Genomic DNA, 113538 nt, shown 5'->3' with positions numbered 1-113538 from the left:
CGTTTCGTTGAAGCCTAAAGTATCCCTCGGGCACGCGTCCACACGAAGATGAGGCCGCCCCTACTCCACCCGCGCGCCCGAGACCCGCACCAGCTCCGCCTTCACCGCGTAATCCGCCGCGATCATCGCGGCCGAGGCCTCGGGCGTCGCGGCGTGCACCGTGTAGCCATTGGGCAGCAGGTGCCGGTCCCGGATCACCGGCTCCTCCAGCGCCGCGGCCACGTCCTTCTGGATGCGCGACAGCAGCGCCGCCGGCGTGCCCGTGGGCGCGAAGATGCCGAACCAGGTGCGCGGGTCGGCCTCGGGGTAGCCGGCCTCGATCAGCGTCGGCACGTCGGGCAGCTGCGGCAGGCGCGTCGGCCGCCCCACCGCCAGCGCCCGGAGCGCCCCCGTCGCCAGGAACTCGCGGGATGACGCGACGCCGGAGAGCGTGCCCTGCACCTCCCCCGCGACGGTCGCCAGCACCGCCGGCGTCAGCCCGCGATAGGCTACCTGCGTGATCTCGATCCCTTCCCGCGCCTTGATGCTCTCGAAGAGCAGGTGCGGCTGGCTGCCCGGCCCGTAGGAGCCGTAGTTCAGCGCCCCCGGCTGCGCCCGCGCCGCCACCACCAGCCCCGCCATGTCGCGTGCTGGCACTGAGGGATTCACCAGCACCATCTGGTGCACGTCCAGCAGGTAGGAGACGGGCACGAGGTCCTTCATCGGGTCGTGCGGCAGCCGCGCGTGCATGTGCGGGTTGGAGGTGATGGAGGAATCCGAGGTCATGAGCAGCACGTGCCCGTCCGGCGCCGCCTTCACCACGGCGTCCGTGCCAGGGATGGTCGCGCCGCCCGGGCGGTTGTCCACCGTCACCGTCTGCCGCCACGTCACCGTCAGCCGATCCGCCAGCGCCCGCGCCAGCGCGTCCAGCCCGCCGCCGGGCGGATAGGGCACGACGATCCGCACGGGCCGGTCGGGCCAGGCGGGCTGCGCCCACGCCGGTGACGCCAGGGCGGGCGTGGCCAGGAAGGGAGCGGCGATTAGCAGGCGTCTGCGCAACATCACGGGAGTCCTCTGCGAGGGGACGATGCAGGTTTCGGGCCGCCTTCGGAAAGCCTCGCGCTGCCCGCTGTCAGAAGAGGTGCCGCTCCAGCCGCGCCACCGTGTCCGCCGGCGCCTCCAGCTTCGCCTGATGGCCGATGCCCGGCTGCACCGCCAGCACGGCGCCAGGGATGGCCGCGGCCAGGACGCGGCTGACCTCGGGCGGGTTCACCCGGTCCTCGCTTCCCACCAGCACGAGCGTCGGCGCCCGGATGCGCGGCGCGAAATCGGTCGTGTCCGTCGCGTCGCTCGCGCGCGCCGAGCGCATCAGCCCCTTCGCGTGCGTCGCGGCCAGGGATTGCCGCACCCATTCCGCCACCACCTCCGGCGTGCCGGGCGCGACGAGATTCGACCAGCGCTTCCGCGCCAGTGCCATGCCGCCCTCGGCCACGCTCTCCGCGCGCATCGCCAGCATCCGCGCCCGCTCCGCCTCCGGCTTCCAGCGCTGCCCGCGCGACGCCCCGAGCAGCGCCAGCCGCCCCACCCGCGCCGGGTGCTCCGCTGCCATCACGGCGCCCACCATCGAGCCGAAGGAGGAGCCCACGACATGCGCCCGCCCGATGCCCAGCGCATCCAGCAGCGCGACGGCCGCGCGCGCGTAATCCGTCGCCGCCGGCGCCTCCGCCGCGAAGTCGGCCGACAGCCAGTAGCCCGGCGCGTTCCAGGCGATCACCCGCGCCCGCCGCGCCAGCGCCGGCAGCACGAAGCGCCAGCCGGTGGAATTCGACCCGATGCCGTGCATCAGCAGCACCGCCTCCGGACCCTCGCCCCCCTCCATGAAGGAGATCCGCCCGTGCTCCAGCCCCAGCGCCCCCGCGTCCAGCTCGGCGAAGCGCGTTTCGGGCAGGGGCGGCGCCTCGCTGCCGTCGGGGTGGTGGATCACAGGCTCACCCAGCCCTCCGGCGGCGTCTTGCCGGGGTGCAGCGTGCCGCAATGCGGGCAGGTGCGCTTCTCCTCGCTCGCGTAGAACTCGGCGTAGAGCGGCGGCAGGTCCTTCACGATGTCCTTCACCACCAGCTCGATCCGGTGGACCCTCCCGTTGCACGTGAAACAGTACCACTCGAAAGCGTCCTTCACGCCCTCGGGCCGGCGGCCTTCCACCACCAGCCCCACCGAGCCGGCCTGCGGGCGCTGGGGCGAGTGCGGGGTGTGCTTGGGCAACAGGAAGACCTGCCCTTCCCGAATCGGGATGTCCTGGATGCGCCCGTCCATGTGCACCTTCAGCACCATGTCGCCGCGCAACTGGTAGAAGAACTCCTCCACGGGGTCGTCGTGGAAGTCCACGCGCTGGTTCGGCCCGCCGACGATCTGCACGACCGTCTCCGCGTCCTCGAACAGCAGCTTGTTGCCCACGGGGGGCTTCAGCAGGTGCTCGTTCTCCGCGATCCATGCCTTGAAGTCGAAGGGCTTCTTCATTCCTGGCTCCTGGAAGCAAGGCCGGGGGAGGTGAACTCCCCCGGACCCCCTCCTTTTTTTATCGGACAGAAAAAGATGGGGGTCCGGGGGAATTCCTTCCCCCGGCCTTCCTTACTCCGCCGCCTGCCGCATCGGCCGCAGCCCGCAGCCCTCGAAGGCCGCCCGCGTCGCCGCCCGCTCCGCCTCGGTCAGTTGCAGCATCGGCCGCCGCACCGGCCCGCCCGCCTGGCCCAGCAGCTCCATCCAGTACTTTGTATGCGCCGGCGGCTTGCCGCCGGGCTTGGTGGAGCGGATCGCCTGCCGCACCGGGGCCAGGCTGTCGAAGACCCGCCGCGCCTCCTCCGCGCGCCCGGCGAAGGCGAGGTCCGTGTATTCCCGCATCCGCGTATCGCCCGCCGTCTGCAGCATCGCGGGTGGGGAGGAGCAGAGATAGAGCCGCCATCCCAGCTCAAGAATGTTGTCCAGCCACTCGTCCTCGCTCGCCGTGCTCACCAGCAGCGCGTCACCGGCGCGGCGGGACAGTTCCGAGTACATCTCTCGCGGCACGGAGTACTTGATCGCGACAATGCTCGGAATCTCCGCGATGCGGAGGCAGAGATCGGGGCTCATCAGGTAGCCGCTGTCTGGGTGCGACCACATGGCGATGCCGAGCCGCGTGCGCTCGCTGATGTATCGGTAGTATTCGACCAGCGTCTCGTCGCGGTCGTGCAGGAAGTGCAGCACGGGCGCGTGCACCACGATGAAGTCAGCGCCGCAGGTCTCGGCGTGTGCGGCCAGCTCCAGCACCGTGTCCAGGTTCTGGTCGGAGCAGGACATGATGCTCCGCTTGCCCGTTTCCCGCGCCACCTCGGCCGCGATGGAGAAGCACCGCTTCCGCTCCTCGACCGACATCGAGAAGAACTCGCCCTGCTTCCCCGCGACGAAGACGCCGTCCACGCCGAGCTCGGTGAACCAGTGGCGCAGGTTCGCCCGGAAGCCCGCCTCGTCCAGCGACAGGTCCGCCCGGAAGGGCGTCGGCGCCGCGCACCAGATGCCGCGCAGATGGGTGCGGGCAAAGCTCTTGGCCCCCACCCGATCATAGGTCCCGCGATCATAGGTCCCGCTCATGGCCGTCCTCCCCGGGATTGGCTGGCACAGCCTATCGGCACCTGCCGCGTTGGGGGAAGCCCGGCCCGTTTGCACCCTTCCAAGGCCCGATGCCCGGCCTTCCACATTCCGCGTGCACTCCGGCCATCATGACGCTTTAATGACACCTCTCCGCGGGAGGACCTGTTGGACGCATTGCGACTCTTGATCGAGCTGGCAGGGGAGGCCGCCCTCCTCCTCTTCGGGCTGCACCTCGTGCAGCGCGGGGTGGAGCGGGCCTTCGGCGCCAATCTCCGTCGCGCGGTCAACGTCGCCCTCGGCTCCCGCCCCCGCGCCTTCCTGGCAGGGCTCGGCGTCACCGCCGCCCTCCAGAGCAGCACCGCCGCCGCCCTGATGGTCGGCGGTCTCGCGGCCCGCGGGGCACTGGGGCTGGAACCGGCCCTGGCGGCCATGCTCGGCGCCAATGTCGGCACGGCGCTGATCGTTCAGCTTCTCTCCTTCGACGTGCGCGCGGTCTTTCCCGCCCTCCTCTTCCTCGGCTGGGCCGCCTACCGGCGCCCTAAGCTCCGCCAGCGAGAGGCCGGGCGCGCGGTGATGGGCCTCGGCCTCATGCTCGCCGCCCTGCACCTCATGCTCGACAGCATGGCGCCGCTCCAGGCCTCCCCCGCCTTCCGGGAGGTGCTGCACCTCCTCGCGGGCTCGCCGCTCCTCAACCTCCTCGCCGCGGCCCTGCTCGCCTGGGCGATGCACTCCTCGGTCGCGGCCGTCCTCCTCGTGGGGTCGCTGGCCGGCGCCGGGGCGCTCGGTCCGGAGGCGGCGGTCGCCATGGTCCTCGGCGCCAATCTCGGCAGCGCCGTCACCCCCGTCCTCGCCGCTCGCGGGGAGGAGGCGCGGGACCTCTCGCGCCAGCGCCTGCCGCTCGGCAACCTGCTGAACCGACTGCTGGGCGCCCTTGTCGCCCTTGCCCTGCTCGGCCCGCTCACCGAGGCCCTCCGCGCCCTCGATCCTGCCCCCGCGCGGCTGGTGGCGAACGCCCACCTCGCCTTCAACCTCCTCCTCGCCCTCGCGAGCCTGCCCTTCCTCACGCCCTTCGCGCGCGTCCTCGCACGGCTCCTCCCAGCGCCGCCCGCGGCAGCCGACGCCGCAGCCCCCCGCTATCTCGACCCCGAGGCCTTCTCCACCCCCGCCGTCGCCCTCTCCAACGCCGCGCGCGAGGCGCTGCGGATTGCCGACGAGGTGGAGGCCATGCTGCGCGACGCCGCCGCCGCCCTCCGCCGCGCCGATATCGAGCGCGCCCGCGCCACCGCCCGCCGCGACGACGTGGTGGACAACCTCCACCACGCCGTCCACGCTTACCTGGCCGGCCTGCCCCGCGAAGCCCTCACCCCCGCCGAGGCCACGCGCCTCGAGGAGATCCGCGACCTCGCCATCGTGCTCGAGCATGTGGGCGACATCGTCGAGCGCGGGCTGGCCCGCCACGCCACCCGCGCCGCGCGCCGCGGCACCCAGCTCACGCCCGAGCTGGCCGACGAACTCGTCGCCCTGCACCACCGCGCCATCGCCCAGCTCCGCCTCGCGGTGGCGGTCTTCATGGGCGGGGACACCGCCGCCGCCCGTCAGCTCGTGGTGGAGAAGGAGGCCTGGCGCCGGGCCGAGCGCGCCGCCGCCGGCCGGCTCGGCCGCAGCGCCGACGACGCCTCCGCCGCCACCGCCCGCCTGGCGCTGGACGTGACCCGCGACCTCAAGGGCATCGCCGGGCATCTCGCCGCCCTGGCGCACCCCCTGCTGGAGCGCGAGGGCCTGCTGCGCGTCAGCCGCCTGCGGGCCGCGCCGGCGGCCTGAGGCGGGACACCGCGTGTTTGCGGCCCTGCACAGAGGTGGCAAACAGGAGCAGCGAACGTCGCGAGGCCCGCATGAACGGCATAGCTATTCTTCTGGGCCCGGTGGGGTTGAGCATCCTCGGCGTCCTTGTCCTCGGCGGCTTGGTCAGCCTTCTCGCCAGCGGCGGAAAGCGCGGAAAACAGGCTGCACCAGGTGGCCTCGACCTCGGCTTTGGTGAAACTGAGAACATGGGCAAGGCATCCCGCCCGACGGATTACCCCGACTTCCCCACCCTGCTGGACCGATTCGTCCTACCCCTCTCCCAGGCCCATCCCAACTGGGAGCGCCTGGACGGCGCCCATGACGTGCCCGGCCAGCCCGTCTCCTGGTTCACCTGGAACGACGTCCGCTACAGCGTCAGCGGCGAAACCCATGTCCGCGCCCTCCTCCAGGCACGGGACTGGACAAAGGAGCACCCCGGCGAAGACCCCCTCGTCGTAAAACCAACCAAGGGCGGCGCCGGGCGCCTCACCCTGAGGCCGGAAATCGGTTGGAGGGACGAGAAGGGGATCCGGATCGAGACTGGCTGAGGACAAGTCCCCGGATAGGCCTCTGTCCGCTCCGGGCGTCCGGAACGGTGATGGGGGTCGCATTCCTTTCTCTGCGCTTCACCCCTTGATCGAACCGCCGCCCTTCTCCGCCCTCGTAACATAAGTGCCCGGTCCGCGTTCCCTGATGGTCCCCGACCAAGTGGAGCCAATGCCGGATTCCGTCCCTTCCCGCCCGTCCCGCGCCCAGGGGCCGGTGCGCTCCAGCCTTTCGCGCACCAACCTCTCCGCCGAGGTGGCCGCCGCCGGCGTGCCCAATGGCGGCCCCGGGGTCTTCTATGCCGGCATTGCCCTCGTCGGCGTGCTCTACGTCACCCGCGAGTTGCTGGTGCCGCTGGCCCTCGCCATCCTGCTCGCCTTCGTGCTGGCGCCGGTGGTCCGCGCCTTCCGCAAGATCGGCGTGCCCCGCGTCGCCTCCGAGATGCTGGGCGTCATCCTGGCTGTCGCGGTGATCGCGGGCCTCGGCGCGCTGATGGGCCGCCAGCTGGCCGAACTGGCCACCGACCTTCCCTTCTACCAGGCCACGGTCACCCAGAAGCTAACCGGCCTCTTCGGGGATCATGGCCCGCTCGGCCGCGCCTCGGAGCTGCTCCGCTCCCTCGGTGAGGGCCTCTCCTCAAAGGATTCAGCCGCCTCCTCCGCAGCCGCCGCGCAGTCCGGCCTGCCACCCCTTCCCGTGGAGGTGCGCGAGCCCGCGCCGGGCCTCCTCGTGGTCATGCAGCGGGTCGTCGGCCCTCTGCTCGGCCCCGTTGCCACCACCGGCATCGTCATCGTCTTCGTTGTCTTCCTCCTTCTCTACCGGGAGGACCTGCGGGACCGCGTCATCAAGCTGATGGGCTCGCGCGACCTCCAGCGCACCACCGCCGCCATCAACGACGCCGCCTCCCGCCTCTCGCGCTACTTCCTCGCGCAGACGGCGATGAACGCCGCCTTCGGCCTCGGCATCGCCGCCGGGCTCTGGGCCATCGGCATCCCCAACCCCCTGCTCTGGGGCGTCATCGCGGGGCTGATGCGCTTCGTCCCCTTCATCGGCGGCTTCATCGCGGCCGCCTTCCCCGTCCTCCTCGCGATCGCGGTGGATCCGGGCTGGACGATGCTCATCTGGGTCATCATCCTCTTCGCCGTCGCCGAGCCGCTGATGGCCCAGGCGGTGGAGCCGATGGTCTACGGCCACTCCACCGGCCTCTCGCCCGTCGCCATCCTCCTCGCCACGGCCTTCTGGGCCTGGCTCTGGGGACCGATCGGCCTGCTGCTGGCCACCCCGCTCACCGTCGGGCTGGTGGTTCTCGGCCGCCACGTGGACCGGCTGGAATTCCTCGACGTCCTTCTCGGGGACCGCGCCGCCCTCGCCCCGCCCGAGGCCTTCTACCAGCGCGCCCTGGCCGGCGACGCGGACGGCCTGGCCGAGCAGGCGGAGCTCCAGCTCCGCGGCATGCCCCTCCTCTCCTACTACGACAGCGTCGCCCTGCCCGGCCTCTCCCTCGCCCAGGAGGACGCGACCCGCGGCGCCCTCAACCGTGCCCGGCTCGACGTGCTGCGCTCCCGGGTGGACGAGCTGCTCGACGACCTCTCCGAGCACGAGGACGTCGAGCCCCCGGCCATCGAGGCCGACGGCCCGGTGCAGCGGGAGAGTGACGGCGAGCCCGGCCCCGACGCCCCGCCTCCCCCCGCGCCGCCGGCACCTCCGCCCGAATGGGCCAACCCCGGCACCGTCCTCTGCGTCGCCGGCCGCGGCCGGCTGGACGAACAGGCCACCGCCATGCTCGCCCAGGTGCTCACCCTCGCCGGCTACGGCGCCACCACCCTCCCCGCCGAGGCCCTGCGCAACGCCGCGGCCGTGCCGGAAGGGGCCCGCGCCGTGGTGCTCTCGGCTCTCGAGGGAGGCAGCGGCGCGGCCAGCGCCCGCTACGCCATCCGCCGCCTGCGCCGCCGCTTCCCCAACGCCCTGCTCGTCGCCGGCGTCTGGGGCGCCGAACGCGACAGCCCCGTCCTCGCGGCCCTGCGGGAGGAAGGAATGCGAAGCTGCGAAGCCCGCTCCCTCCGCGACGCGCTGGCCTGCCTCTCGGCGGAGGCGGCACCGGCCGAAGTACCGCCGACCGCGGCCTGACAGGAGCGGTCCGGTCCGGAGAGGGCAGCGCCCTCTCCGGACCTCCCGCATGAACGCGCAACATTCATCCCAGCCCGCCAGGAGCCTGAGGCCCTCGGATCCCCGTCTGGCTGTCGCGGAACCTTCCTGACCATGCAGTCGCCTCGGGCCATAAGCGCGAGGCGCACCGGCCGCGAAACCACTCAAACTCAGAGAAGAAGATGATGGTGAGGGGCTTGGGGAGAGGAAGAATCCCTTCTTCCACTCCCCGGATCCACCCGCGAAGCCCCATCACCCCAGAAGCGCGGCCGCCAGGTTCACCGCCGCTGCCAGGATCACCGCGTTGAAAAGGAAGGCGAGCGCCGCATGGCCGAGCACGGCGCGGCGTATCGTTGCCGTGCGCGTCGTCACGTCGGAGACCTGGGCCGTCATGCCGACGGTCATCGCGAAGTAGAGGAATTCGGGAAAGTCCGGCCGGTCGTTGCCAGGAAAGTCGAGGCCCTGGCCGCCGAGCCAGTGCACATGGGCGTAGTGGTGCGCGAAGAGCACCTGCACAAAGAGCCAGGAGACCACCACCGTGCCGCCCGCCGAGAGGGCGGCGCCCGTGGCCTGGGCGGTGCCCTTGGCGGTCGCCAGGTCCGCCACCACCGCGCCGAGCGCCGCTAGGGCGGCGATGACGCTGGCCAGGAGGATGCCCCACTGGTCCTGGTCGAGCGCCGCGGCCCGGGCGGCGAGTTCCTCGGGCTCATCGTCCCAGAGGGCAACGGAGATGGCCACGGTGTAGGCGAGTGCCGAGGCGTTCCAGAAGGCGAGCACGCTGCTGGTGCCGCGCAGGCCGGCCAGCCAGGCTACCAGCCCCGCCGCCAGCCCCAGCACGAGCGAGGACAGGAGGATGGGGCGGCGCTGGAGCCGGGCCGGGAGCATCGCCGCGCTCACCCCTCCCCGGTCTCGCCGATAGGGGCGACCTCGCCGGTCATGCCGGCCAGTACCTCCGCCACGTGGCGCACGCGGATGGGGCTCGCCTCCCGCTTGAGGCGGCCGGCCATGTTCAGCAGGCAGCCGAGATCGCCCGCCAGCAGCGTGTCGGCGCCCGTTCCGCGGATGTCGGCCACCTTGTCCGTCACCATGCGGGTCGAGATCGCCGGGTACTTCACGCAAAAGGTGCCGCCGAAGCCGCAGCACAGCTCGGGCTCGGCCAGTTCCTTCACGGTGAGGCCCGGCACCTTGGCGAGCAGCGCGCGGGGCTGGGCCCGCACCCCCATCTCCCGCAGGCCGGAGCAGCTGTCGTGATAGGCGGCGATGCCGTCATAGGCCGGGCGGGCCGTGTCGAGGCCCATCACGTCCACGAGGAAGGAGGTCAGCTCGTGCGTGCGGGCCGCCAGCGCCTCGGCCTTGCCGCGATAGGCGGGATCGTCCTCGAAGAGGGCGGGGTAGTGGTGCGCGATCATCCCCGCGCAGGAGCCGGAGGGCGCGACAACGTGGTCGTAGCCGAGGAAGGCGTCGATCACCGCGCGGGCGAGGTCCTTCGCCGTCGCCCGGTCCCCGGAATTATAGGCGGGCTGGCCGCAGCAGGTCTGGGTGGCCGGCACCTCCACCTGGCACCCCGCCTCCTCTAGCAACTTCAGGGCGGCGAAGCCCACGGAAGGCCGGTACAGATCGACCAGGCAGGTGACGAAGAGCGCGACGCGGGGCTTGGTGTCGGACATCGCGCCCAAGATAGGCGGGCGGCGGGGCCGAGCCAACGCCGCCCCTCGCCTACCGGGGCCGCAGCACCCAGATCCGGCCGGTCTCGCGCATCCGCCCCGCAGCGGAGCCGGCCGCCTCGCCCCAGCCCCAGAAGAGGTCGGCGCGCGCAGGGCCGCGGATGGCGCCGCCCGTGTCCTGCGCCACGACCAGCCGTTCCAGCCGCCCCCCCTCCGTCGGGTGGCGCGTCTCGATCCAGAGGGGAAGGCCGAGCGGCACGTGACCGCGGTCCACCGCCACCGAGCGACCGGGCGTAAGGGGCGCGCCGAGCGTCCCGGCCGGCCCGCCCGACGGCGGCAGGTCGTCACGCCAGCGGAAGAAGACCCAGGAGGGGTTGGTGTCCATCAGCGCCCGCGCCTCCCCGGGCGGCGCGGCGTGCAGCCAGGCGCGGAGAGAATCCATGGAAACCTGCTCGCGCGCCATCGCCCCGCGCTCGATCAGCACACGCCCGATAGGCACGTAGGGATGCGCGTTCTTGCCGGCATAGCCGAGCCGCCGCTCGCTCCCATCCGGGAAGACGGCGCGGCCGGAGCCCTGGATCTGGAGGAAGAAGGCGTCCACCGGGTCTGCCCAGGCGAGCACCTGCCCTGGCCAGGCGCCGGCCGCCACCGCTGCCTCGATCGAAGCACGCGGCAACTCGGCCGGTCCCATGGCAAGGAGCGGCGCGGTGAAGCCCGGCGCGCGGACGGGCGAGACGCGCAGCACCGGCTCGTAATAGCCCGTCACCAGCCCCTCGCCCGCGAGGACCGGCTCGAAATAGCGGACGAAGAAGGCGCGGGCGGCGGCCTCGTCGCCGGGCGGCACCAGCGGCGCGGCCGCGCAGGCCGGCGCCAGCGTTCCCGGATAGGCGAGCGCCGCGCAGCCCGCGACGAAAGCCGGGACCGCCTCGGAGAGCCGGTCCCGCTCCCAGCGCGGCGAGGGCGTGCAGCCCGAGGCGACCCCCGCCGCAAGAAAGGCGAGGAGAAGCCGAATTGCCCGAGGAATGATCAGGCGGAGCGGGTGCTGGTGAGCTTCCAGGCCGGGTCGCTGCTGCGAACGTCGCGCTGGAAGGTCCAAATATCCGTCAGCTCCGTCACCGCATCGGTGCCCGCCACGGGCTTGCCGGTGGCGTCCGTGGTCATGTTCACCTGGTCGGAGACGAAGCGCACCGTGACCTCGGCCGTGGTGCCACGCAGGTCGGCGCCGTCGATCGAGGCCTCGCGGATCTCCCGGATCTCGGTGCGCTGCTGCTCGCCCTTCGCCTCACGGTCGGTGATGGCGGCCTCGAAGCCCGCATAGGTCTCGTCGGAGAGGAGGTTGCGCAGCGCCACCCGGTTACCCGAGGCGAAGCCCTCCACGATCATCCGGAAGGCCCCCTCCGCGCCACCGAGGAAGCCGGCGGGATCGAAGGAGGAATCGGCCGAGCGGATGCGCGCCAACGCCTGGCCGACCGGCCCGCGCGGGTCGGGCACGCCGCGGGTCGGCGTCGCCGCCGCAGGCGCAGCCGCGCCGGCCAGGGGCGGCACGGGCAGCGAGCCACGTTCTCCGGGCGGGCGCTCGAAGCCCGTCCGCCGTCCCAGCACGCTGCGCAGGCGCAGAACCAGGAAGGCCGCCACCATCCCGAACAGAATCAGGTCAACCGGAAAACCGCCGCCCTGCATCATGATCTCCTCATGACACAATAGTTAGGCGCGCGGTCCCGCCGCCGCAACCGGCCAGCGCGAGACCATGGGGCTCCTCGCCACGTTTCCTGGAACGGCAGCGGAGGCGCGGGCGTTGTGCGCGCGACCCTCGCCCGCTATCGGCGAGGCCGAGACGAAAGGGGAACCGCCCATGATCCTGCTGCGACACGGCCAGAGCGAGTTCAACCTTCACTTCAATGCCACCCGCCAGGATCCCGGCATCGAGGACCCGCGGCTCACCCCCCTGGGCCACGAGCAGGCGGAGGCCGCGGCCGAGGCCCTTGCGGCTCAGGGCGTCACCCGCATCCTCGCCAGCCCCTACACCCGCGCCCTGCAGACGGCGGCCCCCCTCGCCCGCCGCCTCGGCCTGCCCGTCCACGTCCAGCCCCTGGTGCGGGAGCGCTTCGCCTTCACCTGCGACGTCGGCTCCCACCGGGACGAGCTCTGCGCGGCCTGGCCCGAACTCGACTTCGGCCATCTCGACGCGATCTGGTGGCCGCAGGAGGAGGAGGGCAGCGACAGCATCCTCTCCCGCGCCCGCCTCTTCCGGGGCGAGATGCGCGAGCGTCCGGATTGGCCGCACACGGTGGTGGTCTGCCATTGGGGCTTCATCATGGCCATGACTGGACTCTCCGTGATGAACGGCCACTGGCTGCGGGTGGACCCCACCGAGGATGGCCCCCTGACGGTCTCCTGGCACCACGGCTGACACTCCGGACCGGGCCACTGACAGCACCCCCGGCCCGTGCTACCCCGCCGCACCGCCGCCCCTCCGACGAAGGCTGACCCAATGTCCGACCTGCCGCCGCTTCCCAACACCCCGCCCAACGGCGCCGACCAGCAGCCCCAGAATGTTCAGCCGCTGGTCGTGAACATGCAGTACGTGAAGGACCTCTCCTTCGAGGTTCCCGGCGCGCCCGAGATCTACACCTCGCTGCGTGAGCAGCCGCGCATCGACGTGGCGCTGGACGTCCAGGCCCGCGCCCTGCAGGACGGCGGCAACGTCTTCGAGGTGACGCTGCAGATCCGCGCCGACGCCAAGACCGCCGACGGCACCACCGCCTTCATCGCGGAACTCGCCTATAGCGGCATCTTCACCGTGAACGTAGGCGCGGACGTGCTGGAGCCGGTGCTGCTGGTCGAGTGCCCGCGCCTGCTCTTCCCCTTCGCGCGCAACATCCTCTCCGACGTCACGCGCGACGGCGGCTTCATGCCGGTGGCCCTGACGCCGATCGACTTCGTCGCCCTCTGGCAGTCCCGCCGTGGCCAGGGCGGCGCCCCCGCCAACGTCGCGCTGGCCTGACACGCCCCGGTAGCGCCCGCGAGGGTGCTGCCCTGCATTCAGCGATAGAGTTTCCTGCCCTTGGCCCTGGAGAGGGCTCTGCCCTCTCCGTACCTCGCCCGCCAAGGGCCTGAGGCCCTTGGATCCCCATCTGACTTCGTGGATGCGGTGATCGGGGGCCAGTTCTGTTTCCTGACGCCCTTCCTGCGCGTGCAATCGCCTCGGGTCCACGACCCGAGGCGCACCGGGCGCAGATGCCTCTCAAACAGATAGAAGATGATGGTGAGGGGTCCGGGGAGAGGAAGAATTCCTTCTTCCTCTCCCCGGGGCCACCAGCACCCGCCACCCGGAACAAGGGCCTGAACCCTCAGCCCCCTTCCGCCGGAAGCGCCGCAGCCAGCAATTGCTGCCCTGCCCGCTCGAGCGCATCCGCCGCTTCGCCCGCACCGAGGGAGGCCGCGGAGGAGAAGGCGCCTTCCGTCAGCATCATCAGCGTATCGCCCAGCATGGCCGGATCGGCGGCGCCGGCCTCGGCCGAGACCCGCCGGAGCGCCTCGCGCAGGCCGCGCTTGAAGTTGTCGGCGACCTTGCGGGCGGGGTGCTCGGGATCGGGGAACTCGGCGATGGCGAGGCCGAGCGAGCAGCCGCGGAATCCCGGCTGGCGCAGCTCCGCGACGGCCGCCGCGAGGTAGGCGGCCGGGCGCTCGCGCGGGGGTGTCGCGGGGCCCAGCGCGTCCCGGTACCAAGCCGCCTCCTGGTCGCAATCGTCGCGCAGGATGCAGGCCACCAGCTCGTCCTTGGATGGAAAGGCCCGGTAGAGGCTGATCTTCGTGGTGCCGGCCACGCGGCACAATTCCTCGACGCCCGTCGCGCGGATGCCCTGCCGGTAGAACAGATCCCGGGCCACCTCCCTCAGTCGCTGCGCGGCCGTACGGCGCGGGGGGGTCGCGGACACTTCGCTCACGGGCACCTCTCTGTCTGGCCGGACGTAAAGCCTGTCCGGAGGGGGGTTGCAATGTGACCGACCGGTTCGTATCAATGTCACGAACCGGTCGGTATCATCCGACCGCCGGAGATTGGCCATGCCGACCCCCATTCGCAAGGGTCTCGTCCCGCTGGCGTTTGCCCTCGCCCTTCCTGTCCTCCCCCTCGCCGCCCAGCCCGCGCCACCCACCGTCACCGTTTCCGAGCCGGTGCGCCGCAACGTGACGGAGTGGGAGGAGCACATCGCCCGCCTCGAGCCCTCCGCCCGCGTCGAACTGCGCCCCCGCGTCTCCGGCCAGGTGGAGCGCGTGCATTTCCGCGACGGTCAGGTGGTGCGGGCGGGCGACCTGCTCTTCACCATCGACCGCGCCCCCTTCGACATCGCGGTCGAGAGCGCGCGGGCCGAGCTGGCGCGCGCCGAGGCGAAGCTCGAGCTCGCCCGGCAGGAGATCGACCGCACCTCCTCCCTCGTGCGGGAGCGCTTCGCGCCCCAGGCCCAGCTCGACACCCGCCGCGCCGCCCAGCGCGACGCCGAGGGCGGGATCACTGATGCCCGCGCCAAGCTGCGCCAGGCGGAGCTGGAGCGGAGCTGGACCGAGGTGCGTGCGCCCCAGTCCGGCCGCGTCTCGGACCGCCGGGTGGACGCCGGCAACCTCGTCCAAGCCGGGAACACGCTACTGACCACCATCGTGGCGCTGGACCCGATCTACGCCACCTTCGACCTCAGCGAGGCCGACTACCTCCGCTTCGCCCGCCGCGGCGCGCGCGCCGAGGGCGACGCCGCCGAGCCGGTGCGCCTGCGCCTGGCCGACGAGGCCGAGTTCAACCGCGGCGGCCGCCTCGACTTCCTCGACACCGCGCTCGACAACCGCTCCGGCACGATCCGGGCGCGGGCAACGGTCGCGAACCCCGACCTCTTCCTCACCCCCGGCACCTTCGCTCGCCTGCGCCTGCGTGCCGGCGAGGGCGACGTGCTGCTCGTGCCGGACGCCGCCATCGCGGCCGACCAGGCGGCGCGGGTGGTGATGACGGTCGCGGCCGACGGCACCGTGGTCGCCAAGCCCGTGACCCTCGGCCCCGTGGTGGACGGCCTGCGCGTGGTGCGCGGCGGCATCCTTCCCGAGGACCACGTGATCGTCGCCGGCCTGCACCTCGCCCGCCCCGGCGCGCGCGTGACGGCGGAGCTGCGCCCCGCCTCGCCGCCCCGCCTCGCGAACGCCCAGTAGGGAAGCCGGTAAGGAACCGCCGCCATGCGCTTCGCCCAGTTCTTCATCGCGCGGCCCGTCTTCGCCTCGGTGATCTCGATCGCGATCGTGCTCATCGGCGCCATCTCGGGCTTCCGGCTGCCGATCAGCGAGTACCCCGAGATTGCGCCGCCCACCGTCACCATCGCCGCCACCTATCCCGGCGCCTCCGCCGCCGTGATCGCGGAGACCGTCGCCTCGCCCATCGAGCAGGAGATCAACGGCGTGGAGGGGATGCTCTACGTCTCCTCCCAGGCGACGGGCGACGGGCGGCTCGCCGTCAACGTCGTCTTCCGCCAGGGCGTGGACGTGGACCAGGCCCAGGTGCTCGTCCAGAACCGCATGGCCGTCGCCGAGGCGCGGCTGCCCGAGGAGGTGCGGCGGCTCGGCATCACCGTCCGCAAGGCCTCGCCCGACATCATGATGGTGATCCACCTCTTCTCGCCGGATGGTTCGCGCGACGAGGGGTACATCTCCAACTACGCGATGCTGAACGTGAAGGACCGCATCGCGCGGCTCGACGGCGTGGGCGACGTGCAGGTCTTCGGCGCGCGCGACTACGCCATGCGCATCTGGCTCGATCCCGCCAAGGTCGCCGCCCGCGGCCTCACCCCGGGCGAGGTGCTCGACGCGCTGCGCCGCGCGAACGTGCAGGTGGCCGCCGGCGGCCTCAACCAGCCGCCGACCGAGGCCTCCAACGGCGCCTTCCAGCTCAACATCCAGGCGCTCGGCCGGCTGCGCAGCGTGGAGGAGTTCTCCGACATCGTCGTCGCCACCGGCGAGGGCGGCGCGCCGCTGCGCCTGCGCGACCTGGCGCGGGTGGAGCTCGGCGCGCAGGACTACACGCTCAGCGCCTATCTCGACGCCGACAAGGCCGTCGCCATGCCGGTCTTCCAGCGCCCCGGCTCGAACGCGCTGGCCACCGCCACCGCGCTCCGCGCGACGCTCGAGGAGCTGAAGCGCGACTTCCCGCCGGGCCTCGACTACAGCACCGTCTACGACACCACCCAGTTCATCGAGCAGTCGATGGAAGCGGTGGTGCACACCTTCGTCGAGGCGATCATCCTCGTCGTGCTGGTGGTGATCCTGTTCCTCCAGTCCTGGCGCGCCTCGATCATCCCGCTGGCGGCGATCCCCGTCTCGATCATCGGCACGCTCGCCTTCATGTCAGCGCTCGGCATCTCGCTGAACAACCTCTCGATGTTCGGCCTTATCCTCGCGATCGGCATCGTGGTGGACGACGCCATCGTGGTGGTCGAGAACGTGGAGCGCCACATGGCGGAGGGGATGGACCCCGTCGCCGCCACCCGCCGCACGATGGACGAGGTTGGCTTCGCGCTGATGGCCATCGCGCTCGTGCTCTGCGCCGTCTTCGTCCCCACCGCCTTCATCGAGGGCATCTCGGGCGCCTTCTACCGGCAGTTCGCCGTCACCATCGCGGTGGCGACGCTCCTCTCGGCCCTCGTCTCGCTCACCCTCTCGCCCGCGCTCGCGGCACTGCTGCTGCGGCCGCATGGCCACGCGCGCGCGACGGGCTGGCGAGCCGTGCTCGGGGCGCCCTTCGGCCTGTTCTTCCGCGGCTTCAACCGGCTCTTCGACCTGCTCTCGATCGGCTACAGCGGGGTGACGCGGCGGCTCGTGCGGCTCTCGGCCGTGCTGCTCATCCTCTACGCGGGGCTGCTTGCCTTCACCGGCTACACGGTGGGCAGGACCCCCACGGGGCTGATCCCGCCGCTCGACCGCGGCTACCTCATCGCCGCCTTCCAGCTGCCGCCGGGCGCCGCCCTCTCGCGCACCGACGCCGTGGTGCGCCAGGCGGCGAAGGACGTGCTGGAAATCCCCGGTGTCGCCCACGCCGTCGCCTTCACCGGCTTCGACGGCGCCACCTTCACCAACGCGCCCAATTCGGGCGTGATCTTCCTCACCCTGAAGTCCTTCGAGGAGCGCGAGGCGGAGCACCTCACCTTCCCCGGCATCACCGCCGCCGTGCAGGCGCGGCTGATGGCGCAGCGGGACGCGCTGGCCCTCGTCATCCCCCCGCCCTCCGTGCCGGGCATCGGCACCGGCGGCGGCTTCAAGCTCTACATCCAGGACCGCGGCGACCGCGGCGCGCGGGCGCTGGAGGAGGTGACGAACCGCATCGTCGCCGCCGCCAATCAGCGGCCCGAGATCGCCATGGCCTTCACCTTGTTCAACACCAAGACCCCGACGCTCCGGGCCGAGGTGGACCGCAGCAAGGCGGAGATGCTGGGCGTGCCGCTGTCGCGCGTGTCGGAGGCGCTGTCGGTCTATCTCGGCTCGGCCTTCGTGAACGACTTCAACATTCTCGGCCGCACCTACCGCGTCACCGCCCAGGCCGAGGAAACCCAGCGCCTCACCCCGCGCGACGTCGCCCTGCTGCGCACCCGCAACAACGAGGGCGCGATGGTGCCGATCGGCGCGCTCGCCTCGCTCGAGCCTGACAGCGCCGCCTATCGCGTGCCGCGCTACAACCTCTACCCCGCGGCCGAGGTGCAAGGCGCGGGCAAGCCCGGCATCTCCACCGGCCAGGCGATCGCGGCCATGGAGGCCCTGCTGCGCGAGGAGCTGCCGCCCGGCTTCGGCTACGAGTGGACGGAGATCGCTCTGCAGGAAACCACCCAGGGCAACACCGCCCCCATCGCCTTCGGCCTCGCGGTGGTCTTCGTCATCCTCCTGCTCGCCGCCCTCTACGAGAGCTGGCTGCTGCCGCTGGCGGTGGTGCTCATCGCGCCCATGTCGGTGCTCGCGGCCCTCACCGGCGTGGTCTGGCGCGGGCTCGACAACAACGTGCTCGTGCAGGTCGGCCTCGTGGTGCTGATCGGCCTCGCGGCGAAGAACGCGATCCTCATCGTCGAATTCGCCCGCCACGCCGAGGAGGAAGGCATGACACGCTGGCAGGCCGCCGAGGCCGCGGCCCGCACCCGCCTGCGGCCGATCCTTATGACCTCGCTGGCCTTCATCCTCGGCGTGCTGCCGCTCGCCGTCGCCACCGGCGCGGGCGCGGAAATGCGCCAGAGCCTCGGCGTGGCGGTCTTTGCGGGCATGCTCGGCGTCACCGGCTTCGGGCTCATCTTCACGCCCGTCTTCTACGTGGTGGCGCGGGCCCTGGCGCGGCGGGAACGGGGGAAGATGGTGGCCCACGGAGAAGACGCTGCCCTCTCCGCACCTCCCGGGTGAACGCGCAGCGTTCATCCCGCCCCGCCAAGGGCCTGAGGTCCTTGGATCCCCGCCTGGCTGTCGCGGAACATTCCTGAACGTGACGTCGCCTCGGGCCCACGACCCCAGGCGCACCGGCCGCAAAGCATCTCTGACTTGAAGAAAAGGATGAGTGGGGGTCTGGGGGAGAGAATTCATTCTCTCCCCCAGCGTCACCGGCGACGCCCGAAGTCAGCCCTCGCCCGCCGCCACTCGCCCAATCGCCCACTGGATCCCACCAGCGCCAGCTTCCGCCGCGACCACCACCTGTTTGGTCTGTCGCGGTTCCCCGAAGAGCTGCACGCTGTCCTCAACCGTCACCTGCCCGCCCCGCGCGCGCAGGCGCCAGGCGGAGCCGGAGGGAAGGCGCAGCAGCACGGAGGCGCCGTCCTCATGGAGGGTGGCGTTGACCGCGTGGTGGAGGTGGAAGCGCACGGTGAAGGCGGGCACGTTCTCGCCCTCCACCAGGTCCTCGCCGCGCAGGTCATCCCCGGACTCCGCGAGGTAGAGGCGGCGGCGGTGAAGGGCGTTGAAGCCGCGCTTCCACCCGTCATGCGTGGCTTCCAGCCACTGCGCGCCGCTCGCCTCGTGACGCTCGGCCTCCACGTTCTCGGGGCGGCGGCCAAGGCCGTCCTCGGTCAGTTCGCTGCTATTGGTGTCGGCGAGCGTCAGGGTCGAGTGCGCGGCGGTCGCCCGCATCGCGTCCCGCCAGGCGCCCTCGGCGGCGGGGGCGGCGCCGCAGTTCACGATCATCCGGTCCCGGCCGATCGACATCTCGAAGGAGAGGGTGCCGGCGTGGTGGTGCCGGTCCGCGCCGCGCGCCAGCCCACCCGGACCGGGCGCGCCGCCCTTGGGCGGTGGCGCCCCGCAATCGGTGATCACCAGGGTGCGCCCGGCCTGAAGCCGCTGGAAGCCGGCATCGCCAAGGATCAGCGGCGCGCGCCCTCGCGCCTGCGCCTGGGTGAGCACGAGGTCGAGCAGGCTCGCCGCCTCCTCCCGCGTGCCGTTGAAGGCGGCCAGGCCGCCGTCGCCGTGGCGGAACAGGCGCAGCGCCGGCGCCGCGCGGTCCAGCGCATGGGCAAGGTGCGGCGGCGCCTCGATCCCGGCCCCATGAAGCAGGTTGCGGATCTCGATCAGGTCCTGCAGCGCCAGCAGCAGGATGCCGGGGCTGCGCTCCACATGCGCGCCGTCCGGCAGAATTTGGCGGTCGATCTCGGCGGGCAGGAGCTTGAGGCAGCGGGTGAGCCAGGGCTCCTCCTCCAGCGCCACTGCCGCGGCCAGCGCTCCCTTCAGCGCCAGCAGCGCGCCGCGGTGCCGCGCCTCGGCCGGCAGGCTGGCCACGAGGATGCGGGCATCGGAGGCCAGGCGCGTCATCATCGCGCGGCGGAAGCCGTCCTCGGCGGTGGCCGCGGTGAAGTCCCAGTGGCCGAGCCAGGCGGAAAGCCGCGCGCCCGTCACCTCGGGGGTCGTGGCCATCGGGTCGACGCCGGGCGCCTCCAGCCAGGCGCGGGTGATGTCGCGCGCGTGCATCCGGGCGGCATCCGTGCCCAGCGCGCGCAGGTCGCGCAACCAGGAGAAGCCGTGCAGCGCCGCCCGCCAGGTGGGGCTGCCGGCGGTGGGACCGAAGGCGCGGGGATCGTCGGGCAGGGGCCGGACGGTGCCGGCGACTTCCAGCTCCCCGTTCAGCAGGCGCTGCCCACGGGTGGCATCGCCGGGCCAGAGGTCGCGAAAGGCGCGCGCCGGCGCGTCCGGCACGCGGATGGGCTTGAGGCCCGAAAGGGTGCGGCGCGCGCCGCGAAGCCAAGTGCCGCTCATGCCGCGCCCCCCCTCAGGCCGAGGACCGCGGCAGCCCGGTCGGGCGCCCCGAAAACGGCGGTGCCCGCCACCAGCACGTCCGCCCCCGCCGCGATGCAGCGCGGCGCGGTGGCCGCCGTCACGCCGCCATCGACCTGCAGGTGAATGGGCCGCCCGGTCGCGTCGATCATCCGGCGCAGCGTCTCGATCTTCGGCAACTGGCTCTCCAGGAAGGACTGGCCGCCGAAGCCCGGATTCACGGCCATCACGAGGATCAGGTCCACGAGGTCCAGCACATGGGCGACGCTCTCGACCGGGGTTGCGGGGTTGAGGACCACGCCGGCCTTGCGGCCCAGCGCGCGGATGGTCTGCAGGGAACGATGCAGGTGCGGCCCCGCCTCAGGATGCAGGGAGATCAGGTCCGCCCCCGCCTCGGCGAAAGCGGCCAGGTAGGGGTCGGCGGGCGCGATCATCAGGTGCACGTCGAAGGGCATGCGCGTCAGCGGGCGGAGCGCGCGCACGAGCGCCGGGCCGAAGGAGATGTTGGGCACGAAGTGCCCGTCCATGATGTCGAGGTGCAGCCAGTCGGCGCCCGCGGTCTCGGCTGCCCGCACCTCCTCGCCCAGTCGGGTGAAGTCGGCGGCCAGGAGGGAGGGCGCGATCAGGACGGGGTGCGGGGCGGCGCTTGTCACGCGGGGTTTATGCGGCAGAGGGGTTGCCCCGGCAACCGACCGCGCGCGGGAAGCACCATCGCGCCGTGAGTGCAACCCCCGGCCGCGGGGCGCGGCCCCGCCGGGGATCCCTGCCGGCCCGGACGCTCAAGCCGCGGAGAGGCTGATATGCTGCGGAACCTCGAGCCGGCCCTCGGGAAGCACCCAGGTCCCGTCCTCGCCGGCTTTGAAGCCAAGCGTCTCATAAAGGCCGAGGGAGAGCCTGTTCTTCTCCGTCGGCTGGATCAGCCCGCGCATGGTGCCTCCGATGTGCCGCTGCGCGACCGCCATGGCCGCCTGCTCCACCCCCATGCCGAAGACCCGGCAGCTGAGGACGAACTGCTCCACCGTGTCCCGCCGCACGATGACCACGCCGGTGATGCCGTAGGTCGTGAACTTGTCGGAGACGTCGAGCGCGATGAGGCACCCTCCCTCGGCGAAGAGCGCCTCCATCTCGGCCGGCGTCCAGCGGCGGCCGGTGGTGTTGAACTGGTTCGTCTTGTTCAGCAGCTCGAAGCAGCGCTGGAAGCGCCGGTCCGCGCCGTCCCGCACCACATGCGGCACGATCTCGATGCCCAGCGAGGCGAGGAACTCCTCGTGGCTCATCTCCGAGCGCACCGCCTCGCGCGCGATCTGCGCCTTGATCATCTCGGTCCGGGCCACGGCCTCGTCGGTGATCACCGCCCGCTGCAGCTCGGGCGCCCAGAGGAGGATGCGCCGCCACTCGGCCAGTGGGGCGTCCATCGTGCGCATGCCCGGGAAGGCCTCGCGGATCGCCGCGCGCTCCACGGGGTTGTCGTCCACGAAAAGGACGGAATCCGGCAGCAGGTTCACCTCGGCCAGGATCGCCGCGATGTTCTCGGCCTTGGGCTGCCAATTGATCTTCACGGAGGCGAAGTTCTCGAGCGGGAAGCGGCCCCGGTAGACCTTCTTCCAGATCGCCCGCGCCGTCGCCTCGTCGTTCTTGCTGACGATCGCGAGCAGGATGCCGCGGCGCCAGAGATAGCTCGCCGCCTCCAGCACGCCGAGCGGCCAGCCCTCGACGATCTCGGCCCCCGGATCGTCGGCCTCCGCGGCCACGCCCCGCCAGAGCGTGTCGTCGAGGTCGAAGATGACGAGCTTCACCGCATCCGTCTGCTGCTCCGCCTTCCGCAGCGCGAGCGCCTCTCGGTAGAAGGCGGTGACGATGCGCGCGACACTGGGCGTGTAGAGCTCGTCCACGTTGCCGATCGGCTCCAGCCGCCCCTGGTCGCCGGGCATGATCAAGCCGTTCACGACGGAACCGTGGGTGAAGTGGGAGACAAAGTCCTCCTGGAAGTACTTCTTCCCGAAGGTGTTGATGATCCCGTCCGAATCGATGACGGTCATGTTCCGGAACCCGGCGGCCTCCTCGTGCAGGCGGCGGTTCAGCTCCTCCATGAAGTAGACCATGTTGCTCAGGCAGTAGCGCTTCTGCGCCCGGCCGAGCGGGTTCTGCATCGGGGTGTAGAAGCTCAGGACATAGGAGGGGATGCCGTAGCGGGTGTTATAGGCGGCGATCGCCTCGAGGTTCGCCCTCATCAGCCGGCAGGCCTGCTCGAACAGAGCCTCGTAGCCGGCGATGTCATCCCCCTTGATCGACATCAGCGCCACCTCCGGCAGGATGGAGCGGGCGGGGATCTGCAGGATCTGGAAATCGTAGGTCTTCGCCTCGGCGGCCGTCATGGGCGGCAGGGCGGAGGCGTTGTTGAAGACGATCCGGTTGATCGACACGCCCGGCTCGGCAGCCGTGATGATCGCCGGCCAGCTGTCCATCAGGCAGGAACCGATGAGAAGGAAGCGCGCCGGCCGCGCGGGCGCCGTGGCGAGCCGGTCGGGCAGGCGGAAGCGGTAGTCGTCGATCCGGTTGGGGGAGGGCATGGTGGCGCCCGCCTCCTGGACCACCCGCTTTATCATCTCGGGCGAGCGGCGCACGCTGGTCATGAAGTCGCCGACCTTCACCCGGCTGCCAACGATCTTCGCCTTCCACTCGTCGTTGTTCACGGGACGGTTGAGAATGGCCCGGAAGACCCACTCGACGTCTTCGGCGGTGATGGGCTGGTCCAGATGCGCCATTCGACCCTCGTTCAGGGGAGCCGGCGCATTCCGCAGCGGTTCGGAAGGCACATCGGCCCGCGACGTGACGTTGGATGCCGGCCCGGGCCCGCTTGCCCGGTTGCGCCGACAGCCGCTCACTATCCCTTGAGGCACTGTGGAAGCAAGGATCAACCTTGCCGCCCGCCCGGGGTCGAGGCGGCCAGGACCCGACACCGGTCCAGGGGTCAGATCGGCAGGGCCGTCGTGCCCTTCACCCGCTCCATCGCGAAGCGGCTGGTGACATTGCGCAGGCCCGGAACCGTCGCGGTCAGGCGCCGGTAGAAAGCGTCGTAGGCGGGCATGTCGGCCACGGCAACGCGCAGCAGATAGTCCACGTCACCCCCCATCCGCCAGCACTCCAGCACCTCCGGCATGGCGGCGACAGCATCGGCGAAGCCCTCGATCCAGGCCGCGGAATGGTCCGCGATCTCCAGCGCGACGAAGACCGAGAGCGGCAGGCCGACCAGCGCCGCGTCCAGCAGCGCCACCCGCCCGGCGATGACGCCCGCCCGCTCCAGCCGCCGGATGCGCTTCCAGCAGGGGGTGGGGGTCAGCCCCACCGCCTCCGCGATGGCGGCGAGGGAGAGGGTCGCGTCCCGCTGGATCAGCCGCAGGATCTCGCGATCGGTTGCATCCAACTCCGCAGGAACCGGCATGTGCCAAATCCAACTCCGCTGACGACGAACAAGAGCATAAAAATCTTCTTCTTGCGCAACAAGGCGGGTGAGAGAGAAAACCCTCCTCCAAAGACGACAACTCCTTGGAAAGCCCATGCACGCCCCCTCACGCCGCGGTCTCCTCTCCCTCGCGGCCGCCCTCGCAACCCCTCTCGCCTCCCCGCGCCCCGCCGCCGCCCGCCCCGCCATGGCCCAGGGAGGGGAGCCCGCCTGGCCCGACCGGTCGCTCCGCATCATCGTTCCCGTCGCTCCCGGCGGCAGCCTCGACATCCTCGGGCGCAGCGTGGCCCGCGCCCTCACCGGGCCGCTCGGCCAGCCGGTGGTGGTCGAGAACCACACGGGCGCCGGCAGCAACATCGCCTTCGAGCTGACCGCCCGCGCCAAGCCCGACGGGCTGACGATCCTCGTCGGCTCCGACCCGCTGACCATCAACCCCTCGCTCTATGCCAAGATCGGCTTCGATCCCGTCCGCGACTTCGCGCCCATCGCCGAGCTCGTCCGCGCGCCCCAGGTCCTGGTGGTGAAGAACGGCCTCGAGGCGGGGGACCTCGCGGGCTACCGGCGCCTGGCGCAGGAGATGGCGGGCGGGACCACCCTCGCCTCCCAGGGGAACGGCAGCATCGGCCATCTCGGCGGCATCATGCTCGGACAGGCGCTGGGCTTCACCACCACCCACGTGCCCTATCGCGGTGGCGGGCCCGCCGTGGTCGATCTCGTCGCCGGCCATATCGACAGCCTGCTCGTCACCCTGCCCGCGGCCATCGAGCACATCCGGGAGGGCCGCATCCGCGCGCTCGCCGTCACCGGCCTCTCGCGCAGCCCGGCCCTGCCCGCCGTGCCGACCGTGGCCGAGAGCGGCTTCCCCGGCTTCGAGGTCGTCACCTGGCAGGGCCTGCTCGCCCCCGCCGGCACGCCCGAGCCGATCCTTGAGCGCCTGCACGCCGAGACCCGTGCCGCCATGGCCCGGCCCGAGGTGGGCGACAACCTCCGCGCCCAGGGCTTCGAACTCGCCGCCGGCAGCCGCGCGGACTTCGCGGCCCTCGTCCAGGCCGAGGCGGCGCGCTGGCCCGCCATCGTCCGCGCCTCCGGGGCGCGCGTGGACTGATCCTGTTAGGGATCTGTCCTGCTGTGGTGGCGCTGATAATTCGGGGAGAGAAAGCAGGAATTCTTCCTCTCCCCGGACCCGTCGGAGGCAGTGCCTCCGACCCATCACCTTTTTCTTCGAGTTGGAACCTCTGAACGGCCGGTGCGCCTCGGGTCGTGGACCCGAGGCGACTGCATTTTCAGAAAGGTTCCGCGATAGCCAGATGGGGATCCAAGGGCCTCAGGCCCCTGGCAGGTGAGGTCCAGAGAGGGCAGCGCCCTCTCCGGGGCAATCAGCACCGTCGCGGTCAGGTCTCCCGCAACACGGCATAGTTCCGCGCAGGCCACCCGATCCATCGGGGTGATCGTGGCACACGCCCGTCACTCCCCTGCCCACATCGATCAACTCCGGGTTATTCGCCGCCGCCCACGTGTATTCTCCTCCACGTGAGCAGTTGCAGCATGGTGATCGCGCCAGCGCTGAATACATCGCCGGGCATGCTTCATCTGAATTCATCGGCTGCCCGCCGCGAACCGGGCCTATGGGGGCGGCATGGCGGACGGTGACCGGATGGCGAGAAGCCGCGATCTGCTGACCCTGGAACGGGAGAACCGCAGCACGTCGCCGGGGAGCCCCGACGCGAAGGACCGCCGCGAGAACGACGAGCGGGCGCGCGCGGACTCTGACAAAGAACCGGCGAAGGGTTCCGCGAAGGAGGCCGACGACAAGACAGGCAAGAAGGCGGACGGCGACGGCAAGGGCCGCAAGCGCTGGCCGCTGATCATCGGCGCCGCCGTCCTCCTCCTCGCGGCCATCGGCGGCGGCTGGTACTGGTGGAGCCATCGGGACCTCGAATCCACCGATGACGCCTATACCGAGGGCCGCGCGGTCACCATCGCGCCGCGCGTCGGCGGCTACGTCACGGAACTCGCGGTGGATGACAACCAGCCCGTGAAGGCGGGCGACCTGCTGCTGCGGATCGACGCGCGCGACTACACCGTGCAGCGCGACCAGGCGCGCGCCCAACTCGCGCTCGCCCGCACGCAGCTCCGCGCGGCCGAGATCGACCTGGAGGTCGCCCGTGTGCGCGCGCCGGCGCAACTCGCCCAGGCCGAGGCCCAGCGCGCCTCCGCCCAGGCCAGCCAGGAGCAGGCGCGCGCGGACGAGCGCCGCCAGCGCTCGGTCGATCCCCGCGCCACCACCCAGTCGAACATCGACACCGCGACTGCAGCGCTTCGCGTGCGCACCGCCGCCGTCGCCCAGGCGGAGGCGGAGGTGCAGGTCGCCTCCGTCACGCAGCAGACGATCGACCTTGCCCAGGCAACGGTCGAGCAGCGCCGCGCCACCGTCACCCAGGCCGAGGCGCAGCTCGCGGCGGCCGAACTCAACCTTTCCTACACCGAGATCCGCGCGCCGCAGGACGGCCGCGTCACCCGCCGCAACGTGGAGCGCGGCGCGCTGCTCCAGCCCGGCACCACCGTGATGAACCTCGTCACCCCCGAGGTCTGGATCGCCGCCAACTTCAAGGAGAACCAGCTCGCGCGCATGCGGCCGAACCAGCCCGTGGACATCCGCATCGATGCCTTCCCGGACATGAAGATCCACGGCCATATCGACAGCGTGCAGATGGGCAGCGGCGCCCGCTTCAGCGCCTTCCCCGCCGAGAACGCGACGGGCAACTTCGTGAAGATCGTCCGCCGCGTGCCCGTGAAGATCGTCATCGACAACGGCGTGCCCGCCGACCGGCCGCTCCCCCTCGGCCTTTCCGTGGTGCCGACGGTCAACGTCGAATGAGCGGCGCGGAGGCTGGCTGGAAGCCCCGCGCCAATCCCTGGGTCATAACCCTCGTCGTGACGCTGGCGGCCTTCATGGAGGTGCTGGACACCACCATCGTCAACGTCTCGCTCCCCCATATCGCCGGCAGCCTCTCGGTCTCTAACGACGAGAGCACCTGGGCGCTGACCACCTATCTCGTCGCCAACGGCATCGTGCTGACCATCTCCGGCTCGCTCAGCCGCATGATCGGGCGGCGCCGCTACTTCCTCATCTGCATCTCGGTCTTCACCCTCGCCTCGCTGGGCTGCGGCATGGCAATTGAGTTCTGGCACCTGCTGCTCTTCCGTGCGCTGCAGGGCTTCTTCGGCGGCGGGCTGCAGCCGACGCAGCAGGCCATCATCCTCGACACCTTCCCGCCGGAGAAGCGCGGCACCGCCTTCTCCGTCACCGCCGTCGCGACCGTCGTGGCCCCGATCCTTGGCCCCGTTGCGGGCGGCTATCTCACCGACACCTACTCGTGGCACTGGATCTTCCTCATCAACGTGCCCATCGGCGCGGCCACCGTCTTCGGCGTGCTGCAGGTGGTCGAGGACCCGCCCTGGGTCGAGGAGGAATCGAAGCGCCCGATCCGCTTCGACTACATCGGGCTCGGCTTCATCGTGCTCGCGCTCGCCGGGATGGAGCTGGCGCTGGACCGCGGCGAGAATTACGACTGGCTCTCCTCCGCCTTCATCCGCAACGCGGCCCTCATCTCGGCCTTCGGCTATATCGGCGGCATCGCCTGGCTGCTCTACGCGAAGAACCCCATCGTCAACCTGCGCGTCTTCGCCGATCGTAACTTCGCGCTCGGCTGCCTCGCGATCGGGCTGATGGGCTTCGTGCTCTACGGATCGGCCGTGCTCATCCCGCAGCTCGCCCAGCAGCAGCTCGGCTACGACGCCTTCTGGTCCGGCCTCATCCTCGCGCCCGGCGCGGGCGTGCTGCTCCTGCTGATCCCGCTCACCGGGCGCCTGCTGGGCATCGTCCCCGCGAAATACATCGTGGCACTTGGCGGCCTGCTCCTCAGCGGCGCGCTGCTCTACTCCCGCGGCATCACGCCGTACATCGACTACACGGAGCTCGCCCTCATGCGCGCGGCGCAGACGGTCGGCCTCGCCTTCCTCTTCGTGCCCATCAGCACGATCTCCTACGCCACCCTGCCGCGGGAGCTGAACGGTGACGCGACAGCCCTCTTCACCATGATCCGCAACGTCGCGGGCTCGATCGGCATCTCCGTCTCCACCGCCGTCGTCGCCAACCACCAGCAGATCCGCACGAGCCAGCTCTCGGAACACATGACGCCCCTCTACGAACCCTTCAACACGACGCTCCAGCAGATCCGGCAGGCGCTGATCGACTACGGCTACTCCGCCTCCCAGGCGGCCGAGCTGGCCACGGGGCAGATGCAGCGGATGCTGCGCGATCAGGTCGCGGTCCTCGCCTATTCCGACGCCTTCCTCATCGTCGCCGGCATCGCGCTGCTCATCGTGCCGCTCGGCCTGATGTTCTCGGGCGTGAAGGTCCAGGGCGGGGGCGGCGGACACTGACCATGCGCGCCCTCCTCCCGCTCCTTCTCGCCGGCGCGCTCGGCGCCTGCACCCTCGGCCCGAACTTCGAGACGCCAGAATCCACCCGGCTCGACGCTTACAATCAAGCACTCCGCGCGCGCGACGTGACCATGGAGTCGCGCCCCGACCCCCGCTGGTGGTCCGAGTTCCACGACCCCGTGCTCGAGAGCCTCGTCGAGCGCACCGTCACCGGCAATCTCACCCTCCAGCAGGCGGTGCAGCGCGTGGTCCAGGCTCGCCAGGGCGAGGCGGCCGCGCGCGCCGCGGGCCTACCCACCATCGGCGGCAGCGGCAGCTACACGCGCCAGCAGCTCGGCCTGCGCGGCATCCTCCAGTCCCGCGGCGCCTTCGACGCCGCCCGCGGCCTGCGCGGTAACACGACGCTCGACGACGCGAGCCCCGGCCTCTCCAACCGCGCGGCCGATGCCCTCTCCAACGGCCTCAACGCCGCGACACGGCCGGTCAATCTCTTCCAGGCCGGCTTCGACGCGGCCTGGGAGCTGGACCTCTTCGGCCGCATCCGCCGGAGCGAGGAACAGGCGAACGCCCAGACCGAGGCGGCGATCGAGAGCAGCAACGACGCCCTCGTTACCCTCATCGGCGATGTCGTGCAGACCTATGCGGGGCTGCGCGGCGCCCAGGCCCTCGCCCGCGCGCAGGAGGCGAACATCACCGCCGCCCGGAGCCTGCTCAGCCTCACCCAGCGTCGCCAGCGCGACGGCCTCTCGCCCCAGATCGACGTCGAGAACCAGCGTGCCCAGCTCACCAGCTACGAGGCCCAGCTCCAGCCCTTCACCGCCCAGGCGCAGCAGGCGATGAACCGCCTCGCCGTGCTCATGGGCCGCCCGCCCGGCCTGCTGGACGACGAGCTCGGCCCGGCCCGCCCGATCCCGCCCGCCCCGCCCCGCCTGCCCGTCGGCGTCCCCTCGGAACTGGCGCGCCGCCGTCCCGACATCCGCCGCGCCGAGGCCACGCTGCACGCGGCCACCGCCGGCGTCGGCGTCGCCATCGCGCAGTTCTATCCCTCCGTCTCGCTCACCGGGAATCTCGGCCTGCGCGGCGTGGAGATCAGCGCGCTGAGCAGCTGGGCGAACCACTTCTACTCGGCCGGCCCCACCATCTCCGTCCCGATCTTCCAGGGCGGGCGCCTGACCGCGAACCTCACCCTCGCCCGCTCCCAGCAGGTCGAGGCGGCGCTCGCCTACCGCGCCGCCGTGCTGAACGCCCTCGGCGAGGTCGAGGACTCCCTCGTCGCCTACCGCACCGACCAGGCCCAGCGCGACAAGCTGCGGCAGACTGTCGCCTCCACCCGCACCGTCCTCGCCCTCGCGCGGGACCGCTACGACAACGGCCTCGGCAGCTTCATCGAGGTGCTGGACGCCCAGCGCTCCCTCGTTGCGGCGCAGCAGCAGGAAATCCGGGCGACCTTGTCGGTCACCAACGACGTCGTCTCGCTCTACAAGGCGCTCGGCGGCGGCTGGTCGCAGGGGGACTGGGCGGCCATGGCGGAGGCCGCGGCACCATCCCGCACGCCGCTGCCGTTCGTGCGGCCCTGATGGTCGCGTGGCCCTGATCCTGACCTGCCGGCGCTGGCGACCCCGGGGGAAAGGGGGAAGAAATTCTTCCTCTCCCCGGACCCCTCACCATCATCTTCTTCTGCGAATTGGCAATACGAGGTGGCCGCTGCACCTCGCATCATCGCCTCGAAGCAGCGCACTTTCAGATGGGGCAACGAGGTCAACCCGCAGCCGTGGGAAGGTGACGGGCCATGAAAAAGCCCGCAGGGCCCCGGCTCTCGCCAGGGCCTAGCGGGCCATCATCCCTCACCCGGCCGGCGTCCCCTGGGGACGCCGCCGCGATTTCACCGGCGACGCGCACCCCGCGCCCGGACCGGCACGGGCCGCGGCGCCGGCCCGCTCACGGCAGCCACCGCTGCAGCGGCCGCCGCGGCAATGGCCACCGCCGCGATGACCGCCGCGGTCACCGTGCCGCCGCCGTGCCGCGGTCGCCCACGAACTTGTTGGCGATCCAGGACACCAGCCAAATGATGATCGCGCCGAAGAAGGCGGCCGAGAAGTTCGTGATCCGCATCCCCGGCATCACCAGCGCCGTGATGCCGAGCATCAAGGCGTTCACCACCAGTGTGAATAGTCCGAGCGTCAGTACCGTCAGCGGCAGCGAGAGCGTGGCCACGATCGGCCGGATCACCGCGTTCACGACGCCAAAGATCACCGCCGCGATGATCAGGGTCGTCAGGCTGGAGAACCACAGCCCTGTGACGACATTCGCGGCAATGTAAAAGGCAACGGCCGTGATGACCGTTCTGATCAGGAATCCCACCGTGTCCAACTCCTCGCCCAGGGCAGCGCCGGAACTTTCCGGCCCGATGCTGGGGCAACGCGCCCTCCGCCGCCCGGTTGCCGGGGCAGCGGCGTGAGCCGCGCGACCGCCTCGGGCATCGGCGCGCTCGCCCTCTGGGCCTTCCTCGCCCTTCTCGCGCGCGGAGCGGCCGGGCTGCCGCCGCTGCAGGTCACGGCCATGGCCTTCGCTGCCGCCGGGCTCCTCGCCACCGCCTGGCTCGCGGCCCGCGGTCAACTCGCCGCCCTGCGCCAGCCGCCCGTCGCCTGGGCGCACGGGGTGGGCGGCCTCTTCGGCTATCACGCCCTCTATTTCGCCGCCCTCGCCTGGGCGCCGCCGGTGGAGGCGAGCCTCATCAACTATCTCTGGCCGCTGCTGATCGTCCTTCTCTCAGCCCCGATCCTTGGGCTCCATCTCGGCCCCCGCCGCCTCGCGGGCGTCGCGCTCGGCTTCGTGGGCTGCGCCCTCGTCGTCGGCCCGGGCGCCGCCTTCCCGCCGGGGGCCATTCCCGGCTTTCTCTGCGCGGCGGCGGCAGCCCTCGTCTGGGCGCTTTACTCCGTCACCGCGCGCCGCCTCTCAGGCGTGCCGACAGAGGCGGTCGCCGGCTTCTGCCTCGGCTCGGCAGCGCTCGCCGCCCTCGCCCACCTCCTCTTCGAAACCACGGTCATCCCCAGCCCGCGCGAATGGACCGCCGCCCTCCTCCTCGGCCTCGGCCCGGTCGGTGCCGCCTTCTTTCTCTGGGATATCGGCATGAAGCGGGGCGATCCGCGCCTCCTCGGCACCCTGGCCTATGCGGTGCCGGTCGCCTCCACCCTCCTTCTTCTCCTCGCGGGGGAGGGGCAGGCCGGACCGCGCGTCCTTGTCGCGGCGGCACTCGTCGTCGGCGGCGGCTGGCTGGCGGCCTCCGCGCGGAGAGAGGCGGCAGCCTGAACTGGCGCTACTTCCGCAACACGGCCCGCACGACCTCGGCGGGCCCCTGGTGCTTCGGCCCCTCGTCCAGCATCACGGTGCCCTCGAGGCATTCGAGCACCTCCAGCCCCGCGAAGTGCTCCCGCACCAGCGTGGCCGACCAGAGCAGCGAGGGATCGCGCGGCCCGCCGGAGCGCCGCCCCTCCTGCGCGGGGGTGAAGCCCTCCAGCACCAGCAGCCCGCCCGGCGCCAGCGCGGCCACAGCTCCGGCCGCCACGACCGCCCGGTCCTCCGGGGGCAGGTGCATGAAGATCCAGGCGACGAGATCGAAGGCGCCGACAGGCCATTCCCAGCCCACGAGGTCCGCCACCACTGTCCGCAGCCCCACCCCGCGCGCCTCGGCCAGCGCGTCGGCTTTGGCCAGCCCCGCGGCCGACCAGTCTACCGAGGTCACCTCCAGCCCCTGCCCGGCCAGCCAGACTCCGTTCCGCCCCTCACCGTCGCCCAGCGCCAGCGCCCGCATCCCCGCCCGCAGCCGCCAGTCCTGCGCGGCCAGATGCCGGTTCGGCGACTCCCCAAAGGCGAAGACGCCGCCGGCGTAGCGCGCGTCCCAGGCCGCCGCGTCGCTCATGCCCGGCGCGGCTCTGCCCCTGCCGGATACGGCCTCGCCCCGAAGATGGCGCTGCCCACCCTCACCTGCGTGGCGCCGCAGGCGACCGCCGCCTCGAAGTCCCCGCTCATCCCCATCGACAGCACGGCCAGCCCCTCATCGGCTGCGAAGGCGGCCAGCCAGCGGAAATGTGGCACCGGGTCCTCGCCCTCCGGCGGGATGCACATGGCGCCCGAGACGACGAGCCCATGCGCCCCGCGGCAGGCGCGCAGGAAGGCCGAGGCCTCCTGCCGCGCCACGCCCGACTTCTGCGGCTCCGCCCCGGTATTCACCTGCACCAGCAGCTCCGGCGCCCGGCCCTCCCGCCGGATGGCCTCCGCGATCGCCTCCGCGAGCCGCGGACGATCGAGACTCTCGATCACGTCCGCCACCCGCACGGCGTCCCGCGCCTTGTTCGTCTGCAAGCCGCCGATCAGGTGCAGCCGCATGTCAGGATGCGCGGCGCGCAGGCCCGGAAACTTCCCCGCCGCCTCCTGCACCCGGTTCTCCCCGAAGCTCAGCTGCCCCGCCGCCAGTGCCGCCTCCACCGCCGCCGCCGGATGGGTCTTGGAGACGGCCACCAGCGTCACCGCGGAAGCATCGCGCCCCGCCCCCTCGCAGGCGGCCGCGATCCGCGCCTTGATGCGGGCAAGGTTCGCGGCAATGGCTTCGGCATCGGGGGCAGGCAGGGGTTCGGTCATGCGGCGCAGGAAGCTAGGGCAGAACGGCCGCGCCTGGAACCAAGGCATCCCCCCGCTCTGGCTGCTGAGCGACCCCCGCCGCCTGCCGGACCCCCGCGCGGCCGCCCGACGCCTGCCGCAGGGCAGCGCGGTGCTGGCACGGGACCCTGCCCCGGCCCTGCTGCGCCCGCTGGCCGCCCTCGCCCGCGCGCGCCGCCTTCACCTTCTTCTCTCTGGGCAGGGCCGTGACGCCCTCGCCCTCCGCGCCGGGCTGCACCTGCCGGACCGCCGCCCGTCGGCGGGGATCCTTCCCCTGCTCCTCGCCCGCCGCGGCGCGCGCCCGCCGCTCCTATCGGTTGCCGCCCATGGCCGGGCGGGAATCGCCCGCGCCCGCCGCCTGCGGGCCGACCTCGTCATCCTTTCCCCTGTCTTCCCGACCGCGAGCCACCCCGGCGCCCCCGCCCTCGGCCTGTTGCGCTGGGCGGCACTCGCCCGCCGCGCAGGGCGACCCGTCATCGCCCTCGGCGGCCTCACCCCCCGCAACAGCCGCCGGCTGCCGGGCCTCGGCCGCCTCTCCGGGCGTGCGGGCGCGGCGGGCTGGGCAGCCATCGGGGGCCTCGCCTGAACCGATGTGGCCGACTGGCCACAGTGTTTCACGGATGTCGCGTTTCACCCGATTGCGCCATGGACGCCCTGCAATCCACTGAACCATAGTTCGGCCGGGCTCGGCCAAAGGGGGGCGCATCCGATGGGTGCATTTCTCGCGGCAAACCCGCCGAGGGGGGCGGGCGGGTCGCGTGAAGCGCCGGGGCTGCTCCCCGGTACGTCAGGAGGATATGGGATGCGTAAGCTTCTTCTCGGCAGCACGGCCGTCGCCGCCGCTGCCCTCTTCGCGCCGAGTGGCGCGATGGCCCAGGGTGTCAGCTTCTCGGACAGCTCGATGGGCGCCGCCGGCACCTCGATGCGCGGCCTTGAGGTTCGCCTCGGCGGCTACTACCGCGCCATGTACAACTACACGAACCAGACCGGTGACAACAACGCGACGACCCGCCTCGGGAAGTCCGACTTCACCAACGAGATCGAGATCCACATCCTCGCCTCCGGCAAGGCCGCCAACGGCCTCCAGTACGGCGTGGCCCTCGAGATCGAGAACGACGCCTATCGTCAGCCGCAGGCCGGCAACCCCGCCACGAACTCCGTGAGCAACTCCGGCAAGAACACGCTCGCCTTCGACGAGGCCTGGGCCTACCTCGCCGGCCCCTGGGGCCAGATCCGCTACGGTGACGAGGACGGCGCGATCCAGCAGCTGCAGTCCGGCCACATCACCGGCTTCGGCGTCGGCGGCCTCGACTCGGGCGACCAGTACCAGCAGGCCATCGGCGGCAACCAGCGCGCCCAGTTCAACACCGTGAACGACCCGGGCGACAACACGAAGCTCATCTATCTGTCCCCGCAGTTCCTCGGCTTCGACGCGGGCGCGAGCTTCTCGTTCAACACGAACGACGGCGCCAACTCCGGCTGCGACACCATCGCCAACGCCGCCTTCTGCGATCGCACCTCTGCCATCGCGGGCGTCAACACCCGCCGCCGCAACGAGCTGCAGGCCGCCCTTCGCTGGCGCGGGTCCTTCGGCCCCGTCGGCCTGACGGCCACCGTCGGCTACTTCGGCGCGAACGCCATCCGGAACACCACCGGCATCTCGCCCCAGAGCATCAACCTCATCTGGGCCGGCGCCGCGGCCACGGCCTACGGCTTCACCGTTGGCGGCTGGTACACGGGCGGTCAGGGCAACGGCGGCTTCAACACCTACGTTCCGGACCGTGGCGGCATCGGCAACCGTCGTGACGACCGCAGCCTGAACTCCTTCCTCATTGGCGCCACCTACACGATCGACGCCATCACGGTCGGCGGCCACTTCGCCCGTTCGGTCTCGGCCGGAGCGCAGGATATCGCGACCGGCGCCCGCCGCGAGACGGGCTTCGCCGTCGGCGGCAACTATCGCGTCGCGCCGGGCCTCGACTTCTTCGCCGAGTACATCCAGACGCAGCGCAAGGAAGCCGGCTTCAACTTCCTCACCGGCACCGGCAGCACCTCCGCCGCCTCCGGCGGCGCGAACACGACGGTCCAGACCGTCGGCTCGACGGTCGGCACGGTTCTCGCCGGCTTCCGGGTCGCGTTCTGATCCCTCGCTCCGCCTAGGCGGAACGAATGAGGCGGCGGGGAAACCCGCCGCCTTTTCTTTTGCGCGAATGGTAACCGCGCTGCATCACGCAACGTTTTAGCCCTTGCGCCGCGCCCCGCCGCTGCCTTACCTGCGCGCCCATGCGCCACCTTCGTCTCGCCGTCCTCGCCTTTCCCGTCCTCGTCGCCGCCTGCGGGCAGACCCGACAGGTGGGGAACGACGAGTACTACGACGACAGCCGCCGCGCCCGGGTCCAGGGCCGCATCTCCGGCAACCAGGACGGCCTGCTGATCCTCGGCACCGATCGCAGCCGCAATCGCGAGGGCGGCGCGGGCGGCGACCAGGCTGGCCTCGGCGTGAACGCCTATCTCTGGCGCGCCAGCCTCGACACCCTCTCCTTCATGCCGCTCGCCTCGGCCGATCCCTTCGGCGGCGTCATCATCACCGACTGGTACACGCCCCCCGCGGCCCAAGGGGAGCGCTTCCGCGCCACCGCCTATATCCTCGGCCGCCAGCTCCGCTCGGACGGCGTGCGCGTCTCTGTCTTCCGCCAGGAACTCCGCAATGGCGTCTGGGTGGACGCCCCCGTCGCCACCGCCACGGGCACCGAGCTGGAAGACAAGGTCCTCGCCCGCGCCCGGGAGCTGCGGAGCCAGTCCGCGGCCCTCTGACGCGGCGGCGGGGTTGCCCCGCTCGATCCGCCGTCAGTAGTTGACCGCCGGCAGGGCGCGGAACTCTTCCGATGCCATGTTCAGTGTCGCGCGACGCTCGCCGGGCGCGGCGCGGAGCCGCTCCAGCGGCACGGAAACATACTTCTGGGTGATCCCCAACCGGTTCTCCACCTCGATCACCACCATCGTCACGCGGCCGCTCGCCGGATCGATGAGCAGATCCTCCACCTCGCCGACCTCGACATTGTCGCTGGTGTAAACATCGCGGTCGATCAGCCGGTCCGCCCGCAGCTGTCCGGCCGGCACGGCCGCGGGCGCCTGGCCCTGGGCAAGGGCGGGCGCGGCCGCGAAAGCCGCGGCGAGGGCGGCGGCAAGGATTAACTTCATGTCATGATTCTCCCGGAGGCGGGGCCTAGAACCCGGTCGGTCGGCTGGGGTTGCACGCGCGTGTCACGGCGCCCCCTTTCCACCCCGTGCAGGGCGGAATATGGGGACGCACCAACGACGAAGGCCCATATTGGCCCCGACATGACCGACGGACCGCCCGACTCTCCCGCACGTTCCCTGGAACGCTCCTCGGAGCGATACGACTTCGCCGCCGCCGAGCCTCGCTGGCAGCGGGCCTGGGGAGACCGCGCCTGCTTCGCCGCCCCGGACGTGCCGGACGGCACGAAGCCGAAGTACTACGTGCTGGAGATGTTCCCCTACCCCTCCGGCAAGATCCACATGGGGCATGTGCGGAACTACACGCTCGGCGACGTCGTGGCCCGCTACAAGCGCGCCCGCGGCCATGAGGTGATGCACCCGATGGGTTGGGACGCCTTTGGCCTCCCCGCCGAGAACGCGGCGCGCGAGCGCGGCACCCACCCCGCCGCCTGGACCTACGCCAATATCGCGGCCATGCGCGCCGAGCTGCAGAGCATGGGCCTCTCGCTCGACTGGGCCCGCGAGTTCGCCACCTGCGACCCCGAGTACTACGGCAAGCAGCAGGCCCTCTTCCTCGACTTCCTCGCGGCCGGCCTGGTGGAGCGCCGCAAGTCCTGGGTGAACTGGGACCCCGTTGATGGCACCGTGCTCGCGAACGAGCAGGTGATCGACGGCAAGGGCTGGCGCTCCGGCGCCCCCGTGGAGAAGCGCGAGCTCTCCCAGTGGTTCCTCGCCATCACGAAGTTCGCCCCCGACCTGCTCTCCGCCCTCGACACCCTCGACCGCTGGCCCGAGCGCGTGCGCACCATGCAGGCGAACTGGATCGGCCGCAGCGAGGGCGCGCGCGTCCGCTTCCCGCTCGCCGAGCCCGTCGAGGGCACGACCGAGGTGGAGGTCTTCACCACCCGCCCCGACACCCTCTACGGCATGTCCTTCCTGGCGGTTGCCGCCGAGCACCCGCTCGCCGCCGCCGCCGGGGCGCGCGATCCGGCCGCCGCTGCCTTCATCGCGGAGTGCCGCAGCCAGGGCACCAGCGAGGCCGCCATCGAGCAGGCCGAGAAGAAGGGCTTCGACACCGGCTTCCGCGTCGCCCACCCCTTCATCGAGGGCGCGACCTTCCCGGTCTGGATCGCCAACTTCGTCCTCATGGAATACGGCACCGGCGCCCTCTTCGGCTGCCCGGCGCATGACCAGCGCGACCTCGACTTCGCTCGCAAATACGGCCTGCCCGTGCCGCCCGTCGTCCTTCCCCCGGGCGAGGACCCCGCCGCCTTCGCCATCGGCAAGACCGCCTGGACCGGCGACGGCACGCTCTACAACTCCGCCTTCCTGGACGGCCTCGGCAGCGACGCCGGCAAGCGCGCCGCGATTGACGCGCTGGAGGCCAAGGGCCTCGGCAAGGGCGTGGTGAACTGGCGCCTGCGCGACTGGGGCGTCTCCCGCCAGCGCTACTGGGGCTGCCCCATCCCGGTCATCCACTGCGATTCCTGCGGCACCGTCCCCGTGCCCAAGAACCAGCTGCCGGTGCGCCTGCCGGAGGACGTGGACTTCTCGGTCCCCGGCAACCCGCTCGACCACCACCCGAGCTGGAAGCACGTCGCCTGCCCGTCCTGCGGCGCGCCCGCCCGCCGTGAGACGGACACCTGCGACACCTTCGTCGACAGCTCCTGGTACTTCGCCCGCTTCTGCTCCCCCCATGCCGAGGCGCCGATCACCGCGGAGGCCACCGACGCCTGGCTGCCGGTGGACCAGTATATCGGCGGCATCGAGCACGCGATCCTGCACCTCCTCTACGCCCGCTTCTTCACCCGCGCCCTCTCCACCATGGGCCAGCTGAGGACGCCCGAGCCCTTCGCCGGCCTGTTCACCCAGGGCATGGTGCAGCACGCCTCCTACAAGGCGCCCGACAACCGCTGGCTCGCCCCGGACGAGGTGGAGGTCGCGGCCGACGGCAGCGCGGTGGAGCGCGGCACGGGCATCCCGCTGATCGTCTCGCGCAACGACAAGATGTCGAAGTCCAAGCGCAACACGGTGGACCCCGGCGCCATCATCTCCCGCTACGGCGCCGACACCGCCCGCTGGTTCATCCTCGCCGACAACCCGCCCGACCGCGACATGGAGTGGTCCGAGGCCGGCGTCGCCGGCGCCCACCGCTTCGTCCAGCGCCTCTGGCGCCTCGCCGCCAACCTGGAGCAGCGAGGGGGCGACGGCGAGCCGCGCCCGCTCATGCAGGCCACCCACCGCACCATCGCCGCCGTCACCGCGGCGCTGGAGGGTTTCACCTTCAACGTCGCCGTCGCCCGCCTGCACGAATTCGCCAACGCCATCGAGTCGAGCCCTGCCGGAATCGAGGCGCGGCGCGAGGCGGTTTCGGTCATGGCCCGGCTCGTCGCCCCCATGATGCCGCACCTGGCGGAGGAGCTCTGGTCCATCCTCAACCCCGGCTCCACGGAGCTGGTGGCGCTGATGCCCTGGCCCGAGGCCGACCCCTCGCTGCTGGCGGCCGAGACGATGACGATCGCCGTGCAGGTCCTCGGCAAGCTGCGCGCCACCCTTTCCCTGCCGGTCGGAACGCCGGAAGATGCGGTGCTCGCGGCAGCCGAGGCCGAGGAGAACGTGCAGCGTGCCATCGCGGGCAAGCCCATCCGGAAGCGCATCCATGTCCCAGGCCGAATCGTCAACTTCGTCGTCTGAGGCGCGGCGCGGCGGGATCGCCCGGCGCAGGTTGCTGGCCGCCCTCGGCACCTCCACCCTTGCCGGCTGCGGCTTCCACCCGCTGAACGCCCCGCCCGAGCCCGGGGAGGTAGCCACCGCCGTCGGCCCCGAGCTCGCGGCCATCCGCATCGGCCCCACCTATGGCCGCAGCGGCCAGCTCCTCCACCAGGGGCTGGAGCGCCGCCTCGCCGCCCGCGATCGCAGCGCACCGGCCGCGCGCTACCTCCTCACCACCTCCGTCATCCCCTCCTACGAGGCGCAGGGCTACCGGCGGGACGGCTCTCCCTCACGCTTCCGCATCACCATGTCCGCGCCCTGGACACTCTCCACCCTATCCGTCCCGCCGCAGCAGATCGCCACCGGCACGGTGCGCGCCATGGACTCCTTCAACATCGTTGACCTCGAGTTCTTCTCCTCCACCGTCAGCAGCGAGGCCGCCGAGCGCCGCCTCGTGGACCGCCTCGCCGAGGACATGACCATCCGCCTCGCCCTCGCGCTCCGCGACCGCCCCGCCGCCTGAGCGGCGGCGCCCGGATGAAGCTCGACGCCCGTCGCCTCGCGGCCTTCCTGAAGGACCCCGGCGCCACCCGTGCAGCCCTCCTCTACGGCGAGGACGCCGGCCTCGCGCGCGAGCGCGCCGACGCCCTGCAGGAGGCCATCGCCCCCGGCAACGACCCCTTCCGCGTCGCCGACCTCCCGCGCGACGCCGCCGCCCGCCCCGGCGCCCTCGCCGGGGAGGCCGCCGCGCTCTCCCTCATCGGCGGCCGCCGCGTCATCCGCGTGCGCGACGCCACCGATGCCCTCGCCGCCCCCCTGCGGGAGGTGCTGGAAGCCCCCGGCGACACCCTCGTCATCCTGGAAGCCGGCGAACTTCCCGCGCGCTCCAAGCTCCGCCAGCTCGCCGAGGCCAACCCCCGCGCCGCCGCCATCGCCTGCTACCGCGAGCGTGGCGCCGAGCTCTCGGCCAGCATCGCCGCCATCCTGCGCGAGGCCGGCGTCACCGCCGAACCCTCCGCCATCGCCTGGCTCGCCGGCCGCCTCGGCGACGACCGCGGGACATTGCGCCGCGAGCTCGAGAAGCTCGCCCTCTACGCCGGCCCCGGCGGCCGCCTGGCGGAGGAGGACGTCCTCGCCTGCATCGGCGACGGCTCCGCCCTCGAACTCGACGAGGCCCTCGTCGCCGCGACGGCCGGCGACGTCGCCACCGCCGACCGCGCCCTCGAATCCGCGATGTCCGAGGGCGCCAACCCCGTCCAGGTGCTCCGCGCCCTTCTCCGCCACGTCCAGCGCCTGCACCTCGCCTCCGTCGCGGGCATCCAGGCCCTCCAGCCGCCCGTCTTTTTCCGCAGCCGGCCCGGCTTCGAGAAGGCGCTGCGACACTGGCGGCCGGAAACCCTCGAAACCGTCCTCGCCAACCTCTTGGAAGCGGAACGCCTCTCCAAATCCGGCGGCACCGGCCGCCCGGTGCCGGACGCGGCGGTGGCACGAACGGCCCTGCTCACCATCGCCCGGCAATCGGCCACCCTTGCCCGGCGGGGGTAGGCGGCGTGGGTGAAGCCGGGGAGAGGAAGAAGGAATTCTTCCTCTCCCCGGCCTCCTCACCATCATCTTTCTCTTCAGGTTTGCATCACCGACTGGCCGGTGCGCCTCGGGTCATGGACCCGAGGCGACTGCACGTCGGGGAAGGTTCCGCGACCGCGGAATGGGTATCCAAGGGCCTCAGGCCCCTGGCAGGTGCGGGACGAACGCTGCGCGTTCGCCCGAAGGTGCCGGAGAGAGGACAGAGCCCTCTCTGGCGGAGGCGGCCGTCAGGCCATCACCACGGCCCCATCCCCCTCCCCGCGCATCACCCCCCGCGTATCCACCACCAGCGCCGCCGCGCGCCGCACCATGGCGAGGTCCATCCCGGGCTGCGGCGTCACCACCAGCACCGCGTCCTGGGCCGCGACCGTCTCCTCGTCGAGCGTCACGCTCGTCAGCTCCGGCGAGGCACCCTGCAGCCGCCGCGTCACGGGGAAGCGCGGCACCAGCGGGTCGTGGTAGGCCAGCCTTGCCCGGCGCGCTTCCAGCAGGCGGAAGATCTCCACCGCCGGGCTCTCCCGCGTGTCGGGCACGCCTGGCTTGTAGGCGAGGCCCAGCAGCAGGATCCGCGCCCCGCGCAGCGGCGTGCCGCGTGCGTCCAGCGCATCCCGAAGCCGCTCCACGGCATAGCCGGGCATGGCGTCGTTCACCCGCCCCGCCAATTCCACGAAGTCGCTCGGCACGCCCAGCTCCCGCGCCTTCCAGGCGAGGTAGTAGGGATCGACGGGAATGCAGTGCCCGCCCAGCCCCGGCCCGGGCCGGAAGGGCATGAAGCCGAAGGGCTTGGTGGCCGCGGCGTCGATCACCTCGTGCACGTCGAGCGCCATCGCATGGGCGATCCGCTTCAGCTCGTTCACCAGCCCGATATTCACCGCCCGGAACACGTTCTCGTAGCACTTGGCCAGCTCGGCGGCCGCGAGCGAGGAGACCGGAACGATCCCACCTGCCACGGGCGCGTAGAGGGCGCGACCGACGGCAAGGCAATCCGCCGTTGCCCCCGCCACCAGCTTCGGCACCCGCGCGACCGTTCCGTGCGGGTTGCCGGGGTCCTCCCGCTCGGGGGAATAGATGACGAAGGAGTCCCCCCCGACCGTGAGTCCGGCCGCCGCCAGCACCGGCAGCACCAGCTCCTCCGTCGTGCCGGGATAGGTGGTGCTCTCCAGCGCCACGGCCTGCCCGGGCCGCAGATGCGGCGCCAGCGCCGCCAATGTGTCCCGCACCGCCGAGAGGTCCGGCTCCTTGTGCGGCCCGATCGGCGTCGGCACGCAGATGATCAGCGCGTCGCAGAGCGCCGCCGCGGCTGCCGTCCTATGCGCCCGCAGCCCGCCCAGCGCCCGAGCCGCCAGGATCCGCTCGTCCGCAACGCCGTGCACCGGGCTCCGCCCCGCCTCGATGGCCAGGACCTTCGCCGGATCGATGTCGAAGCCCTCGACCGGGAAGCCCAGTTCCGCATACCGCAGCGCCAGCGGCAGCCCGGCATAACCGAGCCCCACCACCCCGATCCGGGCCTCGCGCTTCTCCAGCAAGTCGAGCAATCTGTCGCGCAGGTGATGTTCCACCCCCGTATCACGGGCCAGCACCTGGTTCACGACAGGCCTTCCCGCCCGCGGGCAGGAAGAAGCTCTCGCGACTCCATGGCAGGCGGGGACATCAGGTTCTGTGCTCCATCAGCCCGCGTATTGAACCGGCTGCGACACTTCCTCGCAAGTCCGTGATCGACCTCTCTCGACGCCTGCCTGCGAAGCACGCCGGTATGTGTCCCTTGAGTGTCGGTTTGGCGCCCTGCCCACCGGAGGGGGCTCCGCTCTCTCCAGACCTCTCCCAAGGGCTTGAGGCCCTTGGATCTCCGTCTGGCTATCGCGGAACATTCCTGAAGGGGCAGTCGCCTCGGGTCCGCGACCCGAGGCGCAGAAATTCCTCAAACAGATAGAAAAAGATGATGGTGAGGGGTCCGGGGAGAGGAAGAATTCCTTCTTCCTCTCCCCGGAGTCACCCGTGACAGCCTATCAGGCCCGCCCCGCCACCGGCGCATTCGGCGCGTGCTCGAATTCCGGCACCATTCGCGCCAGCCCGGCGAGAGCCAGCCGCGACTGCCCGCCGCGCGCTGCGCCCGAGACCTCGTCGATCGCGCGCCCGACCAGGGCCGCATCCGCAGTGCGCGGGGTGGCTACGAGCAGGCCGGGAAAGCCGGTCGGCCGCGGCGGCTCCTGTCCGTGGAACATCTCCTCGAACAGCTTCTCGCCGGGGCGGAGGCCAGTGAAGCGGATCTCCACGTCCTCCTCCGGCCGCAGCCCGGCGAGGCGGATCATGCGGCGGGCGAGGTCCACGATCTTCACGGGCTTGCCCATGTCGAGCACGAAGATCCCGCCCTCGCGCAGCTCCGGCGGCTGGTCCGCGCGGTCCTCGGCGCCGATCACGCTCGCCTGCAGCACCAGCCCCACGGCCTCGCGCACCGTCATGAAGTAGCGGCGCATGTCGGGATGCGTGACGGTCAGCGGCCCGCCGCGCTCGAGCTGGCGGCGGAACAGCGGCACGACCGAGCCGGTGGAGCCCAGCACGTTGCCGAAGCGCACGGTCACGCAGCGCATCCCGCCGCCGGCCCGCGCCGCCACATCGAGGGCCTGACAGTACATCTCGGCAAGACGCTTGGAGGCGCCCATCACGCTCGTCGGGTTCACCGCCTTGTCGGTCGAGATGAAGACCATCGCCCGGCAGCCATTCGCCCGCGCGGCGTCGGCGATCAGCCGCGTGCCGAGCGCGTTGGTCAGCAGCCCTTCCAGCGGGTCGTTCTCGACCATCGGCACGTGCTTCAGCGCCGCGGCGTGGAAGACCAGCTCCGGCCGGATCTCCTCCATCAACCGCCGCAGCCGCGGCTCGTCGCGCACATCGGCCAGCATCGCGCGCCGCGTGACGGCCGGATGGCTCTCCGAGAGTTCCAGGTCGATCTCGTAGAGCGCGAACTCGCCGTGATCGAGCAGCGTCAGGGTCGAGGGCCCAAGCGCCGCGATCTGCCGCGACAGCTCGCTGCCGATCGTCCCACCCGCCCCCGTCACCAGCACGCGTCGCCCCTGGATGAGCCGCGCCATGCCCTCGCGGTCGAGCGGCACCTGCGGGCGGTCCAGCAGCTCCTCGATGGAGACGGGGCGAAGGTCGATCCGCCGGGCGGCCTGGGGGCGGGCGCTCGCCGGGTCCAGCGCCGTCACGCGGGGCGCGCGGCGAACGGAGACCCCATGTCGGTCCGCGGCGTCCAGCAGCGCCTCCAGCACGGGCCCCGAGAGCGAGGGATCGGCCAGCACGATCAGCGCCGGCAGCCGCGCATCGGCGCGCAGCGCGTCGAGCACCGCCCCTGCATTCTCCACCGTCCCGAGGATCGGCACGCCGAGGATGCGCCGCCCCCGCTGCCGCGCGCGGGGCGCGAGGATGCCTTCCACCCGGTAGCCCGGCGCGCGCTGGGCGATGAGCGCGCGGATGAAGAGGTCCGCCGCGTCGCCGCCGCCCACCAGCAGCACGGGCTGCGCCGGCACGTCGGAAGCGGGCCCCGCCCGGTGCGCCGAGAGGATGCGCCCGATCAGCCGCGCCCCCCCGACCAGCGCCGCCAGGGCACCCGCGTGCAGCAGCGGGAAGGCCGCGTTCGGCGGCCGCCAGGCACCGGACACCACAAGCCCGCCCCAGAACAGCAGCGCCGCCGCGAGCGAGGCGCCGACGACGGGCAGGAGGTCCGGCAGCCCGGCATAGCGCCAGTACTGCCGGGGCAGGCGCAGCGGCAGCGCCGCCGCCACGAAGGCGAGCAGGGCCCCGGCCACAGCCGGTCCCCACCACCCCGCGGCCGGCCAGTTGCCGGGCGCCGCGAGCAGCAGCGCGAGCGGCAGGGCCAGTGCGGCGAGCGCGAGGTCGAGCGCGAGATTCAGCAGGATGCGCTGGGGCGCCATGGGATCAGCCTAGCGGCCGGCGTCGGCAACAGGGGCCGCCGCCGGCGGAGGCGCGGCTTGCAGCAGGCGCCATCCGGGGGTTTCGGGATCTGCCCTCACCGGGCCCGCGGCGCGCAGCCCGGCCTCGATCAAGGGCACGTCGGAAGTGAGGATCGGCCCCGCCTCGGGCAAGCCCTGCGGCCCGGCCTGGCGCGCGAGCACGGCGGCGACGCTGGCCGGCACCACTGCGCCGGAAAGCCCGGCCTCGGCGAGCAGCCGCTCCCCCTGCACCGCGGGAGGGACCTCGATCGGCCGCCCTGTCAAGGCCGGTTGCGACGGCGCCAGGCGCGGAGGGAACACCGGGCGCGACGACGCGGGCGGGGGCGGCGGCGCCTGGATGGCACCGCCCACGGCGGCCAGCAGCGGGAAGGGCGCGGCGGCCCCGGGAACAGGCGGCACGGGAACGGGCGCCGGGACCGGCGCTCCCGCCGTGCGGATCGCCCGCACCACGGAGCCCAGCACCGCCGCCGGCGTCGGCCGGGCCGGGGAAGGGGCAGGCGGGGCCGGCGCGGGCAGGGGCCCCAGCACCTGCGACGGCGGCAGGTTCTCCGGCCTCGGCGGCCGCTCCGGCGCCTCGCGGGCGAGCAGCGCGGCGAAGGTCGCCGGCATCGCCTCCGTCTCGTTCAGCGCGGCATCGAGCAGGAGGCGCGGCACCGCCGGGGAAGCCGGCGTTCCAGCACCCGCCCCGATCCGGGAAGCCGCTGGGGGCCGCGGAGAGGCCGCGCGCATCGCCGCCGAGAGGCTCGCAAAGGCCCCGGCGACATCGGCAGGCTGGGGCGCGGCCAAGGTGCGGCGATCTACGGGAAGCGGGGCCGCGGCGCTCGCGAAGGCATCGCCTGACCCCGTGGCGGGCGGAAGCGGCGCAGCCGGGACCGGCGGTTCCGGCGCCAGCGGCGGCGCGGCGCGCATGGCCGCCGAAAGGCTCGCGAACGCCTCCGTCGGGTCCAGCGGCGAAGGCGCCTGCGGTCGCGCCAAGGGCAGGGGCGCCGCCCGCGTCGCGACCAGATTGGCGGCAACCATCCCCGTCGGACCGGCCGCCGGCGCCTGCATCACGGGCGCAGGCGGCGACCGCACGACAGGAACCGGCTGCTCGCGCACCACCGGCACGGGTTGCCGCTGCGCCACCGGCGCGGGCTTCTGTTGCACCACAGGGGCGTGCCCGCGTCCGGCCACCGGCCGCGGCGCGGCCTCTAACTCCGGCGGCGCCTCGCGGACGGCCCCCGCCGGAGCGGCCGAAAGCCCGCTCTCCGATCCCAGGCCCGCCGGCAGCGGCACGAGGTCTTGGTAGAGTTCGACCAGCCGCGCGGCCTCCCCCGCCCAGCCGAAGCGGCCGAGTGCCGCGGCCCGTCCCGCCGCGCCCATCTCCGCCCGCAGCGCCGGGTCCGCCAGCGCGCGCACGGCATCGGCGACAGTGGCGGGATCGGCGGTGTCCACCAGCATCCCGCAGCCAGTCTCGCGCACCACCGCCGCCACCTCCTCGGCGAAGTCAGGCACGATCACGGGAAGGCCGGCCAGCATGCAGTCGAACAGCTTGTGCGGCAGCGCCAAGCGGTGGTTCTCGTGGCCCGGCTGGAACAGCACGAGGCCGATATCGGCCGTCGCCGCCAGGGCCACCGCGGCCTCGTGCGCCATCCAGCCGTGGCGCTCCACGGCCCCCGCCACGCCCAGCCGCTTGGCCTCCGAGAGGAAGTCCGTCTCGCTCCCGTCGGTGAAGCGCCCGATGAGCGAGAGCCGCGTTCCCTCCGGGCATCTCGTCAGCGCGCGCAGCATCTCGAAAGAGCCGCGCTCGCGCGTCAGGGCGCCGAGATGCACGAGGGTCAGCGGCCCCGGCCGGTGCTCGCGCGGCTCCACCGGCACGGCGGCAGCGTAGTTCCGCACGGGCACGATCCCCACGTCCGGGAAGGCATCTTCCAGCCCGTCCTTCGCCACCACCACGGCATCGGCCCGCGCCGCCATCCACTTGCAGACCGCCCGCACCGCCCAGCGGCCCAGGCCGTGAAGAGGCCGCGGCAGCCGGCCGTCGAGGCGGGAGGGATAGTGCTCGTGCACGTCGAGCACCACGGCCGCGCCGGTGCGCCCGGCGGCCTTGATGGCCGCGTACCAGCTGTCCGGCTCGTGCGCATGGATCACGTCGGCCTTCAGCCTTGCGGCCCGCGCCGCCAGCGCCCGGGCCGCGCGCAGCCGCCCGATCCAGCCGGAGGGCCGGGGATAGGTGGCGATGGAAACCCCCGCTTGGCTCGCCGGCACGTCCTTCGCCCCGCGCTGCGGCGCGGGCGCGAGATGCGTCACCCGCCAGCCCGCCTCCACGAGCGCCGCTCCCTCCTTGGCGACGATCCGCAGGTCCGTCGGCGGATGCGCGGCCGAGAGCATGAGCACCAGCGGCGCCTCCGCGCCCGGCGCGGGGGCCGTGCCCGAGGGCCCATCCGCCCCGGCGGCATCGCGCCCGCGCGGCAACTCGACCCGGCCACCCGTCAGCCCGCCGCGCGCATCCGCTCGCTGGAGGCCCCGCGCCGGTCCGCTGCGGGTGTTGTGCGCCTCGCTCATGCCGTCTGCCCCGCCATCCCGGCACCCATCGATTCGAGAAGATGCGCGACCATCCGCTCCCCCGCGCGGCCGTCCCAGAGCGGGATCGGCCGCGCCCTCGGCCGGTCGCCCGCCAGCAGCGTCGCCACCGCGCCAGCCAAGCTACCGGGCGCCACCAAGCGGTTCGTCCCCGCCTCCAGCGTCACCGGCCGCTCGGTGGAGGGGCGCAGCGTCAGGCAGGGCAGGTCCAGCGCCCAGGCCTCCTCCTGCACGCCCCCGCTATCCGTCGCCACCAGGCGCGCGCGGGCCAGCAGTCCCAGGAAGTCGAGATATCCGAGCGGCGGCAGGCGCATGACCCTTTCTGGCACGAGCAGGCCGAATTCCAAAAGCCGTTCCGCCGTTCTCGGGTGCATCGGCCAGGCCAGCGGCAGGTGCCGCGCCGCCTCTGCCACAGCCTCCAGCAGGCCGGACAGCGCCTCCCGGCTGTCCACATTGGCGGGCCGGTGCAGCGTCAACACCCCGTAGCCGCCGGCTTGCAGTGCCTCGGGCAGCGCCCGCGCCCGCGCGGCCGGCAGGGCGCGGCGCAGGCTGTCGATCATCGTGTTGCCCACCGCTCGCACCACCTGCGGGTCGTGTCCTTCCGCCACCAGCCGCGCCGCCGTCCCCTCGTCGGGCGCCCAGAGAAGGGTGCTCACCGCGTCCACCGCCCGGCGGTTGATCTCCTCGGGCATGTCGAGGTCACCGCAGCGCAGCCCAGCCTCGAGATGCGCGACCGGAAGGCCGAGCTTGCGCGCGGCCAACGCCGCCGCCAGCGTGCCGTCAACGTCGCCCGCCACCACCACCATGCCGGGCCGCCGCGCGGACCAGAGATCGGCGCAGGCCATCATCGTCCGGCCCGTCAGCCCCGCATGGCCCCCGCCCGAGACCCCGAGGGAGACATGCGGCGCCGGCAGGCCGAGATCGGCCAGGTGCCCGCCGAACATCGCGGCGTCGTGGTGCTGCCCCGTTTGGACGATTACCGGTGTACAGAAGGGCGGCGCCCCCGCCAGCGCGTGCCAGAGCGCCGCGAGCTTCGGCAGGTTGGGCCGCGCGGCCGCCACCAGGTGCAGTTCAGGAACCATCAGACCCCGCCGGGGGGTGCATTGGCGCCCCCTCCTGTCTCGCCACCCCGCTACCGGCGCGGCCGCCGGGGACAGGCCCGCATCGCGCCGCCCGGCGGAAGGTCGCCGGCGAAGCCGCGCTCAGGCCGCCCTCGCCAGCGGGACCACCCCCGCCGCCTCTTCCAGGATGTCGCAGAACCGCGCCGCGTGCAGCCGCCGGTCCCAGAACCGCACCGCCCGCACCCGCGCGGCCGCCCCCATGGCCTGCCGCAGCCCCGGCGCCCCCGCCAGCTCGGCCAGTGCCTCCGCCAGGGCCGGCACGTCGCCGGGCGGCGCCGCCAGCCCGCAGGCCGGCCCCTGCGGCCCCGCCTCCAGCAGCCGCGCCGCGCCCCCGGCCGCGTTCGTCACCACCGGCAGCCCGGCCGCGAGGCAGTCCATCAGCTTGTTCGGCGCCGTCCACTCCGCGAAGGCGGGCACGGGCGCCAGCAGGTGCAGCCCGATTCCCGCGGCCGAGAGCAGCGCCGCCACCTGCGTCTTCGGCATAGGGGGCAGGAAGGTGACGTTCGGCAGCTCACGCCGCGCCGCCTCGGCCATCAGCCGCGCCCGCTCGCCTCCTTCGCCCACCAGCACCAGCCGCAGCCGCCGCTCCCCCGCGTTGCGCAGCCGCGTCGCCGCCTCAATCGCGGCGTCGAGGCCGTTCGCGCGCCCGTGCGCCCCGGCATAGACGGCCAGCACCTCGCCCGAAGCGGCCTCCTCCGGCCGCCAGGGCGCCACCTGCGGCCCGAACAGGTCGAGGTCGCAGCCGTTCGGCACCACCTGCACGCCGGCCGCGCCGCGCGCGCGGGCGGTCTCGGCAATGCCCTCGGTCAGCCCGATCACGGCCGCGGCGCCCCGGCAGGCCGCCGTCGCCAACCGGTCCATTCCCGCCAGCACCGGCCCCGGCACGCCGCCGGGCATCCGCGCCTCCGACAGCGCGCGCGGCAGCTCCGGCCAGGGGTCGCGGATCTCAAAAACATAGGGCACGCCGCGCAGCCGCCGCAGCGCCAGCGCCGGCAGCGCGACCGTCAGCGGCGTGGAGGAGGCGAGCACGAGGTCGTAGTCCCCGGCCATCCCGAGGGAGGCCGCCCGCATCGCGTAGCGCAGGAAGGCCCGCGTGCGCGCCGCCAGCGGCTGCCCGTTGCCGCAGGGGATGTCGAACTCCACCACGCGGAAGCCCGCCACCCGCCCCTCCCGCGCGCCGCCCGCGAAAGGCCCGGTCAGCCCCGTCACCGCGCCGTCGTAGCGGCCGCAGGCGAGCGTCACCTCGTGCCCGCGCGCGGCCATCGCCCGCGCCATGGCATGCGCCCGCGTCGCCGTCGCGCCGCGCGGCCCGGAGTAGTGCTGGTGGAGATAGAGAAGACGCAGCGCCGTTCGTCCGTGCAATCAGTGCCGCGCGAGGCGGCGGATGGTCTCGATCACCCGCGCCTGCACCGCCGGCGCCATGTTGCCCGAGGGCAGGCAGAGGCCGCGCTCGAACAGCCCGGCCGAGACCGCGCCGCCCATCGCCTCGGCGTCGCGGAAGGCCGGCTGCAGGTGCAGCGGCTTCCAGACCGGCCGGCTCTCGATCCCCGCCGCCTCCAGCGCCCGGCGCACCACCTCCCGGTCCGCCCCGAAGCGCACGGGATCAAAGAGCGCGACCGTCAGCCAGCGGGAGGACCGCCCCCAGCCCGGCTCCGGCATGAAGGAGATGCCCGGCGTCTCCGCCAGCCCCGTGACGTAGCGCGCGAAGACCGCCCGGCGCGAGGCGACCCGCGCCTCCAGCGTCCGCAGTTGCGCGAGCCCGACCGCCGCCAGCACCGAGGAAAGCCCGTAGGAATAGCCCGTCGTCTCGTGCTGGTAGTGCGGCGCCGCCTCCTTCGCCTGGGTGCTCAGGTGCCGCGCCGCCATGATCAGCGCGGGATCGTCGGAGACCAGCGCGCCGCCGCCCCCGGCCGTGATGATCTTGTTCCCGTTGAAGGAGAAGCAGGCGAGCCGCGCGCCCCGCCCCGCCTTCACCCCGCCGCGCCCGCTCGCCCCGAGGCTCTCGGCGGAATCGCTCAGCACCGGCACGCCCCAGCGATCGCAGGCGGCGACGATGGCGTCGAGGTCGGCGCATTGCCCATAGAGATCCACCGGCACCACCACGCGCGGCAGCCGCCCCTTCCGCGCCGCCGCCGCCAGCGCCTCGCGCAGCAGCTCGGGGTCGAGCGTCCAGGTCTCCGGCGAGACATCGAGGAAGGTGACGCGCGCGCCCATCTGGATGGCCGGCGCTACGGTCGCAACGAAGGTGAGGCTCGGCGCCCAGACAGTGTCGCCCGGCTGTAGCCCGAGCACGCGGTAGCCGAGATGCAGCGCCGCCGTGCCCGAGGAGGTGGCGAGCACCTCGCCGAAACCCGCCTCCTCGGCCAGCGCCGCTTCGAAAGCGCGGGGGATGGGCCCAGCCGGCGCGATCCATCCGCTGCGAAGCGTCCTCTCCACCGCCTCGAACTCGCCCCCGGCGAGCTCCGGCGGGGAAAGATGGACGCGCCCAGCCAGCTCCGCCTCATCCGCCTGGCGCGGGAAGGGAATAATGTTCGGCCAAGCTAGAACATCCGCTCTTGAGGCCGTGAGAGGAAGATCCACCGATGGAAGCAGACGGAGCGCCATCGCTGCCTCACTAAATTGAGAGCTCAATCTGAGGGGATTTAGGCGAGTCGGCAAGGGTTACCGCAACCATAAGTTTGATAAGCCTCAACAGCTCTCCTCAGGCGCTAGCTCATAATCTCGTATCTACTTGTGAGACTTCGAAACATTCCGGCTGGCGGAGCCGCGCTGGTGGCAGTTCTGGCATGGTCGCATGCCCCTCCGCCGAAACCCCGCGCCCCGAGAGCAGCACGCCGATCGTCCCGAGCACCGCCACCACGTCTCCCCTCAAGGTGACCTGGGCGGCGTAGCGCGCATCCCACTCCAGCCGCTCGGGCCAGGGCACGGCGTTGCGCCCCCGCGCCTGCGCCGCCCCCGCCAGGCCGGGCCGCACCCGCAGCCGCTCCCGCTCGCGGGCCGTGTAGCGGTCGAGATAGGCCACCGGCAGCGGCCGAGGCCCGACGAGGCTCATCTCCCCCCGCAGCACATTCAGCAGCTGCGGCACCTCGTCCAGCGCCGAGGCCCGCAGCCGCCGTCCAAAGCCCATCAGCCGCGCCCCATCAGGCTCGCCGGGATAGCGCGGCTCCCGCATGGAGCGGAATTTGAACAGCGTGAAGGGCACCCCACCCCGCCCTGCCCGCTCCTGGCGGAACAGCACGCCGGGGCCCAGCGCCAGGCGCACCGCCAGCGCCACCGCCGCCAGCACCGGGCTCAGCACCAGCAGCAGCCCCCCTGCCCCCAGCAGGTCCAGAGGGCGCTTCCCCGCCCGCGCGTAGAAGCCTTCAGCCATGTGCTTCCTCCGGCCTTTCCCCCGCCGCCCCCCGCGGCACCGCCTCCAGCCCGGCCGAGAGCGCGAGCCCGAGCGCGAACCAGACCATCCGGTTCCCCAGATCCGTCGAGACCATGGCGCCGAGCGCCACCGGCAGCACCAGCGCCACCAGCCGCCCCGCCGCCCCCGCCGGCAAGCCGCGCAGCCGCCCTGCCAGCAGCGCCGCGCCGCCCCCAAAGGCCCCGAGCCAGAGGAGGATGCCCGGCACGCCCCCCTCCGCCAGCGCCTCCAGCGCGTGGTTGTGCGGATAAAGTCCGCGCCGCTCCCCGTTCCCTGCCGCGATGGTGAAGCCGCCGGTGCCGAGACCCCAGGGCAGCGTCTCCCCCGCCCAGCGCACCGCCTCCGCCCAGAGCACCGGCCGCGCCGAGGCCGCGATGCCGTCCCCCGTGAAGCGCTCAAGCGTCCGCAGCCCCTCCGCCCGCGAGGGATCAGCCAGCAGCACGAGCAGCCCCAGCCCCCCCGCCGCCATCGCTGCCACCACCCAGCCCAGTGCCGCCCGCACCCGTCCCGCCGACCAGAGATGCGCCGCCGGCGCCAGCGTCACCACGAGCCCCAGCGCGAGCAGCCCCGCCCGCCCGCCCGGCAGCAGCCCCCCGATTCCCAGCACCGCCGTCAGCCCAAGCCAGCCCAGCCGCCGGATCCCCTGCGCCTCCACCGCCCGCAGCGCCGAGAGCCCCGCCGAGCACGCGATCGCCAGCCCGGCGAGCTGGTACTGCACGCGCACAAGGTCCGGATTGGCCCCGACCGCCCCCCCGAGCACCACCTGCCCGTGCAGGATCCCCCAGGCGATGGAGGCACCGATAAACGGCCCGAGCACCAGCACCGCGCCGGCCAGCACCCGCCGCGCCCCGCCATCCGCCCCCACCACAAGCCCCGCCAGCAGCATGGCGGGCGCCACCAGCACCGCCTCCGGCAACTTCGCCGCCGCCACCTCGCGCGAGGCCGTCCAGAGCGCCGCCACCACCAGCCAGACCCAGAGCAAGCCGCAACAGGCCAGCGGCAGCCCCAGCACCCGCCGCACCCGCCACCGCGCCCCCGCCAGCAGCAGCAACAGCCCCGGCGCCAGCGCGGCCGTGCAGGCGACGGTCAGGTCGAGGGGCAACCCCGCCAGTAGAGGGGCCGACTTCAAAGCACCGGCGAACTGCATACCCGCGGCGGGAACCCCGGCCAGCGCCGCCAGGCCCGCGGAGGTGGGGCGCCTCATGCAGCTCTGGAGAGGACGCCGCCCACTCCGGACCTCCCGGGTGAACGCGCAGCGTTCGGCCCGTCCCGCCAAGGGCCTGAGGCCCCTGGACCCCGATCTGGCTTCCGCGGATGCGATGACGGAAGGCTGGTTTTCCTCGGGCGCCCCTCCTGCCCGTGCAGTCGCTTCGGGTACCCGACCCGAGGCGCACCGGCCGCAGAGAGGTCCCAACCCGAAGAAAGAGATGAGTGGGGGTCCGGGGGAGAGAAGTCATTCTCTCCCCCGGGGGCCACCAGCGCCTGCCCCCTCACTCCTCCCGCTTCCGCGCCACAGCCAGCCGCCCCAGCCGTGCCCCGCCGCGGCGCACCGGCTCCGGGGGCACGCCGAACAGCAGCACGCGGCAGGCCGCCAGCAGCAGGCAGGCCATCGGCACCGTCACCGCCAGCAGCACGAGCAGCAGCGGGCGGTTCGGCAGGGCCGGCCAGATCCCCACGCTCGGCAGGGAGACGAGGCGCGCCGCCACGATCTCGTCCGCCTTCGCGATCACCTCGGCGCGCTGGTGCTGGGCCAGCAGCTCGTAGATCGGGTTGCGCATGTAGATGTCGCGCTCGGTTGCCAGCCGGGCCTCCAGCGCCGCAATCCGCCGCCGCGCCAGCTCGTGCAGGCTCGCCCGCACCTGCGCCTCCCCGAAGGCGTGCAGGCGCGTGAGGATACCGAGCGCCGTCGCCCGGTCCGGATGCGGGATGGTGAGGGAGGTGGTGACCGTCGCGAGCGACTGCGTCACGCCGAGATTGCGATCCAGCCAGCGGTCCACGTCGTCGAGATCCGCCGGAGAGGGCGGGAAGCCCGCCAGCACCCGCAGCCGCCCGGTCACGCCTTCCCGCTTCAGCCGCGTCAGGTCGGCCAGGATCGTCGTGTCCCGCGCGAGCATCGCGACGGCCTCCGGGCTGCGGATGCTCGCGAGATAGATGGCGAAGTTCCCCCCCGCCCGCGTGTCCAGCAGCCCGCCCGGCATGACCAGCCCGCCCTGGATGAGGGTGGAGGCCGCGAGCCCGGTGGTCTCTGCCGGTGCCACCACCGCCTCCGCCACGTATTGCCGCGGCCAGACCATGACGAGCGTGCCGGCGACGAGCAGCAGCGCCAACGCCGCGCCCATGATGCGCCAGCGCAGCCGCCACAGGCCGAGGAGGAGGAGTTCGAGCGGCATCACCGTTCACGGGGACGTGTAGCCCATTCTAGGGCGTTTCTGCCAGATCTTTGCAACCCGCAACGGTCCGAATGACGGTCAGGACACGTGAGACGGGTGCCCGGGCACGCGCCACCAGGACGGGAACTGGCCGCGCGTGGCCATAGGCGGGACTCTCCCACCCCTCCTCCAGGCGGAGGTCCAGCGCGGCGTCGGCGGAAAGGCTGAGGCCGATCCCTTCGCCCTCCACCCCGCTCTCCACCACGCGCCAGGCGCCGGGCGCGAGGTGCCAGCGCAGCGCCATCCACTGGAAAGGCCCCGAGACCTCGTCCTCCACCCGCCAAGCCGCCGCGCCCGGCACCACCCGGCGCGCGTGCCGGTTGCCCCGGAAATCCCGCGTGGCGGCGCCGTCCGGCAGCGCCTCCGTCCGCGCCCAGCGCGCCAGCAGGAAGCGGCCCGCCCGCGGCATCGGCTCCGCGTCATCGAACAGGATGAGGTTGTGCGCCGCCGCCGAGGCGAAGTGCGCCGTCCACCAGCCGTGCTCAGCGGGCGGGTTGTAGGCCCCTGTCCCCGCGTCGCGCAGCGCGTTGGCTCCGCCGAGCAGGAGGTCGAAATGCAACAGGTCTGCCTGCCCCGGCCGGAAGCGCAGCGGCCCGGTGCGCAGCAGCCCCCGCGCCTCGCCGACCCGCCAGCCCCGCGTGCCCGCCGCCACCCAATTCTCCTCCGCCCCGACCGGCGGCGCGGGCGGCAGGCCGAGCCAGGCGCAGCCCGGATCATCCGCCACCCCCGCCGAGCGGCCGAGGAACAGCCGTGCCGCCCGCTCCGCGCTCCCCCGCGCGTCCGAGGGGCCGCGAAGCGAGAGATCCGCCAGCGCCGAACCGTCCTGGTGCCCGAGTCGCGGCACCGCCCCCGTGGCGGGGTCCATCACCCGGACCAGCCAGCGCGCCGCCGCCGCCGCGCGCGCCCCGAAAGGCTCCGGCAGCAGGTCCGCCCCGTGGTGCCGCCGCAGCCACTCCACCACCGAGAGGGTGTCCAGCAGCAGCCGGTGATAGCCGGTCGAAACCTGCGCGAAGCCGCCATCCGGCGCCACCAGCCGTGAGAGCACCGCCGCCAGCCCCCGCCCCGCGCGCCCCTCCCCCGCCGCATCCCCCAGCGCCCAGGCGGTCGCCAGCAGTCCCGCCGCCTCGCTCACCCCGTGGTTGTTGTCCTGCGCCAGCGCATAGGCCCGCGCCGCCCCGATCCGCCGCGCGTGCAGCCGCAGCAGCGCGGCCAAGCCCGGCAGCACCTTCTCCCCCAACATTGCGGTCGAGAGGCAGAGGTGCAGCGCGCGCAGCGCCGCCTCCTGCCCGCAAGCCCAGTTCGGCCCTCGAAAGGGCGGGTTGGCCCGGCACCACTCCCCGAGCCACGCCTCCGCCCGCGCGAGATGCCCCTGGCCGGGCTCAAGCCGGTGCGCCTGCACGAGCAGCGGCAGCCAAGCCAGCCGATTCGCCTCCCAGACCGGCCGTACATCGCCGGGCACAAAGAGATCGAGCGAGAGCGCGGGCGTCAACGGATCGAAAGGCCCGTGCACCACCACCGGCGGCAGGGCGCGCGCGGCCGCCAGCACCGCCGCCCGGTCGGCGGCCGGCAGCACGGGCGGTGCAGGCGCACGGTCCGGCAGGAAGGGCCCCCTCGCGCCCGCCGCATCCGCCAGCACCCGCCCGACAACCCCCGACACCACCTGCGCCCTGTGCCACCCCAGCCACAGCAGCGGCCGAGGACCCAGGCGGAGGGCAGCGTCGAGGCGGAGAAGGGCGTGCGGCGCTTGGAAGGGCATGGTGCGCGTGTTAGCACGATCACGATTTTGTGTTATCTGTTGAAACTCGCCGCCTGGTTGCGCGGCGACGCCCGGTACAGCCGGGGGAGGCGCGGGCTTGTCGATCCGGAGAGCGGCAAAGAGAGCGGCCCGCTTGGCCATGGCCACCCTCCTGGCCCTGCCGCCGGGCGGCTCCGCCATCGCCCAGCCCTATCTCCCGGGCGGCCAGGGCTCGGCCCAGCCGCTTCTCCCGCCCTCGCTCCCCGGCACGCTGCCCGGCGGCATGCCCCTGCCGGTGATGCCCGGCACCGCCCAGGCGGATATCCTCCAGCGCATCATCGACGCCGCTGGCAACCGCGCCCCCGGTGGCCCGCCCGCGCCGGCACCCGCCTTGGCCCTTTCGCCAACCCCCATCCCGCTTCCCGCCGCGCCCATTGCGGCGCCGCGCCTGGACCTGCAGGAGCCCCTCTCGAACACCGAGGCCTTCTTCGCCGCCCGCCTGCCCGAGCAGCAGCCGCCGCTGCGGCAATTCGGCTACGACACCTTCCGGAACCTCGCCCCTGGCGCCAACGGCCTGCCCCCGGTGGTCGGTGCCCTACCCGACAGCTACGTCCTCGGCCGCGACGACGAGGTGGTGATCTCCATCCGCGGCCGCGCGCGCCAGTCGCTCTCCCTCCGCGTGGGCCGGGACGGCATGATCGCCCTGCCGGACCTGCCGCCCTTCCCCGCCGCCGGCCGCAGCCTGCGCGACCTGCGTGCCGACATCGAAACCCGCGTCGCGCGCGAGCTCGGCGGCTCGGAAGCCTTCGTCTCCCTCGGCCAGACCCGCCAGATCGGCATCTTCGTGGCCGGCGAGGTGGTGCGCCCCGGCCTCGTGCCGCTCCCCGCCCTCTCCTCGCTCCTCGACGCCCTCGGCGCCGCCGGCGGCATCCGCCGCACCGGCAGCCTGCGCGCCATCCGGGTGGAGGGGCCGGAAGGTGCCCGCATCGTGGACCTCTACGCCGCCATCGCCGGCGCGCCCGGTACCCCCAACCTCTCGCTGCGAGAGGGGGAGCGCGTGGTGGTCCCGCCGCTCGGCGGCGTCGTTGCCCTCGGCGGCGACGTCACCCGCCCCGGCATCTACGAGCTGCCCGCGAATTCGGCTGGCGCCTCGGTCGCCGCCATGCTCGCGCTGGCTGGCGGCACCCTGCGCCCGGCCGGCAACCGCCTTCTCTCCACCGGCACCGATGCGGGCGGCCGCCGCGCCATGGCCGAGCTCTCTCCCCGCTCCACCGTCCGGCGCGGCGACGCCCTTATCATCTCCCCCGGGGTGGACGCCGTCTCGGGCGGGCTGCGCCTCGCCGGCCACGTCGTCGCCCCCGTCACTCGCGGCATCGGGCCGCGCGGCGCGGGGCTGCGCGCCCTGCTCTCCGACCCCCGCGTGATCCGCCCCGACCCCTATGTCCGCCTCGGCGTCGCCTGGCGCATGGACGAGCGCACCCGCGTCCGCCGCTTCATCGCCTTCGACCTCGGCCGGATCATGAACGGCCAGGCCGAGCTGCCGCTCCAGGAAGGGGACGAGGTCATCCTTCTCTCCCAGGCCGACGTGCTCTGGCTCGCCGCCCCGCCGGTACAGCGCGCCCTCCGCGGCGAGGTCGCGGCCGCGCCCGCCATGCCGAGCGTCCCGGCCACGATCCCCGGCGTGACCGCCGGCGCAATCCCAGGCGCGCCCCCGGGCACCATCCTCGCGGCCGGCCCCGGAGGCGTCCCCATGGCGCCCGCCCCCGACTGCCCCGCCCTTACCGCCCTTGCCGTCGCCGCGCGCTCCAGCCCGCTCCGCTTCGCCCATGCCCGCAGCGCCGGCTTCCCCGACCTCGGGGCCGGCGGCTGCCCGCAGGTCTTCATCGACTACCCCGCCCTCCTCCCCTTCCTGCTCGATCAGGCCGTGCTGCTGGCAGGGGAGGTCCGCCTGCCCGGCCTCTACCCCGTGCTGGAAGACACCGGCCTCGACATGGTCCTCGCCGCCGCAGGCGGCACCGCGGACACCGCCGACCTCTCCGCCGTCGAGTTCGCGCGCGAGCCTCTGGAGGGCGCGGGTGCCCTCCCCCTCTCCCGCGTCCAGCTCGACCTGCGCTCCCGCAACTTCGCGGCCATCCGCCTCTCCCCGCGCGACGCCATCCGCGTCCCCCGCGGCTTCGGTGACCGCGACACCGGCCCCGTGGCCCTGGTGGGCGAGTTCCTCCGCCCCGGCACCTATGACATCCGCCGCGGCGAGCGCCTCTCGGAACTCCTCGCCCGCGCCGGGGGGCTGACCGCCCAGGCCTATCCCTACGGCGCCGTCTTCACGCGGGAAAGCGTGCGCCAGCGCCAGCAGGAGGGCTTCCAGCGCACCGCGCGCGAGCTGGAAACGAGCCTCATCCAGGTCGCCGCCGGCCAGGCCGTGGCCGGCAGCCGCGCCGGCAATCTCGACATCGGCGGCGCGATCAACGCGGGCCAGGCCCTGGCGGGTTCGCTCCGAGAAGCCCGCGCCGCCGGCCGCATGGTGGTCGAGGCTAACCCTGTCGTCCTCGCCGCCCGCCCCGACCTCGACGTGCTGCTCGAACCGGGAGACCTGCTGGTGGTGCCCAAGCGCCCGAATGAGGTCACCGTCGTCGGCGCCGTGCTGAACCCGGGCAGCCTGCAGTTCTCCAGCGGCTGGCGGGCCATACAGTACGTGCGTGCCGCCGGCGGCGAGCAGCGCTTCGCCGACATCTCCCGCGCCTTCATCGTCCTGCCAAACGGCCAGACCACGCCGGCCGGCCTCGGCAGCTGGCAGGCCGGCGGGCCGCCCATCCCGCCCGGCAGCCTTGTCGTCGTGCCGCAGGACCCCTCGCCCTACGAGACCTGGGGCTTCATCCGCGACATCGCGGGCGTGCTCGGCCAGCTCTCGATCAGCTCCGCCGCCCTCGCCGTCATCGCGCGGCAGGGGCGTTAGAACACCCGAAGGAACCGTTTGGACCAGCCGGGAAGGCCAGTCTGGATCGGTGGGGTGGCGTCCAAATCCGGTGCCGGCATGCGACTGTGATGGCGGTTGGCGCCGCTCAACGTCGGCCCAAGCGCCGCGCCGCGGGCATCCGTGACGAGATGGCGCTTGGTGCCCGGCTTGCCGTGGTCCGTCGGGATCATCGCCTCGGCTGCCTCACTACCTACCCGCGGCGGCACCCCTCTACCGGCTGCGTCCACCCGCCCTTCCAGTCGGTGCGCCAGAAAGCGACCACGTCAGGTGATCACGCCCTGGCGGCTCACGGCAAGGCGGACCGCGATCGCGCCTCTCGGCGGTTCCGGCTCGGCACCCGCCGCCGGCACGATCAACCGTCCAAAGGTTCCGTCGCTGGAGCTACCCAAAGATGAAGTCGTTCGCTGAGAGCGCGCTAAGCCCTGCTCCGTCGAGGATGATGGTACCGGACCCGGTGCTGATCGTCGCGTGATTGTCGGAGGCGATCACGACGGCTCCGGAGGTGACGAGCTGGGCGAAGGTGCTGTAGCCGCTGCCCTGGAGAAGGAGGCGGTCCACGCCAGCCGTGAAGTCCGCCACCCAGTCCTGCCCGTGGCCAGGGTTGAACACAAAGGTGTCCGCGCCGGCGCCGCCAACCAGGGTGTCGTTGCCTGCCCCACCGACCAGCGTGTCGTCGCCCGCATCGCCGCGCAGATGATCCGCGCCGTCCTCGCCATACAGGATGTCGCCGCCGTCGCCTCCGAAGGCGAGATCGTTGCCGCCGCCGCCTACCAGCGTGTCGTTCCCGGCATCGCCCGTCATGACGTCGTCGCCCGCATCGCCGCGCAGGTGATCAGCACCGTCCTCGCCGTAGAGGGTGTCGCCGCCCTCGCCCCCGAAGGCGAGATCGTTGCCGCCGCCGCCTACCAGAGTGTCGTTCCCGGCATCGCCCGTCATGACGTCGTCGCCCGCATCGCCGCGCAGGTGGTCCGCACCGTCCTCGCCGTAGAGGGTGTCGCCGCCCTCGCCTCCGAAGGCGAGATCGTTGCCGTCGCCGCCCACCAGGATATCGTTCCCGGCGTCGCCCGTCATGACGTCGTCGCCCGCATCGCCGCGCAGGTGATCAGCACCGCTCTGGCCATAGAGCACATCGTTGTCGCTTCCGCCGAAGAGCAGGTCGTCGCCCTCACCTCCCAGCAGCGTGTCCCGGCCTCCGTCGCCGGTCATGACGTCGTTGCCTGCATCCCCGAACAGGATGTCATGCCCTGCTCCGGCATAGACCAGGTCGGCACCATCGCCGCCGAGCAACATGTCCTCGCCACCTCCGCCCAGCAGCGTGTCGTCTCCCGCCCCACCGATCAGCGTGTCGTGGTCAGTCAGGGAGCCGGTGAACCAGTCCTGCCGCGAGGAGGTGTCAATGATCATCGAGCTGTTGAACCAGAGGGCCCCGGTTCCATCACCGGAGGGATTCCTGCTCTCGCTGATGGGCAGAGAGTGCCCGTTCACGAGAATGCTCTGGATGTAGAGGCTACGATCTATCCCGTTCGCGGGATCGTACAGATCGTTGAGGAAGCTGATCGCGACGGAGGTAACGGGCTCGCTGTTGGCGAAGGTCACCGCAAAGTCGGATCCAGTTGCACGGGCTTCCAGGACCGGCCCGACCTGATGCCCGTTGACGAGAACGACGAACTGAGCGCCGACCCCGTAGAAGACGCCGCCATAGGCGGAGACGACGATGGTGCTGGTCGCGCGCGGGACCTCCGGCAGACTGTCCGGGCCGCCGACGAGGAAGTCGTTCCCCTCGCTCCCGCGCAGCAGATCGTTCCCCCGTTCACCGGCCAAAAGATCGTTCCCAAGCCCTCCGTCGAGGATGTCACCGGTATCCGTGCCAAGGGTGGAAAGGCCTTGCACGATGCCGTTTCCAGTGAACCACTGGGTGACGACGTCGAGTGCCGGCTTGCCTTGTGGCGAGAAGCCGGTGTTGAGGCCCTGATCGGGAACGACATCCCAGTTCCACAGGTGCAGCCCGGCAAACCAGTCACCGCCATAGGTCGTGACGATCTGGAACAGCGCCTGGTAGAGGTTCGCTTGTTCCTGGAGGTCGACCGGGCCTGCGGTATTCCACAGAGCAGGTTCGATCGCCGCGCCGTCAAGGCTGCGATAGCCCACCTCGGTGATGAAGAGAGGTTTGCCGTACCGCAAGGAGAGGTCGTGCAAGAAGTCGATCGGGGACTTGCCTTCGGTGCTCTGAGCCTCCCATGCCCTTTCGGGAACCCTTGTCCAGGCCGCCTTGTAATCCTCCACCGTCGCCGTGGCGCTGCTGCTCATCGAGTAGTAGGCGTTGACACCGATGAGATCGACCTTGTCCCAGAAGGATACATCCTTGGCGGCAGTCGAGGTCGCGGCATAAGTGATCGTGCCGCTGTAGATCGCCCGCACGGAGTCGATGATGTCGACCCAGGCTTGCCGGTATGCGGCGCCGGACAGACTGTCGTACTCGCAGCCGATGCAGAGGGTTTTTACGCCGGTCTCGGCAGCCATGGCGGCGTAGCGCAGGATGAGTGCTTTGTAGCCGGCAAACCACGCGCCCACATCGGATGGAGAGAACTCGCCTCGGAAGTCCGCTCCGTCGAGCGCGTCCACATGCGGCTTCAGAATGACATCGAGGCCCAAGGACTGCGCCTGCAGGATCTCGGCGCGCACATTGGCATCGGATTCGGTGCCCGACGTGGCGCGAAAATCGGACGAGGATACGGTGCTGATAAAGCTTGTCGGAGTGATGCTGACGCTGTTGGCACCGGTCGCCTTCAGCGATGTCAGCGACGCCAGCGCTTCCGCCGAGCCGTAATTGCCGTTCCACCAGGATGGAAATCCGAACCCGGCGAATGTGAACAGCTTATCATTCATCCTGGATTTTCCGGGCTGTGACGAGTCAGACAGGCGAGCGGCAGGGATCAGCCCCGTGCAGGAGGCTCTGTACACGCCAGAACGTTCTCAACGCGAAACTTCGGCATTTTCAGTTCCATTCCGCATCAAAAATTCGTGCGAGCGAGGACTTAGGGCTGTGGACGAAGCCCTCCGGTCTGCCTTGCAGATGGTTACATGACGAGCTTGCAGAGCCTGCCAGAGCAGCTACAGGCCCCGCGTAGCAAGACGGCAACCGGCAGGGCCGGCGAGGCGGTGTCAGCCCGAAGAGGCGGCATTCACAGAGCCGGAGTGTAGGTCCTGAATGGCCACCGGCCCGGCCGTCAGGGTTGGAATTGCGAGGCTCCCACGCCCGGAGTGCCGAGAAGCCGATTTACCGACGACAGACTGTCACTGGCTGGCCTGTAGGCGGGAGGAGGAGACGGCAACTCCCTGCGCCGCGTCGCCGAAATACCATCGATCCTGAATGGCCCGGCGAGTGCCGGGCGGCAGGCGCTGCACGGAGGCCGCAGCCCCCGCCTCCCCCTACTCCGCCGCCACGGCGGCCGGCGGCCGCGCCCACAGTTCCGGGCGGAGCTCCTCCGGCCGGTCGGGGAAGAGCAGCGCGCAGACAAGGGTGATCAGCCCGAAGCCTGCCAGCACGATCATCACCGCGCCGAGGTTCCCGGTCGTGTCGTGCAGGTACCCGATCGCCGGTGAGGCCGCCGCCGCGCCGATGAAGCCCACGAAGAAGCGGATCGAGTAGAGCTTCGCGCGCAGCGCCGGCGCCACGTAGCGCGCTGTCATCGTCTCGTTCACCGTCACCTGCCCGAAGATCGCGGCGGCCGAGACCGCTGCCACCGGAAGCACCACCCAGCCCTGCAGGAAGGACAGCGCCAGCAGCGCCGGCACCAGGGCCAGCGCAAGCGGCAGGAACACGCGCTTGAGCGTCGTGCGGTCGATCAGCCGCCCGACCGTGAACTGCGTCAGCCCGCCGAAGAGCGTGGCGAAGAAGGCCAGCGCGCCCACCAGCGGCAGCAGCCCCGGGCTGTCCGCCATCCGCTCCTGCATCAGCTTCGGCACCAGCAGGGTGAAGGCGTTGAACACGAAGCCGGTCGAGACCGCCATCAGCAGCAGCGAGACCACCGCCTGGCGCACCACCGCGCGCGGGATCTCGGGGAAGGGCCGGCCGCCCTTGGCGTGCAGCCGGGCGTCGTAGGGCGTCTCGCGCAGCCACATCACGCCGAGGGCGATCGCGACCAGCCCCGGCACGATGAAGGCCCAGCGCCACCCCGCCTGCGCCACCAGCAGCGCCGTCAGGATCGGCGCGCAGGAGACGCCGAGATTCCCGAAGACGCCGTTGTTGCCCATCGCGCGCCCCACGCGCTCGCCGGCCGCCTCCACCAGCATCGCGGTGCCGATGGGGTGGTAGATCGCGTTGAACAGCCCGGCCAGGGCCAGGGCCGCCGCCAACCCCCAGGGCCCCGACACCGCCCCCGCCAGCACCAGCGAGCCGCCGACACCGAGGAAGAAGGCCGCCATCATCGCGTGCCGCCCCAGCTTCTCGGCCAGCCAGCCCATGGGCAGCGAGCCCATGCCGTAGAGCACGAACATCCCCGTGCCGAGCGCGAGGATCGGCCCGTACTCCGCCCCGAAGGTCGCGCCGTCATGCAGCACCATGCCGAGCACGGCCGTCGCCAGGATCAGCAGCATGTAGTGGCAGACGACATGGGCCGCGTTGATGAACCAGATCTGCCGCGTGGCCGGGTCCTGTGGCATTCGCTTTCCTCCGCCCGCTTAGCCTATCCTGGCCGGAAGGAGACGTTCGGCCATATGCTGTCGAGAACCGGCCAAATCCCATCCGCCCGGCGCCCTCTGCCGCAGGACGCCGTGGACCGCCCGCTCGCCGCCTTCCGGCGCGACTACGCGGACGGCGAATCGACGGGCCGGCACAGCCACGCCCGCGCCCAGCTCCTCTTCTCCCTCAGCGGCGTGATGCGGATCGCGACCGATACCGCGAGCTTCATCGTCCCCTCCGGCCGCGCCCTCTGGGTTCCCGCCGCCGAGCCGCACAGCGTCCTCGTCGCCGGCACCGTCCGGATGCGCGCCCTCTTCCTGCGGGAGGACGCGGCGCGCGCCGGCCCCGCGGGCGTCACGGTCATGGCCACCTCCCCCCTCATGCGGGAACTCATCCTCGCGGCCTGCGAGGAACCCCTCGAATGGGACGAGCACGGCCGCGGCGGCCATCTCGCGGCCCTGCTGATCGAGGAGATCCGCCGCGCCCCCGCGCTCCCCTTCGGCGTGCCCGAGCCGCGCGAACCCCGTCTCGCGCGGCTTGCGGCGGCGCTGCGGGCCGATCCTGCCTCCCCCCTCTCGCTCGACGACTGGGCGGCCCGCATCGGTGCCTCGCCGCGCAGCCTCTCGCGGCACTTCCGCGCGGAAACCGGCCTTTCCTTCGGTGCCTGGCGCCAGGCGCTCCGCCTCGCCGAGGCTGCCGCCCTCCTCGCCCAGGGCGTGCCGCCGGCCCGCGCGGCCGCAGCGGTCGGCTACGCCTCCGCCCCCGCCTTCGGCGCGGCCTTCCGCGCGGCCTTCGGGGTCACGCCGCGTGGAAGCGAAGGCAGGACGGTCCAGAACCGCCAGTAGCGGCCACGGGGAGCACTACCACCTCGTGCAGCGGCGCAAGCTTTGTCATCAAGCGATGCTACTCGCTTGATGCTAAGCGCCCACGGCGGTGCCCGACATCCCGCCCCGCGGCCAGGGAAACCTCAGCCGGAACCCTGCAGGGATGCACCGGGCCGGCGAAGCGCGGGGTCGAAGGGGTTGGAGGCGTCGCCGATCGCCGCCGCCTCCCGCTGCAGCATCTCCGCCATCGCCGCCCGCCGTTCCGGCGTGAGGCGTTCCAGCGTCGTCCCGATGCTGAGTGCCGCGACCACCTGCCCGGTCCTGTCCCGGATCGGCACCGCCAAGCCCGAGCTTCCCGGGATGAGGCCGTTCGCGACGTCACAGTAGCCCTTCCGGGCCGTGTCGAGCAGGGCGGCGCGCAGGGCCGCCTCGTCCAGCCCGCCCCGCTCCCGGATGAGCGAAAGGTTGTGCCGCACGACCTCCTCCTGCTCCCCGGCAGGAAGAGAGGCGAGGATGGCCGTGGACCCCTGCCCCAGGCCGAGCGGCACCTTGCCGCCGATATCGCCGGTGAGGGAGCGGACCGGCAGCACCCCCTCGCTCCGGTCGATGAGGACGGCATCATAGCCGGACCTCACCAGCAGGAAGACCGTATCCTCGAAGGCCGCGGCGACGCGCAGCATCGCGGGCCGGCCGAGGTCGCGCAGGTTGGACGGATTGCCGGCCCGCGCGGCGAGGCAGAAGAGGTCGAGGCCCAGCCGGTAGCTGCGGCCCGAGGGCCCGTCCTCCACCAGCCCCTCGCCCTGCAGGTTCCTGAGGAAGCGGAGCGCCGTGGGCTTCGGCAGGCCCGCCGCATCCGCGATGTCACTCAGCCGCAGGCCTTCGGGCCCCGCCGCGGCCAGGGCTCGCAGGATCGCAACGGCCCGGGACAGCACGCCGTCCCGCCCCTCCGCCACCACCTTAACCATAGCGCACCTGTTTTCATTAAATGGAACTTTTATAGCGTCACTTCCATTCAGTGGAAACAATTGTTGCCGCCGACCGGTACGACAGCTAGAGAGGCCGAAGGGGCCGTCGGGTTGGACGAAGCCCCTCCCGTCGCCTGCCGCCAGGAGAGACGCCGATGCCGTCGAACGTGGATCCCGTCCAAAGCGACCCCGCCCTGCCCGCCGAGGCCGACGTGGTCGTCATCGGCGGCGGCATCGCCGGCATCGCCGCGGCCTACCACCTCGCCCGGAAGGGCCTTTCCGTCGCGGTGCTCGAGAAGGGCCGGGTCGCGGCCGAGCAGTCCAGCCGGAACTGGGGCTGGTGCCGCCAGCAGAACCGCGACGAGCGCGAGCTTCCCCTCGCCCGCTACAGCCTCGACCTCTGGGGCCGTCTCGCCGAGGAGATCGGCGCGGATCTCGGCTTCCGCCGCACGGGCCTGCTCTACGTCACCGACCGGCCCGCGGACCTGGAGGCATGGGAGCGCTGGTCCGAGCTCGCCCGTAGCTACCAGGTGGAGAGCCGGATGCTGACGGCGCGGGAGGCCCAGGCGATGACGCCCGGCTGCGCCCGCCGCTGGATCGGCGGCGCCCATTCCCCGACCGACGGCCGGGCCGAGCCCTCGATGGCCGTGCCCGCCCTCGCCGAGGCAGCGCGCCGGCTGGGCGTCACCATCCACCAGGGCTGCGCCGTGCGGACGCTCGAACGCACCGGCGGCGCCCTCTCGGGCGTGGTGACGGAAGCGGGCCGGATCCGCGCGGGGGCCGTGCTCTGCGCGGGCGGGGCCTGGACCTCGCTCTTCCTCCGCCACCACGGCATCGCCCTGCCCCAGGCGGGCGTGCGCTCGACGGTCTTCGCCACCACGGCGGCGCCCGCGGTCACCGAGGGCGGGCTTTCCACCCCGAACTACGTGATGCGCCGCCGGCTCGACGGCGGCTACACCGTCGCGATCCGCGGGCGCGGCACCATCGAGCTGACGCCGCAGGGCTTCCGCTACGCCCGCGAGTTCCTGCCGATGTTCCTCAAGCGCCGCGAGGCCGGCGTGAAGGTGCGGATGGGCCGCTCCTTCCTCTCAGGGCCCGAAGCCCTCGCCCGCTGGACGCCGGACGGGACCTCCCCCTTCGAGCGCACGCGCATCCTCGATCCCGGCCCGGACAGGGCGACGGTGGACGAGGCGCTGTCGATGCTCGTGGAATCCTACCCCGCCCTGTCGGGGACCAGGATCGCCCATGCCTGGGGCGGCTGGATCGACAACACGCCGGACGCCGTCCCGGTCATCTCGCCCGTCGCCGCGCTGCCCGGCCTCTTCCTCTCGACCGGCTTCAGCGGCCACGGCTTCGGGGTCGGCCCCGGCGCGGGCCGGCTGGCCGCCGACCTGATCGCCGGGGACGCGCCGGTCGTCGATCCCGCACCCTTCCGCTTCTCCCGCTTCAGCGACGGCGCGGACCTCCGCCCGGCCGCGATGTGAAGACCACCCTCCGCACCTCCCCCAAGCTCAAGGTGATCAGATGCTGAAGCATGTCATGGCGGCCCTGGCCTCGGGGCTGATCGGCCTCGGCGCCGCCGCCCCGGCCGCAGCCCAGGGCTCCGGCTCGGCCACCCTCGACGCGGTCCGCGCCCGCGGAGTGCTCAACTGCGGCGTATCCGGCGAATCGCCTGGCTTCTCCTTCCCCGACAACCGCGGCGTCATGCGCGGGATCGACGCGGACGGGTGCCGCGCCCTGGCCGCCGCGACCCTCGGCGACGCCGAGAAGGTCCGCTACGTCCATCTCAGCACGGTCAGCCGCTTCACCGCCCTACAGGCCGGCGAGGTGGACGTCCTGATCCGCAACACCGGCTGGAGCCTGACGCGCGAGGCCAATCTCGGCCTTCTCTTCGCGGCCCCGAACTTCTGGGACGGCACGAGCATCATCGTGAAGACCGCCTCCGGCGTCACCTCCGTCACCGGGCTGGGCGGCGCGTCGATCTGCGTCGCCAGCGGCACGAGCACCGAGATCAACCTCGCCGACTGGGGCCGCGCCAACCGCATCGAGTACACGCCCGTCCTTATCAGCGACGTGAACCAGCTGCGCGAAGCCTTCCTCAACGGCCGCTGCGACGCCTACGCCACCGACACCTCCCAGGCCGCCGCCTTCCGCTACCGCCAGGGCCCCCAGGCGAACGAGCTGACCATCCTGCCCGAGCAGCTCAGCTTCGGCCCGATCGCGCCCATGGTGCGCAAAGGCGACGACAAGTGGTTCGATATCGTGCGCTGGGTGCAGTACGCGGCGCTCCACGCCGAGAACCTGAAGGTGACGAGCGCCAACGTGGACACCTTTGGCGGCGCTTCCAACCCCGATATCCGCCGCCTGCTGGGCACCGAAGGCGGCCTCGGCCAGGCGCTCGGGCTGGACAACCGCTGGGCCTATTTCGTCATCAAGCAGATGGGCAATTACGGCGAGGTCTTCGAACGCAACATCACGCCGCTCGGCCTCGCGCGCGGGCACAACGCGCTCTGGACCGCGGGCGGATTCCAGTTCGCGCCGGCCATGCGATAGGCCGGCGCCGGTGACTCCGGAGAGGGCGCTGCCCTCTCCGGACCTCGCCCGCCAAGGGCCTGAGGCCCTTGGATCCCCATCTGGCTTCGCGGAACCTTCCTGATCGTTCAGTCGCCTTGGGTCCATGACCCGAGGCGCACCGGCCGCAAAGCATTTGCAACTCGAAGAAAAAGATGATGGGTCGGAGGCACTGCCTCCGACGGGTCTGGGAAGAGGAAGAATTCCTTCTTCCTCTCCCCGGAGTCACCCGCGCCACCCGCCGGGCGCTAAACCCCCTTCAGCACCGCGCGCAGGATCATCGCGACCACGCCCAGCGCGAGGATGCTCACGGCCCAGAGCCCCACGAACCAGAGCAGCCGGCGCCCCCACATCTCAGTGGTAGCCGCTCTCATGCGTCACTTTCCCGCGGAACAGCCAGTAGACGTAGCCGGTATAGGCCAGGATCACCGGGATCAGCACCGCGGCGCCCACCAGCAGAAAGCCCTGCGAGGCCGGCGGCGCCGCCGCCTCCCAGATGTTGAAGGCCGGTGGCACGATCATCGGCCACATCGACACGCCGAGCCCCGCATAGGACAGCGCGAAGAGGCCGAGCGCGAGCATGAAGGGCCGCGCGTCCACCATCCCGCCGTGCCCGGTATCCTCGGCCAGCGCGTGGAAGAAGCGCCAGATGAGGAAACCCACCAGCAGCGGCACCGGCGCCGCGAGAAGCAGGTTCGGGAAAGTCAGCCAGCGCGCGGCAAAGGCCGGTTGCAGGAAGGGCATGATGGCCGAGACGAGCGCGATCGCGCCCACCGTCGCCAGCGCGAAGCGCCAGGCCAGCGACGCCGCGCGCGTGTGCAGCGGCCCCTCGGTCTTCCACAGCAGCCAGCAGGCGCCGAGCAGCGCGTAGCCCACCATCAGCGCCACCCCCGTCAGCACCGAGAAGGGCGAGAGCCAGTCCCACCACCCACCGGCATAGGCGCGGCCCTCAACCTCGATCCCCTGTACGAAGGCACCGAGCGCGATCCCCTGCATGAAGGCCGCGAGCATCGACCCCCAGGAGAAGGCCCGATCCCACCAGAGCTGCTGGGTCTCGTTCTCGGCGCGGAAGCGCATCTCGAAGGCCACGCCCCGGAACACGAGCGCGAGCAGCATGAGGATCAGCGGCATGTAGAGCGCCGGCAGCACCACGGCATAGGCCAGCGGAAACACCGCCAGCAGCCCGCCGCCGCCGAGCACCAGCCAGGTCTCGTTGCCGTCCCAGACGGGCGCGACCGTGTTCACCGCCACGTCCCGCTCCGCCTTCTCCGGCATGAAGGGAAACAGGATCCCGATGCCGAGGTCGAAGCCGTCCATGCAGACGTAGAAGAAAACGGCCAGCGCGATCAGCACCGCCCAGATCAGCGGCAGCCAGAAGGCCCAGCCCGTCAGCGCCATCTCCATCGTCCCTACTCCGCCGGCTGGATGGCGGGCGCGGCACCCGGCGCCGCGGAGGGCGCGGGCGTGATCCCCGCCGTGCGGATCGGCTGGCCGGAGGGCGGCGCCCCCTCCTGCGCCCGCGGCGTCTGCTGGAAGAGCTTGAACAGGTACCAGATGCCCGCCCCGAACACGACGAAGTAGACCACCGCGAAAGCCGCGAGCGAGGTCGCGACCGCCGGCAGCGCGACCGGCGAGGCGCTGTCGGCCGTGCGCAGCATTCCGTAGATCGTGAAGGGCTGCCGCCCCGCCTCGGTGACGATCCACCCCGCCGTCACGGCGACCAGCCCCGCCGGCCCCATCGCGATCGCGGCCCGCAGCAGCCAGGGCGTCTCGTAAAGCCGCCCGCGCAGCCGCATCACGCCGCCCGCCACGCCGAGCGTGATCATCAGCAGCCCGAGCCCTACCATCACACGGAAGGCCCAGAAGACGAGCGGAATGTTCGTCGGCCAGTGGTCGCGCGGGATGTCGTTCAGACCGCGCACCTCCCCGTTCCAGTCATGCGTGAGATAGAGGCTGGCGAGGTTCGGGATCGCCACCTGCATCCGCGTCACTCCCGCCTCCGCGTCCGGCAGGCCGAACAGGATGGAGGGCGCGCCGCGCTCCGTCGGGAAATGCCCCTCCATCGCCGCCACCTTCGCCGGCTGGTGCTCGAAGGTGTTGCCCCCGTGCAGGTCGCCCAGCACCGCCTGGACCGGCGCGACGATCAGCAGCATCCACATCGCCATCGAGAACATCAGCCGCGCGCGGGGGTTCGGCCCTGCCTCGCTCGCCTCGCGCCCGCGGTCCGCCGCGGCACTCCCTGGGGCAGCACCGCCCGCGGCCTCCACCCCCGCATCACGCCGCGCGAGCCGCCCCTGGCGCTCCCGCAGCAGGTGCCAGGCGCCCACCGCCCCCACGATCAGCGCCGTCGTCAGGTAGGCGCCCGTGACGGTATGCGCGAGGCGATAGGGGAAGGAGGGATTGAAGATCACCGCCCACCAGTCCTCGGGCACGAAGCGCCCGTCCGGCAGCAGCGCGTAGCCCGCCGGCGTGTGCATCCAGGAATTGGCCGAGAGGATCCAGAAGGCCGAGAAGAAGGTGCCGGTCGCCACCAGGGCGGTAGCCAGCATGTGCAGCCCCTTGCCCACCCGGTCCATGCCGAACAGCATGACGCCGAGGAAGCCCGCCTCCAGGAAGAAGGCGGTCAGCACCTCATAACCCATCAGCGGCCCGATCACCGCGCCCGCCTTGTCCGACAGCACCGACCAGTTCGTGCCGAACTGGTATGACATGACGATCCCCGACACGACGCCCATGGCGAAGGCCACGGCGAAAATCTTCAACCAGTAGCGGAAGGTGTCGAGGTAGACGGCCTTGCCCGTCCACAGCCACAGCCCCTCGAGCACCGCGAGATAGCTCGCGAGCCCGATGGTGAAAGCAGGGAACAGGAAGTGCCAGACGACGGTGAAGGCGAACTGGAAGCGCGCGAGGTCAAGAGCGCTCGGCAGAAGGGCGTCGATCATGGGGCACGGACTCTCCTGGCGGAGAGGTGGGAACGACTGCCCACGGAACCAAGCAGTTACGCGTGGCCGCTCAGCCGCCCCGCGAAACTCTTCCGTGCTCCACCTCGATCCGCGTGACGCCGACCACCGAGCGGATATTCCCTGCCACCAGCTCCACCACCGATTCCGGCAGAGTCGCCGCGATCTCCACCCGCATCGCCTCGCCCTCCCGCGCCGCGCGGAACCGCTCCGGCGTCACGTCGCGCTTGGCCAAAGGCTGCAACAACCGCGGCAACAACCCAGGCGAAACCTCCGCCCGCACGAGATAACGCACGGCCAGCACGCGCTCCGCCGCCTCAACGGAAAGGGACGCGGGCAGAAGGGTACCGGGAAGGGCATCGAACATGGGGAAGATCTCTCTCGAACAGGGGGCGGAGGGCTCTGGCCCGGCCGCCCGCCCGCGACGCGGGGCATCGCCCGCGTGCCGGTCAGACGACCGGGAGGGTAATTCGGGGCATTCGGCGCCCGCCCTGAGTTCGAAGAGAAGCCATGCGCACCACCCTATGGCCGCCGTTGAGGAAGGCAAGCGCCAAGTCGCGGGGCTGCCATGCACGGTGCGGGTGGCCTTGGGAGGGAGAAGGAATTCTCCCTCCTAAACCCTCCCTCATCTTTTTCTTCGTGGCTGACGCGGAAGGCTGAACAGCCGTTCCGCCAAGGGACCATGTCCCTCGGCGAGGCAACTGCCGAACCGCGCCGCCAAGCAGTATTCCCTGGCGCCAGCCCCAATCATCGTATCCGCGAACGCCAGATCGCTGGGGTCTGGGAACCCCCGTCGGGGTCCCCAGCGGAGGGGTTTGGGGAAGCAGCGCCTCCCCAAAGCCACCGGAACCGGCCCCTCAGGCCGCGATCGCCGCCGCGTCCTCTTCCGGTGTCGGCTCAGGCGTCTTGCGCCAGGGCGAGTTGATCTGGATGCCCTCCGCCTCGAAGCGCGCCTGGATGCGGCGGTAGAGCTCCCGCGCCACCGGGTAGCGCTGGGAGGGGTCGGTCTTCATCCGCGCCCGCATCACCACGCCCGTCTCCAGCAGCTTGTCCACGCCCATCACGTCGATGTCGTCGCGGATGACGGCGGACCAGCGCGGCTCCGCCCGGATCTCGGCGGAAATGTCCTTCAGCACCTTGGCCACCCGATCCGTGTCCTCGCCATAAGCGAGCGAGAGTTCCAGCACGGCGAAGGCGAAGTCGCGCGTCATGTTCGTCACCGAGGTCACGGTGCTGAAGGGGATAATGTGCAGCGATCCGTCCAGCGCGCGCAGCCGGATGCTGCGGATGGAAAGCTGCTCCACCACGCCCGTCATGGAGGCGATCTGCACGGTGTCGCCGACCGCAACGGCATCCTCCAGCAGCAGGAACATGCCGGTGATCACGTCCTTCACCAGCGTCTGCGAACCGAAGCCGATGGCAACGCCGACGACACCGGCACCGGCGATCAGCGGCGCCACGTTCACGCCGATCTCGCTGAGGATGTTCAGCGCCACGAAGATCATGATGATGATCAGCAGCGCGGTGCGCAGCATCGGCAGCAGCGTGCGGATGCGGGCCGAGCGCGCGGCCTGCGTGTCGCGGGAAAGCTTCGTCAGCCGGCGCTGGATGGCCGCGTTCGTCACCTCCCAGACCGTGATCGCCGCCATGACCGTCAGCCCGATGGAGACGAGGCTGCCGATCAGCCGCGCGCCGAGCTGCCCGCGGGCGAACCAGGCAAAGGCGTCGATCCCCCAGGTCTCCAGCAGGAACAGCAGGGCGACGAGCATCACGATGCCCGAGACGATGCCTTTCAGCACCGGTAGGTAGCGGTTCGCCCGTTGCTCCAGTCCCGGATAGCGGCGCGCGAGATCAGCGCTGATGCGAAAGCCGCGCTCCAGCAGCCGCCGCAGCCCCTCGTCCACCAGCTTGGCGACCGCCAGCACCGCCAGCGTCATCGCGCTTGCCCGCAGCAGGCGGGGGAAGCCGTCCCGCACCTCCAGCGCCCAAACCCCCCAGAGCGCGAGGAGGTAGAGGATCGCCAGCACGTGCCAGATCTCCGCCAGCCGGTCCCGCAGCGCGCGGAACAGGCGGCGGGAACGGTCGGGATGGTCGCCCGGCTTCAGCTCCGGCGCGCGCAGCTTGTCGGCCACCGCGTGCCGGTTCTGCATCACCACGATGATGAGGAAGAGCGAGACGATCAGCAGCGAGAGCCGCGTGATCGCGTCGTAAACCGCCCAGGGCACGCCGAACAGCAGCCCCGCCTCGGCCACCGCCCAGCCCACCACCAGAACGGCCACGATCCGCCGCAGCCACACCGTGATGTAGGCCGCCGTCTCGTCCTGCATCGGCACGAGCCTGAGATGCGCCGAATTGGGCGAGAACAGCATGCGGGAGGCGAGCATCACCGCGCGGATGGCGATGTAGGCGTTGTTCGCCAGCAGCAGCACCAGCTCCGTCGTCGGCAGCGGCTGCACCGCCCGGATCAGCCCGTAGGAGATGATCGCGAAGGCCCCGATCGGCAGCAGGTCGAGCGCGAGCCGCGCCAGCACGAAAGGAAGGCGCCGCAGCCAGTTCCAAACCGTGGCCCGGCCGGGCTTGGGCGCGTCTGGCGCGCGCGCGTCCAGCCGGTCCCGCCAGCGGGCCAGGCCCCGCCAGACGAGCCACTCCGCGATCAGCCCGAGGCCGAACAGCAGCGCGAGCTTCCAGGAGGCATCCACCACCCGCGCCTGCGTCACCGGGTCGCGCGCGACACCGGAGGCCCAGGAGACGATGTTCGGCAGGTCCGTCACCGCCTGCACGCCCGAGACAACCTGGTCCGACAGCAGCGCGAGACGCTGCGAGGCTCCCATCATCAGCTGTGCGCCGAGTGTGTTGGGCGCGAGCAGCCCCGCATCCGCCGGCGCCTCCGCCGCAGCGGGCGCCCCGCCGGCCGGGGCGGCGCCAGGAGCGGCCGGCGTGGCAGCCGGCGCGGCCGGGGCCGCGGACGCGGCCGCCCCATTCGGTGCCGCGCGCGACATCGCCGAGAGCGCCTCGAGGTTACGGATCAGCTCTCCCCGCCGCGCGTCGTCGCGCAGCAGGCCGAGCAGCCGGTCCGCCTCCGCCCCCGTCGCCGGCGAGGCCGTCGCGGGCGCCGTGCTGGCGGGCACCGGCGCCTGGGCAAGGGCCTCCCCCCCGAAAAGGGTGAGCAGCGCAACAAGGAATGATAGGGCACACCTCATGGAAGGGGTTGGACCCCACCGCATCCGCCCAGGTCAAGCGCTGTCGAGCCCTGCGCTGCCGGAGCGCCCCGCGCAGCCTCTCCCGTGCGCATCCACGCAACCCTCTTCCGCGCGCATCCCCCGTGCACCCCGCCTCGCCCGGTGCTAGAGGGCCGCCCTCCCCGACCCGGGGAGAAAGGGCATGGCCGCGCTCGCGCCGGTCCGGATGGCTGAAGGGGCAGTTGGCGCATGGCGGGTCAGGATGGCGTGGATAACGGCGTGAACACGGGGGCGCCCCGCGGCGCCGGACCGAAGGGCGGCCCACGCGGCGGCCGGCCCGGCCAGCGCGGGCGCAACCGCATCCCCAAGGGACGTCCGCTCGACGGCTGGCTCATCGTGGACAAGCCCTCGGGCATGGGCTCCACCGACGTCGTCACGAAGCTCAAGCGCGCCTTCGACGCCCAGAAGGTCGGCCATGGCGGCACGCTCGACCCGCTGGCCACCGGCCTGCTCCCCATCGCCTTCGGCGCCGCCACCAAGGCCGTGCCCTACGTGATGGACAGCACGAAGATCTACCGATTCACCCTCCGCATGGGCGACGAGCGCGACTCCGACGACGCCGACGGCAAGACCATCGCCACCTCCGACTACCGCCCGACCAACGAGCAGATCGAGGCGGCGCTTCCCGCCTTCCGCGGCGACATCATGCAGGTCCCGCCCATCTACTCCGCCATCAAGGTCGGCGGAGAGCGCGCCTACGACCTCGCGCGGGAAGGCCAGGCCGTGCAGCTCGCCGCCCGCCCGGCCCGCGTGGACCGCTTCGAGCTGGTCGAGCGCGTGGACGACGACACCGCCATCTTCCACGTGGAAAGCGGCAAGGGCGTCTACATGCGCTCCCTGGCCCGCGACCTCGCGCGCGCCGCCGGCACCGTCGGCCATATCGCGGCGCTCCGCCGCCTGCGCGTCGGCCCCTTCCGCGAGGAGCACGCGATTCCGCTGGACAGGCTGGTCGTTACGGGGGATACCCCGCCCCCTTCCCCGGCGCTTCTGCTGCCGGTGACGACCGCGCTGGACGACATCCCGGCCCTGGCCGTCACCGAAGCCGAAGCCGCCCGTCTCTCGTTCGGCCAGGAGATCTCCCTGGTCGAGTTCATGGGCCGGGTTCCTCAGGCGGCCCGGCCCGATGGTGGCCTCGTCCGCGTGCTGGTGGGGGAGCGCCTGATGGGATTGTGCAGGCTTGGGGAGGGATTGCTCCACCCCGAGCGCTGGCTCGCCCGCGGCGGATCCTGAAGCCCCCTCTCCTAGGATATCCCGATGTCGATGATCACCCCGGAGCGCCGCCAGGCGCTCATCCAGGAATACGCGACCGCCCCCGGCGACACCGGCTCGCCCGAAGTGCAGGTCGCCCTGCTCTCCGAGCGCATCTCGTCGCTGACCGAGCACATGAAGGCCCACCCGAAGGACTTCCACTCCCGCCGTGGCCTCCTCGTGCTCGTCGGCCAGCGCCGCGGGCTGCTGGACTACGTGAAGAACAAGAACCAGCAGCGCTACGAGAGCCTCATCGGCCGCCTCGGCCTGCGCCGCTAAGCCGCGGCCACCCACGACCGGCAAGGGGGAGGGCAGCGATGTCCTCCCCTTTTTCGTGCTGTGCCGGTGCCCATGGAGAGGGCTCTGCCCTCTCCAGGCCTCGCCCGCCAAGGGCCTGAGGCCCTTGGATCCCCATCTGGCTTCGCGGAACCTTCCTGCTCCTGCAGTCGCCTCGGGCCGATGACCCGAGGCGCACCGGCCGTTTAGGGCTTCAAACTCGAAGAAAAGGATGATGGTGAGGGGTCCGGGGAGAGGGAGAATTCCTTCTTCCTCTCCCCAAAATCGCAAGCGCCGCCAGGGCCCTTACCGCTGCCCCCGCCGCTGTGCCGCAACGGCTCCCGCCGGAGCCCCCACGCGCGTCGCCTGGTCGTCACGTGCTCCCGTGATGTTCCCCGCGCAGGTCCCGTTCTCCGCCATCAGCCGATAGCCGGAGGCCGTCGGCCCGCAGGCACGGATCAGGTCGTCGCGGTGCGAGCCGCGGGCATCGAAGACGTCACGCACGAACTTGTCCACCTCGGTATTCGCCTGCGCCCGGTCGGCCGGGGCTTTCGGCGAGGCGGCGATGCAGGCCCGCCAGGCAGCGACCGCGTCGTCGCAGGTCGCATCACCGGTCGAGGGCGGCGTCGTCGAGTTCGCGATCGCGCGGGAGCGGAGCTGGGTCTGCGCCTGGGCGGAGGGGGCAAGAAGCAGCACCGAGAGGACGAGGAGGAGCAGACGCATCGGGAGGGGTTCCGTTCGCTTCGCGGGGCCGCGCCGCGCGTCCGAGCCGGCGGCTTCCCAGGGCACGGGATGCCGGCCGCGAGGTGGACTGACACTGGATATCTTAGTCTTCCGTACCGTTTCCGTCACGCGACATTCTCCAGGCCGTTGCCGCGGTATCGCGCGCGTGTCACCGGCGCGACACCCCCGCGCGCGCCGCCGGCGCGACACCTCCCGCGCGCCGCCGGCGCGACACTTCCCACGCGCCGCCGGCGCGACATCCCGCCCCTGGCGCCGTCGCACGGGCGCGCGCATATCCCCGGGCATGGCCGACCCCTCCTCCCCATCCGCCCCCGCCGCGTCGCCCGGCGGGCCCGTGGCCCCGCCCGGCGGGCTGGAGGCGGACCTCCTGCTCGACCGGCGCCGCCTCAAGCGCAGCCGCGGCCTCTGGCGGGCGCTCGCCGTGCTCGTTGTGATCGCCGGAGTCGCCCTCGCCTTCGCCGGCACGCGCGAGAACGGCCCCTCGGCCCTAGCGGATCTCGGCCTCGGCGGCCCGCACCTCCTGCGCCTGACCGTCTCCGGCACGATCACCGACGACCGCCCGCTGCTGGAGGCGATCGATCGCGCCAGGAAGTCCTCCTCCGTGCGCGGAATGCTGCTCGCCGTGGACAGCCCCGGTGGCACCGTGGCTGGCGGTGAATCGCTCCACGCCGCCCTCACCCGCTTCCGCGACGCCGGCAAACCCGTGGTCGCCCTCTTCGGCGGCACCGCCGCCTCGGCCGGCTACATGATCGCCATGCCCGCCGAGCGCATCTTCGCGCGGGAGAGCAGCGTCACCGGCTCGATCGGCGTGCTGCTCCAGTCCTTCGATGCCCACGAGACCCTCGAGCGCCTCGGCGTGCGGGCCGAAACCATCGCCTCCGGCCCGCTGAAGGACCAGCCCAGCCCCTTCCGTCCACTGAGTGAGGAGGGCCGGGCCGCGCTCACCGCCGTCGTCTCCGACCTGCACGCCATGTTCATCCACATGGTCGCCGAGGGCCGCCACATGCCCGAGGACCGCGTCCGCGCCCTCGCCGACGGCCGCATCATGACCGGGCGCCAGGCCCTCGCCGCCGGCCTGGTGGACGCCATCGGCGGCGAGCCCGAGGCCCGCGCCCACCTAGCGGCCACGCACAACATCCCCGCCGACATGCCCGTGCGCGACCTCCGCGCCCGCGACCTGCGCGAGCGCGCCTTCGGTGCCTCCTTCGGCGAGGCGCTGGGCAGCGGCGTGGCTTCCGTGCTGCGGGGCACCCTGAAAAGCGTGGTTTCAGAAGGGCTTGGCGTTGACGGCGCCTGGGCGGTTTGGCAGCCTTCCGGACGATGAGGGGCACCAGGGCCCCAGAGGACAGCCACCCCCGATGACCGCACCCATGACATCAGCTGGATGACCAAGTCGGAGCTCATCGCGGCCCTCGCCGCCGCCAACCCGCACCTGCGCCAGCCGGACGTGGAGCTGATCGTGGCCACGATCTTCGAGGAGATCACGGCCGCCCTCTCCCGCGGGGATCGGGTGGAGCTGCGCGGCTTCGGCGCCTTTTCCGCCAAGAAGCGCGACGCGCGCACGGGGCGCAACCCGCGCACCGGCGAGTCCGTTGCGGTCTCCGGCAAGGCCGTCCCCTACTTCAAGCCGGGCAAGGAACTGCGCGAAAGGGTCAATGGCGGCCCGCTCCAGCAGTCCCGCCGCGTCGTCGCCGTCCGCGACTAGACCTCTCCCGCCGGGAACGGCGGCCGATACCCGGGAGCTACCCCCATGCTGCGCTGGCTGCTGATCGCGCCCCTGCTAATCGTCCTCATCCTCTTCGCCGTGTCGAACCAGCAGCCGGTGGGGGTGTCGCTCTGGCCCTTCGACCTCACCTGGCAGGCGCCGCTCGCGACCGTCGTGCTCCTCTTCGCCGCCGTCGCCTTCCTCCTTGGCGCCTTCGTCTCCTGGGCCGCCGGCGGCCCTGCCCGCCGCCGCGCCCGTGCCCGCATCCGCGATGGCGAGGCCGCCCAGGCCGAGCTGAACACCCTCCGCGCCCGTGAGGCGAAGCGCGTAGAGGCCGAGACGGTCGCCCGGGACGAGGCCATGTACGCCGACAACGGCAGCCGCGCGGTCCGCCTGGCCAGCTGACCGGCCCCGCGGCCGGTCACCGCCCATGCCCGCCAACCCGCTGCCCAACCCTCTGCCCAGTCCTCTGCCCAGTCCTCTAAACGACCCACTGATCCTCGCCGCCCCGCCGGACATCGCGGTCCCGCCCCTGCGCGACGCCCTCTTCGCCCACTGGTCCCTCGCCGGCACCCTCCACCTGCTGGGCGGGGAGCGCGACCGCAACTTCCGTCTCGACCAGGACGGCGCCGAGCCCCTCCTGGTGAAGCTCGCCCATCCCGACGAGCCGCCGGCGATCACCCATTTCCAGACCGCCGCCCTCCTCCACCTCGAGGGCGCGGCCCCCTCGCTTCCGGTGCCCCGCATTCTTCGCGCGGGCGGCGGCGCCACTGCCATCCCCCACCCGGCGCGGGACGGACGGCCGTGCCTGCTCCGCGTCCTTACCTACCTGCCGGGCGTGCCGATGACCGCGGCGGCAGGCCCCGCCCGTGCCCGCGCGCTCGGCAGCCTTGCCGCCCGCCTGAACCGCGCGCTGGAGGGCTTCTCCCACCCTGCCGAGACCCGCCGCCTCGTCTGGGACTTGCGCGAGGCCTCGCGGCTGCGCGCCTTCCTGCCGGACGTCGGGGACCCCGCGCTCCGTGCCCTCGCCGAGGCCGCGCTTGACCGCTTCGAGGGGCAGGCCGCCCCCGTTCTCGCCGCCCTGCCGGGCGGCGTCATCCACAACGACCTCAACCCCCACAACGTCCTCGTGGACCCCGGGGACCCCGCGCGTCTGACCGGCCTCATCGACTTTGGCGACATGCTCCGCGCCCCGCGCCTGCAGGAGGTCGCGACCGCCTGCGCCTACCTCCTCTCGCCCGAAGGCGACCCCTTCGCCGGCCCGCGCGCCTTCCTCGCCGGCTACCGCGCCGTCCTCCCCCTGGCGGAAGAGGAGGCCGCGCTCCTCCCCGCGCTGATCGCCACCCGCATGGCCATGACGGTGCTCATCGTGGCCTGGCGCTCCCGCCTCCAGCCGGAGAACGCCGCCTATATCAGGCGCAACCTGCCCCGCGCCGGCGCCGGCCTCGAAACCCTCGCCCGCCTGTCCGCCGAGAGAATGGGAGCGGAAGAATGACCAGTCCCCCGCGCGGCATGGCGATGATCAACGCCTTCGACCCCAGCGCTGCCACCGCCCTCTCCCCGCGGGAACGCGCAATGGTCGAGCGCCGCCAGCGCCTCCTCGGCCCCGCCTACCGCCTCTTCTACGAGAACCCCCTCCACCTCGTCCGCGGCGAAGGCGCCTGGCTCTACGACGCCGAGGGCCGCCGCTACCTCGACTGCTACAACAACGTCGCCTCCCTCGGCCACGCGCACCCCCGCGTGGTGGAGGCCATCGCCGCCCAGGCCGCGCGCCTGAACACCCACACCCGCTACCTCCACGAGACGGTGCTCGACCTCGCCGAGGCCCTCCTCGCCACCCTGCCGCCCGCCCTCGGCCACGTCATGTTCACCTGCACGGGCTCGGAGGCGAACGACCTCGCGCTGCGCATCGCGCGCGCCCACACCGGCGGCGAGGGCATCGTCGTCACTTCCCTCGCCTATCACGGCGTCACCGCGTCGCTCGCCGAACTCTCCCCCTCCCTTGGCGAGGGCGTCCCGCTCGGCCGCCACGTCGCGACCGTCCCCGCGCCCGACGCCTATCGCGGTGGCCCCGACATGCCCGCCCGCTTCGCGGCCAGCATCGCCGCCGCCTTCGCTGACCTCGCCCGCCACGGCATCCGGCCCTGCGCGCTGCTGGTGGACACGATGTTCACCTCCGACGGCGTCTTCCCCGACCCCGCCGGCTTCCTCGCCGAGGCCGCCGCCGCCGCCCGCGCCGCCGGCGCCCTCTTCATCGCCGACGAGGTCCAGCCCGGCTTCGGCCGCACCGGCCGCATGTGGGGCTTCGAGCGCCACGGCGCGGAGCCGGACATCGTCACCATGGGCAAGCCCATGGGCAACGGCCACCCCGTCGCGGGCCTCGCCATCCACCCCGAGCTGCTGGAGCGCTTCGGCAGCCGCGCCCGCTACTTCAACACCTTCGGCGGCAACCCCGTCTCCGCCGCTGCCGCCCTCGCCGTGCTCGAGGTCCTGCGCGACGAAGCCCTGCCCGCCAACGCCGCCACCATCGGCGCCCACCTCCTCGACGGCCTCCGCTCCCTCGCCGCCCGCCACGAGCTCCTCGGCGACATCCGCGGTGCCGGCCTCTCCATCGGTGCCGAACTCGTGCGGGACCGCGCGACGAAGGAACCCGCCACCGCCGAGACCACCCGCGTCGTCAACGCCCTGCGCGAGCGCGGCGTCCTCATCAGCGCCTCCGGTCCGGGCGCCAACATCCTCAAGATCCGCCCGCCCCTCTGCCTCTCGCGCGAACAGGCGGACCTCTTCCTGGACACGCTTGACGCGGTGCTCTGAGGTAGGCGCTGCGGCTCTCTGGAGAGGGCGCCGCCCTCTCCAGACCTCACCCGCCAAGGGCCTGAGGCCCTTGGATCCCCATCTGGCTGCCGCGGAACCTTCCCCAACATGCCGTCGCCTCGGGTCATCGACCCGAGGCGCACCGTCCGCACAATCGTTCAAACTCGAAGAAAAAGATGACGGAGGGGGCCGGGGGAGGAAGAATTCCTTCTTCCTCCCCCGGAGTCACCGGCGCCGGCTAGCCAAGACCGGCTAAGGGGGCTTCAACCCCCCGCCCCGCTCCTCCATCCTCCCCTCGCGCCACGCCGCGCCAATGGCCCGAGGAAACCCAATGCCGAACATCCGGCTCGATCCCGCCCAGGTGATGCCCTCCGACTGGCGGGAGGCCACGCTCGTCGGTCGTGCCTGGCGCCCCGAGCTCGGCGGCCCCTCCGTCGTCGCCCTGCGCGGAGAGGACGTCATCGACGTCACCCACCATTTCCTCACCGTCTCCGCCCTCTGCGAGGAACCCGACCCTGCCGCCGCCCTCGCCGCCGCTGAAGGCGAGCGGATCGGCACCCTCGCGGAGGTCCTCGCCAACACTCCGCCCGATACGCGGGACCGGTCTCGCCCCTGGCTGCTCGCGCCGGTGGACCTGCAGGCGATCAAGGCCGCCGGCGTCACCTTCGCCGTCTCCATGCTCGAGCGGGTGATCGAGGAGCGCGCCCGCGGCAACCCCGCCGCCGCCGCTGCCATCCGCGAGGAGGTGGTGCGCCTCGTCGGGGACGACCTCTCCCGCCTCCGCCCCGGCTCGCCCGAGGCGATGCGCCTGAAGGAGGTGCTGGTCGCCCAGGGTGCCTGGAGCCAGTACCTGGAAGTCGGCATCGGCCCCGACGCAGAGATCTTCACCAAGGCCCCGCCCATGTCCGCCGTCGGCACCGGCATGGACGCGGGGCTGCATCCCTCCTCCTCCTGGAACAACCCGGAGCCCGAGGTGGCGCTCGCCGTCTCCTCGCGCGGCGCCATCGTCGGCGCCATGCTCGGCAACGACGTGAACCTGCGCGACGTGGAGGGCCGCTCCGCCCTACTGCTCGGCAAGGCGAAGGACAACAACGCCGCCTGCGTCCTCGGTCCCTTCCTCCGCCTCTTCGACGGCGGCTTCACCCTCGACAGCATCCGCCAGACCACCGTCACCCTGGTGGTGGAGGGCGATGACGGCTTCCGCCTGGAGGGCTCCTCCTCCATCGCCCTCATCAGCCGCGACCCGGCCGACCTCGTCGCCCAGATGATCGGCCCGCACCATCAATACCCCGATGGCGCCGTGCTCTTCCTCGGCACCATGTTCGCGCCCGTGGCCGACCGCGGCGCCCCGGGCAAGGGCTTCACCCACGCGATGAACGACATCGTCACCATCGCCGCCCCGCAATTGGGCGCCCTCGTCAATCGCATGCGCGCCACCAACGACTGCGAGCCCTGGACCTTCAGCGCGGGCCAGCTCATGCGCTCCCTCGCGCAACGGGGGCTGTTGCGCGGGTGAACCCCGGGGAGAGGAAGAAAGAATTCTTCCTCTCCCCGGACCCATCACCATCATCTTTTTCTTCGGTTTTGAATAACTTCCGCCGCCTGTGCGCCTCGGGTCCAAGACCCGAGGCGACGACACGTAAAGAAAGGTCCCGCAACAGCCAGATGGGGACCCAAGGGCCTCAGGCCCTTGGCGGGGTCCGAGGCACTGCCTCGGACGTGCGGAGAGGGCAGCGCCCTCTCCAAGCCCGCAAGAACCAGCCCTAGGCCGGAACGGGGAAGCACACCCGCGCGAACTCCGCGCTCGCCAGGTTCTTTTCCTTCGCCTCCACCTCGATATCTCCCCAGGCAAGATGCCGCGCCGCCCATTCGGCATGCGCCCGGTTCCACAGCCGCGTCGCATGCGCCCGCAGGTCGCGCGCTGAGCAGCCGGCGGCAATCAGCGCCTCCCGGTCCGGCAGCACGTCCGGGTCCTGCCCCGGTGCCAGCTCCGGCCGCGGCGCGCTGACATGCAGCACCGGCCGCGTCCCGCGCCAGGACTCGATCACGCGCGCCACGCGCGGATCCTCCGGCTGGATATACTCCCCGGTCACCACCCAGTGGTGGTGCAGGTCGAGCACGATCGGCAACTCGTCCGCCAAGGGCAGCAGGTCCTCCAGCCCGTAGGCCGTCTCCTCGTTCTCCACCGTCAGCAGCCCCCGCGCATCCTCCGAGAGCAGCGCGAGCCCAGCGCGGAAGGCCTCGATCCCCGCCGCCCGCGCACCCGCATGCACGTTGATATGCGCGCCATGAGGATGCCACCCGCCGGCCTGGCCGAGCAGCCGCATGACCTCGGTGTGGTACTCGAGGTCCGCCACCGCCGCCTGGCGCGTCCCCTCACGCTCCGTCGCCAGCACCGTGTACTGCCCCGGATGCAGCGAGAGCCGCACGCCCCCGCGGATCGCCGCCTGCCCCGCCGGCGCCAGGCTCGTCTCCACCAGCCGCCGCAGCACCGGTTCATCGTAGAGCGGCCGGATCGCGGGGTGGCTGTAGGCCGGCAGCACGTTGCTCGCCATCCGCATGGCCCGCTGCCCCGGCGGCAGCCGCGCCGTGCGCGAGATCTGCGCCAGCAGCGTCTCCCCGTTCGTCCGCACCAAGCCCATCAGCTTCTCGATGGCCGCCGACCGCTCCAGCCGCTGCAGGGCCGTCACCGTCGTGTCCCGCAAGTTCAACGCGGCCTGCTCCTTCACGGGCAGGCTGGGGTCCAGCCAGTTGCAGACCCAGGCAATCCGAGGCGTGTCCATGCCTCCTCAACGGCGCGGGGGCCGGGAGGTATCAGCGGAATGGCTGGCGCTTGTGGCCCTGGGGAGAGGGAGAAGGAATTCTTCCTCTCCCCAAACCCCTCACCATCATCTTCTTCTATCTGTCTGAATGGTTTTAAGGCCGGTGCGCCTCGGGTCATGGACCCGAGGCGACGACATGTTCAGGAAGGGTCTGCGACAGCCAGAGGGGGATCCAAGGGCCTCAGGCCCTTGGCGGGTGTGGTCTGGAGAGGGCAGCGCCCTCTCCGGGCGCCACCAGCGCCAACTTTCAGCTCCCCTCCGCCGGCAGCGGCCGCGGCCGCCCGTCCGGATCGAGCGCGACGAAGGTGAAGGCCGCCTCCGTCACCCGTTCCCGCAGGTCCGAGTGCCGCTCGCGCCGCCAGGCCTCCACCTGCACGCGCAGCGAGGTCCGCCCCACCGACAGGATGCGCGCGTAGAGGCTCACCTCGTCCCCGACGTGGACGGGCCGGTGGAAGGTCATTCCCTCCACCGCGACGGTCGCGCAGCGCCCCCGCGCGCGGCGGGAAGCGGCGTTGCCGGCCGCAAGGTCCATCTGCGCCATCAGCCAGCCCCCAAAGATGTCGCCCGCCGGATTGGTATCGGCGGGCATGGCGATGGTCCGGATCATCGGGGCCATCTCGGGCGGCTGGTGGGGCTCGTTCACGGCGTCTGGTCGTCCTGCTCCATGTCGGGCTCGCCCAAGCTAGCTTCGCGGGGGCCCAGGTCGCGCGCGACCTCGGGCCGCCGCATCAGCGCGTCGATATGCATCGCATGATCGAGCGCCGTGTCGGCCTGAAAATGAAGCTCGGGCGCGAATTTCAGCCGAACGGTGCGCGCCACCTGCCGCCGCAGCTCCAGCTGGTTCCGCCGCAGCAGGTCGAGCAGCGCCTTGTCCGCCGTCGCGCCCAGGCGCGAGACGAAGACGGTCATGTGCTTCAGGTCGGGCGAGGCGCGCACCTCCGTCACCGTCACCCGCGCATCCGCGAGCTCGGGGTCGCGCAGGTCGCCGCGCGCGAAAACGGAGGAGAGCGCGTGCCGCACCTCCTCCGCCACGCGGAGCATCCGCTGGGAGGGGGCGGCCGTCTTGGCGATGTGCTTGGGCATAGTCAAAGAGCCTTAAAAGGGTCCGCCGCGCCCGGTTCGTACCGGGCGCGGCGGGATGGTCGTCCCGAAGGGGTGGGGCGGATCAGACCGCCGCCACCGTCTCCGTCTCGTAGCACTCGATCTGGTCGTCGACGCGGATATCGTTGTAGTTCGCGAAGGACATGCCGCACTCGTAGCCGTTCGCGACCTCCTTCACGTCATCCTTGAAGCGCCGCAGCGTGGACAGCGTGCCCTGGTGGATGACCACGCCGTCGCGCAGCAGGCGGACACCCGCCCCGCGCTTGACCACGCCCTCGGTCACGCGGCAGCCCGCGATGTTCCCGAGGCGCTTGACCTCGAAGACCTGCAGGATCTGCGCGTAGCCGAGGAACTTCTCGCGCTGGATCGGGGCGAGCTTGCCGCGGACCAGCTTCTCGATGTCGTCGGCCACCTCGTAGATGATCGAGTAGTAGCGGATCTCGACCCCGTCGCGCGTCGCCAGCTCCCGCGCCTGCACCGTGGCGCGGACGTTGAAGGCGACGACCACGGCGTTGGAGGCCTTGGCGAGCTGAATGTCGCTCTCGGTGATCTGGCCGACCGCCGAGTGCAGCACCCGCACCCTGACCTCGTCCCGCGAGAGCTTGCCGAGGGTGACGCCGAGCGCCTCCGCCGAGCCCTGCACGTCCGCCTTGACGACGACCGCCACCTCCTTCTGCTCGCCCGCCTGGATGCGGGCCAGCATGTCGTTCAGCGTGCCGCGCGCAGCCCCCGCCGCGGCGGTCTGCTTCTCGCGCGCCTTGCGCTGACGGAACTCGGTGATCTCGCGCGCCCGCGTCTCGTCCTCGACGGCGACGAAGGTCTCGCCGGCCGACGGCACGCCGGACAGGCCGAGGATCTCCACCGGCTCCGAGGGCTCGGCACCCGTCAGCGGGATGCCCATGTCGTCGATGATCGCGCGCACCCGGCCCCACTCGGCGCCGGCCACGACGATGTCACCCTGGTTGAGCGTGCCCTTCTGCACGAGGACGGTCGCGACCGGGCCGCGCCCCTTGTCGAGCTTGCTCTCCAGCACCGTGCCCTCGGCGGCGCGGTTCGGGTTGGCGCGCAGGTCGAGGATCTCGGCCTGGAGGATGATCGCCTCGAGCAGCTTGTCGAGGTTGGTCCCCTTGGTCGCCGAAACCTGGATCTCCTGCACGTCGCCGCCCAGGCTTTCCACCACGACCTCGTGCTGCAGCAGCTCCTGCCGCACGCGGTCGAGGTTCACGCCCTGCTTGTCGATCTTGTTGACGGCCACGATGAGCGGCACGTTCGCCGCCCGCGCGTGGCGGATCGCCTCGATCGTCTGGGGCATGACACCGTCATCGGCCGCGACAACCAGCACCACCATGTCCGTCACGCCAGCGCCGCGGGCCCGCATGGCCGTGAAGGCCTCGTGGCCGGGCGTGTCGATGAAGGTGACCCGGTCCCCGCTGGGGATCTGGATCATGTAGGCGCCGATGTGCTGCGTGATGCCGCCGGCCTCGCGCGCCGCCACGTCGGTCTTGCGCAGGGCGTCCAGCAGGCTCGTCTTGCCGTGGTCGACGTGGCCCATGATGGTGACGACCGGCGGGCGCGGCTCCAGCGCCTCCTCGGTGTCGGCCTCGCCCTCCAGCCCCTGCTCCACGTCGGCTTCCGAGACGCGGCGTACGCGATGGCCGAACTCGGTCGCCACCAGCTCCGCCGTGTCGGCGTCGATGGACTGCGTGATGGTCGCCATCACGCCCATGCGGAACAGCGCCTTCACCACCTCGCCGGCGCGGGCGGCCATACGGTTCGCCAGCTCCTGCACGGTGATGACGTCGGGGATGACCACGTCGCGAACGACGCGCTCCTGGCCCGAGCGAAGCCGCGCGAGCTCCGCCTGCCGCCGCTCGCGCTCGCGGGCGCGGCGGACGGAGGCCAGGCTGCGGCCGCGATCGTCATCGCCCTCGATCGCCGCCTGAACGTCGATCCGGCCCTCGCGCTTGCGGTCGGTCGGGGTCAGGCCCTTCTTGGCGGGCGCGGGCACCGGCTTGCGCGCCGCGAGCGGGCTGGGTCCGCCGAGGCGGCGCGGCGGCGGACGGCGGTTCTCGTCCTCCATGCTCCCGGGGGGCGGACCCTCGCCGGGGCCGCGCGGACGCAGCGACAGCTTGGGGCCGCCGGCGGGCAGGCTGCTCGGCACGGGGCCGGGCCGACGCGCCGCGAGAGGCGCACCAGCGCCGTAGCCGCCCGGGCCACCGGCGCGCGGGGCGTAGCCGGCGCGGTCCCCACCGGGACCACCGGCAGGACGCTGGGCGTAGCCACGATCACCGCCCGGGCCACCGGCCGGACGCGCCGCATAGCCGCGATCACCGCCGGGGCCGCCGGCCGGACGCTGCACATAGCCGCGGTCACCGCCGGGGGCACCAGCAGGACGTTGCGCGTAGCCGCGGTCGCCGCTCGGGCCCGCGGCGGGGCGCTGCACGTAGCCACGGTCGCCGCTCGGGCCCGCGGCGGGGCGCTGCACGTAGCCGCGGTCGCCGCTCGGGCCCGCGGCGGGGCGCTGCACGTAGCCACGGTCGCCGCTCGGGTTGGCGGAGGGGCGCTGCACATAGCCGCGGTCGCCGCTCGGGGCAGCCGCCGGCCGCTGCGCGTAGCCGCGGTCGCCACCGGCCGCGGGGCGGGTTCCGAAGCCACCGGGACCACGATCCTCGCGCGGCGTGGCGGCGCGGGGCGCCTCCTCGGCCGGGCGCGGCGCAGGGGCCGGGCGAGCGGCGGCGGGCGCCGGGCGTTCGGGCGCGCGCTCCACCGGCCGCTCGGGCGCACGGGGGGCTTCCGGCGCGGGGGCCTGAGGCTCCGGCGCACGGGCCTCCACCGGCGCGGGGGCCGGGGGCGGTGCCTCGGCCTGGGCGCGGCGCGCCTCCTCCTCGGCACGGCGGCGCGCCTCGGCGGCGCGCTCAGCGGCCTCCTCGGCCGCGCGGCGCTCCTCCTCCTGGCGGCGCTGCGCCTCCTCGTTGGCGGAACGCACCAGCAGCGCCTGCTGCTCGCGCTCCTGGCGCTGCCGCTCCGCCTCCTGGCGCCGCATCTCCTCCAGCACGCGCAGGCGGTTGGCCTGCTCGCCCTGGGTCAGCGGACGGCCAGGGGCCGGCGCCGGGCCAGCAGCACGGGCGGGGCCGCCGGCGCGGGGCGGGCCGCCGGCACGGGCGGGACCCGCGGCTTGCGGGCCGGCCGGGCGCGGGGCAGCGCCGGCCGCGGCGGGGGCGCCGCCCGGGCCGGTCGCCCGCTTCTTCACGACCTCGACCTGCACGGTCTTGCTGCGGCCATGGCTGAAGGACTGGCGCACGCTCCCGGCCTGCTCGGTCTTGCCGAGCTCCATGCGTCCACCGGGGCGCAGCGACAGCCGGCCCTTCGCCCCATCCTGCGTGTTGTCGTCACCCGAACCCGGGTTTTCCGTATCCAGCTTGCTGTCCGGCACACTCATCTCCAAGGCACCCGCCGGGTTCTGCCCCCGGGCGCCGGCCGCACCCGAGGGGCGGCCCATCCATTCCATCGCGCCGTCAGGGGCGCGCATCCCCAGGGCCATGCCATAGGCATGGTCCCGATGGGGCCAGGGGGAAGCACCTTCCCCGCAACCCCGTTGCCGTCTGGCCGGCTAGCGGCTCATTGCTTTTGCGTCACTGGCACGGCCGGCTCCCCTCCGCGCCGAGGGCGCGCTTCCTGCCTGCCGTCCTTCCGGGACGCCGGGCCATGGCCACCGCGGGGGCTCTTCCCCCGGGTCGCCTCGTCAGGGCCGCCCGCTGCCGGGTGGCCCAATTCGCCCGTCCTCTGCGGACGGGCCCTTGCCGCGCCATGTGGCGCCTCGGAGGGCTCGGTGCCAGGGGCCTTGTTCCCCCGTCTGCCGTCCCTCGCCTCCGCCGGGCTATGCCTCGGCCCCGGGCCGCGACGTGGCGCGGCGGCCGGCTCATCGCTCAGCACGCCGGCGAGCCGGGCGGCCTCCGCGAGGATGCCCCCAGCCAGCCGGCCCGCCGCCACCGCCACGTGGACCGCGTGATCCCGACCGAACACCGCACCCAGCTCCGCCGCGTCGAGCACCGCGACGACGGGGACCGGATGGCCACCCACCAGCCGCGACCGCTCGGACGCGCTTCCATCCGCCGCCTCGACCAGCAGGGCCGCGCGTCCGGCCTGGAGCCATTCGCGCGCCTGCTGGAAGCCGACCACCGCCTGCCCCGCGCGCCGCGCGAGACCGACCTGGTCCCGGATACGCCGACGCAACCCGTCCGCGATCGCCGCGCGCAGGTTGGGCATCGGATGCACCGGGCCGCGGGCGGCCCTCGTGAAGGCCCCGCGGCTGAGAGCGCGTTCTAGCACATCGCCGCGCGCGCTCAACCACATTCCCCGCCCGGGCATGCGCCCGCCGAGGTCCGGCACCAGCTCCCGCGCCGGGCCGAGCACGAAGCGGATCATCGCCTCCTTCGGCTGGCTCTCGCGCGTGACGATGCAGCGGCGAAGCGGCCCGCGCTCCTCCGCGTCCGGCTGGCCCAGCGGACCGGAGGCCTCGCTCGGCGGGCCAGAGGCCTCGCCAAGCGGGCCCGCCGCCTCGGGGGAAGCGCCGGGCGGCACCTCGTCGGGGGTGCCGTCCGGCATCTGGGGATCAGGCCCGGGCGTCGCCGTTCTCCTCGCCGTCCTTGGCATTCTCGGGGGCGTCCTCGGCGGCATCATCCTCGGCCAGCGCTTCCGTCACGTCGCCGTCAGCGGCTTCCACCGCGTCGTCGCCCTCGGCCTCCACCGCCTCGTCGTAGCCCTCGGCCTCGGCCAGCGCGGCGGCCTCGGCCTCGGCGGCAGCGGCGGCCGCCTCCTCCTCGGCGCGGGCCTGCTCCTCGGGGCCGAACCAGCCGGCGCGCTGACGGGCGGCCATGATGATGGCGTTCGCCGTCTCCTCGTCGACGCTGTCCGCGCCGAGGATCTCGATCAGCTCATCCGCCGCCAGGTCGCCGAGGTCGTCGAGCGTCTTCACGCCCTTCTCGCCGAGCGAGACCATCATCGCGGGCGTGAAGCCGCCGACCTCGCCCACCTTGTCGTCCACGCCCATGGCGCGGCGCTTCTCGTCCAGCTCGTTGTCGCGGCGCTCGAGCGAGGCCTGGGCGCGGCGCTTGAGCTCCGCCGCCACGTTCTCGTCGAAGCCCTCGATATTCGCGAGCTCCTCGTCCTCGATCTCGACGATCTCCTCGAGCGAGGAGAAGCCCTCGGTCACCAGGAGCCCCGCGATCACGTCGTCCACGTCCAGCCCCTCGACGAAGAGGCCGGAGCGCTTGCGGAAGTCCTCCTGGCGCCGCTCGCTCTCCTCGGCCTCCGTCAGGATGTCCACGTCGTAGCGCGTGAGCTGCGAGGCGAGCCGCACGTTCTGCCCGCGCCGCCCGATGGCGAGGCTGAGCTGGTCGTCCGGCACCACGACCTCGACGCGCCGCCCCTCGTCGTCGAGCACCACCTTCGTGACCTCGGCGGGGGCGAGCGAGTTCACGATGAAGGTCGGCATGTCGTTCGACCAGGGGATGATGTCGATCTTCTCGCCCTGGAGCTCCGCCACCACCGCCTGCACGCGGGATCCCCGCATGCCGACGCAGGCGCCGACGGGATCGATCGAGCTGTCGCGCGAGATCACCGCCATCTTCGCGCGCGAGCCCGGGTCGCGGGCCACCGCCTTGATCTCGATGATGCCGTCATAGATCTCCGGCACCTCCTGCGCGAAGAGCTTCGCCAGGAAGCCCGGATGGGTGCGGGAGAGGAAGATCTGCGGCCCGCGCTGCTCCTCGCGCACGTCGTAGATATAGGCGCGCACGCGGTCGCCGTTGCGGAAGGCCTCGCGCGGGATCGTCTCGTCGCGGCGCAGCAGCGCCTCCGCACGGCCGAGATCGACCATGAGGTTGCCGTACTCGGTGCGCTTGACGACGCCGTTGATGATCTCGCCGACGCGGTCCTTGTACTCGTCGAACTGCTTCTTGCGCTCGACCTCGCGCACGCGCTGCACGATCACCTGCTTGGCGGTCTGGGCGGCGATGCGGCCGAAGTCGATCGGCGGCAGCGGGTCCACGATGTGCCCGCCCACCTCGGCGTCCGGCTTGAACTTGAGGGCGATGCGGAGCGGGATCTGGGTGTCCTCGTTCTCAACCGGCTCCTGATCCACGATCTCGGTCCAGCGGGAGAGGCGGACCTCGCCGTTGCGGCGGTCGATGGTGGCGCGGATGTCCTTCTCCTGGCCGTACTTCGCGCGGCCGGCCTTGGACATGGCCTGCTCCATCGCCTCGAGGACCTCCTCGCGCTCGATCATCTTCTCGCGGGCGACCGCTTCCGCGACCTGGAGCAGCTCCGGGCGGGCGATGGCAACGTCCACGGCCATGGTTCCTAGTTCCTCTCGGACGGGGGGCGACGCGGGGCGCGGGCGGGCTTCTCGCCGTCCTGCGTGCCGGTCGCGGGGGCACGCCAGCGCCGAGGCGCCTTCTTCGGGGCCTCCCCGGCATCGGCGCTGTCGGGTTCGGGCTGGGCGGTGGCGGCGATCAGCTCGTCGGTCAGCACCAGCTTCGCGCGGCGGATGTCGCGGCGGGGCAGCACCACCTCGGCGCCCTCGTCCAGCTTCAGCCGCACCTCGTTCTCGTCCGCCGAGAGGATGCGGCCACGGAAACGCCGCCGCCCCTCGTGCGGGATGGTCATCTCCACCGTCGCCACGTGGCTGGCAAACCGCACCCAGTCCTTCGTCCGCATCAGCGGCCGGTCGATCCCCGCCGAGGAAACCTCAAGGTTCCAAACGCCCGGGAACGGATCGTCCACGTCCAGCACGGCCCCCACCGCGTGGGAGATCGCCTCGCAGTCCGAGACGCCGATGAGGCTGCCATCGGCCCGGTCGGCCATGACCTGTACGGTCGGCCGCTCGCGGCCCTGGATCTGCACGCGCACGAGCTCGTACCCCATCGCACCCAAGGTCGGGGCGATGGCGGCTGCGATACGGGCCTCGAGGCCCTCGTGCTGAGGAAGGTCGTCGCTCAAAAACGAAAAAAGGCGGCCCGTTAAGGCCACCCCCCTGAACCGGCGGATTGTCTTGTCAGCCCTTCATATAGCGGGGCGGGGCCTGTCCTACAAGCATTGCCTTGATGGGCCGGCGCCGGTGGCCCCGGGGGAGAGAAAGAATTCTCTCCCCCAGACCCCCACTCATCTTTTTCTTCAAGTTGGGAATGCTCGGCGGACGGTGCGCCTCGGGTCGATGACCCGAGGCGACTGCCCGTGAAGGAAGGTTCCGCGACAGCCAGACGGGGGTCCAGGGGCCTCAGGCTCCTGGCGGGTGAGGTCCGGAGAGGGCAGAGCCCTCTCTGGCTTCGCCGTTCCGCCGCCACACCCACCAGCGCGGCGAGCGGCCCTCGCGGAGGGCCTTGGCCTCGTAGCGGGTGCGGGGCCAGCCCTCGGGATGGGTGTCGTGGTGCTCGGCGAGGGTGAAGAAGGGCTGGGTGGCCATCACCTCATCTACCCAGGCTTGGTAGGTCGGGTCGTCGCTGGCGATGCGCCACTCGGCACCGGGGCGCAGCTTCTGCGCCAGGAGGGGCAGCAGGGCGGGGTGAGTGAAGCGGCGCTTGGCGTGGCGGGCCTTGGGCCAGGGGTCGGGGAACATCAGGAAGAGGCGGTCGAGCGAGGCGTCGGGGAGCGCGGCCAGGAGGGGGCGGGCGTCGCGGGGCCAGAGGCGAAGGTTGGGTGGCAGGGGAGCGCTGGCTTCCTCGCCCTCGGGGACGAGGGTGGTGAGGAGGGAGCAGAGGCCGTTCTCAAAGACCTCGGAGGCGATGAGGGCGGTGGCTGGGTTGTTCCGCGCGAGTTCGAGGGCGTGCTCGCCGCCGCCGAAGCCGACCTCGAGCCAGAGGGCCTCGGCGGCCATCGGGAAGCTTTCGCGCGGGGCAGCGGGGGTGGCCAGGGTGATGCGCGGGAGGGTGAGGTCGAGGAGCCGCTGCTGGCGGGGGCGGAGGGGGTGGCCCCGGCGGCGGCCGTAGAGGCGGTCCGGGATGCCCTCGGCGGGGGGTGCGGGGCGGGTGCTGTCGTGGGGCATCGAGGGGGCCTGAAAAGGGGAAGGGCCGCCCCGCGGGGGAGGCGGGACGGCCCTTTATGGCCTGATCAGGCTCGCTCCACCTTGGGGGAGGTGGACCGGACAAGGGGGGCGTCCGGTGAGAGGGAACCTAGAACAGGTGAGAACAAAACGTCAACAGATTCCTGATCAGCGGTTAAAGGCGCGCTTCAGCTCGGCGGCCAAGTCGGTGCGCTCCCAGGTGAAGGTGCCCTTCTCCGCGTCGGGGGTGCGGCCGAAATGGCCGTAGGCGGAGGTGGGGACGTAGATGGGGCGGTTGAGGTGCAGGTGCTCGCGGATGCCGCGGGGGGAGAGGTTCACCATGTCGGAGACGACCTTGGTGAGCTTCGCCTCGTCGATGTCGCGGCCGGTGCCGTGGAGGTCGAAGTAGACGGAGAGGGGTTTCGCGACGCCGATGGCGTAGGAGACCTGGATGGTGCAGCGGTCGGCCAGGCCGGCGGCGACGACGTTCTTGGCGACGTAGCGGGCGGCGTAGGCGGCGGAGCGGTCCACCTTCGTGGGGTCCTTGCCGGAGAAGGCGCCGCCGCCGTGGGGGGCGGCACCGCCATAGGTGTCCACGATGATCTTGCGGCCGGTGAGGCCGCAGTCGCCGTCCGGGCCGCCGATGACGAAGGTGCCGGTGGGGTTGACGTAGATTTCCTCGGCGGAGGGCATCCAGCCGGGGGGGAGCGAGGTCTCGATGAAGGGGAGGACGAGGGCGCGGACGGCGTCCTGGGTCAGGCCTTCCTCGTGCTGGGTGGAGACGACGACGCTGGTGGCGCCGACGGGCTTGCCGTCCACGTAGCGGAGGGTGACCTGGGACTTGGCGTCGGGGAGGAGGCCCTTGGCGGTGACGTCCTCGTTGCGGCGGGCCTCGCTGATGCGGCGGAGGATGAGGTGGGCGTAGTAGAGGGGGGCCGGCATCAGCTCGGGCGTCTCGCGGCAGGCGTAGCCGAACATGATGCCCTGGTCGCCGGCGCCCTCATCCTTGTTGCCGGCGGCGTCCACGCCCTGGGCGATGTGGGCGGACTGGGCGTGGAGGTGGCACTCGACGTGGGCGTTGCGCCAGGAGAAGCCCTCCTGGTCGTAGCCGATGTCGTGGACGGCGAGGCGGGCGCGGTGCATCAGCAGCTCGGGCGTGATGTCGCCGGGGCCGCGGGTTTCGCCGGCGATGATGATGCGGTTGGTGGTGACCAGGGTCTCGCAGGCGACCCGCGCGTAGGGGTCGGCTTCCAGGAAGGTGTCGAGCACCGTGTCGGAGATGCGGTCCGCCACCTTGTCGGGGTGGCCCTCGGAGACGGACTCCGAGGTGAACAGGTACTCGCCCTTGTCGCGCATGGCGTGATTCAGCCTCTTGTCGCGTGGATGGAAGCCGGGATCCCGGTTTCCGGGCGGCGGGGGGGTATCGCTTCCAGGCGCGGGGGGGTCAAGGCAGGGGTCATTGCGGGATGAGGGAGGCTGGGATGCGGCGCCGGCCCTCGGCCGTTCGGAGGAGACGGATGCAGTTGCGGAGGTAGGGGCGGATGGCCTGGGTGAGAGGTTGGGAAAGCGCCCAGAAAACGCAGCGATGAACCATTTCGGACAAATTCGGGTCGGGGAGCATCCAGGAGGGGCCTGGGAGGGCGTTGGGGATGTTCAGGCGTCGGGCGAGGGCGAGGACCGGCAGGCCAAGGATGCGGTAGGTGCGGCGGTGGCAGGCCGCGATCCAGTCGATGAGGCGGCGGAGGGTTTTGGGGGCGCGCTTGCGGGCGGCGAGCTTCAGGAGGCGGGACCAGACGCCGGCGCGGGCCCAGCGGCGGAAGGTGCGGTGGACCGTGTCGGTGGCCGCGTGGGGGCTGCGGGTGTGGCGCCAGGGGAGGGTTGAGGTGACGGCCTGGAAGATGGCGTCCAGCCGGGCGCGAGGGTCGGCGATGGGGCGGCCCGGGCCGGTGAGGGGGAGGTGGGGGGCGAGGAGGGCGTATTCGGCGTCGGTGAGGGGGGACCAGGGGCGGGGGTGGGGCACTGGGGGCTCCTGGCGATCCGTTGGGGCAGCCCCTAGAGAATTTTGTCCTATTTGTCAAGTGGAGGATCAACCGGAGCTAATCTTTGTCTCGACGCGCTTGCCACTGTGTGTGTTCGCGTGAAAATGCGTTTTCGGCGTCGCTAACAAAAATTGAGTGAGCATTCTCGTCTAGGCTGTTCGGTTGCTCCAATCGCAGTAAACCAATTTCGTGTGCCGTGAGCGTGTAAGAGGCAGCTAGTTCTTGATAACGCTTAGTTTGCAACCAAGCCATGACTGATCCTGCTGCGGTAACAAATATGTCGGTTGGCCAATGTTCTTGTGAAGGGTAGATCATTTTACCCAAAGACCAAAGAATGGCCAAGGAGTTTATGATGATCAGTGCCACGAACCAGCGTTTAGAATTTCTGCTGTTTGTTCGTCCTTTTCTGCGATACCACTCTTGCTGTTCAGAAATTCGAAATTCTTTGTAGAACTGCTGTCGTTCTTTCAACCCCGACGATCTAATCTCCTCCATTTTCAGGGTGATCTGGTCAGTTATCAGTGTATCCATCGCTTGAGCTATCACCTGCTGATTAGCATCCAGAATTTTCTTCAGAGTTTTTGTGAAATGGTATCGCGCATTGGCATCATCGATGTCGTAGGGTTCCGCGCGCATCATGTAACGCCAAGTTACCGTCTTTACTGATTCGGCTAGAGCGCGCGCACCGTACCACGACTGCTGCGGCTTTTTAGCAGCCAAAAAAATTGTCAGACCAAGCCCAATAAGTAAAGTGACAACCTGGAGTCCGGCGAACCAAATATTTGGCAAGTTTGCAACGGAAAGGGCGGAAGCAAAGATTAAGCAGGATAGATTTCCGGCCAGCGCAGTAAAGAACTGCTTTTGAGCATTTATCGATAAGGCATTAGCGTCCCCGTACAGGGCGGGAAACTCAGACTCCTTCACAGCCCCAAGCTCTTGTATACATTGTCCTCAAACCTCCAGTCAGCACCGTATTTATATTTTGCCGCATAGTTTTCGCAAAATTCATCGAGTGCTTTTTGGATAATCTTTGCTTTGAACGCCACATGGATCGCTGCGGTTCCGCGTATAAGCGGGGGGCAAAGGACTTCATCAAGCTGGCGTTTGCCATTAAGATTAGCAACGACGATGGGGATCCCCATGGTCTGGCAGCTCTCAATTTCCCATCGCACAAATCGATATAAATTTTTTGTCGCCTCGCCCACTACGACGATTGCCTGCTTGGTGTTATTTAGCCGCTCTTTAAGTATCCTTTTTACTGTTTGCTCGGATGCGTCAGCAGCAATCTTTTTGAGGTCGTGGGCATTATAGAAATCGAATTCAATATGCTCGTTATTTTTCCAGCCGAGCATATAGGCATATGCCCACATATCGTTATCACCATCGAAAATGACGTAGGTCTTATTTCGATAACTCATATGCTCTTCTTTCCTGCCGATCGGCCGATTTGATGACTAACTCTAGATAAACAGCACCGGTCTTTGAAGGGATCCGCGACAGCGTTTCACGCCGTAGACCGAAAAACACTTGTCGCCCAGACTAATTAAAAGCGACATAGCACACACGCGTAACATGTGACGAAAATAGACCCTCACTGCGTCAGCAAAAATGCCGCCCCACTCTCCGCACAAACCCCCCTCACCTCCTCCACCAGCGTCGGCACCAGCGGGATTCCCTCCCGCTGGCGGCGGATGGTCATGTCGTGCTCGGGGTCGCCGGGAATGAGGACGGGCTGGGCAGGGTCGAGGGGGGTGTTGGCGCGCAGGCGGCCGAGGAGGTCGTCGAGGTCGGCGGAGAAGCCCTCGGCGTCGCGGAAGGCGCTGGGGTCGAGGGCGAGGAAGAAGTGGCCAGTCTCGTTCTTGCCGATGCGGGCGCCGGTGAGGGTGGAGCAGAGGATTTCGACCATCAGGGCCAGGCCGTAGCCCTTGTGGGCGCCCTGCTCGCGCGTGCCGCCGAGGGGGGCGAGGCGGCGGGCAGCGGCGGCGACGGCGCTGTCGGTCTCGGGGAGGCCTTCGGGGTTGAGGGCCCAGCCCGGGGGGATGGGTTTGCCGGCGCGGCGGGCGATGGAGACCTTGCCGTAGGCGACTGTCGTGGTGGCCATGTCCAGCAGGACGGGGCGGGCCTTGTCGTTCGTGGGGGCGGCGAAGGCGATGGGGTTGGTGCCGAGGGCCGGGTCCTTCCCGCGGACGGGGACCAGGAGGGGGGGCGAGTTGGTGAGGGAGATGCCGATGAGGCCGTTTTCGGCGGCCTTGCGGGCGTACCAGCCGGCGGCGCCGTAGTGGGTGGAGTTGGTGACGGCGGTGACGCCGATGCCGTGTTCCTTGGCCTTGGCGATGGCGGTGTTGTTGGCGAGGTTGGCCGCGACGTGCCCGATGCAGTGGTGGGCGTCGATGAGGGCGGCGGGGCCGCGGTCGTGGGCGATGGTGGGGGTGGCGCGGGGGTGGAGGCGGCCCTCGCGGACGGCGATCTGGTAGAAGGGGAGCATGCCGACGCCGTGGGAATCGACGCCGGAGAGGTCGGTTTCGACCATGATGGTGGCGGCGGTGTTCGCGTCGTCGGGGTTCATGCCCCAGGTGGTGAAGACCGTGGTGAGCTGCTTGTGCAGCAATTCCGCGGGGACGGTGAGGACGTTTTCCATCCCGCTATTAGATCGCGGGGTCCGGGGGGTGCGTCCACCCCCCGGCGGAGGGGTATCGGGGAGGCGGCGCCTCCCCGGGCCGCCAGAGCCGGCCTTTAGGACGGCCGGATCTGGGTGATCTTGGTGCCGTTGAGGGCGATGGAGGCCATGAGGCCTTCCTGGTTGAAGGTGACGGCGTAGACGGGCTCGCGGAGGGTGGTGGAGGTGGCGTTGATCTGGGCGCCGCGGTCCAGCACGACGACGGTGGGGCCGGTGCCGATTTCCCAGCCTTCGGCGTTCATGAGGGCGCGGAGGGCTTCCTGGGTCATGAAGAACATGGCGAGGCCGGAGGCCTGGGCGCCGATGAGGAGGCCGAAGGAGGCGCCGGCGATGTTGAAGTAGCCGCGGGTGGTGCCGCCTTCGAGGAGGGCGCCCTCCCCGTACTGGCCGCCGACGACGAAGCCGCCCTGGATGATGCGCGGGAAGATGAGGGTGGCGCGGGCCTGGGCGAAGAGGGCGCGGGGCTGGGGGAGGTTCTGGAGGCGCGTGAGGGCGGCGGCGACGTCCGCGTCGATTTCGGTGCGGGTGGCGGCTTGCGCGAGGGTGGGGCGGAGGAGCGGGGTGCCTGCCGCGAGGGTGAGGGCGGCGGCGGGGAGGAGGCGGGTCGCGAGGGTGCGGCGGGTGTGGTGGGTCATGGTGGGGGGTTCCGTCCGGGGGCCGTTGTGGGGGCCGGGGACGGAACGCGGTGCCGGGGCGGGTGGCTGCGGGGGTTACGCCTTGTCGGGCGGGTGTTTCATTCTGAAAAGTCGGGCCGTCAGGCCAGGGGTTCGAAGGGGATGCCGGCGGGGATTCCGCCGAAGGCCGTGATCTCGCCGAGGGGTTCGCCGCGGTGCCAGAGGGCGGCGGGGCGGTAGTCGTCGTAGCGGCGGAGGCGGCGCGCGGTGGCGGGGCTGCGGTCGAGGTAGCCGTTGTTCCAGCGGCAGGTGAGGAGGGCGCAGCCGGCGTCGAGGAGGGCGGCGGTCTCGAAGCGGAGGGTGATCTGGTCCCTCTCGGTGTCGCGGGGGCTGGCGGCGAGGCGGCGGGCGTCGGCCTCGCTGGCGAAGAGGAAGACCATGCTGTTGATGAAGAGGCGCCAGGCCGCCGGGGGGATGGCGGGGTGGAGGCGCGCGGCGATGGGGGCTTCGGGCATGTTCTGCCAGCGGAGCCAAGCGGTGCTGCCGTCGGGCGCCGGGGTGGGGGTCCAGGCCTCGCGGTTCTCGGTGGTGGGGGTGCCGGTCGCGAGGCTGGCGGTGGGGAGGAGGCCGTGGGCCTGGATGCTGGGGAGGGCCGTTCGGTGGGTGACGTGGAAGAGGTGCGGGTTGTGGCGGGCGAAGTCCATCGGCGTGGCCAGGCTCAGGCCATGTTGAGGACGTGCTTCATTCCGTAGAGGCCGGGGGGCTGCTTGAGGGCCCAGAGGGCGGCGCGGACGGCGCCGGTGGCGTAGACGCGGCGGTCGAAGGAGCGGTGGGTGAGGGCGATGTGTTCCTCCCCGGAGGCGAAGAGGAGGGTGTGCTCGCCGACGACCTGGCCGGCGCGGAGGGCGGCGAAGCCGATGGCGCCGGGCTTTCGGGCGCCGGTGTGGCCGTGGCGGCCGGATTCGATGCCGGCCTTCTCGAGGGTGGTGTGGCGGCCGGCGGCGACGGCGCGGCCGAGGGCAAGGGCGGTGCCGGAGGGGGCGTCGATCTTCTGGCGGTGGTGGGTCTCGAGGATTTCGGCGTCGTAGGTTTCGCCGGGCAGGGCGGCGGCCATGCGCTCGGCGAGGGCGAGGAGGAGGTTCACGCCGGGGGCGAAGTTGGCGGCGTAGACGATGGGGATGATCTTCGCGGCCTCGTGGAGGGCGGCTTCCTGGGCGCGGTCGAGGCCGGAGGTGCCGAGGATGAAGGGCTTGCGGGCCGATGCCGCCGCCTGGATGTGGGCGGGGGCGGCGTCGGCGGTGGTGAAGTCGATGAGGGCGTCGCTGACGCGGGCGAGGGCGTTGGGGTCGCTCGGCCACTGGTCGCCGCGGCGGGCGGTGCCGCCGGCGAGGGTGGCGCCGGCGGCCGTTACTTCCTCCGCCAGGAGCTGGCCCATGCGGCCGGAGATGCCGAGGATGCCGATCTTGGCCATGGCGTCGTGCCCCCCTTGAGGTTTGGTGAGGGGGTTTTCGGGCGGAAGGGCCGCGGGGGGAAGGGGGTCAGCCAGGGTCAAGCCAGAAGGGTTCGGCCTTGTAGTAGTCGTAGACGCGGCGGCCGTGGGTGTCGCTGAGGTCGTTCTCCTCGTCGTCGGTGTCGTGGGTGGGGGCGGCGGCGAGTTGTTCGCGGGTGAGGTCCACGACGTAGCCGCCGCGGTCGGTGTCGTAGGTGAGGACGGACCAGGGCAGCGGGTGCTGGCTCTCGCCGATGCCGAGGAAGCCGCCGTAGGACATGACGGCGAAGGCAACGCGGCCGGTGACCTTGTCGATCATCAGGGTGTCGATGGTGCCGAGGTGCTCGCCGGCGCGGTTGTAGACGACGGTGCCCTCGACCTTGTCGGCGGAGATGAGGCGGCGGGCGGGCGCGGGCTTGCCGGACATGGGTGGGTTGGACATGGGGGGGTTCCCTCGGGCTTCGCTGGGAACGCGCGCGGGGCTCGGGGGGTTTGGCCCCCGGGGGCGGCCGGGGCGGCGTTTTCTTCTTGCGGGCGGCGGCGGGCGCGGGCATTTCACGGCCGTTCGGTGCTGTGTCCGATCGATCTCCGGGCCTGCGGCCGGGGGTTGGCGCGGCCCTTTCGGCGCGGTCGGGCGGGCGCAATCCTCGCTTGCAGGGGATGGGCGGTGCCCCGATGATGAGATGTCGTAACAAGGCCGGCGGTCCAGGGGGGCGCCGTGCCGGTGGAAGAGTCCTCATGCCCTCGCTTCGCCTGCACCGCGTGCTTGTCGCGGCCTCGGTGCTGATGCCGCTGGGGCTGTTCGCGGCGGCGGCGGCGCATAACCGGGCCGACGTGCTGCGCCAGGGCGAGGCGGCCGTGGTGCGCACCGTGACCGTCATGGACGAGCACGCGCGCAAGGTCTTCGAGACGGGCGAGCTGCTGCTCGGGCGGGTGGACGACCGGATCCGCGGGATGGGCTGGGACGAGATCGCCTCCCCCGCCATGAACGACTTCCTCGCGGGGCTCATCGCGCCGCTGGAGCAGGTGGTGTCCATCTGGGTGACGGATGCCCAGGGAATGGTGCGGGCGGGCAGCCAGGTCTGGGATCCCAGCATGTCGATCGCCGGCCGCGAGTTCTTCCAGGTGCAGCGGGAGGCCAATGCGGGGCCCTTCGTCAGCGCCAGCTTCCTCGGGCGGGCGACGCGGGTGCCGAGCTTCGCGCTCAGCCAGCGGCGCTCGACGGAGGACGGGCACTTCGACGGGATCGTGCATATCTCGCTCAGCCCGGAATACTTCACGCGCTACTACGCGTCCTCCACGCCCGAGGTCGCGCTGGTCGCGGCGCTGCTGCGGGCGGACGGCGCGGTGCTGGCGCGGGTGCCGGAGCAGGAACCGGCGCCGACGCGGCTACCGCCCGACAGCCGGCTGCTGCGGCAGTTCGCGGCGCAGTCCGCCGGCGGCTCCTTCCTCGGTGTCACCGCGCCGGACGGGGTGGAGCGCGCCTATGCGTACCGGCGGGTCGGGAACTATCCGCTCTACGTCGCCTTGGGGGTGGACAAGGCGGCGCTGCTGCAGCGCTGGCGCGGCAACATGGTGCTCTTCGGCGCGGTGTCGGGCGCGGCCTCCTTCATGCTGCTGCTCGTCTCCTGGCTGGCGCTGCGCGGGGTGCAGGCGGAGCGGGCGGCGATGGGGCGGCTGCGCGCCGCCCTCGAGAACCTCCGGCGCGAGACGCGCCAGCGCGAGGCGGCGGAGCAGCGCGTGCGGCAGGCGCAGAAGATGGAGGCGGTGGGGCAGCTCACGGGCGGCATCGCGCACGACTTCAACAACCTTCTCACCGCCGTGCTGGGCAGCCTGCAATTGCTGCGCAAGCGCCTGCCGGCGGGGGACGAGCGGGCCACGCGGCTGCTGGAGAACGCCTTCCAGGGGGCGCAGCGCGGCGCCTCCCTCACCCAGCGGCTGCTCGCCTTCAGCCGCGGCCAGGCGCTGCGGCCGGCGGCGGTGGACCTCGTGGAGCTGGTGCGGGGGATGTCGGACCTGCTGCGAAGCTCGCTGGGTACCGGGGTGAAGGTGGAGACGAAGTTCCCGCTCGGCCTCGCGCCCGCGCATGTGGACGCGAACCAGCTCGAGCTGGCGCTGCTGAACCTCGCGATGAACGCGCGCGACGCCATGGGCGGCCAGGGAGGTGGCCAGGGGGGCAGCCAGGGGCAGCTGACGATCTTCGCGCGCGAGGAGCGGGTGCAGGAGGGCGGCGAGCTGCCGGAGGGGCACTACGTGGTGCTCGGCGTGACCGACAACGGCGTGGGGATGGACGAGGCGACGCTGGCACGCTGCGTCGAGCCCTTCTTCACCACCAAGGGGATCGGCAAGGGAACGGGCCTCGGGCTCTCGATGGTCTATGGGCTGGCCGCGCAGTCGAACGGGCGGCTGGTGCTGCGGAGCCGCCTCGGGGAGGGCACGACCGCCGAGCTCTGGCTGCCGCGGGCGCAGCCGGCGGCGCCCGCCCTGCCCGAGCCGTCGGCGAGCGAGGCGGCGCGGCCGCGGCCGGAGGGCTTCGGGCGGCGGACGGTGATGGTGGTGGACGACGACCCGCTGGTGCTCGCCAGCACCGGCTCCATGCTAGAGGACGTGGGGCACGCGGTGGTGGAGGCCTCCTCCGGCCGCCAGGCGCTGGAGATCCTGCGTGCGGGCGCCAAGGTGGACATGGTGCTGACGGACCAGGTGATGCCGGGGATGACCGGCGTGCAGCTCGGCGCGGAGCTGCGGCGGCTCTGGCCGGGGCTGCCGGTGCTGCTGGGGACCGGCTATGCCGAGCGGGCGGAGCTGCTGGGCTCCGGGCTGCCGCTGCTGGCCAAGCCCTTCCAGCAGGCGGAGCTGGTGGCGGCGGTGGAGGCCTGTCTCGGGCGGGCCGAGCCGGTCCCGGGGGCGGGAAGGACGGTGGTGCCGTTTCGGCCGGTCGGGGGGTGAGCTGGGGCGGTTACCGATCCGACGGCCGGGCGCAGCCTCGGGTCCGAGGAGTGCGGAAGTTCGAGGACCGCCGCCCGCTTGTTCGGCCGCCCGGGCGGCCTTGTCACCGTGCCCGACGAGGAGGCGTTGGGAATCCCCGACCGGCCGTGACCCCGCGCAGCCGGTGGCGCCGGGATGCGCCGGCGCCGCCCCGCGCCGGACGGGAACCCTGATACGTGCAGGGATGCACAAGGGGCGAATCTCGGCGGCCAGAGGCCCGTTCGTGCGATTCCGCGGCGGATCGGCAACGCCTTTGTGAGCATCCGCTGTGAAGACCTTCCTTCCCGCAGGCGCTAGGTAGATGTTGCGAAACGTCAAGGTTTTGGCTTGCCGGGATCGGGAAGCACCGGTGGAACGGCGCCAGCGGAGGGGAATGAGCGAGCGAATGGAACGCGATCCGGCGGTAGACGATGCGAGCTATCGCCTGTTGGTCGAGGCGGTCGTGGACTACGCGATCTACCTTCTCGACCGGGATGGTCGCGTCCGGACCTGGAACCCGGGGGGCGAGCGGCTGAAGGGCTATCGCGCCGAGGAGATCATCGGGCAGCCCTTCGCTCTCTTCTTCACGGAGGAGGACCGTCGCCGGGGGCTGCCCGAAACCGCGCTCGAGACAGCCCGGCGCGTGGGGCGCTTCGAATCCGAGGGCTGGCGCCTGCGCAAGGATGGCAGCCGGTTCTGGGCGCTCGCGGTGATCGACGCCGTGCGCGATCCCGCGGGAGAGGTCGTCGGCTTCGCGAAGATCACGCGCGACATGACCGACCGGCACGAGGCGCAGCGTGCCCTGGTGGAAACGGAGCGCCGCTTTCGCCTGCTCGTCGAGGGCGTGACCGACTACGCCATCTTCATGCTCCACCCCAACGGCACGATCGCCAACTGGAACGCGGGGGCACGCCGCATCCACGGCTACGAGGCCGACGAGATCGTGGGCGAGCACTTTTCTCGCTTCTACACGGAGGAGGATCGCGCCGCGAGCCTTCCCGCCCGCGCACTGACCGAGGCGCGGACGACTGGCCGGTTCGAGGTCGAGGCGTGGCGGGTTCGCAAGGATGGCAGCCGGGTCTGGGCCGGCGTCGTGATCGACGCCATCCGGGACGAGGCGGGCGAGGTCATCGGCTTCGCGAAGATCACGCGCGACCTCTCGGAGCGCCGGCGCGTGGAGCAGGCCCTGCAGGAGAGCGAGCGGCGGTTCCGGCTCCTCGTGAACGGGGTGACGGACTACGCCATCTTCATGCTCGACCCGAACGGCATCGTGGTGAACTGGAACGCCGGGGCCCGGCTCATCAAGGGCTACGAGGCGGAGGACATCGTCGGCCAGCACTTCTCGCGCTTCTACACGAAGGAGGACAGGGAGTGGGGCGTGCCGTGGCGCGCGCTCGCCGAGGCGCGCAGCGCCGGCCGCTTCGAGGCCGAGGGCTGGCGCGTCCGCAAGGACGGGTCGCGCTTCTGGGCCAGCGTCGTCATCGATGCCATCCGCGACGACGACGGGGCCATCATCGGCTTCGCGAAGATCACGCGCGACATCACCGGCCGGCGGGAGTCCCAGCTCGCGCTCGATGAGGCTCGCCAGCAGCTGGTGCAGGCGCAGAAGCTCGAGGCCCTGGGCCAGCTGACGGGCGGGGTGGCCCACGACTTCAACAACCTGCTGCAGGTGATCTCGTCCGGCATCGACATGGCCGAGAGGCTTGCGGGAGGCGACCGGCGGCTGGGCGGGATCCTCGCGGAGGTCCGCAACGCGACGAAGCGGGGCGCCGAGCTCACGGGCCAGCTCCTGACCTTCTCCCGCCGGGCACCCCTGCGTCCGGAGGTCGTCGATACCGAGGACTGCCTCAAGCAGGCGGTGGGCCTTATCAGGCGGTCGCTTCCCCCGCAGGTCTCGCTCAGGACCGCCCTCGACAGGGGCCTCTGGCCTATCCGGATCGATGTCGGCCAGCTCGAGGTGGCGCTGCTGAACCTCGCCGTGAATGCGCGGGACGCGATGTCCGGCGGCGGAACCCTGACCCTGCAGGCGCGCAACGCCGGGCTCTCGGGGGAGCCGCAGGGCCTGTCGGGGCCCCATGTCGCGATCGCCCTTCGGGACACGGGGCCTGGCATTCCGGCCGAGGTGCTCGTCCGCGTCTTCGAGCCCTTCTTCACGACGAAGCCGGTCGGGAAGGGAACGGGGCTCGGCCTGAGCCAGGTGCACGGCTTTGCCGAGGGGGCGGGGGGAAGGGTGACCATCCGGAGCGCGCCGGACGAGGGCACCGAGGTCACCCTGTTCATTCCCGCGCTTCCCGGCGCCGAGGCGGACCGGCCGCAGGACGGGTCGGCCCAGGCCGACGGCTCCCAGCGCCTTCCTGCCGGGCTGCGCGTGCTCGTGGTCGACGACGACCCCGCGGTGGCACGGCTCACGGCCGGGATGCTCGAAGCAGCCGGCTGCCGGCCCGAAACGACGAATGATCCCCGGAAAGCGCTCCGCTGGCTGGAGGCTGGCCGGACCTTCGACATGCTGCTCCTGGATGTCGTGATGCCCGGCAGCATGAGCGGCCTGGAACTCGCCAAGGAGGTTCAGCGGCGCTGGCCGGGCCTGCCCATCCTGCTTGCCACGGGCTACGCCGCGGACGAGGGCGCGTTGACGGGCAAGTTCGATCTCCTGCGCAAGCCGTTCACCGCCCTCGAGCTCACCCGCACGATGACGGGGTTGGGGATAGGGGCGCCGGGTGCGGGTGCGGGTGCGGGTGCAGGTGCGGGCGGCTAGCACAGGAACGCGCGGGAGGGGCCGGGCGCATTACCCTGGCCGCCCCTCCCCGCCCCACCCCGCGAGGTGCCGGACGAGGCCGGCGCCGATGGCCACGAGCCGCTCCACCAGCGCCGCCCCCGTCTCCGCGCTGCACAGGCGAGGGTCGCCGGGGCCGACGCCGTCGGGCGAGGGGCCGTCATACTCGGCGGGGACGTTCACCTCCGCGCCCTCGAAGGATACCGCGCCCCAGCCGGCATAGGGCAGGCCGAGCATCGTGCCCGGCGGGGTGGGGCGTTCGGGCAGCAGGTCCATCCGCATCCGCTCGGGCGAGAGGTGCATCGCGATGCTGCCCAGCGGGTCCGCCCCGTGGCCGGCGGAGCGGCGGGCGAGTTCCGGGCCCACCATCTCCGGCAGCAGGGCGCCGGCCACCTTCCAGAGATAGAAGGAGGGGAAGATGCCGCGCCCGGCGAGCATGAAGCGCTGCGTCACGTCGTGGATGACGGGCGCGTTCCCGCCATGGCCGTTCAGCACGAGGATGCGGTCCAGCCCGTGGCGCAGCAGGGCCTCGATCATCTCCGTCAGCACGAGCGAGAAGGCCTCGTGCGACAGGGCGATACCGCCGGGCATGGCGCCGAAGAAATCCGCCTTGCCGAAGGGGAGCACGGGGGCCACCACCGCCTCGGTCCCGGCTTCGTGGGCGCGGCGGGCGATCCGCTCGGCCACCAGCTCCGCCAGGAGGTAGTCGCCCATGGGGGCGTGCGGGCCCTGGTCCTCGTGGCTGCCCAGCGGGAGCAACACCACGGGGCGGCGGGCATACAGCGCACGCGCCTCGGCGCCGGTGAACTCGCCCATGCGGACCTTCATGCGGGACTTCTCCTTGTGGCTCCCAGAGAGGGCTCTGCCCTCTCCGGACCTCCCGGGCAAACGCGCAGCGTTTGTCCCGCACCCGCCAAGGGCCTGAGGCCCTTGGATCCCCATCTGGCTGACGCGGATACGGTGATTGGGGGCGGTTCTTTTGCGGTGCCGTTCTTGGGCGTGCAGTCGCCTCGGGTCCACGATCCGAGGCGCACCGGTCATTCAGTATTCCCAACTCGAAGAAAAAGATGGGTGGGGGTCCGGGGGAGAGAATTCTTTCTCTCCCCCGGGGGCCGCAAGAGCCATCGAACCCCGGCAGGCAACCTCCTCCGCACCCGAACGTTTAGGGAACACCAAACGAGGAGAGAGCCGGCATGACGAAGCAGGCCGACAAGACCCACGACAACCACGCCGCCGGGAAGTCCTCGGCGCATCACGCCGCGGAGCACAACCCGAAGACCGATCCGGAGCCCGGGTCCAACACGATCAAGGATCCGTCCGACTGGACGACGGGGGATCAGCCGATGACGGGGGCGCAGGCCTCCTATCTCAAGACCCTGTCGGAGGAGGCGGGCGAGGAGTTCGACGAGGGGCTGAGCAAGGCCGATGCCTCCCGCCGAATCGACGAGTTGCAGGACAAGACCGGGCGGGGGACCTGAGGCCCCGCCTTCAGGGCATGTAGCCGAACCTGTTGTCCGGGGGGCGGAAGGCGCGGTCGGGGTGGCTGCGCCAGTCCCTTGCGACGAAGAGGGCGGACCAGGCGAGCTGGCAGACGGGCAGGTAGCCGGCGGCGCGAAGGAAGTCGTCGAGCTCCCCCGGGTCGCCGCCCTCGCGGAAGGCCTGATAGCGGGCGAAGTCCTCGACCATGATGACGGTGGGCCGCATTTCCTCGAGATGGGCGGAGCGGAGAACGTCGAGGTCCAGGCCCTCGCAGTCCACCGTGAGGAGGTCCACGCGCCGGCCCGGCAGGTGCTGGCGGACGATGTCGCGCAGCGGCAGGCAGGGGATCCGGCGCTCGGCGACGGGGCGGGTGCCCTCGGCCGTGAGCTGCGCCGCGCGCTCAGGAGAGAGCGTGTTGAAGACGTTGTTCTCGAACTCGAAATAGGTCAGCTCGGTGGGTTCGAGGGCGACGCCCATGGTCAGGAAGGTGTCCTGCGGGCGGGCCTTGCGGAACTTGGGGGCGAAGACGGGGTTCGCGTCGATCGCGAGGCCGGTCCAGCCGAGGGAGTAGAGGAAGGCGGTGTTCGAGCCCTCCAGCGGCTCGTTCGCCCCGACATCGACATAGGTGCCGGAGCTTCGCGGCTTGAGGAGGCGGAGCAGGGCGTGGTCCTCCCCAAACTGGGAGAAGGAGGGGAGCAGGCTGCGCCAGGCATCCGGGGGCAGGCGGGTGAGCTGGCGCGCGCGGCGGTAGACGCGGCCACCGATGTCCTGGATGCCCATGCGGCGCCCTCTCTCCCTCGGGTTTAGCCCCGTTGTGGGTGGCCCTTGCCGGGTGCGGCCGGGCCTTTTCCAGGAGGAGAACAGCGAAGCCATTTCGCTGCAAGCACCAATTCCCGCCGCATCACGCTCCCCGCGGCGTAGCATGGCGATGCCCCTCCCGCGGCGGGCTGCCGCGTGGCAGGGTCGGCGGGCCATGCACCCCTTCCGCGACCGCCGCTTTCCGATCCTTCTCGCGCTCGGCTTTTCTGCCGGGGTGCCGCTGCCGCTGGTGGCGGGCGGGGTGCTGCGGCAGTGGTTCACGGAATCCGGGCTCTCGCTGACGGATATCGGGCTGACGGCGCTGATCGGGCTCGCCTACTCGCTCAAGTTCCTCTGGTCACCGGCGCTGGACACGGTGGCGCCGCCCTTCCTCTCGCGGCTCGGGCGGCGGCGGGGATGGCTGCTGCTGATCCAGCCCTTCCTGCTTCTCGCGATCCTCGCGACGGGGTTCAGCAACCCGGCCACGGGCCCCTTCGGGACGGCCATGCTGGCGGCGCTCGTCGCCTTTCTCTCCGCCAGCCAGGACATCGTGGTGGACGCGCACCGGATCGAGATCCTGGAGGAGCGGGACCAGGGCTATGGCTTGGCCTGCTATGTCTGGGGGTATCGTCTCGCGCTGCTGGCCAGCGGCGGGGGCACGCTGTGGCTGGTTTCCGCGCTCGGCTGGGGCGGGGCCTATGCCTATGCGGCGGCGCTGATGCTGGTGGGGGTGGTGGCGACCCTCGCCTCGCGCGAGGCGCCGACGAAGGCCGCGGCGCCGCTGCCCTGGGGGGAGCGGCTGCGGCTTTCCGTGGTGCAGCCTTTCGCGGACTTCATGCGGCGGCCGCACTGGCTGGCCATCCTGCTCTTCGTCGCGCTCTTCAAGCTCGGCGAGGCGCTCGCAGGGGTCATGACGACGCCCTTCTACCGCTCCCTCGGCTTCTCGCGGGACGAGGTGGCGGCGGTGGGGACGGTCTTCGGGCTCTTCGCGACGCTCGGGGGGGCGCTGGCGGGCGGGTATGTGGTGGCCCGGCTCGGCACGGCTCGGGCGCTGGTGATCACGGGGCTCGGGCAGATGCTGTCGAACCTCATGTATGTCGCGCTCGCCTCGGCCGGCTACGACCTGCCGATGCTCTGGCTGCAGGTGGGGATCGAGAACTTCACGGACGGGTTGGCCGACGCGGCCTTCGTGACCTACCTCTCGGGCCTCACCAGCCGGGCCTTCACGGCGACGCAGTACGCGCTGCTCTCCTCCCTCGCGGCGGTGCCGCTGCGCACCCTCGGCGCCTCCTCCGGCGCGCTGGCGGAGGCGATGGGGTGGCCGGGCTTCTTCCTGATGACCACGGCGGCCGCGCTGCCGGCCATGGGGATCATGCTGTTCCTGCTGTGGCGCCTGCCGCCCGCCGAACCCGCGCCGCTGGCCGAACCCGCCGGCTGAGGCGCATAGCGTCTCTTTAATGTGTCGCCGCGTGCGCCCGCGCGTTCCGCTAGGCACCAACCAAGGGAGCCCAGCATGCGCGCCACCATCCTCTCCGCCGCCGCCCTCGCGGCCGGCCTCGCCCTCGCCGCCCTCCCCGCCCAGGCCAAGACCGGCGGCTGCGTGAAGGACGGGGCGGTCGGCGCGGTCGCCGGCCACTTCGTCGGCAGCGGCCACGCGGTCGCCGGCGCGGCGGCGGGCTGCGCCGTCGGCGTCCACCGGCGGAACCGGGCGGAGCGGCAGAACGCCCAGCAGCAGCCGGCGCAGAACCAGCCGAACGCCGGGCGGTAGCGGCGGCTCCCGGAGAGGGCTCCGCCCTCTCCGTACCTCTCCCGCCAAGGGCCTGAGGCCCTTGGATCCCCGTCTGGCTGGCGCGGATGCGATGACGGGGGCTGGTTCTTCTTCGTGCCTTTCCTGCGCGTGCAGTCGCCTCGGGTCAGCGACCCGAGGCGCACCGGCCGCCTGGTATTTCCAACTTGAAGAAAAAGATGAGTGGGGGCCCGGGGGAGAGAATTCTTTCTCTCCCCCGGTGCGCCGGTTTCTTCAGAACCGCGCCACCAGTCCCACCCCCGCCACCATCATCACGCCGCCGAGGATCCGGAGGGCGGTCAGCGGCCGGACCTCGAAGCCGAGGAGGCCGTAGTGGTCGAGGAGGAGGCTGGTGATGACGGCCGCGGTCAGGGTGATGGCGGTGAAGGCGCCGGCGCCCATGGCCTTTGCCTCCGTCAGCGTCACGACGACGTAGAAGGCGCCCATGGCGCCGCCGATCCAGCCCCACCAGGGCACATCCCCGACGCGCCCCATGATCCCGGAGAGGGGGCGGCCGATGAAGGGGGAGGCGACGAGCACCGCCGCGATGCCGGTGAGGTAGACGACCAGGGCCGGGGCGACCGGCCCGGCGTTCAGCTTCTCGTTCAGGGTCGAGTTGCTGCCGGACTGGAGCATGTTCAGCACCCCGGCGATGATCGCGAGTAGATAGGCCACGCCCGTCTCCTGTTCCGTACCATGGAATAACGCCGCGGCTCGATGTCGGGTCAGGGCGCGTAAAATTCGGGCCCTGTACCCCGCGAGATGCTTTTCCTTCCCCTTCGATTGACGGTGCCTTCATCGAATTCGCCGATCCTCCGGCGGAACAGGCGGACCGATCCGCATGGCCGCTTTCGCCCGAGGAGATCATCGATGAGGATCCGGCTCTCGCTTGCCCTGCAACTCGGCGTCCTGATCGGCGCCCTCTGCGTGCCGCTCGTCGGCAGCTCGGCCTGGCTCTTCTTCCGGACCTCGCAGGACCTCCAGGCGGCGACGCGCGCCGTCCTCGTCGCCGATGCCACCCGCCTGGCCTTTGTCGCCCTGCAGGCCACGCGGGTGGAGCGCGGGCCGGTGCGGACGGCGCTGCGTGCCGAGGCCCCGGCCGACCCGGCGCTGCTGGCGGGCGTGCGCCAGGCGCGCGCCCGGGCCAACCCCGCGCTCGATTCACTCGCGGACGCCTGCGCCGCCATCACCTGCGCCAGCGGCGATGTTCCCGCGCGGCTCGCCGCCGCCCGCAGCGCTCTCGAGGCGGTGCGACGAGAGGGCGATCCGGCCCTTTCCCTGCCCCTCCCGCAGCGCCCGGCCGCCATCGGCGACCGCTTCAACACGGCCGCCACCGTCCTGGTGGACCTTCTGGAGGAGGTGAGCACCGCCTTGACCGCGCAGGTTCGCGGCATCGACGGGGCGAGCGCGACTCTCGCCCAGGTGAAGGACGCGGTCTATGCCACGCGCGACGCGGCGGGGCTGGAGCGCGACTTTCTCGTCGCCGCCATCACGAACCGTGCCGTCACCGCGGCGGAGAGGGTGTCCATGACCCAGCTCCGCGCCCGCATCGGGGCCACCTGGCCGCTGGTGGTGGGCGTCGCCCCGATCGTTCCGACGCCGGTCCGCGCGGCGATCGAGGCCGTGAAGGAGGAGTATTTCGGCCGCTTCGCCGCCATGCGGGACGGCGTGGAGAAAGCCCTGGCCGAGGGCCGCCCGCCCGCCGTGACCTCCGCCGAGATGAACGCCGCCGTGGACCGGTCCACCGGCCGCATGGTGGACGTCGCCGAGGCCGCCCTGGTGGGCATCGGCGACCTCGCCCGCGCCCGCGTCGCCTCCCTGAAGCTGTGGCTCGCCGGATCGGCCGCCGCGGCCGTGCTGCTCTGCGCGCTCGCGCTGGCGGCGAACGTGACGGTGCGCCGCCGCCTCATCCGCCCGCTGCTGCGCCAGCGCGACGCGATGCTGCGGCTCGCCCGCCGGGACTACGCCTTCGAGCTGCCCGACGCCCTGCGCGAGGACGAGATCGGCGAGATGGTCCGCGCGACCGAGACCTGCCGCACCGGGTTGCGCGAAGCCGACGCCCTCGCCGCCGCCCAGGCCGAGGAGGAGCGCGCCAAGGCGTCCCGCGCCGAGCGGCTGGAGACGCTGGTGCGCGGCTTCGAGGCGGAGGCGGAGACGGTGCTGCGCCGCGTTGCCGCTGCCGCCACCGAGCTGGACGCGACGGCGGGCGAGATGGCCTCCACCGCCAATGATGGGGTGGAGCGCGCGACCTCCGTCGCCGCGGCCTCGGAGCAGGCGAGCGCGAATGTGGGGACCGTCGCCGCCTCCACCGAGGAGCTGGCCGCCTCCATCGCGGAGGTCTCCCGCCAGGTGACGAACTCTGCCGATGTCGCGCGCCGCGCCGCAGGGGACGCGCGCTCCACCGACAGCGCCGTGGGGCGGCTTTCCGAGGCCGCGCGCAGCATCGGCGACGTGGTGCACCTGATCGGCGACATCGCGGGGCAGACGAACCTGCTGGCGCTGAACGCCACGATCGAGGCGGCGCGCGCCGGCGAGGCGGGCCGCGGCTTCGCGGTGGTGGCGAGCGAGGTGAAGACCCTGGCTGCCCAGACCGCCAAGGCCACCGAACAGATCAGCGCCCAGATCGCCGCCATGCAGGGCGAGACCGAGCGGGCCGTGCAGGCGATCGGCGGCATCGTGCGCACCATCGAGGAGATGGGCGGCATCACCACGCAGGTGGCGGCCGCGGCCGAGCAGCAGAGCGCCGCCACCCAGGAGATCGGCCGCGCCGTGGCCGAGGCCGCGAGCGGCACCCAGGACGTGTCGCGCCACGCCGCCGGCGTTACGGAGGGCGCCGAGCGGACCGGGATTGCCGCCCGGCAGGTGCGCGCGGCCTCGGGCGAGCTGGCGCGGCAGTCCCAGACCCTGCGCGAGAAGGTGGACGGCTTCCTGGCGGGGATCCGCACGGCCTGAGGGCGCTGCCCGCTACTCCTCCTCCTCCACCTCGCCCGGGCCGCGCTCAAGGCGGCTGCGGACCGCCGTCAGCTCCTCCAGCCAGCGGTCGAGCATGGCGCGCAGGCCTTCGGGGGTGACGCCTTCCACGCTGTCCAGGCGGGAGACCACCACGCGGCGCTCCTCGGGCAGTTCCACGCGGGCCCAGCGCGTGAGGCCGTGCAGGGCGAGGGCGAGGGCCAGGGCGTCGCCTTCCTCCACGCTGATCGCGAGGGAGAAGACAATGGTGCCGTAGTGCCAGGCGAGCGCGGGCGGGTCCTCCTCCTCCACGGGGTCCACCAGCTCCACCTGGAACGGCAGGGGCGCGCCGTGCTGGACGAGGAAGGCGGGCGCCTCGTCGTCGTCCTCGGGCTCGCCCTCGATGATCTCGAGCCCGGCCTCGCGCAGCAGGCCCTCGACATGGATGGGGCGCAGGCCCTCGAGGAAGGCCTCGGATTCGCCCAGCGCCGTTTCGTGGATCACCGAGGCCTGGAGGGGGATGGAGGGATCCCAGCCGAAGGCGCCGACCAGCGCGTCCAGCACCGTGCGGGCGAGGGAGGCGCAGCCGGCCTCGTCCAGCGGCGGCAGGTCGCGCGACCAGTCCTCCCGGCCCTGCGGCGGCAGGGTAAGGCCGAGATTCTTCAGCACGCCGGCGCGCTTGCGGGCGGAGACCGGCAGCTTCGCGAAGACCCCGCGCGGGGCGAAGCGGCCCGAGGCGACCTCCACCGCGCTGCTGGCGAAGGGGGCGGAGAAGACCTGGGCGTAGGCGGCCTCCCCCATCTCCGGCAGCATCGCCGAGACCGTGAGAAAGCGCATGTCGCCGAGCGCCCAGGAGATCCCCTCCTCCTCCGGGTCCCAGAGGCAGGTGGACATCACCGCGCGGGTGAGCTTGCGGAGCACTTCCGCCTGGGCGGCGGCGGGCGTGCCGCGGCTGCCGCCCCGGTGCAGGGTCCAGCCCCGATTGCGTCGTTCCATCGTCATGGGGCCATTCTTCGCGCGGGCAGGCGGATCGCCAAGGGGCTGGGGGTGGTTCCGGTGGCCCTGGAGAGGGCGCTGCCCTCTCCAGACCTCCCGGGTGAACGCGCAGCGTTCATCCCGCCCCGCCAAGGGCCTGAGGCCCCTGGACCCCCATCGGGCTGTCGCGGATGCGGTGATAAAGGGCTGGTCCCGGTTGCTGGCGTCGTTTCCGAACGTGCCGTCGCCTCGGGTCCAGGACCCGAGGCGCACCGGCCGTCCAGGATTTCCAATTCGAAGAAAAAGATGAGTGGGGGGTCCGGGGGGAGAGAATTCATTCTCTCCCCCAGGGGTCACCAACGCCGGCCTTGGAGGCCGGCCTTCAGGCCTGGAGAAAAGCAAGGAGGTCCGCGTTCAGCCGGTCCTTCTCGGTGAAGAACAGGCCGTGGGCCGCGCCGCCGTACTCCACCAGCTTTGCCCCGGTTATCAGGCGGGCGGCCGCGCGGCCGGAGACGTCGATCGGCACGGTCTGATCGGCGTCGCCGTGGATGACGAGGGTCGGCACCGTGAAGGCGCGCATATCCGCGCGGAAGTCGGTTTCGGAGAAGGCGCGCACGCAGTCCACGGTGGCCTTGGGCGAGGCCTGGA

94 protein-coding genes and 1 pseudogene (1 of these 95 running past the window's edge) are annotated in these 113538 nt (G+C 71.8%); 36 read left to right on the top strand and 59 right to left on the bottom strand.

Annotated features, from left to right (window positions below):
* Nucleotides 1–60 precede the first annotated feature (60 nt).
* The 4 genes from D9599_RS04765 to D9599_RS04750 form a co-directional block, all read right to left on the bottom strand.
* A complete protein-coding gene (locus tag D9599_RS04765; protein ID WP_198380070.1) occupies nt 61–1041 on the bottom strand; it encodes a tripartite tricarboxylate transporter substrate binding protein in 981 nt (326 codons plus the stop codon).
* A gap of 70 nt (nt 1042–1111) precedes the next feature.
* Entirely contained in the window at nt 1112–1963 is an 852-nt protein-coding gene (locus D9599_RS04760; RefSeq protein ID WP_198380069.1) for an alpha/beta fold hydrolase, read from the bottom strand.
* A complete protein-coding gene (locus tag D9599_RS04755; protein ID WP_043835228.1) occupies nt 1960–2496 on the bottom strand; it encodes a 3-hydroxyanthranilate 3,4-dioxygenase in 537 nt (178 codons plus the stop codon). Before D9599_RS04755 ends, D9599_RS04760 begins: the two co-directional genes overlap by 4 nt.
* Before the next feature lie 111 nt (nt 2497–2607).
* Nucleotides 2608–3603 carry a dihydrodipicolinate synthase family protein gene (locus tag D9599_RS04750; RefSeq protein WP_198380068.1) on the bottom strand — a complete coding sequence of 332 codons (996 nt, stop codon included), beginning with the start codon at nt 3601–3603 and terminating at the stop codon, nt 2608–2610.
* A 165-nt stretch (nt 3604–3768) separates the two neighbouring features.
* On the opposite strand from D9599_RS04750, the gene D9599_RS32120 reads away from it, so the two are divergent.
* The 3 genes from D9599_RS32120 to D9599_RS04735 all read left to right on the top strand — a co-directional run bounded on the left by D9599_RS32120 (nt 3769) and on the right by D9599_RS04735 (nt 8118).
* A complete protein-coding gene (locus tag D9599_RS32120; RefSeq protein WP_198380067.1) occupies nt 3769–5424 on the top strand; it encodes a Na/Pi cotransporter family protein in 1656 nt (551 codons plus the stop codon).
* Between the two features lie 71 nt (nt 5425–5495).
* The gene (locus D9599_RS04740) at nt 5496–5993 is read left to right on the top strand and encodes a hypothetical protein (RefSeq protein WP_198380066.1); all 498 of its coding nucleotides are present in this window, start codon (nt 5496–5498) and stop codon (nt 5991–5993) included.
* A 169-nt stretch (nt 5994–6162) separates the two neighbouring features.
* The gene (locus tag D9599_RS04735; RefSeq protein WP_198380065.1) at nt 6163–8118 is read left to right on the top strand and encodes an AI-2E family transporter; all 1956 of its coding nucleotides are present in this window, start codon (nt 6163–6165) and stop codon (nt 8116–8118) included.
* A gap of 270 nt (nt 8119–8388) precedes the next feature.
* Here the strand turns inward: D9599_RS04735 and D9599_RS04730 are convergent, their stop codons facing one another.
* From D9599_RS04730 to D9599_RS04715, 4 genes are read right to left on the bottom strand one after another with little or no spacing between them, the layout of a single operon-like run.
* Complete coding sequence (locus D9599_RS04730; protein WP_198380064.1) at nt 8389–9021, bottom strand: DUF1345 domain-containing protein; 633 nt, start codon at nt 9019–9021, stop codon at nt 8389–8391.
* Nucleotides 9022–9029: 8 nt separating this feature from the next.
* A complete protein-coding gene (locus D9599_RS04725; RefSeq protein WP_198380063.1) occupies nt 9030–9803 on the bottom strand; it encodes a (Fe-S)-binding protein in 774 nt (257 codons plus the stop codon).
* Nucleotides 9804–9852: 49 nt separating this feature from the next.
* A complete protein-coding gene (locus tag D9599_RS04720; RefSeq protein ID WP_232480133.1) occupies nt 9853–10896 on the bottom strand; it encodes a murein transglycosylase A in 1044 nt (347 codons plus the stop codon).
* Nucleotides 10827–11483 carry a Tim44/TimA family putative adaptor protein gene (locus D9599_RS04715; RefSeq protein WP_232480132.1) on the bottom strand — a complete coding sequence of 219 codons (657 nt, stop codon included), beginning with the start codon at nt 11481–11483 and terminating at the stop codon, nt 10827–10829. The genes D9599_RS04720 and D9599_RS04715 overlap by 70 nt, the downstream gene beginning before the upstream one ends.
* A 169-nt stretch (nt 11484–11652) precedes the next feature.
* Between D9599_RS04715 and D9599_RS04710 the strand changes: the two genes are divergently transcribed.
* Together D9599_RS04710 and secB are read left to right on the top strand one after the other, a co-directional pair.
* Nucleotides 11653–12210: a histidine phosphatase family protein gene (locus D9599_RS04710; RefSeq protein WP_198380062.1), complete on the top strand. Its 558-nt coding sequence runs from the start codon at nt 11653–11655 to the stop codon at nt 12208–12210.
* An 81-nt stretch (nt 12211–12291) separates the two neighbouring features.
* A complete protein-coding gene (secB, locus tag D9599_RS04705; protein WP_198380061.1) occupies nt 12292–12804 on the top strand; it encodes a protein-export chaperone SecB in 513 nt (170 codons plus the stop codon).
* 346 nt (nt 12805–13150) lie between these two features.
* On the opposite strand, the gene D9599_RS04700 is transcribed toward secB, so the two are convergent.
* On the bottom strand, nt 13151–13747 hold the full coding sequence (locus D9599_RS04700) for a TetR/AcrR family transcriptional regulator (RefSeq protein ID WP_309228536.1): 597 nt from the start codon (nt 13745–13747) through the stop codon (nt 13151–13153).
* 118 nt (nt 13748–13865) lie between these two features.
* Here D9599_RS04700 and D9599_RS04695 point away from each other — a divergent pair, with 118 nt between their 5' ends.
* Together D9599_RS04695 and D9599_RS04690 are read left to right on the top strand one after the other, a co-directional pair.
* Complete coding sequence (locus D9599_RS04695; RefSeq protein ID WP_198380059.1) at nt 13866–14993, top strand: efflux RND transporter periplasmic adaptor subunit; 1128 nt, start codon at nt 13866–13868, stop codon at nt 14991–14993.
* A gap of 24 nt (nt 14994–15017) precedes the next feature.
* The gene (locus D9599_RS04690; protein ID WP_198380058.1) at nt 15018–18209 is read left to right on the top strand and encodes an efflux RND transporter permease subunit; all 3192 of its coding nucleotides are present in this window, start codon (nt 15018–15020) and stop codon (nt 18207–18209) included.
* 210 nt (nt 18210–18419) lie between these two features.
* Here D9599_RS04690 and D9599_RS04685 read toward each other — a convergent pair whose 3' ends face one another.
* From D9599_RS04685 to D9599_RS04670, 4 genes are all read right to left on the bottom strand, one after another.
* Nucleotides 18420–20042, bottom strand: coding sequence for a heparinase II/III family protein (locus D9599_RS04685; RefSeq protein ID WP_198380057.1), 1623 nt, complete (start codon nt 20040–20042; stop codon nt 18420–18422).
* The gene (rpe, locus tag D9599_RS04680) at nt 20039–20713 is read right to left on the bottom strand and encodes a ribulose-phosphate 3-epimerase (RefSeq protein ID WP_198380056.1); all 675 of its coding nucleotides are present in this window, start codon (nt 20711–20713) and stop codon (nt 20039–20041) included. The genes D9599_RS04685 and rpe overlap by 4 nt, the downstream gene beginning before the upstream one ends.
* A 126-nt stretch (nt 20714–20839) precedes the next feature.
* Nucleotides 20840–22825, bottom strand: a complete 1986-nt coding sequence (locus D9599_RS04675; RefSeq protein WP_198380055.1) for an HAD family hydrolase — start codon at nt 22823–22825, stop codon at nt 20840–20842.
* A gap of 206 nt (nt 22826–23031) precedes the next feature.
* Nucleotides 23032–23502 carry an Lrp/AsnC family transcriptional regulator gene (locus D9599_RS04670; protein ID WP_198380054.1) on the bottom strand — a complete coding sequence of 157 codons (471 nt, stop codon included), beginning with the start codon at nt 23500–23502 and terminating at the stop codon, nt 23032–23034.
* A 115-nt stretch (nt 23503–23617) separates the two neighbouring features.
* Here D9599_RS04670 and D9599_RS04665 point away from each other — a divergent pair, with 115 nt between their 5' ends.
* The 4 genes from D9599_RS04665 to D9599_RS04650 all read left to right on the top strand — a co-directional run bounded on the left by D9599_RS04665 (nt 23618) and on the right by D9599_RS04650 (nt 29546).
* Nucleotides 23618–24628 carry a tripartite tricarboxylate transporter substrate binding protein gene (locus tag D9599_RS04665; RefSeq protein ID WP_198380053.1) on the top strand — a complete coding sequence of 337 codons (1011 nt, stop codon included), beginning with the start codon at nt 23618–23620 and terminating at the stop codon, nt 24626–24628.
* A gap of 549 nt (nt 24629–25177) precedes the next feature.
* Nucleotides 25178–26401, top strand: a complete 1224-nt coding sequence (locus D9599_RS04660; protein WP_198380052.1) for an HlyD family secretion protein — start codon at nt 25178–25180, stop codon at nt 26399–26401.
* On the top strand, nt 26398–27969 hold the full coding sequence (locus tag D9599_RS04655) for a DHA2 family efflux MFS transporter permease subunit (RefSeq protein ID WP_198380051.1): 1572 nt from the start codon (nt 26398–26400) through the stop codon (nt 27967–27969). The genes D9599_RS04660 and D9599_RS04655 overlap by 4 nt, the downstream gene beginning before the upstream one ends.
* Nucleotides 27970–27971: 2 nt before the next feature.
* Entirely contained in the window at nt 27972–29546 is a 1575-nt protein-coding gene (locus D9599_RS04650) for an efflux transporter outer membrane subunit (protein WP_198380050.1), read from the top strand.
* A gap of 424 nt (nt 29547–29970) precedes the next feature.
* Here the strand turns inward: D9599_RS04650 and D9599_RS04645 are convergent, their stop codons facing one another.
* Nucleotides 29971–30330 (bottom strand): phage holin family protein, encoded by a 360-nt coding sequence (locus tag D9599_RS04645; protein WP_198380049.1) that lies wholly within the window; start codon nt 30328–30330, stop codon nt 29971–29973.
* 93 nt (nt 30331–30423) lie between these two features.
* Between D9599_RS04645 and D9599_RS04640 the strand changes: the two genes are divergently transcribed.
* The gene (locus D9599_RS04640; RefSeq protein ID WP_198380048.1) at nt 30424–31278 is read left to right on the top strand and encodes a DMT family transporter; all 855 of its coding nucleotides are present in this window, start codon (nt 30424–30426) and stop codon (nt 31276–31278) included.
* Between the two features lie 7 nt (nt 31279–31285).
* Here the strand turns inward: D9599_RS04640 and D9599_RS04635 are convergent, their stop codons facing one another.
* Both D9599_RS04635 and D9599_RS04630 read right to left on the bottom strand, forming a co-directional pair.
* On the bottom strand, nt 31286–31888 hold the full coding sequence (locus D9599_RS04635; protein WP_198380047.1) for a cyclopropane-fatty-acyl-phospholipid synthase family protein: 603 nt from the start codon (nt 31886–31888) through the stop codon (nt 31286–31288).
* Nucleotides 31885–32607 (bottom strand): YggS family pyridoxal phosphate-dependent enzyme, encoded by a 723-nt coding sequence (locus D9599_RS04630; protein ID WP_198380046.1) that lies wholly within the window; start codon nt 32605–32607, stop codon nt 31885–31887. The genes D9599_RS04635 and D9599_RS04630 overlap by 4 nt, the downstream gene beginning before the upstream one ends.
* Between D9599_RS04630 and D9599_RS04625 the strand changes: the two genes are divergently transcribed.
* The 3 genes from D9599_RS04625 to D9599_RS04615 all read left to right on the top strand — a co-directional run bounded on the left by D9599_RS04625 (nt 32606) and on the right by D9599_RS04615 (nt 35439).
* On the top strand, nt 32606–33211 hold the full coding sequence (locus tag D9599_RS04625; protein ID WP_198380045.1) for a thiamine phosphate synthase: 606 nt from the start codon (nt 32606–32608) through the stop codon (nt 33209–33211). The two genes, D9599_RS04630 and D9599_RS04625, sit on opposite strands and share 2 nt — an antisense overlap.
* Nucleotides 33212–33427: 216 nt before the next feature.
* Nucleotides 33428–34768: a porin gene (locus D9599_RS04620; RefSeq protein WP_198380044.1), complete on the top strand. Its 1341-nt coding sequence runs from the start codon at nt 33428–33430 to the stop codon at nt 34766–34768.
* Nucleotides 34769–34908: 140 nt separating this feature from the next.
* A complete protein-coding gene (locus D9599_RS04615) occupies nt 34909–35439 on the top strand; it encodes a DUF3576 domain-containing protein (RefSeq protein ID WP_198380043.1) in 531 nt (176 codons plus the stop codon).
* Nucleotides 35440–35472: 33 nt separating this feature from the next.
* Here the strand turns inward: D9599_RS04615 and D9599_RS04610 are convergent, their stop codons facing one another.
* The gene (locus D9599_RS04610; RefSeq protein WP_198380042.1) at nt 35473–35826 is read right to left on the bottom strand and encodes a PRC-barrel domain-containing protein; all 354 of its coding nucleotides are present in this window, start codon (nt 35824–35826) and stop codon (nt 35473–35475) included.
* A gap of 141 nt (nt 35827–35967) precedes the next feature.
* Between D9599_RS04610 and leuS the strand changes: the two genes are divergently transcribed.
* From leuS to holA, 3 genes are read left to right on the top strand one after another with little or no spacing between them, the layout of a single operon-like run.
* Nucleotides 35968–38559, top strand: a complete 2592-nt coding sequence (gene leuS, locus D9599_RS04605) for a leucine--tRNA ligase (RefSeq protein ID WP_198380041.1) — start codon at nt 35968–35970, stop codon at nt 38557–38559.
* Nucleotides 38525–39100 (top strand): LPS assembly lipoprotein LptE, encoded by a 576-nt coding sequence (lptE, locus tag D9599_RS04600; RefSeq protein WP_198380040.1) that lies wholly within the window; start codon nt 38525–38527, stop codon nt 39098–39100. The genes leuS and lptE overlap by 35 nt, the downstream gene beginning before the upstream one ends.
* Nucleotides 39101–39114: 14 nt before the next feature.
* Nucleotides 39115–40122, top strand: a complete 1008-nt coding sequence (gene holA / locus D9599_RS04595; protein ID WP_198380039.1) for a DNA polymerase III subunit delta — start codon at nt 39115–39117, stop codon at nt 40120–40122.
* A gap of 266 nt (nt 40123–40388) precedes the next feature.
* Here the strand turns inward: holA and D9599_RS04590 are convergent, their stop codons facing one another.
* The 10 genes from D9599_RS04590 to D9599_RS32115 all read right to left on the bottom strand — a co-directional run bounded on the left by D9599_RS04590 (nt 40389) and on the right by D9599_RS32115 (nt 55406).
* Nucleotides 40389–41750, bottom strand: a complete 1362-nt coding sequence (locus D9599_RS04590) for a nucleotide sugar dehydrogenase (RefSeq protein WP_309228535.1) — start codon at nt 41748–41750, stop codon at nt 40389–40391.
* 417 nt (nt 41751–42167) lie between these two features.
* A complete protein-coding gene (locus tag D9599_RS04585; RefSeq protein ID WP_198380038.1) occupies nt 42168–44090 on the bottom strand; it encodes a nucleoside-diphosphate sugar epimerase/dehydratase in 1923 nt (640 codons plus the stop codon).
* Between the two features lie 9 nt (nt 44091–44099).
* Nucleotides 44100–46673 carry a glycosyltransferase gene (locus D9599_RS04580; protein WP_198380037.1) on the bottom strand — a complete coding sequence of 858 codons (2574 nt, stop codon included), beginning with the start codon at nt 46671–46673 and terminating at the stop codon, nt 44100–44102.
* Complete coding sequence (gene wecB, locus D9599_RS04575) at nt 46670–47773, bottom strand: non-hydrolyzing UDP-N-acetylglucosamine 2-epimerase (protein ID WP_198380036.1); 1104 nt, start codon at nt 47771–47773, stop codon at nt 46670–46672. The genes D9599_RS04580 and wecB overlap by 4 nt, the downstream gene beginning before the upstream one ends.
* Nucleotides 47774–47893: 120 nt before the next feature.
* Complete coding sequence (locus D9599_RS04570) at nt 47894–49174, bottom strand: glycosyltransferase family 4 protein (RefSeq protein ID WP_232480131.1); 1281 nt, start codon at nt 49172–49174, stop codon at nt 47894–47896.
* Nucleotides 49175–50416: an aminotransferase class I/II-fold pyridoxal phosphate-dependent enzyme gene (locus D9599_RS04565; RefSeq protein ID WP_198380035.1), complete on the bottom strand. Its 1242-nt coding sequence runs from the start codon at nt 50414–50416 to the stop codon at nt 49175–49177. It abuts the gene before it with no gap.
* Nucleotides 50417–50525: 109 nt separating this feature from the next.
* Entirely contained in the window at nt 50526–51182 is a 657-nt protein-coding gene (locus tag D9599_RS04560) for a sugar transferase (protein ID WP_198380034.1), read from the bottom strand.
* Nucleotides 51175–52425, bottom strand: a complete 1251-nt coding sequence (locus D9599_RS04555; protein ID WP_198380033.1) for an O-antigen ligase — start codon at nt 52423–52425, stop codon at nt 51175–51177. The genes D9599_RS04560 and D9599_RS04555 overlap by 8 nt, the downstream gene beginning before the upstream one ends.
* Before the next feature lie 286 nt (nt 52426–52711).
* Nucleotides 52712–53611, bottom strand: a complete 900-nt coding sequence (locus D9599_RS04550) for a hypothetical protein (RefSeq protein WP_198380032.1) — start codon at nt 53609–53611, stop codon at nt 52712–52714.
* Between the two features lie 28 nt (nt 53612–53639).
* Nucleotides 53640–55406, bottom strand: coding sequence for a heparinase II/III-family protein (locus D9599_RS32115; RefSeq protein ID WP_198380153.1), 1767 nt, complete (start codon nt 55404–55406; stop codon nt 53640–53642).
* 139 nt (nt 55407–55545) lie between these two features.
* On the opposite strand from D9599_RS32115, the gene D9599_RS04540 reads away from it, so the two are divergent.
* Nucleotides 55546–58338, top strand: a complete 2793-nt coding sequence (locus D9599_RS04540; protein WP_198380031.1) for an SLBB domain-containing protein — start codon at nt 55546–55548, stop codon at nt 58336–58338.
* Between the two features lie 14 nt (nt 58339–58352).
* Here D9599_RS04540 and D9599_RS04535 read toward each other — a convergent pair.
* The 3 genes and pseudogenes from D9599_RS04535 to D9599_RS04515 all read right to left on the bottom strand — a co-directional run.
* Nucleotides 58353–58523, bottom strand: a pseudogene (locus D9599_RS04535) (IS5/IS1182 family transposase); the annotation flags it as partial.
* A gap of 217 nt (nt 58524–58740) precedes the next feature.
* Nucleotides 58741–61245, bottom strand: a complete 2505-nt coding sequence (locus D9599_RS31160) for a glycoside hydrolase family 113 (RefSeq protein ID WP_232480130.1) — start codon at nt 61243–61245, stop codon at nt 58741–58743.
* Between the two features lie 543 nt (nt 61246–61788).
* Entirely contained in the window at nt 61789–63021 is a 1233-nt protein-coding gene (locus D9599_RS04515; protein WP_198380030.1) for an MFS transporter, read from the bottom strand.
* 54 nt (nt 63022–63075) lie between these two features.
* Here D9599_RS04515 and D9599_RS04510 point away from each other — a divergent pair, with 54 nt between their 5' ends.
* Complete coding sequence (locus D9599_RS04510) at nt 63076–63885, top strand: helix-turn-helix domain-containing protein (RefSeq protein ID WP_198380029.1); 810 nt, start codon at nt 63076–63078, stop codon at nt 63883–63885.
* A 122-nt stretch (nt 63886–64007) separates the two neighbouring features.
* Here the strand turns inward: D9599_RS04510 and D9599_RS04505 are convergent, their stop codons facing one another.
* Nucleotides 64008–64829 carry an IclR family transcriptional regulator gene (locus D9599_RS04505; RefSeq protein ID WP_198380028.1) on the bottom strand — a complete coding sequence of 274 codons (822 nt, stop codon included), beginning with the start codon at nt 64827–64829 and terminating at the stop codon, nt 64008–64010.
* A 155-nt stretch (nt 64830–64984) separates the two neighbouring features.
* Between D9599_RS04505 and D9599_RS04500 the strand changes: the two genes are divergently transcribed.
* Nucleotides 64985–66313, top strand: coding sequence for an FAD-binding oxidoreductase (locus tag D9599_RS04500; RefSeq protein ID WP_198380027.1), 1329 nt, complete (start codon nt 64985–64987; stop codon nt 66311–66313).
* Nucleotides 66314–66353: 40 nt separating this feature from the next.
* Nucleotides 66354–67382: an amino acid ABC transporter substrate-binding protein gene (locus D9599_RS04495; protein WP_198380026.1), complete on the top strand. Its 1029-nt coding sequence runs from the start codon at nt 66354–66356 to the stop codon at nt 67380–67382.
* 266 nt (nt 67383–67648) lie between these two features.
* Here the strand turns inward: D9599_RS04495 and D9599_RS04490 are convergent, their stop codons facing one another.
* The 5 genes from D9599_RS04490 to D9599_RS04470 form a co-directional block, all read right to left on the bottom strand.
* The gene (locus D9599_RS04490) at nt 67649–67774 is read right to left on the bottom strand and encodes a DUF2474 family protein (protein ID WP_198380025.1); all 126 of its coding nucleotides are present in this window, start codon (nt 67772–67774) and stop codon (nt 67649–67651) included.
* Nucleotides 67755–68804: a cytochrome d ubiquinol oxidase subunit II gene (gene cydB, locus D9599_RS04485; protein ID WP_304621667.1), complete on the bottom strand. Its 1050-nt coding sequence runs from the start codon at nt 68802–68804 to the stop codon at nt 67755–67757. Before cydB ends, D9599_RS04490 begins: the two co-directional genes overlap by 20 nt.
* A gap of 5 nt (nt 68805–68809) precedes the next feature.
* Nucleotides 68810–70342, bottom strand: a complete 1533-nt coding sequence (locus D9599_RS04480; protein WP_198380024.1) for a cytochrome ubiquinol oxidase subunit I — start codon at nt 70340–70342, stop codon at nt 68810–68812.
* A 70-nt stretch (nt 70343–70412) separates the two neighbouring features.
* Nucleotides 70413–70727, bottom strand: a complete 315-nt coding sequence (locus D9599_RS04475) for a hypothetical protein (RefSeq protein WP_232480129.1) — start codon at nt 70725–70727, stop codon at nt 70413–70415.
* A gap of 490 nt (nt 70728–71217) precedes the next feature.
* Complete coding sequence (locus D9599_RS04470; RefSeq protein WP_309228534.1) at nt 71218–73488, bottom strand: mechanosensitive ion channel domain-containing protein; 2271 nt, start codon at nt 73486–73488, stop codon at nt 71218–71220.
* A 300-nt stretch (nt 73489–73788) separates the two neighbouring features.
* Between D9599_RS04470 and truB the strand changes: the two genes are divergently transcribed.
* Nucleotides 73789–74829 (top strand): tRNA pseudouridine(55) synthase TruB, encoded by a 1041-nt coding sequence (gene truB / locus D9599_RS04465; protein ID WP_198380022.1) that lies wholly within the window; start codon nt 73789–73791, stop codon nt 74827–74829.
* 24 nt (nt 74830–74853) lie between these two features.
* Nucleotides 74854–75126, top strand: coding sequence for a 30S ribosomal protein S15 (gene rpsO, locus D9599_RS04460; protein ID WP_198380021.1), 273 nt, complete (start codon nt 74854–74856; stop codon nt 75124–75126).
* A gap of 303 nt (nt 75127–75429) precedes the next feature.
* Here the strand turns inward: rpsO and D9599_RS04455 are convergent, their stop codons facing one another.
* Nucleotides 75430–75846: a hypothetical protein gene (locus D9599_RS04455; protein WP_198380020.1), complete on the bottom strand. Its 417-nt coding sequence runs from the start codon at nt 75844–75846 to the stop codon at nt 75430–75432.
* Between the two features lie 166 nt (nt 75847–76012).
* Here D9599_RS04455 and sppA point away from each other — a divergent pair, with 166 nt between their 5' ends.
* The 6 genes from sppA (at nt 76013) to D9599_RS04425 (ending at nt 81902) form a co-directional block, all read left to right on the top strand.
* Entirely contained in the window at nt 76013–77191 is a 1179-nt protein-coding gene (sppA, locus tag D9599_RS04450; protein WP_309228533.1) for a signal peptide peptidase SppA, read from the top strand.
* Between the two features lie 60 nt (nt 77192–77251).
* A complete protein-coding gene (gene ihfB / locus D9599_RS04445; protein WP_198380018.1) occupies nt 77252–77572 on the top strand; it encodes an integration host factor subunit beta in 321 nt (106 codons plus the stop codon).
* Nucleotides 77573–77617: 45 nt separating this feature from the next.
* Entirely contained in the window at nt 77618–77977 is a 360-nt protein-coding gene (locus D9599_RS04440) for a lipopolysaccharide assembly protein LapA domain-containing protein (protein WP_198380017.1), read from the top strand.
* A 25-nt stretch (nt 77978–78002) separates the two neighbouring features.
* A complete protein-coding gene (locus D9599_RS04435) occupies nt 78003–79067 on the top strand; it encodes a phosphotransferase (protein WP_198380016.1) in 1065 nt (354 codons plus the stop codon).
* The gene (locus tag D9599_RS04430) at nt 79064–80386 is read left to right on the top strand and encodes an aspartate aminotransferase family protein (RefSeq protein ID WP_375373033.1); all 1323 of its coding nucleotides are present in this window, start codon (nt 79064–79066) and stop codon (nt 80384–80386) included. The genes D9599_RS04435 and D9599_RS04430 overlap by 4 nt, the downstream gene beginning before the upstream one ends.
* A 331-nt stretch (nt 80387–80717) precedes the next feature.
* Nucleotides 80718–81902, top strand: coding sequence for a fumarylacetoacetate hydrolase family protein (locus D9599_RS04425; protein WP_232480128.1), 1185 nt, complete (start codon nt 80718–80720; stop codon nt 81900–81902).
* Nucleotides 81903–82149: 247 nt separating this feature from the next.
* On the opposite strand, the gene D9599_RS04420 is transcribed toward D9599_RS04425, so the two are convergent.
* From D9599_RS04420 to D9599_RS04340, 17 genes are all read right to left on the bottom strand, one after another.
* Nucleotides 82150–83169 carry a UV damage endonuclease UvsE gene (locus tag D9599_RS04420; protein ID WP_198380014.1) on the bottom strand — a complete coding sequence of 340 codons (1020 nt, stop codon included), beginning with the start codon at nt 83167–83169 and terminating at the stop codon, nt 82150–82152.
* 286 nt (nt 83170–83455) lie between these two features.
* Nucleotides 83456–83824, bottom strand: coding sequence for an acyl-CoA thioesterase (locus D9599_RS04415; RefSeq protein WP_043835299.1), 369 nt, complete (start codon nt 83822–83824; stop codon nt 83456–83458).
* A 23-nt stretch (nt 83825–83847) separates the two neighbouring features.
* Nucleotides 83848–84291 carry a 30S ribosome-binding factor RbfA gene (gene rbfA, locus D9599_RS04410; RefSeq protein ID WP_198380013.1) on the bottom strand — a complete coding sequence of 148 codons (444 nt, stop codon included), beginning with the start codon at nt 84289–84291 and terminating at the stop codon, nt 83848–83850.
* 82 nt (nt 84292–84373) lie between these two features.
* The gene (infB, locus tag D9599_RS32675) at nt 84374–87838 is read right to left on the bottom strand and encodes a translation initiation factor IF-2 (RefSeq protein ID WP_408906381.1); all 3465 of its coding nucleotides are present in this window, start codon (nt 87836–87838) and stop codon (nt 84374–84376) included.
* A gap of 89 nt (nt 87839–87927) precedes the next feature.
* Nucleotides 87928–88914: an RNA-binding protein gene (locus D9599_RS04400; protein WP_232480127.1), complete on the bottom strand. Its 987-nt coding sequence runs from the start codon at nt 88912–88914 to the stop codon at nt 87928–87930.
* Between the two features lie 7 nt (nt 88915–88921).
* Entirely contained in the window at nt 88922–90664 is a 1743-nt protein-coding gene (gene nusA / locus D9599_RS04395) for a transcription termination factor NusA (RefSeq protein WP_198380012.1), read from the bottom strand.
* Between the two features lie 5 nt (nt 90665–90669).
* Nucleotides 90670–91338 carry a ribosome maturation factor RimP gene (gene rimP, locus D9599_RS04390; protein WP_198380011.1) on the bottom strand — a complete coding sequence of 223 codons (669 nt, stop codon included), beginning with the start codon at nt 91336–91338 and terminating at the stop codon, nt 90670–90672.
* 247 nt (nt 91339–91585) lie between these two features.
* Nucleotides 91586–92350, bottom strand: a complete 765-nt coding sequence (locus D9599_RS04385; protein ID WP_198380010.1) for a tRNA (guanosine(46)-N(7))-methyltransferase TrmB — start codon at nt 92348–92350, stop codon at nt 91586–91588.
* A gap of 165 nt (nt 92351–92515) precedes the next feature.
* Nucleotides 92516–93703 (bottom strand): methionine adenosyltransferase, encoded by a 1188-nt coding sequence (gene metK, locus D9599_RS04380; protein WP_198380009.1) that lies wholly within the window; start codon nt 93701–93703, stop codon nt 92516–92518.
* Nucleotides 93704–93803: 100 nt separating this feature from the next.
* Entirely contained in the window at nt 93804–94367 is a 564-nt protein-coding gene (locus tag D9599_RS04375; RefSeq protein WP_198380008.1) for a transposase, read from the bottom strand.
* 76 nt (nt 94368–94443) lie between these two features.
* The gene (locus tag D9599_RS04370; protein WP_198380007.1) at nt 94444–95310 is read right to left on the bottom strand and encodes a DUF4231 domain-containing protein; all 867 of its coding nucleotides are present in this window, start codon (nt 95308–95310) and stop codon (nt 94444–94446) included.
* On the bottom strand, nt 95307–95804 hold the full coding sequence (locus D9599_RS04365) for a TIR domain-containing protein (RefSeq protein WP_198380006.1): 498 nt from the start codon (nt 95802–95804) through the stop codon (nt 95307–95309). Before D9599_RS04365 ends, D9599_RS04370 begins: the two co-directional genes overlap by 4 nt.
* 173 nt (nt 95805–95977) lie before the next feature.
* Nucleotides 95978–97024, bottom strand: a complete 1047-nt coding sequence (locus tag D9599_RS04360) for an Ldh family oxidoreductase (protein WP_198380005.1) — start codon at nt 97022–97024, stop codon at nt 95978–95980.
* 95 nt (nt 97025–97119) lie between these two features.
* Nucleotides 97120–97698: a YSC84-related protein gene (locus D9599_RS04355; RefSeq protein ID WP_198380004.1), complete on the bottom strand. Its 579-nt coding sequence runs from the start codon at nt 97696–97698 to the stop codon at nt 97120–97122.
* 119 nt (nt 97699–97817) lie between these two features.
* The gene (locus tag D9599_RS04350; RefSeq protein WP_198380003.1) at nt 97818–98381 is read right to left on the bottom strand and encodes a DUF7002 family protein; all 564 of its coding nucleotides are present in this window, start codon (nt 98379–98381) and stop codon (nt 97818–97820) included.
* 14 nt (nt 98382–98395) lie between these two features.
* Nucleotides 98396–99148, bottom strand: coding sequence for a 4-hydroxy-tetrahydrodipicolinate reductase (dapB, locus tag D9599_RS04345; RefSeq protein ID WP_198380002.1), 753 nt, complete (start codon nt 99146–99148; stop codon nt 98396–98398).
* Between the two features lie 67 nt (nt 99149–99215).
* Nucleotides 99216–99608, bottom strand: coding sequence for a PRC-barrel domain-containing protein (locus tag D9599_RS04340; protein WP_198380001.1), 393 nt, complete (start codon nt 99606–99608; stop codon nt 99216–99218).
* Nucleotides 99609–99904: 296 nt separating this feature from the next.
* On the opposite strand from D9599_RS04340, the gene D9599_RS04335 reads away from it, so the two are divergent.
* A complete protein-coding gene (locus D9599_RS04335; protein WP_198380000.1) occupies nt 99905–102112 on the top strand; it encodes a response regulator in 2208 nt (735 codons plus the stop codon).
* 424 nt (nt 102113–102536) lie between these two features.
* Nucleotides 102537–104885 carry a PAS domain S-box protein gene (locus D9599_RS04330; RefSeq protein ID WP_198379999.1) on the top strand — a complete coding sequence of 783 codons (2349 nt, stop codon included), beginning with the start codon at nt 102537–102539 and terminating at the stop codon, nt 104883–104885.
* A gap of 30 nt (nt 104886–104915) precedes the next feature.
* On the opposite strand, the gene D9599_RS04325 is transcribed toward D9599_RS04330, so the two are convergent.
* A complete protein-coding gene (locus D9599_RS04325) occupies nt 104916–105731 on the bottom strand; it encodes a creatininase family protein (RefSeq protein ID WP_232480125.1) in 816 nt (271 codons plus the stop codon).
* A 365-nt stretch (nt 105732–106096) separates the two neighbouring features.
* Between D9599_RS04325 and D9599_RS04320 the strand changes: the two genes are divergently transcribed.
* Entirely contained in the window at nt 106097–106381 is a 285-nt protein-coding gene (locus tag D9599_RS04320; protein WP_198379998.1) for a DUF3072 domain-containing protein, read from the top strand.
* A gap of 10 nt (nt 106382–106391) precedes the next feature.
* On the opposite strand, the gene D9599_RS04315 is transcribed toward D9599_RS04320, so the two are convergent.
* The gene (locus D9599_RS04315) at nt 106392–107162 is read right to left on the bottom strand and encodes an FkbM family methyltransferase (RefSeq protein WP_198379997.1); all 771 of its coding nucleotides are present in this window, start codon (nt 107160–107162) and stop codon (nt 106392–106394) included.
* Nucleotides 107163–107355: 193 nt separating this feature from the next.
* On the opposite strand from D9599_RS04315, the gene D9599_RS04310 reads away from it, so the two are divergent.
* Both D9599_RS04310 and D9599_RS04305 read left to right on the top strand, forming a co-directional pair.
* Entirely contained in the window at nt 107356–108618 is a 1263-nt protein-coding gene (locus D9599_RS04310; protein ID WP_198379996.1) for an AmpG family muropeptide MFS transporter, read from the top strand.
* A gap of 75 nt (nt 108619–108693) precedes the next feature.
* Nucleotides 108694–108948, top strand: a complete 255-nt coding sequence (locus D9599_RS04305) for a hypothetical protein (protein WP_198379995.1) — start codon at nt 108694–108696, stop codon at nt 108946–108948.
* 252 nt (nt 108949–109200) lie between these two features.
* On the opposite strand, the gene D9599_RS04300 is transcribed toward D9599_RS04305, so the two are convergent.
* The gene (locus D9599_RS04300) at nt 109201–109641 is read right to left on the bottom strand and encodes a DMT family transporter (RefSeq protein WP_309228532.1); all 441 of its coding nucleotides are present in this window, start codon (nt 109639–109641) and stop codon (nt 109201–109203) included.
* A gap of 195 nt (nt 109642–109836) precedes the next feature.
* Between D9599_RS04300 and D9599_RS04295 the strand changes: the two genes are divergently transcribed.
* Nucleotides 109837–111918 carry a methyl-accepting chemotaxis protein gene (locus tag D9599_RS04295; protein WP_198379994.1) on the top strand — a complete coding sequence of 694 codons (2082 nt, stop codon included), beginning with the start codon at nt 109837–109839 and terminating at the stop codon, nt 111916–111918.
* Between the two features lie 12 nt (nt 111919–111930).
* Here the strand turns inward: D9599_RS04295 and D9599_RS04290 are convergent, their stop codons facing one another.
* A complete protein-coding gene (locus D9599_RS04290; protein WP_198379993.1) occupies nt 111931–112917 on the bottom strand; it encodes a hypothetical protein in 987 nt (328 codons plus the stop codon).
* A 355-nt stretch (nt 112918–113272) separates the two neighbouring features.
* On the bottom strand, nt 113273–113538 hold the 3' portion of the coding sequence (locus D9599_RS04285) for an alpha/beta fold hydrolase (RefSeq protein ID WP_198379992.1). Its footprint extends 556 nt past the window's final position; 266 of the gene's 822 nt are visible here — the last part of the coding sequence; the start codon falls outside the window, past its right edge; its stop codon occupies nt 113273–113275.

The organism is Roseomonas sp. KE2513, assembly GCF_016107305.1.
Classification (GTDB): domain Bacteria; phylum Pseudomonadota; class Alphaproteobacteria; order Acetobacterales; family Acetobacteraceae; genus Roseomonas.
This window is presented reverse-complemented; position numbering and strand designations above follow the sequence as displayed.

What these genes read in the sequence shown, in the direction of transcription:
- D9599_RS04560 (WP_198380034.1), bottom strand. Translation starts at nt 51,182, where the DNA reads ATGGCTGAAGGCTTCTACGCGCGGGCGGGGAAGCGCCCTCTGGACCTG.
- D9599_RS04340 (WP_198380001.1), bottom strand. Translation starts at nt 99,608, where the DNA reads ATGTCCAACCCACCCATGTCCGGCAAGCCCGCGCCCGCCCGCCGCCTC.
- leuS (WP_198380041.1), top strand. Translation starts at nt 35,968, where the DNA reads ATGACCGACGGACCGCCCGACTCTCCCGCACGTTCCCTGGAACGCTCC.
- D9599_RS04350 (WP_198380003.1), bottom strand. Translation starts at nt 98,381, where the DNA reads ATGGACTTCGCCCGCCACAACCCGCACCTCTTCCACGTCACCCACCGA.
- D9599_RS04730 (WP_198380064.1), bottom strand. Translation starts at nt 9,021, where the DNA reads ATGCTCCCGGCCCGGCTCCAGCGCCGCCCCATCCTCCTGTCCTCGCTC.
- D9599_RS04625 (WP_198380045.1), top strand. Translation starts at nt 32,606, where the DNA reads ATGCGGCGCAGGAAGCTAGGGCAGAACGGCCGCGCCTGGAACCAAGGC.
- D9599_RS04610 (WP_198380042.1), bottom strand. Translation starts at nt 35,826, where the DNA reads ATGAAGTTAATCCTTGCCGCCGCCCTCGCCGCGGCTTTCGCGGCCGCG.
- D9599_RS04685 (WP_198380057.1), bottom strand. Translation starts at nt 20,042, where the DNA reads ATGAGCGGCACTTGGCTTCGCGGCGCGCGCCGCACCCTTTCGGGCCTC.
- D9599_RS04765 (WP_198380070.1), bottom strand. Translation starts at nt 1,041, where the DNA reads ATGTTGCGCAGACGCCTGCTAATCGCCGCTCCCTTCCTGGCCACGCCC.
- D9599_RS04490 (WP_198380025.1), bottom strand. Translation starts at nt 67,774, where the DNA reads ATGAGAGCGGCTACCACTGAGATGTGGGGGCGCCGGCTGCTCTGGTTC.
- truB (WP_198380022.1), top strand. Translation starts at nt 73,789, where the DNA reads ATGGCGGGTCAGGATGGCGTGGATAACGGCGTGAACACGGGGGCGCCC.
- D9599_RS04415 (WP_043835299.1), bottom strand. Translation starts at nt 83,824, where the DNA reads ATGGCCCCGATGATCCGGACCATCGCCATGCCCGCCGATACCAATCCG.
- ihfB (WP_198380018.1), top strand. Translation starts at nt 77,252, where the DNA reads ATGACCAAGTCGGAGCTCATCGCGGCCCTCGCCGCCGCCAACCCGCAC.
- D9599_RS04365 (WP_198380006.1), bottom strand. Translation starts at nt 95,804, where the DNA reads ATGAGTTATCGAAATAAGACCTACGTCATTTTCGATGGTGATAACGAT.
- D9599_RS04565 (WP_198380035.1), bottom strand. Translation starts at nt 50,416, where the DNA reads ATGGCGCTCCGTCTGCTTCCATCGGTGGATCTTCCTCTCACGGCCTCA.
- D9599_RS04620 (WP_198380044.1), top strand. Translation starts at nt 33,428, where the DNA reads ATGCGTAAGCTTCTTCTCGGCAGCACGGCCGTCGCCGCCGCTGCCCTC.
- metK (WP_198380009.1), bottom strand. Translation starts at nt 93,703, where the DNA reads ATGCGCGACAAGGGCGAGTACCTGTTCACCTCGGAGTCCGTCTCCGAG.
- D9599_RS04615 (WP_198380043.1), top strand. Translation starts at nt 34,909, where the DNA reads ATGCGCCACCTTCGTCTCGCCGTCCTCGCCTTTCCCGTCCTCGTCGCC.
- dapB (WP_198380002.1), bottom strand. Translation starts at nt 99,148, where the DNA reads ATGGCCAAGATCGGCATCCTCGGCATCTCCGGCCGCATGGGCCAGCTC.
- D9599_RS04440 (WP_198380017.1), top strand. Translation starts at nt 77,618, where the DNA reads ATGCTGCGCTGGCTGCTGATCGCGCCCCTGCTAATCGTCCTCATCCTC.
- D9599_RS31160 (WP_232480130.1), bottom strand. Translation starts at nt 61,245, where the DNA reads ATGAATGATAAGCTGTTCACATTCGCCGGGTTCGGATTTCCATCCTGG.
- D9599_RS04425 (WP_232480128.1), top strand. Translation starts at nt 80,718, where the DNA reads ATGCCGAACATCCGGCTCGATCCCGCCCAGGTGATGCCCTCCGACTGG.
- D9599_RS04580 (WP_198380037.1), bottom strand. Translation starts at nt 46,673, where the DNA reads ATGAGCGAGGCGCACAACACCCGCAGCGGACCGGCGCGGGGCCTCCAG.
- D9599_RS04740 (WP_198380066.1), top strand. Translation starts at nt 5,496, where the DNA reads ATGAACGGCATAGCTATTCTTCTGGGCCCGGTGGGGTTGAGCATCCTC.
- D9599_RS04550 (WP_198380032.1), bottom strand. Translation starts at nt 53,611, where the DNA reads ATGCCGCTCGAACTCCTCCTCCTCGGCCTGTGGCGGCTGCGCTGGCGC.
- holA (WP_198380039.1), top strand. Translation starts at nt 39,115, where the DNA reads ATGAAGCTCGACGCCCGTCGCCTCGCGGCCTTCCTGAAGGACCCCGGC.
- D9599_RS04540 (WP_198380031.1), top strand. Translation starts at nt 55,546, where the DNA reads ATGGCCACCCTCCTGGCCCTGCCGCCGGGCGGCTCCGCCATCGCCCAG.
- D9599_RS04655 (WP_198380051.1), top strand. Translation starts at nt 26,398, where the DNA reads ATGAGCGGCGCGGAGGCTGGCTGGAAGCCCCGCGCCAATCCCTGGGTC.
- D9599_RS04325 (WP_232480125.1), bottom strand. Translation starts at nt 105,731, where the DNA reads ATGAAGGTCCGCATGGGCGAGTTCACCGGCGCCGAGGCGCGTGCGCTG.
- D9599_RS04475 (WP_232480129.1), bottom strand. Translation starts at nt 70,727, where the DNA reads ATGTTCGATGCCCTTCCCGGTACCCTTCTGCCCGCGTCCCTTTCCGTT.
- D9599_RS04320 (WP_198379998.1), top strand. Translation starts at nt 106,097, where the DNA reads ATGACGAAGCAGGCCGACAAGACCCACGACAACCACGCCGCCGGGAAG.
- D9599_RS04585 (WP_198380038.1), bottom strand. Translation starts at nt 44,090, where the DNA reads ATGGCGCCCCAGCGCATCCTGCTGAATCTCGCGCTCGACCTCGCGCTC.
- D9599_RS04480 (WP_198380024.1), bottom strand. Translation starts at nt 70,342, where the DNA reads ATGATCGACGCCCTTCTGCCGAGCGCTCTTGACCTCGCGCGCTTCCAG.
- D9599_RS04515 (WP_198380030.1), bottom strand. Translation starts at nt 63,021, where the DNA reads ATGCCACAGGACCCGGCCACGCGGCAGATCTGGTTCATCAACGCGGCC.
- D9599_RS04500 (WP_198380027.1), top strand. Translation starts at nt 64,985, where the DNA reads ATGCCGTCGAACGTGGATCCCGTCCAAAGCGACCCCGCCCTGCCCGCC.
- D9599_RS04295 (WP_198379994.1), top strand. Translation starts at nt 109,837, where the DNA reads ATGAGGATCCGGCTCTCGCTTGCCCTGCAACTCGGCGTCCTGATCGGC.
- D9599_RS04660 (WP_198380052.1), top strand. Translation starts at nt 25,178, where the DNA reads ATGGCGAGAAGCCGCGATCTGCTGACCCTGGAACGGGAGAACCGCAGC.
- D9599_RS04315 (WP_198379997.1), bottom strand. Translation starts at nt 107,162, where the DNA reads ATGGGCATCCAGGACATCGGTGGCCGCGTCTACCGCCGCGCGCGCCAG.
- D9599_RS04635 (WP_198380047.1), bottom strand. Translation starts at nt 31,888, where the DNA reads ATGAGCGACGCGGCGGCCTGGGACGCGCGCTACGCCGGCGGCGTCTTC.
- cydB (WP_304621667.1), bottom strand. Translation starts at nt 68,804, where the DNA reads ATGGAGATGGCGCTGACGGGCTGGGCCTTCTGGCTGCCGCTGATCTGG.
- D9599_RS04435 (WP_198380016.1), top strand. Translation starts at nt 78,003, where the DNA reads ATGCCCGCCAACCCGCTGCCCAACCCTCTGCCCAGTCCTCTGCCCAGT.
- D9599_RS04430 (WP_375373033.1), top strand. Translation starts at nt 79,064, where the DNA reads ATGACCAGTCCCCCGCGCGGCATGGCGATGATCAACGCCTTCGACCCC.
- D9599_RS04675 (WP_198380055.1), bottom strand. Translation starts at nt 22,825, where the DNA reads ATGGCGCATCTGGACCAGCCCATCACCGCCGAAGACGTCGAGTGGGTC.
- D9599_RS04310 (WP_198379996.1), top strand. Translation starts at nt 107,356, where the DNA reads ATGCACCCCTTCCGCGACCGCCGCTTTCCGATCCTTCTCGCGCTCGGC.
- D9599_RS04710 (WP_198380062.1), top strand. Translation starts at nt 11,653, where the DNA reads ATGATCCTGCTGCGACACGGCCAGAGCGAGTTCAACCTTCACTTCAAT.
- D9599_RS04420 (WP_198380014.1), bottom strand. Translation starts at nt 83,169, where the DNA reads ATGGACACGCCTCGGATTGCCTGGGTCTGCAACTGGCTGGACCCCAGC.
- D9599_RS04735 (WP_198380065.1), top strand. Translation starts at nt 6,163, where the DNA reads ATGCCGGATTCCGTCCCTTCCCGCCCGTCCCGCGCCCAGGGGCCGGTG.
- D9599_RS04715 (WP_232480132.1), bottom strand. Translation starts at nt 11,483, where the DNA reads ATGATGCAGGGCGGCGGTTTTCCGGTTGACCTGATTCTGTTCGGGATG.
- D9599_RS04695 (WP_198380059.1), top strand. Translation starts at nt 13,866, where the DNA reads ATGCCGACCCCCATTCGCAAGGGTCTCGTCCCGCTGGCGTTTGCCCTC.
- lptE (WP_198380040.1), top strand. Translation starts at nt 38,525, where the DNA reads ATGTCCCAGGCCGAATCGTCAACTTCGTCGTCTGAGGCGCGGCGCGGC.
- D9599_RS04335 (WP_198380000.1), top strand. Translation starts at nt 99,905, where the DNA reads ATGCCCTCGCTTCGCCTGCACCGCGTGCTTGTCGCGGCCTCGGTGCTG.
- D9599_RS04555 (WP_198380033.1), bottom strand. Translation starts at nt 52,425, where the DNA reads ATGAGGCGCCCCACCTCCGCGGGCCTGGCGGCGCTGGCCGGGGTTCCC.
- D9599_RS04355 (WP_198380004.1), bottom strand. Translation starts at nt 97,698, where the DNA reads ATGACCCACCACACCCGCCGCACCCTCGCGACCCGCCTCCTCCCCGCC.
- infB (WP_408906381.1), bottom strand. Translation starts at nt 87,838, where the DNA reads ATGCGCGCCCCTGACGGCGCGATGGAATGGATGGGCCGCCCCTCGGGT.
- D9599_RS04670 (WP_198380054.1), bottom strand. Translation starts at nt 23,502, where the DNA reads ATGCCGGTTCCTGCGGAGTTGGATGCAACCGATCGCGAGATCCTGCGG.
- D9599_RS04750 (WP_198380068.1), bottom strand. Translation starts at nt 3,603, where the DNA reads ATGAGCGGGACCTATGATCGCGGGACCTATGATCGGGTGGGGGCCAAG.
- D9599_RS04755 (WP_043835228.1), bottom strand. Translation starts at nt 2,496, where the DNA reads ATGAAGAAGCCCTTCGACTTCAAGGCATGGATCGCGGAGAACGAGCAC.
- nusA (WP_198380012.1), bottom strand. Translation starts at nt 90,664, where the DNA reads ATGGCCGTGGACGTTGCCATCGCCCGCCCGGAGCTGCTCCAGGTCGCG.
- D9599_RS04510 (WP_198380029.1), top strand. Translation starts at nt 63,076, where the DNA reads ATGCTGTCGAGAACCGGCCAAATCCCATCCGCCCGGCGCCCTCTGCCG.
- D9599_RS04455 (WP_198380020.1), bottom strand. Translation starts at nt 75,846, where the DNA reads ATGCGTCTGCTCCTCCTCGTCCTCTCGGTGCTGCTTCTTGCCCCCTCC.
- rbfA (WP_198380013.1), bottom strand. Translation starts at nt 84,291, where the DNA reads ATGCCCAAGCACATCGCCAAGACGGCCGCCCCCTCCCAGCGGATGCTC.
- D9599_RS04290 (WP_198379993.1), bottom strand. Translation starts at nt 112,917, where the DNA reads ATGACGATGGAACGACGCAATCGGGGCTGGACCCTGCACCGGGGCGGC.
- wecB (WP_198380036.1), bottom strand. Translation starts at nt 47,773, where the DNA reads ATGGTTCCTGAACTGCACCTGGTGGCGGCCGCGCGGCCCAACCTGCCG.
- rpsO (WP_198380021.1), top strand. Translation starts at nt 74,854, where the DNA reads ATGTCGATGATCACCCCGGAGCGCCGCCAGGCGCTCATCCAGGAATAC.
- secB (WP_198380061.1), top strand. Translation starts at nt 12,292, where the DNA reads ATGTCCGACCTGCCGCCGCTTCCCAACACCCCGCCCAACGGCGCCGAC.
- D9599_RS04630 (WP_198380046.1), bottom strand. Translation starts at nt 32,607, where the DNA reads ATGACCGAACCCCTGCCTGCCCCCGATGCCGAAGCCATTGCCGCGAAC.
- D9599_RS04690 (WP_198380058.1), top strand. Translation starts at nt 15,018, where the DNA reads ATGCGCTTCGCCCAGTTCTTCATCGCGCGGCCCGTCTTCGCCTCGGTG.
- D9599_RS04385 (WP_198380010.1), bottom strand. Translation starts at nt 92,350, where the DNA reads ATGCCCCACGACAGCACCCGCCCCGCACCCCCCGCCGAGGGCATCCCG.
- D9599_RS04725 (WP_198380063.1), bottom strand. Translation starts at nt 9,803, where the DNA reads ATGTCCGACACCAAGCCCCGCGTCGCGCTCTTCGTCACCTGCCTGGTC.
- D9599_RS04330 (WP_198379999.1), top strand. Translation starts at nt 102,537, where the DNA reads ATGGAACGCGATCCGGCGGTAGACGATGCGAGCTATCGCCTGTTGGTC.
- D9599_RS04665 (WP_198380053.1), top strand. Translation starts at nt 23,618, where the DNA reads ATGCACGCCCCCTCACGCCGCGGTCTCCTCTCCCTCGCGGCCGCCCTC.
- D9599_RS04305 (WP_198379995.1), top strand. Translation starts at nt 108,694, where the DNA reads ATGCGCGCCACCATCCTCTCCGCCGCCGCCCTCGCGGCCGGCCTCGCC.
- D9599_RS04505 (WP_198380028.1), bottom strand. Translation starts at nt 64,829, where the DNA reads ATGGTTAAGGTGGTGGCGGAGGGGCGGGACGGCGTGCTGTCCCGGGCC.
- D9599_RS32115 (WP_198380153.1), bottom strand. Translation starts at nt 55,406, where the DNA reads ATGCCCTTCCAAGCGCCGCACGCCCTTCTCCGCCTCGACGCTGCCCTC.
- D9599_RS04360 (WP_198380005.1), bottom strand. Translation starts at nt 97,024, where the DNA reads ATGGAAAACGTCCTCACCGTCCCCGCGGAATTGCTGCACAAGCAGCTC.
- D9599_RS04650 (WP_198380050.1), top strand. Translation starts at nt 27,972, where the DNA reads ATGCGCGCCCTCCTCCCGCTCCTTCTCGCCGGCGCGCTCGGCGCCTGC.
- D9599_RS04495 (WP_198380026.1), top strand. Translation starts at nt 66,354, where the DNA reads ATGCTGAAGCATGTCATGGCGGCCCTGGCCTCGGGGCTGATCGGCCTC.
- D9599_RS04400 (WP_232480127.1), bottom strand. Translation starts at nt 88,914, where the DNA reads ATGCCGGACGGCACCCCCGACGAGGTGCCGCCCGGCGCTTCCCCCGAG.